The sequence below is a fragment of the Actinoplanes sp. NPDC048796 genome, from assembly GCF_040650035.1.
In the GTDB taxonomy this organism is placed as follows: Bacteria; Actinomycetota; Actinomycetes; order Mycobacteriales; family Micromonosporaceae; genus Actinoplanes.
In genome coordinates, this window is sequence record NZ_JBEZGO010000002.1 from 996,025 (window position 1) to 1,110,084 (window position 114,060).

Genomic DNA, 114,060 nt, shown 5'->3' on the forward strand with positions numbered 1-114,060 from the left:
CTCACGCTCACCGCCAAGCAGCGGGCCGTGATCGTGCTGCGCTTCTTCGAGGACCACACCGAGGTCGAGGCGGCCCAGCTGCTCGGTGTCTCGGTCAGCACGGTCAAGACACAGACCGCGCGGGCCCTCGACCGGCTGCGCGCGCTGATGCCGGACACCCGGATGCTCCCGGAGCCGGGCCGATGAGCGACCACGATCGGCTCCGCGCCTCGCTGCACGACCTGGCCGACATCGCCGAGCCCACCGACCTGTACGACCGTGCGGTGCGGCGGTCGCGCCGGATCGGCCGCCGGGAGGCCGCGGTCGGCACCACCGCCGCGGTCGTGGTGCTGGCCGCGCTGGGCAGTGGCCTCTGGGGTCTGCCGCACGGCTCGGACGACGAGGCGCCGTCGGCGGCCGCCGTCGCCTCGTCGCCGCCCCCGGCCACCGTCAGCCCCTCCCGGCCGGTGACCAGGGAAGCGCCCCGCCCGGCGCCGACGATGGCGACCTCGCCCGTGGCCGACGAGGTCCGCCCGCCGCATCGGGGCGGCCGGCCGAAGACCAGGGCGACCACGGCCACGCCGCTCTCGCGCACCATCACCGACCTGCCCGGCCACGCGTTCTACCGCGAGGGCGGCACGCTGGTGAAGCTGTCACCGGCCGACGGCGAGACCCAGACCGTGCTGCGGGACACCACCTCGGCGGTCGGCATCTCACCGGACGGCGCCCGGGTCGCGTACGAGGAGAACGGCGCCCTGATGGTCGGCCCGGCCTCGCCCGACGGCACGCCGAAACAGGTCGCCACCGGCGTGACCTCGCCCGACCAGGCGCCGGCGTGGTCGCCGACCGGCGACCGTCTGGTGGTGACAGTCGAGTCGCCGGCCGTGCTCGACCTCGCCTCCGGTGAGATCACCCCGCTGCCCGCGGCCCTCACCGAGGGGCAGCATTTCCGCTGGTCGGGAGATGGCAGCAAGCTGGTGTACGCCACCTCGCACTGCGGCCTGGGCATCGCCGGCGCCCACGATGAGTCGGGCACCTCGGTGCCGGTCCTCGGCGACACGCAGACCGCCGACAACCCGGACGGCCTGGCCGCCTGCAAGCCGACCAGTGTGGACGCCACCGGCGAGCGGGTGACCGTCCCGTTGCAGAGCACCGGCGAGGACGCGGCCGGCACGGACGCCGCCGACGCCGTGGTCGACACGGCCACCGGCGATCTGGTGCAGCTGCCGGTTCCGGGCACCATCGTCGGCGCGGTCTTCGACGCCGACGGCAACCTGCTGGTGCGCTCCCGCGACGACGACGTCACCAGACTGTCGCTGTTCGGCCCGGACAACACGCTGAAGGTCCAGGCCACCGAGCCGGCGTCGGTCCGCGACCTCGATCTGATCGCCTACACGCGCTGATCAGCCCTTCTTGAAGAGCCGCCAGCCCTTCTTCTTGACCGTGGTCTCCCGCTCGGCCTCGCCGTTGAGCACCGCGAGGCGATGCTGGACGACCGGGTTCTCCGGCTCCATCCGCAGCGAGATCAGCAACGCCTGGCGGGCCTGGTCGACGTGGCCCATGCGCTCCAGCGCGACGCCGTGCGTGTAGTAGTAGTGCGCCTCGTTCGGGTCGAGCCCGATCGCCGTGCGGGCGGCCTGCTCGGCGTCGGCGGTGTGCCGTTCGGCCGAGAGCAGCGCCCAGGCGACCCGGTCGTGCCAGAGCGCGTTGCGCGGGTCGGCGATGACCGCCCGGTAGGCCATGGTGACCGCTTCCTCGTGCCGTCCGAGCATGGTGAGCGCGCGGCTGGCCAGCGCCAGTGGCCGCGGCTCGCCGGGATTCAGGCTGATCCCGTGGTCGGCCGCGTCCAGGGCGGCGGCCGCGTCGTCCATGGCCAGCCGCAGGCGTGCCATCAGGATCCAGGCCTCGATCGCGGACGGGTCGTCGGTCAGCACGGGCGTGAGGACGCTCACCGCCTGCTCGAGGTCGAGCTGCTCGAAGAGCATGGCCGCACGCGCCACTCCGACGGTCGGTAGCGCACGCTGGAGGTCGGGGGTCACACGGTGATATTCGGCAGATTCAGCTCACCGATGAGACTTTTCGCTTCCGTCTGATGATTGTGGCCAGGGCGGCCGCCGTACACGCGTACAGTCCCATGCCGATCCCGAGCAGGGTCAGGTCGTCCGCGCCGAGCAGGCAGAGCGTGCCGATCACCGCGCAGCCGGTCATGATGATCCACAGCGCCGGCGTGCTGAGCCCGCGCGGCACCGCGATGCCGGCCGACCGCACGTGCGCGTTCGACGCCGAGACGGTCAGCAGCCGGGCCGCGAAACCGCCCGCCGCGGCCAGCCCCAGCAGCCACCCCATCCAGGAGCGTGGGGCGACAGTCGCGGTCAGCAGCAGAACCAGGCTCACGCCGGCCAGCACCGCCGCCACCCGCTGACGGCCATAGGTCAAGACCGTGATCAGGTACGCCCGGAGCCCGCGATCCAGGCGCAGGACGAAATACGCCGCGACGCCGACCGGAGCGAGCGCCGCCGCGGCCGCGAGCAACCGCGCCCCGAACACCGAGAAATCAAGGACCCGCCACCCGACGTACGCGAGCAGGGCCAGCACGATCGCCGTGTAGACCAGGAACCGCTGAAGGGCCACGTCGAGCATGAACTTGCTGGCCTGCTGACCGGGGTCGGCCCGCAGCGCGCCGGCCAGGCCGCTCGCGCCCCGGGCCAGCCGGCCCAGCGCGAACGGGTTGCGGTGCACCACGTCGAGGGTGGCCAGCTCGTGCTGGGCGACCGCGTTGTCCGGCTCCAGGGACAGCGCGTCGCGCAGCGCCCGCCGGGCCCGGTCGGTGTAGTTGAGCTGCTTCATCACCATGGCGTAGGTGATCCGGAAGTCGGCTTCCTCCGGGTCGAGCTCCACCGCCCGCCGGGCGGCGTGCTCGGCCTCGACCACCTGTGTGCCGCCGCCGAGCAGCGCCCACGCCACCCGGTTGTGCCGGTAGGCGTTCTCCGGCTCGATCCGGGCCGCCGCCCGCGCCACCGCGACCGCCTCGTCGTGCCGCTCCAGCGCGGTCAGCGACCGGCTCAGCGCGCTGAGCGCCTCGGCCGACTCCGGCGCGGTCTCCACCGCCCGGTGGGCCACCTCGTGGGCGAGCTGCGGATTCTTGAGCGCGAGCTGCGCGTGCGTCATCAGCACGAGCGCGCGCACGTTGTCCGGCTCGGCCGCGAGCACCGGCCCGAGCAGCGCCGCCGCCCCGGCCGCGTCGCCCCGCTGGAACTGCGCGGCGGCCCGGGCTATGTCGCTCATGACGGCTGCCAGCCCGCCGAACGGTTGTGGTCGTGCGCCTCGAAGAAAGGCACCTGCGCGTACGCCCGGACCGGGAACGTGCCGACCGCGGTGATCCGGGGCGGCGCCGCGGTGAACCGGGCGCCGTGCGGCGGAAGGTTCTCCAAGCCGGTCAGGTGCTCGACGATCGGGATGTTCGCGGCCAGCAGCACGGTGTGCGCCGGCCGTTCCCCGGCCGCCGCGTCGCCGATGTCGTCGATGTTCACCGCGTCGATGCCGACCAGCGCGGCCCCCCGCTCGACCAGCAGCGCGGCCGCCTCACCGGTCAGGTAGGGCGCGCCGGCCGCGTACTCCGGAGTGCCCCAGCCCTTGTCCCCACCGGTGTGCAGCAGCACCGCGTGCCCGGCCACCGTCAGCGGCTCCAAGTCGTCCACGGTGACCGCCCGCCGGCCGCTGCCGGCCGTGCGGACCACGACCGCGGGCAGGTCGGCCAGGCGTTCCAGGGGCAGACCGGCCAGGTCGGTCCCACCCTCGTAGCGGTGCCGGGGCGAGTCGAGGTAGGTGCCGGTCTGGCCGACCATCTCGATCCGCTCCATGCTGAACTCGGTGCCCTCGGCGTACCGCGAACGCGAGTCGGCCCAGGTCAGGTGGGCCGAGACGGCCGGGCCGGGCAGGCCCGGATAGGTCGTCATCCCGGCCTCGATGACGTGGCTCAGCTCGACGAACCGGGTCCGGCCCCGGCCCGGCTCGCCCGCCACCGAGGCCGGCTCGCCGAACACACGTACCCCGGTCAGCTCGACCCGCTCCACGTCACGCAGCCCGAGCGAGCGGACCAGCAGCGCCTCTATCTCGGCCGTGGTCACGTCGGCGTGCGGCACATCCACCCGCAGCCCCTCGGCCCGCAGGCCGCCGCCGGTGGTGAGGGTCACGGCGGCGGTCACTTCCGCCCGGTACTGGAGCACGGTGATCCCCTATCGCAGCTCGATGATCGCTTCCACGATCAACCAGATGCCGAAGATAGCGAACAGGACGGCCGCGCCCCACTTGATGGCCTTCTCGGGCAGATGACGACCGAGCATCCGGCCCACCAGGATGGCCAGCGCGTCGGCCGCGACCATACCGACCGTCGAGCCCAGCCAGGTGCCGAACCAGCCGTGCTGGGTGGCCAGCGTGATCGTGGCCAGCATGGTCTTGTCGCCCAGTTCGGCCAGGAAGAACGCGCCGCCGACGGCGATGATGGCCGACTTGGTGGTGCGCTCGGCCTTGGTCTTCTCCTCGTCGGTCAGCTTGTCCCCGCGCAGCGTCCAGGCGCCGAAGGCGAGGAAGGCGATGCCGGCGACCAGCGAGATCCAGCCGGTCGGCAGCGTGGCACCGAGCCCGTAGCCGATGCCGACCGACACGGCGTGCACCACGGCGGTGGCCACGGTGATGCCGATCAGCACCGGCACGGGCTTGAAGCGCGTCGCGAAGGTCAAGGCCATGAGCTGCGACTTGTCGCCCAACTCGGCCACGAAGATGACAGCGAAACTCAGCGCCGTCGCGGCGAGGAAACCATCCACTGAAAATGCTCCCGGTATCTGATGACCGGGGCGAAGCTGCTCAGGGCGACCTCGACCCGGCCGTCGTCAAAACAGCCATGGCCGAAGGTCTCGCTCGCCTCATGGAGGCCGCGCGGCCGGACCTTTTGAACAAAGATCAGTATGTCGACCGCGACATTGGGAGCTACTCCCCTTCGCGAACACGAGCATAGGCCACGGCCCCGGCGATTCCGCCGGGGCCGTGGCGCATCTCATCGTTCGCGGGTCAGCTCGAGCCTTTCGGCGTACGCGGGAGCGCGCTTCGCCGCGGGTCCGAGCGCGCTCGGCGCCGGCGGCTGGATCGGCTTGCAGCGCTTGTCCGACCGCTCACCCCGTACACGCTGGGGAAGCGCGCCCGTGGCCAGATAGTCGGCGATCGTCTCGTCGACGCACTTGTTGCCGAACAGCGAACCCGAGTGGGTGGTGCCGCCGACCCCCTCGATCAGCACCGAGCGCGGGAACCGCTTACGCACCTCGAGGCTGCCGCTGAACGGTGTGGCCGCGTCCATCGTCTCGCTGACCAGCAGAATCGGCGGAGCGCTCTCCCCCGAGACGGTGATCGGGACGCCCGGCTCGGCCGCCCACGACCGGCACGGCGCGTTGTACCAGGCGTTGCCCCACGTCTCGAACGGCGCCTTGCGGTGCACCTCCCAGTTGTCCGAGGTCCACTTGGCCCAGCTCTGCGGCCAGGCCACATCGGTGCACTGGGTGGCCAGGTAGATCGCGTACCCGTTGTCGCCGCCGGCGGTCTGCGGGTTGTTGTCGTCGTACAGCTTGCGCAGGCCGGTGGCGTCCCGCTTGTGCACCCAGGCGCTGAACGAGCGGGCGATCTCGGCCCAGCCGAACACGTAGTAGCCGGCCTGCAGGAAGACGTCGGTCAGCTCGGACGGGCCGATCACCCCGCCGGCCGGCTTCGCGGTGAGCTTGCGCTGCTCGACGTCGAAGCGCCGCTGCACCTCACGGGCGGTCGTGCCGAGCTTGTAGACCTTGTCGTTCTTGGCCACCCAGGCGAAGTAGACCTTGATGTTCTTGTCGAACGCGAGGTCCTGATCCAGGTTCGAGTCGTACCAGACCCGGGCCGGGTTCACATTGCCGTCGAGCACCATCCGCCGCACCCGCTCCGGGTAGCGGGTGGCATAGACCTGGCCCAGGTACGTGCCGTACGAGAAGCCGTAGTAGTTGATCTGCCGTTCGCCCAGCGCCTGCCGTAGGCTGTCCATGTCCCGCACGGTGTCGAGCGTCTTCAGGTGATCGAGGAGCCGGCCGCCGGCCTTGGCACAGTCCTTGGCGTAACGCTCGGCCCGCTGGAGCCACTGCCGCTCGATCTGGGCGGAAGTCGGCACGTACGGCGGCCGGTCGTACCCCGCGTAGTCACTGTCGCAGCTCAGCGCCGGCTTGCTCTCGCCGACCCCGCGCGGGTCGAAACCGATCCAGTCGTACGCGTCACCGGCCTTCTTCGGCACCAGCGACCCGAGAATCGACAGGCCACGCCCCTTGCCGCCCGGCCCGCCCGGGTTGACCAGCACGACACCCTGGTACTTGGAGGAGGGCACGGTGTGCTTGATCCGCGAGACGGCGAGCTGAACGGTCGCGCCATCCGGCTTCTGATAATCCATCGGCACGGTGAGGAAGCCGCACTCCGCCTTACGCGCGGCCAGCGTCGGATCGGAGCAGGCCGTCCACTTGATCGGCTGGGCACTGCGGGAGTACCCGGAACGCGCACTGCGCTCGTCGGCCCGAGCGCCGCTCGCCGCAAGCCCCGTCGCCACCAAGGCGATGGTGGTGGCCGCCGCCAGAAGATTTCTCATGCCTGCCTCTCGTGTCCGGTTCGCCCCCATATGCTGAGGTGTGGGCGCCCCACAGGGGCACTGCCCACGCCGGGGAACCACGAAAGAAGCGCCCGAGTAACGCGAAACGCTCGGCCGGGAAACCCAGCCGAGCGTTGACGCCGCGATGACCCCGAATCCGCCCGTCAGACGGTGACGGCGCGCCGATTGCGCAAGTGCTGGGCGGCCAGCGCGAGCGCCCCCAGGACCGCCACCACGATGCCGTAGACGACCGCCGTGGTCTGCAGGCCGGCCGACGTGGCCGCGAAGCCGGCGATCACGGCCGGGACGCTGAAGGCGATGTACGCGATGACCAGCGCCACCGACAGCAGTTTGCCCCGCTCGTGCGGGTCGGCCAGGACGGCCAGGGTGCCGAAGGACGCGAGGGCCGAGGCGCCGAACCCGACGCCCGAGATCACCGTGCCGATGGCCGCCACGATCACCTGGTCGGCTTCGACGCCGACCACTGCCACGACCGCGCCCACGGTCAGCAGGCTGGCCGCGATGGCCAGGACCCGCGGGGTGGGCAGGCGGCGCATGAAGTACGAGGTCACGGCGCCGGTGCCGCACAGCAGGGTGACGACCAGGCCGCCGATCAGGTGGCTGCCGAGGTGGAACACGCCGGCCGCCACGGACGGGCCGAGGGACAGGTAGAGGCCGCCGATGGCCCAGCTCGCCACGATGATCGGCACCAGGGCGAACACGTCGGCGCGGAGCCGGGCCGGGATGCCCAGCTTGGGGGCCATCGAGGCGGCGGCGCCGGGGCGGCGGGCCGAGGTCTCGGGGATGCGCAGCACGACCAGGCCGGCGATCACCATGGCGCCGAGCAGGAGGGCCCAGACGAAGTGGGTGGGCGCGGGCGCGTACTGCACCAGAGCGCCGGCCCCGAGTGCGCCCAGCGCGAGCCCCGCGCTGGGGACGATGCCGTTGACCAGGCCGGCCCGGCCGGGCGCGTGCGGCGGGTTGAGGTCGACCAGGGCGGCGCCGAGCGTCGTCATGGCGGCGCCGGTGGCGATGCCCTGCAGGAAGCGGGCCGCGGCCAGGACGCCGACGTCGCCGGCGGTGAGGAACAGGATGAGTGAGACGACCTCGAGCGCGATCGCGGCGGCCAGCACCGGGCGGCGGCCGAGGTGGTCGGAGAGGGCGCCGAGGGTCAGCAGGGCGCCGACGAGACCGACCACGTAGATCGCGAAGACGATCGTGAGCGTGGTCGCGGAGAAATTCCAGAGGTGCTGATAGACCACGTAGAGCGGGGACGGCGCGGCGGACGCCGAGGTGAAGGTCAGGAAGATCGCGGCGATCGCCGCGAAGGCCAGCGGCCGCGAGAAGTGGCGGCTGCGCGTGATGGCGGGCGGGGCTTCGGCTACGGCGGTCATGCGCGGGTCCTTACCAGATTATGAACAGACAGGTCTGTCTGATGGCACGAGAGTAGACAGACCTGTCTGGTATCGTCAACCTCATGTCCGCCGCATCACTCCCCACCGCGCGTAAGCCATCCGCGCGGGAACGACTCCTTACCGCCGCCGACGAGCTGTTCTACGCCGAGGGCATCCACACGGTCGGCATCGACCGGATCATCGAGCGGGCCGGCGTCGCCAAGGCCTCGCTCTACAGCACCTTCGGCAGCAAGGACGAGCTGGTCCGGGCCTACCTGGAGGGCCGGCACGAGATTCGCCGCACCCGGATGCTCAAGGGGCTTGAGAGGTACGAGGACCCGCGCGACCGGGTGCTCGGCGTCTTCGAGGTGCTCGACGAGCTGGCCGGCACCCCCGGCTTTCGCGGCTGCGCGTTCTACAACGCGAACGCCGAGGGCACACCGGGCGGCCCGGCCCTGGAGGTCGCCGACGCCACCCGGGCCTGGATGCGCGGCCTGTTCGTCGAGCTGGCCCGCGACGCCGGCGTCAAGGACCCGGCCGCGTTCGCCGCCCAGATGGTCGTCCTCTACGACGGCGCGTCGGTCGGCGCCAAGATGGACCGCCCCTCGATGTCCCCCAAGGTCGCCCGCGGCATGGCCGAAATCCTCCTGGCCGCCGCCACCGCCTGAGGAGAATCAGCGATCCCGGCGCGGCTCGGTGACGAGGGGCTCGGCGATGGCGGTCGCCGGGTTGAGGGGCTGAGCCTCGGCGTACTCGGCCTGGACCTCGGCCTCGTGGGCGATGAACGAGGCCGCAGCCGGGGCCGGGGCCGGTTTGCCGCGCAGCAGGGAGGCCAGGGCGCCGACCACCGACATGGCGATCGCCAGCCAGAAGACGATGACCAGGCCGTCGTGGAACGGGCCGGAGATGAGCTGCGGGAAGAAGTCCAGGCCGGTCAGGCGGGACGCGTTCGCCGGCGGCAACGAGTTCAGCGTCTGCTGCCCCAGCAGCTCGCCGATCGGGTTGTAGCCGAGGAACGCCGCGAACAGGGTGCCCACCGGCGGGGTCGCCGCGACCTGGGCCGCCGTGTCGGCCGGGACGCCCTGGGCCGTCAGGCCGCTGCTCAACGTGCCGGGCAGCGATGAGGCCAGGCCGGCGACCATCAGCGAGAAGAAGACGCCGATCGAGAGCACCTGGCCCGCGTTCTGGAAGGTCGCCCGCATGCCCGAGGCCGCGCCGCGCATGTCGGCCGGGACGCTCGACATGACCAGCGACGTGTTCGGCGCCGCGAACAGGCCGCCGCCCAGGCCGTTGACGAAGATGAGCAGCGCGAAGACCACGTAGTTGAAGTTGCTCGGCAACAGCAGCAGGCCGCCGAAGGACACCGCCATCACCAGCAGGCCGCCGGTGGCGAACGGCCGGGGGCCGAACCGGTCCGACAGCGTCCCGGCCAGCGGGCCGGCGGCCAGGAAGCCGATCGTCAGCGGCACCAGGTAGATGCCGGCCCACAGTGGGGTGGACTCGTAGTCGTACCCGTGCTGCGGCAGCCAGATGCCCTGCAACCAGATGATCAGCATGAACTGGAGGCCGCCGCGGGCGATGCTGGCCAGCAGGTTGGCCAGGTTGCCGCTGAGGAACGACAGGTTCCGGAACAGCCCGAGCGGGAACATCGGCTCGGCCACCCGGGTCTCGATCAGCCCGAACACCACGAGCACGATCGCGCCGCCGATCAGGCCGGTCAGCACCCACGGGCTGGTCCAGCCCATCGTGTGCCCGCCGTACGGCTGGATCCCGTACGTGATCGCGGCCAGAACGGCCGTGAGGCCGACCGCGAAGGTCGCGTTGCCCCACCAGTCGATCTTCGCTTTGCGGCGGACGCCGGTGTCGTGCAGCGAGCGGTACGCCCAGACCGTGCCGACCACGCCCAGCGGGATGTTGACCCAGAAGACCGAGCGCCAGTCCCACTCGGCCAGCACGCCGCCCGCCACCAGGCCGATGAAGGAGCCGGCCAGCGCCGAGACGATGTTGACGCCGAGGGCCATGCCGCGCTGCCGGGCCGGGAAGGCGTCGGTGATGATCGCGGCCGAGTTGGCCATCAGCATGGCGCCGCCGATCGCCTGGACGACCCGCCAGCCGATCAGCCAGAGCGCGCCACCGCCACCGTCGAACGGGTCGAGCGACAGCACGACCGAGGTGACGGTGAAGATCGCGAATCCGGCGTTGTAGATCCGCACCCGCCCGTACATGTCGCCGAGCCGGCCCAGCGTGACCACCAGGACCGCGGTGACCAGCATGTAGCCGATCAGCATCCACAGCAGGTAGCTGACGTTGCCGGGCTCGAGCGGGTTGATGTCGATGCCCTTGAAGATCGCCGGGAGCGAGATCAGCACGATCGACGAGTTGATCGTCGCCAGCAGCGTTCCGAGGGTGGTGTTCGAGAGCGCGACCCATTTGTAGCGCGGATGGTCCGAGGTCAGCATCACGAGAGAATTTATATCACGTGCTTATGGAGGCGGCGGCCGAAGAATTCGCCCGTACGTGCCCGGGCGTCCACCACGCCGCAATGCGCCCGGAATGTCACCATGCAGGTATGGGTGAGCAGACACTCTGCACGGCTCGAGACTCCTGGCTGCACCCCCACCTGGGCGCCACCACCAGCGGTGGCCCGGCCCCGCGCGAGTACGTGGTCGCCCTGCGCCACGTGGCGCTGACGCTCGGCGCGGACCCGCGCTGGCGCTCCTGGTGGAGGCAGTCCGGCCTGTCCGCGTGCGAGCTCGGCATCGTCGCCGAGGGCCCGCTCGACCATCCGCGCCCGAGCGCCGACATCCGCCGCCTCGACGACCGCCTCCAGGCCAACTTCACCTGCGCGCTGCCCGCCCGCGCCCCCGTGGAGGACTGCTCCGAACTGGCCACCCGCACCGCGACCGGCGAGATCCGGGCCATGTTCGAGGTGATCCGTCAGGCCCTGACCATGCCGGCCCTGCCGCCGACCCCGCCGGTGCCCGACCTGCCGTCCGACGTCCCCGACGTCCCGGTCACCACCAAGCACCTGCCCGACGTCGTCGGCGACGACCCCGAGCACATCACCCTCACTCAGATCGAGGAGTTCTTCACTTCGTGAAGGTGAAGTAGCGGTAGGCGCCGTACGTCGTGGCGTTCACCGTGTCACCGGAGGTGCCCCGCAGATAGGCGGCCCGCACGCGGTAGCGCACTCCGGTCGCGTGGGCGCCGGTGAGCGTGTAGGCCGCCTTGCCCGCGGCGCTGAGCTTCACGTCGACGTTGCGCCAGGCCGCCCACTTGCCGTTGCGCAGCACCTCGAACTGGAGCCGTTCCTTGCGGCCCGGGTACGGCGTCATCGTCGTGCTGAACAGCGGGTGGACGGTCTTGCGGTAGTACGCGGTCGGCAGACTGCCGAGCTTGGCCGTCTTGTACTGGCGCGAGTTGGTGAGCGACACCGCGACCCGCGTGTAGACCAGCCTCGCCGGGCTCGACACCGGGGTGTACCGGGCGTCCCCGGCGTACTTGGCGATCAGCGCGGTGGTACGGGTCAGCTTGACCGGGGTCGTCAGGACGCCGTAGGCATCGACCTTGGCGTTGCGCAACAGCCGCGGCGGCTCCGCCCCCGCCGGGTCGGCCCAGATGGCGACCGTCCGGTTGCGCAGGTTCTGATCGAGCAGCGCGGTGACGGTGACCGTCGAGCCGTAGGCGGCGCTCGACGGCGCCAAGACCTGGAGGGCGGGCGTCGAGCGGGCCACTGTGATCGACACCTGGGCCGAGGAACCGGCGGCCACCCCGGACCCGCGGTACGTCACCTTGTAGGTGACCGTGCCGCCGACCGGCGGGTAGTCGGAGAAGGAGAAGTACAGGTTGGAGTCGGTGACCACCTGCGGGAGGGAGCGGCCCGAGGGCGACTCGGCGTCGGTCCGGGTCACGTCGAGGCCCGCGACGGCCTCACCGATCGGGCCCGAGGCGTTGAGCCGGCCGGAGATCTCGACGGGGGTGTCGCGCTTGGCGGCGGCCGGTGTCGCCTTCAGGGAGATCGCCGTGGTGACCGGTTCGAAGAACACGTGCAGCTCGTAGGAGCCATACCAGTCGTGGGTGACGGCGAAGAGACGCGAGCCGCCCGGCTGCCAGACGAGCCGGTCGGCCTTGTCCTCGTACAGGTCGAAACTGCCGTGCATTTCGTCGAGCCCGGCCGCGAAGAGGATGACGCGGTTGTCGTCGTAGCTGATCGCGGCCCGGCCGCCGTCCGGGTGCACGCCGAGGGCCGTCGCGCCGCAGTAGCCGCCGTGCATCGACACGCGCCGCGCCGGGTCCGAGGCCGGCGCCACGAAGGTCGAGCAGGGTCCGCCCACGCCGAGGATCTGGGAGCCGTCCCGGGACAGCTCGACGTCGGCGACCGGTCCCGGCGCCGCGGTGGTGGACGCGATCTCGGCCGGCACGCCGTCGGCGACGTCGTAGACCCAGGTGTTCCCCTGGGTCGTCGCGTCGCTCGACACGTCGGTGGCGACGAGCCGGCCGGGCGCGCCGGCGGCGGTGAGCAGCCGCGGCGCCTCGTGCGGCGACCCGTCCGCGGTGAAGAAGTTGCGCCGGAAGGTCCCGCCGGGCAGGTCCAGAGCGCCGAGGGCGCCCCGGGAGTTCGCCGTTCCGAAGTCGTATCCGACGAACAGCGTCCCGCCGGCGACGGCCAGGGTCCGGGGGAACGCGGCCACGTTGATGAAGTGCCGCCCGGTCTCGGTCATGGTCGCGGCGTCGAAGGCGACGATGGAGTGCGCGTCGGCCACCGCCGCGTACACCGTCTTCCCGTCGGGCGAGAGCACGAGGTCGCCGATCCCGGCCAACCCGGACCGTACGGCCTTCGTGGCGGCCCGGTAGTCGGTGACGACGATGGTGCCGCTCTTGGCGTCACTGATCAGGACCTGTTGACGGGCCGGGTCGACCAGCACGTCGCTGACCCCGGTGATCCGCAGCGATCCCCCGGGCGAGGCGGCGGCCGGGCCGCTGGAGGCGCCGGCCGCGACAAGGGTGGTCGCGGCGACGAGGACAAAAGTGAGGGCAGCGCGAAGCATGATGGGACTCCCGTGAATCCCGCGCTCGGCAAGACAGCGGCGCGGCCGCGACAGCGTACGACAAAGATCCACAGCGGTCGAGGCCTAATAGGTCAGAGCTACCAGGTCGCGGAGCTGGGCCAGCGCGTCCCGTTTGGCCGGCGAGTCGGGCAGCTCCCGCTGGGCCGCGGCGACCAGGCCCGAGCGCAGCAGGGCGTAGATCTCCCGCTGACCCTCCTCGGGGAGGTCGGGTATCCAGAGGCTGCCGAGATTCTCCGTGACCACCATGCGGAGCCAGTCGGCCGTCTTCGGGTCGCCGATCCTCGGTATGAGGAACTCCAGCGTCCATTCGAAGAGGCCACCCGTCGACTGCCAGTCCATGCCCGGCCGGACCATGATGAGAGCCGCCATTGCCGCCGCCCCAGGATGAAGACGCGCGGAGCCAGTCCGCGCTCCGCGATGAACCGTTCAATGCGGGCCACCTGGTCCGGGGTGAAGCGTGAGACGTCCACCGGTACCAGGTCGGCCTTCCTCAGGTGCAGCACGATCTGCAAGGAGAATCGCGCCCATTGCTGGTCGAACCTGTGGGCCGCGAACGGTCCCACGGCGTCGTAGGAGAGACCGTGCTGGTCGAACCAGTCGGCGCGGCAGCCGGGCCGGGCCCGGGTCAGCCGTACGCCGAGCTCGCTCTCGATCCGCAGCGCGGTCTCCGATTCGTTGGCCCGATAGCGGCCGGTGGCCGGGTCCATGCCGAGCGCACGGATCCGTCGCAACTCGCGCAGCGGACCCGGCGCACTCATCAGCGGTTCACCCGCTCCGGCCGGTGCGCACCGGGTTCGGCATGGGGCCGCTGTTCGGGCAGTTTGGGCGGCGTCACCACGACCGGCACGCCGCCCTGCCCGATTCCCGCATATATGACGGGATGGAAACGCCGGAGCAGCAGGGCGTGCAGGACGCCGAGAAACACCACCGCGCCGATGGCGGCCGGAACGGTCCAGGCCGGCACCCCGAGCAGCCGTCGCACGTCACCGAGGGCCAGATAACCGATCACGCCGAGGGACACCGTCGCCAGCACCGGCGCCACGAACCGGCTCCACGCGCCCTCGCCGTTCGGCACCTGGTTGAGATGCAGCAGCGCCGCCAGCGAGGTCGCCATCAGCAGCACCAGCACACCGAGCCCACCAGCGACGATCAGGCGCCGGCCCAAGAGATCAACACCGGAGGTTCCGATGGCGTACGCCGCCAGGAGCGCGACACCCGCGATCAGCGACTGCGCGAGGGACGCGTTCCGCGGAGCCCGAGTACGCGGCGACGTCCGGCTCAGCCCGGACGGCAGCACGCGCTCGCGCCCGAGCGCGAACAGATAGCGCGCGATCGTGTGGTGCAGCGCCACCATGGCCGCGACCAGCCCGGTGAGCAGCACCAGCCGCCCGAGCGTGACCGCCCACGGCGCCAGCCGCGCCGCGGCCAGGTCGAACAGCAGCTCCGGCCCGCGGGCCCGGGACAGCTCGGCGATCCGGCCGGGGCCGGCCGCCGTCGCCAGCGACCACGACGCTCCCGCGAGCAGCACGGTCAACACGACCACGCTCAGATAGGCGCCGCGCCCGGGGTCGCGACGGGGGCGGAGCGCCTCCTCCGCGTACGCCCCCGAGGTTTCGAAGCCGGCGAAGGCGAGCACCGAAACCACGAGCAGGAGCCCGAGCACCGGCAGGTCCACTCCGGACGGGCGGATCGACGCGACGGTGAGTTCGCCCGCGGCCGGGTCGATCACGTCGGCCGCCGCGAAGCCCACCACGACCACCCCCTCGACCAGCACCAGCAGCGCGATCAGCCCGCTGCTCACCTCGATCCGGATCGGGCCGCAGAGCGTCACCACGAGCCAGCAGCCGGCCGCGACCATCCACCACTGGGCCTCGACGTCGAACCAGCTGCGCAGCAGGGGCGCCGCGGCGACGCCGGCCAGGCCGTAGAGGCCGAGCTGGATGACCTGGTACGAGGTGAGCGCGAGCCACGCGGCGGCGGTGCCGCCCGGCCGGCCGAGTCCCTTCGCGACGTACGTGTACATCGCGCCGGCGAAGGGCGCCCGGTGGCCCATCGCCGCGTATCCGGCGGTGAACAGGATCAGGACGAGGCCGGCGGCGAGGAAGCTCAGCGGGACGAGCGGCCCGCCCCCGGTGGCGTAGGCGGCGGGCACGACGTGGACGAGCACGGCGATCGGCGCGGTGGCGGCGAGCGCGAAGTAGGCGATGGCGGCCGCGCCGATGCGACCGGGAGCGAGGGTGTGCGGTAACTCCTCGGGCGTACCCACGGACCTATTTGATCTGAAGGTTCCTCGCTTGACAACTAGCCGTAGCGGTTCACTCACCACCCGTGGACAAGTTTGGCACGAACCTCGCTCTTACTTGACGGCTCCCATCGACAGGCCCCGGACCAACTTGTTCTGCGCCAGCCACCCGGCGACCAGCACCGGCAGCGAGACCAGCGTCGCGGCCGCGCAGAGCCGGGCCAGGAACAGGCCCTCGGAGGAGATGAACCCGACCAGGAAGATCGGCGCGGTGCCGGCGTTGGTGGCGGTCAGGTTCACCGCCAGGAAGAACTCGTTCCAGGCGAAGATGAAGCAGATCAGCGCCGTCGCGGCCAGCCCGGGCGAGACGATCGGAAGGATGATTTTGCGGATGGAGGTGAGCAGCCCGGCGCCGTCCACCTCGCCGGCCTCCAGCACCTCGCGCGGCACCTCCAGCAGGAAGGACCGCATCATCCAGACCGCGAGCGGCAGGTTCATCGAGGTGTAGAGGACGACCATGGTCCAGATGTTGTCCAGCATGCCGAGGTGCTTGACCAGCAGGTAGAGCGGCAGCAGGGCGGCCACGGCGGGCATCATCTTGGTGCTGATGAAGAAGAACAGCGTGTCCGTCCACTTTGCCACCGGGCGCAGCGAGAGGGCGTAGGCGGCCGGGGTCGCCAGCGCGACCACGAACAGCGTCGAGAAGACGCTCGCCATCAGCGAGTTCAGCAGGAACGGCGTGATGTTGCGGTCGAAGACCTGCGCGTACTGGTCCAGGGTCGGGGTGAAGACCCAGCTCGGCGGGTTGCTGGCCGCGTCCTGCTCCTGCTTGAAGCTGGTCAGCACCATCCAGATGACCGGGAAGACGAACACGATCCCGGCGATCCAGGCCACCACACCCCAGAGCCGCTTCACCGGTGCTCCTCCATCTTGAACAGCGACGAGATGACCCGCAGGGCGAACGTCGCCACGACGATCGTCAGGAGCACCACGATCACGCCGGCCGCCGACGCCTCGCCGTACTCGAACTTGCGGAAGGTCGTCAGATAGATCTCGTAAGGCAGGTTGGTCGTGGCCGTACCCGGGCCGCCCTGGGTGATGCTGAAGATCGCGTCGAACGTGTTCACCAGGTAGATCGAGCCGAGCAGGGCGCCCAGCTCCAGGTACTGGCGCAGGTGCGGCAGCGTCATCCGGCGGAAGATCTGCCACGCGTTGGCCCCGTCGACCCGGGCCGCCTCGATCACCTCGTGCGACTGCGACTGGAGGCCGGCCAGCAGGATCAGCATCATGAACGGCGTCCACTGCCACACCAGGGTGGCGATGACCGCGCCCTTCGGATACGACGAGATCCAGTCGGTCGAGCCACCGAAAATGCCGTTGATCAGGCCGTACGCCGGGTTGAAGATCGCGTGCTTCCACAGCAGCGCCGCCGCGATCGGCATCACCAGGAACGGCGTGATGAGCAACGTGCGTACGACCGAACGCCCCACGAACTTGCGATCGAGCAGCAGGGCCAGCAGCAGCCCCAGGATCATCGAGAAGATCACCGCGCCCGCCGTGAGCAGCACCGTGTTCACCAGCGCCGACCGCAACCGGGTGTCGGTCAGCACGGTGACGTAGTTGTCGAGCCCGACGAACGGCTTGTCACCCGGGCGCAACGCGTTCCAGCTCAGCGTGGAGAGGTAGATCGTGTAGAGGAACGGGATCTGAGTGATCACGATCGCGAAGATCAGCGCGGGCAGCAGCGGCGCCCGGCGTACCCAACGGTCTCTAGCTCCGCCCTTGGTGGGCCGGACGGGCGGTTGGGTCCGCTCGTCCGGCCGGGCGACCATGGTGGTCACTACTTGTACTTCTTCGCCACGTCTTCGGCCTGCTTCTGCCCGTCGGCGAGGGCTTTGTCGACCGTGCTGCTGCCGGCGATGGCGGCGCTCACCTCCTGCGACACCTTCGTGCCGAGGTCGGCGAACTCGGGGATGCCGACGAACTGCACACCGAGCGCGGGCCGGGGCTGCACGCCCGGGTTGGTCGGGTCGGCGTGCTCGATCGAACCGAGCGTGATGTCGGCGAACGCCTTGGCCGACTCCTTGTATTCCGGGATCGAGTACGTCGACGTCCTCTTGCCGGACGGGACGCGCGACCAGCCGAGCTTCTCGCCGACCAGCTTCTCGTAGTCCTTGCTGGTCGCCCACGAGATGAACTTCCAGGCGGCGTCGGCCTTCTTGGTGGTCTTCGGCATCGCCCAGGCCCACGTCCAGAGCCAGCCCGAGTACTCGGTCTTGTTCACCGGGGCGTACACGTAACCGACCTTGCCCGCCACCTTGCTCGCCTTCGCGTCCTCCAGCGTGCCCGCCGCGGAGGTCGCGTCGTACCACATCGCGGCCTTGCCCTGCCCGAACGTGTTGAGGCACTCGGTGAAACCGGACTGCGGCGCGCCCGACTGGCCGTGTTTCTTGAGCAGGTCGACGTAGAACTGGGTGGCCTGGGCGAACTCGGGCGAGTCGACCTTCGCGGTCCAGTCCTTCTCGAACCACGTGCCACCGTAGGTGTTGACGACGGTCGTGAGCGGAGCGAACAGCTCGCCCCAGCCGGGCAGGCCGCGCAGGCAGATGCCGGCCACGCCCTTGCCCTTGTCGTCCAGCTTGGCGGCGAAGTCGGCGACCTGGGTCCACGTCGGATGCTCCGGCATGGTCAGGCCCTTGGCCGCGAACAGCTCCTTGTTGTACATGAGGAACGACGACTCACCGTAGAACGGCGCCGCGTACATCTTGCCGTCCTCGCCGGTCAGCGACTCGACCATCGGCTTGAGCAGATCGGCCGAGTCGTACGCCGAGTCGGCCTGGGCCTGCGTCGACAGCTCGTGCAGCCAGCCGTTCTTGGCCCAGATCGGCACCTCGTACGCGCCGACAGTGGCCACGTCGTACTGCCCGCCCTGATTGGCGACGTCCTGGGTGACCTTGTCGCGCAGTTCGTTCTCCGGGAGGATCGTGAACTTCACGGTGATCCCGGTCTGCTTGGTGAAGTTCTCGGCGGTCAGTTGCTGGATGTCCTCCATCTGCGGGTTGCCGACCATCAGGGCGGTGATGGTGTCGCCGGCGGCGTCGCCGCCGTCGGTCGAGCCGGCGCCCGAGCAGCCGGCGGTGGCCAGCAGCAGGCATGCGGCGGCCAGGGCGAGTTTTCTGGGCATGGTGCATCCTCCGTTTTATCGAAAACGGTGTGCCGATTAGACGCGTATTACTTGCGGTCCCATTCGGGAATAGCGGTTCGCCTCGGACGCCGGAAGTCCGGTGTCCGTGACCAGTGATTCGAAATCGGATACCTCGGCGAAACGGCAGAACGTACGTACGCCGAATTTGGTGTGGATGCCGACGAAGACCCGGCGCCGGGCGGCGGCCACGGCCCGCGCCTTCACGTCGGCCACGGCCGGATCGGGGGTGGTCAGGCCGACCTCGCGGGAGATGCCGTTGGCGCCGACGAACGCCAGGTCGATGACGAAGCCGGAGAGCATGCCGGCCGCCCAGTGGTCGACGGTGGCCAGCGTGCGGCCACGCACCCGGCCGCCGAGCAGCAGAACCGTGGCCGGCGTGGACCCGGCCAGCCAGGCCGCGGTGTTGAGTGAGGCGGTCACGACGGTCAGCGGCCGGTCGGTCGGCAGCGCCTCCGCGATCAGCTGCGGGGTGAAGCCCTCGTCGATGAAGATGGTCTCGGCGTCGCCGATGAGGCCGGCCGCGGCGTTCGCGATACGCCTTTTCTCCGGCACCCCGCGAACGGTGCGCATGGCCAGATCGGTCTCGAATTTGGCGGTCTCCACCGGGTACGCGCCTCCATGCGTACGGCGGATGAGTCCGTGTTTCTCCAGCAGCCGCAGATCGCGGCGAATGGTCTCGGCGCTGACTGACAGTTCGGCGGCCAGTTTGGCCACCTCGACCTCGCCGTGCCGGCGGGCCAGGGCGACTATCTGGTGCTGCCGCTCATCAGCGTTCATGGCGATATTTGTAACACCGGGGAAACCTGTGGCTCGGCTCACAAAGTCATCGACTTCGTTGTTTGTTTGCCCGCTTGCCCGTCGTCGTCGCGGGTCCGAAAGCGGCACCATGTCGGACCTTCTCCGCGAAACGTCCGACCGTTTGGCCGGAAACCGTGACCGGATGGTGCCCGGTCATGTGAGCTCGGGCGTTCTCCTCATGTCCGGTCCCGGCCGGACGACATGAGTGCCGTGCTAGCGACGGAGCAACTGACAGAATTCCTGTCCGCGGTGGCGGACCGGCCCGCCGGTCCGGCCGCGCAATACGCTGCCGTCGAGTGCGCCGCCCGCGCCCTCGACGCCGACGTCGCGGTGCTGATGATCGACGACGGGGTGGTCGCCACCATCGGCCTCGCGGCCGACCAGGTGCCCGCGTACGCCCTGGCCGAGGTGGCCGCCGGCCGCCGGGCCACGCTCGAGCTCGACGGCGGCCGCTACGCGGTCACCCACGCCCCGATCGGCGGTCCCGCGCCCGGCGTCCTGGTGCTCGGCCGGATCGGCGCCTCCTTCACCGCGGAGGAGATCACCCTGCTGCGGGGTATGGCCCGCGTCCTCGAGCTCTGCCTCCAGTCGCTGTACGTCGTCGAGTCGGAACGCCGGTACGCCGAGGAGAACGGCCGCCTGCTCGGCTACCTCGACCAGGGCCGCCGCGTCTTCTCCGAGCTGTCCGGGGTGCAGCGGGCCATCGGCCGCCGCCGGCCCCTGACCAGCGTCTTCGACCTGGTCACGGCGTCGCTGCGGGACCTGCTGGGCGTCGAGATGGTGTCGATCAACCTGGTCGAGCGGGACGATCCCCACCTGGGCACCATGGTGGCCGCCGTCGGAGTCGGCCCCGAGGTGCGCGCCCAGGCCGCGCGGGTGCCGGTCGCCGCGGCCGGCGTCACCGGGCTGGCCATCCTCGGCGACGAGCTGGTCGCCGTGGAGGACTACGCCACCTCACCGATAGCGTTGCCGGCCCTGACCGCGGTCAACCTGCAGTCGGTGCTGTCCGTGCCCGTGCACGAGGGCGACCAGTCGGTCGGCGCGCTCACCGTGGGCACCTACAGCGCCCGCCGCGACTGGGACAAGGCGACCCGTGAGATCGTCACCGCGTTCGCCGAGCACATCAGCCTGGCCCTGACCGACGCCCGCACCCAGGAGCAGATGAGCCGGGCCTACCTCGACTCCCTGACCGGCCTGGCCACCCGCGCCCTGTTCCAGACGCGGATGGAGGAAGCCCTCGGCGCCCAGGGCCTGGGCGGCGCCGTGCTCTTCGTCGACCTCGACCGCTTCAAGGTGGTCAACGACTCGCTCGGTCACGCCGCCGGCGACACCCTGCTCACCGGGGTCGCCGAGCGCATACAGGCCTGCCTGCGCGACGGCGACACGGCGGCCCGGCTCGGCGGCGACGAGTTCGCCGTGCTGCTGCCCGGCCTGCACGGCACCGACGAGGCCGTTCCCGTGGCCGAGCGCATCCTCGACGCGCTGCGGCTGCCGTTCGACCTCGGGGCGGAGACGTTCGTCAGCTCCAGCATCGGCATCGCCTTCGGCCGGCCCGGCGAGCACGACGCGGCCGAGCTGATGGTCCACGCCGACCTGGCGATGTACCAGGCCAAGAAGCACGGCAAAGACCGCTACGAGGTCTTCCAGCCGGCCATGCGCGAGGCCTTCCAGGCCAACATCGCGCTCGAGGCCGACCTGCGCCGGGCCGTGCTGCGCCACGAGTTCGAGCTGCGCTACCAGCCGATCGTCCACCTGCACACCGGCGAGATCACCGGCGTCGAGGCCCTGATCCGCTGGCAGCACCCGGAACGCGGCGTCATCCCGCCGATGGACTTCATCCCGCTGGCCGAGGAGACCGGGATGATCGTCCCGATCGGCGAGTGGGTCCTGCGCGAGGCCACGACCCGGGTGGCCGAGTGGAACCGCCAGCGGCTCGGCCCGCCGCTGTCGGTCAGCGTGAACATCTCGGCCGTTCAGCTCGACCAGACGTCCCTGCCCCACGTCGTGCGGGACGCCCTGGCCACGGCCGGGATGCCGGCCGACCGCCTGATCCTCGAACTGACCGAGTCGCTGCTGGTGGAACACCGCCCGGCGACCCTGGACCGGCTCAACGAGATCAAGAGCATCGGCGTCCGCCTGGCCATCGACGACTTCGGTACGGGATATTCGTCGCTGGCCTACCTGCGCCGCTTCCCGGTCGACATCATCAAGATCGACAAGTCCTTCGTCGACGACGTCGTCGACGAGCCGACCGCGGCCGCCCTCACCCACGGCATCATCCAGCTGGGCCGCGCCCTGCAGCTGTCCACCATCGCCGAGGGCATCGAACACGCCAGCCAGCTGACCTCGCTGGCCGGCGGCAACTGCGAACTGGGCCAGGGCTACTACTTCGCCGAGCCGCTGACCCACGGCGCCCTCGACGACCTGCTCTTCCCGACTGACGTTCCCCCCACCGAGTGCGAATGACGAGCGACACTGCTCGGCATGCGGGAACGATCGGCCGGCCTGACTGGAAGCGGCAGACCGCCTCAACCTCAACTTCGTCATGGCCGCGATCCGCGCGTCAAGCGGCGCCCTGGTCCAGCACCTCGGAGACCGCTACGCACTGACGGTCCACCCCTTTGTCCCAGGCTCCGCGGGTTCGTTCGGCCCCCATCCCTCGTCCGACCGCGAGGCCGTCCTGGACATGCTGATCGCCCTGCACCGCAGCCGGCCGGTCACGGCGCCCCGCACCAATCTTCGTCTCCTCGGCCGGGCGGTCTCCGCCTGATCGACGGGAACAGCATCCAGCTAGCCCATCGGAACGCGACCTCTGGATGCTGACCAGCGCGATGATCGACGCCCCAGCTCGGACGACCGCCCATACGACACCGGCCACCTCGACGGTCGACCCGCCCCTCGGCCGCCTCGACGCCCCGGTGCTGGGCCGCGACCCGGCGGTCACGGCCCTGAAGACCCTGCTGACCAGGCGCCGCGCTGGGCCACGGGTGCATGTGCTGCATGGCCTCGGCGGCTGTGGCAAGACCACGCTCGCGTTGGTTCTGGCCGGCTGGGCGGTTCAGCGGCGTAGGGCGGTGTGGTGGGTATCAGCCGCCACGACGACCGACCTGCACATCGGCATGCGTCACGTCGCCACACCCGGTCCCGCCACTGTCCCCAGCCGACGGCGCCCGGCTCCTCCTCGATCGCGCGGGCGAGCAGGCGGGCCCGGCCGACGACGCCCGAGCGCTGGCCGAGCACATGGGCGGGCTGCCACTGGCGCTGCGCCTGGCCGGCATGTACATCGCGGAGACAGCGGCGGCGCCCTGGCCGGACCCGGCCGCCACGTTCAGCGGTTACCGAGCCGCTCTCGAGGACGGAAACCTGCCTGATGCCCTGATCGGCCGCACCTGGGAGCTGTCGCTCGACCTTCTCGATCGCCGCGGCCTCATCCAGGCCCGCCCCCTGCTGCGGCTGCTGTCACAGTTCGCCGAGGCCCCGATCCCGTACCGACAGCTGCTGCGCCCCGAGGCACTGGCCGCCTTCGAGCAGTTCGCCGGCCTCGACGCCCGGCGACTGTGGGAGCTGCTGCGAGCGCTCGCCCACGTGGGACTGATCGACCTGACCGAGCCCGCAACCCTACGTCTCCATCCCTTGGTGCGCCGCGTCGGCCGCCACCAGGGTTCGCTCGCCGATCAAGCGGCCGCCCTCCTGCACAGCACCGCCGAGGAGGAGGGCTACCAGTCCTCCGAGGATCCCCGGCACTGGTCGTTCTGGGAGGCTTTCGCCCCGCACTCCCTGCACATGGTCGAAGCCATTGCGGATCTGCCCGTCCTCACCGCACAGACCGTGGAACACGCCGCCTTCGCGGCCCAAATGACAGGCCTCTACCTGCGAGCCCGCAGGTTATACGCCCAAGCAACGGTGTGCCACCAGACCATCGTCGACAACTGCCAGGCGGTTCTGGGCGACCGACACATCGGCATCATGGCACCCCGGCATTCACTGGCCGCGCTGCTGCATACCCGCGGCCGTTTGGACGAGGCCGAGCTGCTCTATCGCGAGGTCCTCGCCGACCGCCGCGCCGCGCTGGGCGACGAGCACCGGCACACCCTGGCCACCCGCCACCAGCTGGCGTTCCTGCTCTTCGACCGCAGCCGCCTCGATGAGGCGGAAGCCGAGTGGCAGACCGTCTTCACCGTCAACGAGGAGGCGTGCGGGCCGGACCACATGTTGACCTTGAACAGCCGATACATGCTCGCCCGAGTCTGGCACGCGCGCGGTTGACTGGACGCCGCCGAGGCGGCTTACCGAGTGGTGATGGAGGCCCAGGGTCGCCTGTTCGGCGACGGCCATCCGCGGACGCTAGGTACCCGGTTCGATCTGATCCGGGTTCGGCACGACCGAGGCGATCTGGCCGCCGCCGAGCGGGAGTACCGGGCGGTTCTCACGGCTCAGCAGCGCGTCCTCGGCGACGACCACCCCACCACGCTGACCATTCACGAGCGGCTCGCCGGCCTCCTGCACGACCGGGGCGACCATGTGGCGGCCCTCACCCCTTACGAGGCCGTGCTCTCTGGGCGCAGGCGGACTCTGGGCGACGACCATCCCGACACCCAATCCACGCAAGCCCGCCTGGAGCTGCTGAAGCCAAACTGACTCTTGCCACAGTCACGTACGCAGGGTCAGCACCACAACCGTCAAGACCGAGCGCCTCCTGCAAGAGGAGTGAAGACAAGTGGCCGCCCCATGAGGGGCGGCCACTGTGCTGATAGGTGAGGCTCAGGGGGCGTACGTCAGGACTTGAAAGCGTCCTTGATGTTCTCGCCGGCCTGCTTGAGCTTGGAGCTCGACTGGTCGGCCTTGCCCTCGGCCTCGAGGCGCTCGTCGTCGGTCGCCTTGCCGACGCCCTCCTTGACCTTGCCGCCCAGCTCTTCGGCCTTGTTGTCGATCTTGTCGTCGGTACCCATAGTTACCTCCGGAGGGTCAGCTTCCTACGCCGTCCGCATTACCCCGGCTCCGCTCGGCCAATCCCTTTCCAGGAGACCGGCGAAGTCGGCGGCCGGCATCGGGCGGGCGAACAGGAAGCCCTGCGCCGCCCGATATCCGAGATCACGCAGCCGTTGTGCCTGGTCACACGTCTCCACCCCCTCGGCCACGGCGTCCAGCCCGAGCGCGCCCGCCACCTGCAGGACCGCGGCCGCCACCGGGACCCGGTCGTCGGGCGCGGCCTGGGTGAAGGCCCGGTCGAGCTTGACCTCGTCCACCGGCACGTCGTGCAGCATGGTCAGCGTCGACGCCCCCGTACCGAAGTCGTCCAGCGAGACCCGCACCCCGCGCGCCCGCAGCTCGGTCAGGTTGGCCGCCGACGCCGCGGCGTCGATCGGCATCGACTCGGTGACCTCGAGGGCGATCCGGGACCCTTCGATCTCGTACGCGTCCAGCAGCGCCCCGACGTAGAAGGCGAATCCGGGCTCGCGCAGATCGCGGGCCGAGATGTTGATGTTCAGGACGATCGCCGGGTTCCAGCCGGCCAGGTCGCGGACGGCCCGGCGGATCACCCAGCGGCCCAGCGGCACGATCAGGCCGGTGCGCTCGGCGACCGGGATGAAGGCGTCCGGCGCCAGCGTGCCGTGCACCGGGTGGGCCCAGCGGACCAGGGCCTCGGCGCCCAGCACCCGGTCGTCGGTGAGGGAGACGATCGGCTGGTAGAGCAGGAACAGCTGGTCGTCGCGGATCGCCTCGCGCAGTTCGGCACCCAGGTGCGACTGGTCGCTGGCCGCCATGCCCTGGTCGTAGTGCAGGAACGTCGTGCCGGGCCGGGCCTTCGCCGCGTACATGGCGATGTCGGCCCGGCGCAGCAGCAGACTCGGGTCGTCGCCGCTGCGGCCGTCGGCGATGCCGATGCTGGCCCGGATGGGCAGCTCGTGGCCGTCGGCGACCACCGGCTCGCGCAGAGCCTCGATCATGCGCCGGGCGGCCAGGTCGGCCGCGGCCGGGTCGGCGCCGTCGAGGACCAGCACGAACTCGTCGCCGCCGAGGCGGGCCACCGTGTCCTCGGCCCGGACGCAGGCGTCGAGGCGCTGGGCCACCGCGATCAGCAGGAGGTCGCCCACCTCGTGCCCGAGCGTGTCGTTCACTTCCTTGAAGTCGTCCAGGTCGATCAGCGCGACCGCCACCGGCCGGTCGCCGGGGCTGGTCAGGGCCTTGTCGAGCCGCTCGTGGAAGAGCACCCGGTTGGGCAGCCGGGTCAGCGCGTCGTGGGTGGCGCCGTGGTCGAGGCGGCGCAGCAGGCGCCCGTTGTCGCGGAACGCGGTGATCTGGCGCAGCACCACCAGCGCGGTGAGCAGCACGGCGCTGACCACCACGATCCGGCGGTCCTCGCCGTTCGCGGGCCAGGCCACCGTCAGCAGCAGGCCGTCGACGGCTCCCACGGCCACGTACGGCAGGGCGCTGAAGCTGCGCGGGCGGCTCGGCTTGGCCCCACGGCGCGGGCCGTACGAGGCCCGGCGCTGGCGGTTGGCGGCCAGCGCCCCGAAGAAGTAGACCGCCGGCATGCCGAGGACGTCCGGGTACAGGTGCGGGTCGAGCGTCATGAAGATCGGCCGCAGGATCGGCCCGACGGCGCCGATGAGCACCGCCACCGCCAGCATCCGCAGGGCGCCGCGGTCGAACAGGGACTGGCTGGCCAGCAGGAACTTCGCGACCGCGAAGACCGCGAGCAGGGCCACCACGCTCAGCGTGAGCGAGACGTAGACAAGGCTGCTGTCGGCCGCGTGCAGCGAGTACCGGGTGGCGAAGTGCCAGACGAAGACGGCGCAGGCCAGCATGACCGTGCCGGCGTCGAGCACCAGGCGGAACGTCTCGCCGCGGCTGCGCGAGCCGAACGGCAGCCGGATGAGGGCCCACATGATGATCAGAATGGCCAGGCCGTCGAAGACCATCTGCCCGGCGCCCATCGGCAGGTCGGGCGCGTTTCCGGCCCGGGTGACCTGGGCCGTCTGCGCTGTCGCGCCGAGGCCGACCAGCAGGCACACCACCCAGATCTGCCGCCAGAACAGGCGGATCGGCGCCGGCAGGTGCTCGGCCCGGGCGGTACGCGCGCAGCTCACCGCGAGCAGCCCGGCGCCGGCGATGCTGGGCAGCCACAGCAGGGCCCACGGGATGACCGGGCTGATCGAGTTGACGCCGACAGCGACGACGGTGACCAGGAGCAACAGGGCGTTCGCCCTGAGCAAGCGGTCCGGGAGAAGGCTCACGCCGCTCGGATCGGCCGCGAGCAGGGTCCGGGTGAGAAAAGGGTCGCTGTGACCTGGGTCCCCGGCGGCCGGCTTGGCGGGGCGGCCATACTTTGACACTGTGCTGCGACCCGCGACCTACGCCGAACGCGACCTGATCCTGCCCTGGCGGAACCATCCGTCGGTGCGGGCGGTCAGCCTGACCACCCACGAGATCAAGCCCGAGGAGCACGCCGCCTGGTGGGAAAAGCGCTGGCAGACGGTGCTGATTTACGAGGATGATCGCGGCGTGCCCGCCGGCGTCGTCATCTTCAACGAGAACACGTGGTCCTTCTATCTCGACACCGAGGGCCTGGGCGACCGGCAGCTGGCCGCCTGGATGCGGCTGGAGAAAGAAGCCATCGACTACGCGTTCGGCACACTGGGACTGGAAACGCTCGGCGGCGAGACCCTGGAAGAGAACAAGCAGGTGCTGGCGTTGCACCGACGGTTCGGGTTCAAGGAGACGCGGCGCTACGAACGACTCGTCGACGGGGTTCCGAAGACGGTCGTCTGGACTGAGAGAGGGAAGTAATGACTAAGTTCGGGCCCGACAAGCGGCCGTACATCGTCGCGGAGATGTCGGGTAACCACAACGGCTCTCTCGACCGGGCGCTGGCGCTGGTCGACGCGGCGGCGGACGCCGGCGCGGACGCGATCAAGATCCAGACGTACACGGCCGACACCATGACCGTGGACGTCAAGCACCCTCGCTTCCAGCTTTCCCAGGGCCACGAGCTCTGGGGCGGCGAATACCTCTACGACCTGTACGAGCGCGCCCACACGCCGTGGGACTGGCACCAGCCGATCTTCGAGCGGGCCCGCGAGCGGGGCATCACGCCGTTCTCCAGCCCGTTCGACCGTACGGCGGTCGAGCTGCTCGAGAAGCTCGACGCGTCCCTCTACAAGATCGCGTCGTCCGAGATCACCGACCTGCCCCTGATCCGCCTCGCGGCGAGCACCGGCAAGCCGATCATCATCTCCACCGGCATGGCCTCGGTGCGCGAGATCGCCGCGGCGGTCGAGGCCGCCCAGGGCGTCGGCGCCACCGACATCACCGTGCTCAGCTGCACCGCGTCGTACCCGGCCCCGCCGGAATACACCAACCTGCGCCGCATCCCGGTGCTGGCCCAGATGCTCGAGCTGCCGATCGGTCTCAGCGACCACACGCACGGCATCGGCGTGCCGATCGCCTCGGTCGCCTTCGGGGCGTGTCTCATCGAGAAGCACGTCACGCTGGACCGCGCCGACGGCGGCGTCGACTCGGCCTTCTCGCTGGAGCCGGCCGAGCTCAAAGCCATGCGCATCGAGTCGGAGCGGGCCTGGCAGGCGCTGGGCACCACGCACATCGGCCCGACCGAGGCCGAGAAGGAGGGCCTGCGGTTCCGCCGGTCGCTCTACGTGGTGACCGACGTGAAGGCCGGCGACCCGGTGACCGAGGAGAACGTCCGCTCCATCCGCCCGACCGGCGGCCTGGACCCGGACGCGATCCGTACGGTGATCGGCCGGACCTTCACCAAGGACGCGGCCAAGGGCACGCCGCTCACCTGGGACCTGATCTAAGGAAAAAAGGGGGGCCCGCCGGGCCCCCCTTTTCTCACTGTCCTCGGCGTCGCAGCTTGCCGAGCACCTTGCGGCTGTCACGGCCGACGACCTTGTAGCCGGCCTTGGCGACCATCAGGATGCGGCCGGCCCAGGTCTTCTTGTAGAACTGGACCTCCCAGTCCATCTTGCTGACGGCCAGGTCCCGCGACTTGATCATCTGCTCGGTCCACTCCATCATCGCGAGCAGGTGGCTGGCCTCGTACCGCTGGCGCCACAGCGCCTCGGTGAGCTCCCGGAAGCCCGGCACGTCGACCGAGGCCGTGCCCGGCGACACCGACAGCAGCTGCAGCCGCCGGTCGTGCTGCTGCTCCAGGTTCAGCTCGAACTCGGCCGACTCCAGGATCACCTGAAGGTCGACCGCGCGGCGGATCTCCTCGGCGTCGACGCCCTGGCCGATCATGCCGAGCAGGATCGCGGTCAGGTCGACCGCGTGCGAGGTGATCGGCCACGGGTGCGGCTGGCCGGACGTGATGAGCTGGACGGCGAACGCCCAGACCGCCCGGACCTGCGCCGTCTCCAGCGCGACCGGCTCGATCGAGGTCCAGCGGGTGGGCAGCAGCTCCAGGCCGTCCGGGCCGACGAACACATCGGCCAGGCCGGACAGGCCGGCCGGGCCGGTCAGGACGCCGTCCTGGGCCTGGGCGCGCAGCCACGCGTCGTACTGCGCGAGCTCGACCCGCATCTGCCGCAGGTTGTCGGTGGCGGCCAGGTGGAGCAGGCGCTCCTCGAGCACGTAGCCCCGGTCGGCCCCGGGGGCCGCCGGCTCGCTGACGCGGCGCAGGCCGTACCGCTCGATCGTGCCCTGAAGCGGCTGGAGAACGGTCGTCCGGACGGCGCCGCCGCCGGACGCGACCTCGTAGACGAAGGTGCCCCGCGGGTCGCCGATGAGCAGTTCGTGGCCGCCGGTGACGGGAGCCGCGCCGGACGCGCGGGCGACGACCAGCCAGGCCGCGGCCACGGTGCTCTCGGCACCGGCCCGCACGGCCCGGTGGATCAGGCGGCGGGGGTCGGTGAGGACCGGCCGGTTACGGAAGGCGGTCGCGTACGCCTGCGACAGCGCCGTGCCGAGCCGGGGCCGCAGCGGCGACGAGACCTCGCCCAGCAGACCCTCGCCGACCAGGACGGTCGGGGTGGCCGGCTCGGGGAACGCCGCGTACGAGGAGCTGACGGTCAGGCCGGCGTCGCCCAGCCGGGAGACCAGTTGCTCGCGCGAGGCCGGGCGGTGGGTGTCGTGCTCGTCCACCGGGTACCACGCCGAGTCCTGGCGCTCGCGGGCGCCGGGCTCGAGGCGCAGCGTGTGGTGCAGCGCGAAGTTGTTGTCGTGGAGCAGGATCAGGACGCCGTCGGGCCGCACGGCCGCGGCCAGCCGGTCGATCAGCTCACCGGCGGACAACTGCTCACCCTCGGTGGAGTTGAGCCGGCCCACGCCGTCGACGGCGACCACGACGTCGAAGGTGGCAGCCTGGTCGACCTTGATCACCGAGCCGCCGAGCACGGTGACCCGCGGGTGGGCGCGCGCGGCCTGCTCGGCGTCACCGAGGGAGCGCAGCAGCCAGGTGACCGCCGCGCCGCTGTCGGCCAGCGCGGCGACGACCTCGGGCGAGTGGGGGCCGGCGACCAGCACGGTGCGGCCGGGCGCGGCGTGCTGCGCCAGCAGGTGGAGCAGGACGGCGCCGCGCGGCAAGGCCGGGCCCTGCCGCTCGTCGAGATCGGTCCAGTTGAACATCTCGCCACCGATGCGCTGAAGATTGTTCACCGGCGGCGCGCTCAGCGCGGCCGTGAAGTTCGTGCCGTCGGTGGGAAGCAGAGCAGAGGCGCGCTCCGACATCACTCAGACCTCTCTGTTGCTGCGGGCCGGCCCAGTCGTCGGGGGTCGCGGAGGCGTCGCCGTCTCGGCCCGTCAAGTCGACGCCGAAAGGTACCATTCAAGGTTAGTAACTGCTCTGATAGTCGGGGCGGCATTGGCCCGTCGAGCAACTGCGCCGGCGGGTCAAACGGCGCCGGTGGGCCGAATTGCGCCTAAAGCCCCTGATCGCGCGAGTTGTCCCCTGCGGCCAGAGCTTATCACCTGTGTCGCGTGTCACCGTTTGCCCCAGGGGGCTCATCCGCCGCGCGACCTGCAAGATCATCACCTACAGTGGACGACCAGAGACCGGCCGGGGTGGGCGCCGCCACGTCTGCCCCGGCCACCTCGATCGGCCCGCTACCGTGATCACCGTGGTTCTGGCAGTGATCTCCCTGGGCGGCGTGCTCGGCGCGCTGACCCGCTACGGCCTGACGCTGGCCTGGCCACATGCAACCGACGGCTTCCCGTGGGCGGTCTGGACGATCAACGTGTCCGGCTGCTTCCTGATCGGCCTCCTCTACGTCTGGCTCGGCCGTTTCCGCCCGGAGCAGCGCCTCGTACGCCCGTTCCTGGGCACCGGCTTCCTGGGCGGCTACACGACGTTCTCGACCGCCATGACCGACGTGCTGACCGCGCCGACCGTCACCGGCGCCGTCTACCTGATCACCACGCTGGCCGGCGCGCTGCTCGCCGTGTGGGCCGCGTCCGTCCTGGCCGAACGGGTGCCCCGATGACCACTGTCCTCCTGGTGGCCGCCGGCGCGGCGGTAGGCGCGCCGTTGCGGTACCTCACCGATCGGGCGTTCCCGTCACCGTCCGGCTTCCCGCGCGGCACCCTGATCGTGAACGTGGCCGGCTCGCTGCTGCTCGGCTTCCTGCTCGGCCTGCCGGTCTCCCCCACGCTGACCGCGCTGCTGGGCACCGGCTTCTGCGGAGCGCTGACCACGTACTCCACCTTCAGCTGGGAAACGCTCACCCTGGCCCGCTCGGACCGGCCGCAGCGGGCCCTGGTGTACGCGCTGACCAGCGTCATCCTGGGCCTGAGCGCCGCATTACTCGGCCGCTACCTGGGCCGCCACACACAATAGGGTCATGGAACTCGCGAAGATCCTGGAAGCCGCGGCCGAGGGCTACTTCCCGCCCCCGAACGGCGGCGTCACCGTCGTCCCGCAGCCCAGCGAGCGCGACGCGGGCGTGCTCGCCTTCACCGCCCACACGGTGATCTTCCTGGACGAGGACCCCGACTGGATCACCGCCACCCTGGCCACCATCGACGTCGACCCGCTGGCCCGGACCATGCACCCGCTGTTCCTGACGGCCCTGCTGACCCGCACCGGCCGCTCGGCCGACACGATCGACCTGCTGACGGTCGCCCCCGCGCTGCCGGGCCCGCCCCCGCTCACCCTCACCCGTCACGATCAAGACCATTCCCGGGTACGCCGGGCCCAGGCCCACCGCGACGACGTCCAGGCGTGGTGGACCGACGGTGGCGTGCTCACCCTGGGCCGCGGCGTGGCCGGCCGCTGGGAGACCTCGGTCGAGGTCGACGAGCCCGCCCGCCATCGGGGCCTGGGCCGCCTGCTGGCCACCGCCGCCCGCCACCTGATCCCACCCGGCTCGTGGCTGTGGTCCCAGCAGTCGCCCGGCAACGCCCGGAGCGTCCGAACCTTCCAGGCCGCCGGTTACCGCCCCATCGCCTCCGAGTTGCTCCTGCACCCGTGAAGCGGCGCCGCCCAGGGCGGCGCCGCTTCGGTGACGATCAGGCCGAGATGAGCTCACGCGACGGGGCGGGAGCATCGGGAGTCGCCGGCGGCTCGTGGGCGATCTGCGGCAGCCAGCCCAGCCAGCGCGGCAGCCACCAGTTCTTCTCGCCCAGCAGAACCATCACCGCCGGCAGCAGGACCGCCCGGATGATCGTGGCGTCCAGCAGGACCGCCGCCGCCAGGCCGATGCCGAGCTGCTTCGTCGAGGCCAGTGGCAACGTCGCGAACAGCGCGAACACCGCCACCATGACCACCGCCGCACTCGTGATCACGCCGGCCGTACGGCCGATGCCCTCGCGGACCGCCTGCCGGGTCGGCAGGCCGCGGTCGTGGCCCTCGCGGATGCGGCTGAGCACGAACACGTGGTAGTCCATCGACAGTCCGAACAGGATGATGAACAGGAACAGCGGCATCCAGTTGATGATCCCGTCGGCCGCGTGGAAGTCGAGCAGGTCCTCGAAGTGGCCGTACTGGAAGACGAAGACCAGCATGCCGTACGCCGCCGCCACCGACATCAGGTTGAGCACGACCCCGGTGATCGCCACCACGATCGACCGGAACGACACGAGCAGCAGCAGGAAGGCCAGGCCGAGCACGAAGCCGAATACCCACGGCAGGCTCGAGTTCAGCCGCGCGTTGAAGTCCGCCTCACCGGCCGCCTCGCCCGTGACCAGCGCCGACGGTCCGAACACGGCCGGCACCACGTCCTCGCGCAGCAGCGGCAACGCCTCCTTGTCGGCCAGCCCCACCGAGACCACCGAAACCGTTCCGGCCGGGTTGACCTTCACCTCCACCGGCCCGGCGAGCCGGCCGCCGCTGGCCTCGACCGCCTTCTCCAGCTCGGCGATCTTGCCCTGGCTCACGCGCTCCTCGACGACGACCTCGGCCGGCGAGATCGAGCTCGGGAAGGCCTCCTCGACCGCCTTGTACGCCTGCACGATCGCGGCGTCCGGCGGAAGATCCTCAATACCTTCCCCCTTGGTCCGCAGGTCGAGCGCCGGCCAGGCCAGGGCGCCCAGCGCCGCCACCGCGAGCACCGCCGAGATCAGCGGCTTGGCCAGCACCACGCCGAGGAAGGCGTTCCACACCCGGCCGTCGCCGCGCTTGCGGTACAGCCCCGGAATCTTGATCGCGTCGACCTTGTCGCCCAGGGCGGACAGCAGCGCCGGCAGCACGGTCAGCGAACCGAGCACGGCCGTCGCCACGACCAGGATCGTGCCGACCGCGAAGCTGGTGAAGGTCGCGTCGAAGGTCAGGAACATGCCGGCCATCGCCACGATCACGGTCAGGCCGGAGACCCAGATCGACCGCCCCGACGTCTGCGCGGCGATCACCAGCGCCCGGTGCGGATCGGCCCCGTTGCGCCGCTCGTCGCGCTCGCGCCGGATGTAGAACAGGCAGTAGTCGACCCCGACGGCCAGCCCGACCAGCAGCATCACGTGCATCGTGGTGTCTACCGTCGGCGCGAGCCGGCTGGCGAAGGCCAGGAGGCCGATCGCCGCGACCACCGCCATGATCGCGAGCAGCACCGGCAGGAACGCGGCGACCACCGCGCCGAACGCGATGAGCAGAATCCCGAGCGTCACCGGAATCGACAGCAGCGACAGCGTGTGCAGGCCCTTGTCCAGGTCGTCGCCGATGAGCTTGTCGCCGCTCGCGTCACCGCCCTGGGCGACGTAGAGATCCGGGTGCTTGGCCTGCACCGAGGCGACCGTGTCGAGCGACGGCCCGACCCGCTCGGAGGCCGTGGCGGGATCGCCGCTGATGCCGAAGGTGACCAGCGACGAGCGCCCGTCGGCCGACTGGATCGCCGGCCGCACGTCCACCACGTTCGCGGTCTTCTTCAGCGCCGCGCTGACCTGAGCGACGGCCGCCGCCCGGTCGGACGAGGCCCGGTTCTGCACGATGACCATCTCGCCCGCCGGCTGCTCCGGGAAGCCGGCCCCGTCGATGATCTGTTCCGCGCGCTGGGAGTCGCCGTGCCCCTGATCGGCCCCCGTGGCCTCGACCGTCTGGAACTGCCCGGCCAGGACAGTCACACCGATGACAAAAGCGATCCATCCCAGGATCGCGAGCGTCCGGTGCCGGGCGCTCCACAACGCGGCGCGAGCCGCGATCCCCTTCACGTTCCCCCTGTGCTTCATGAGGGAAACGCTATGAAGAACGGGAACGCCACTCGATCCCCTTGACCCCCGAATCGAGGGTGGGGTTAGCCCTACCCCTGGAGGTAGGCCAGCACTGCCATCACGCGGCGGTGCTGTTCGTCGTCCTGGTGGAGGCGGAGCTTGGTGAAGATGTTGCGGACGTGCTTCTCGACCGCGCCGTCGGTGACGACCATCTTGCGGGCGATCGCCGTGTTCGACAGGCCCTCGGCCATCAGGCCCAGCACCTCGCGCTCGCGCGGGGTGAGGGTGCGCAGCGGGTCGTCGCGGCGCCGGCGGACCAGCAGCTGGCTGACCACCTCGGGGTCGAGGACCGTGCCGCCGGTGGCCACCCGGTGCAGGGCGTCGAGGAACTCGGCGACCAGGGACACCCGGTCCTTGAGCAGGTAGCCGACCGCGCCCATGCGGTCGGCCAGCAGGTCGTCGGCGTACGAGACCTCGACGTATTGCGACAGCACCAGGATGGGCGTGCCGGAGACCAGGCCACGCGCCTCGACGGCGGCCCGCAGGCCCTCGTCGGTGTGTGAGGGCGGCATCCGCACGTCCACGATGGACACGTCCGGCTTGTGCTCGGCGATGGCGGACACGAGGGAAGGCCCGTCGCCGACGGCCGCCACCACAGTGTGACCGTTCTCCTCGACGAGCCTCACAAGTCCCTCGCGCAACAGCACCGCGTCGTCGGCAATAACCACCCGCATGCCGCCATGCTGTCAGATGACGCTCAGCTCAAAGGGGCAGGGCCGCCGTGAGCTGCGTTCCACCGGTGGCCGGGCTGGTGACGTCGAGCAGTCCGCCCGCCGCCTGGACCCGGTCGGCCAGGCCGGCCAGGCCGTGTCCCTTGGCCAGGCTGGCGCCGCCGACACCGTCGTCGCTGACCGAGACCAGCAGGCCGGCCTGGTTGCGCTTGACGGTCACCTGGACCTCGCTGGCGTGGCTGTGCTTGGCCACGTTCGTCAGGGCCTCGGCCACCACGAAGTAGGCCGTCGACTCGACCAGCGGGTCGAGCCGCTCGGTGACCGGCGCGTCGAGGTCGACCGGGACGGTGCAGCGGCCGGCGAGCGCGGTGAGCGCCGCCTGCAGGCCGCGGTCGACCAGGATCGGCGGGGCGATCCCGCGGGACAGGGCGCGCAGCTCGTCGAGGGTTTCCCGGGTCTGTGCCAGTGCCTCGGCCACGGTGGCCCGGGCCGCGTCGGGGTCGGTGGCGAACTGCTGCTCGGCCCGGCCGAGGTCCATGGCGAGGCGGACCAGGCGCTGCTGGGGACCGTCGTGGATGTCGCGTTCGAGGCGGCGCAGGGCGGTCGCCTCGGCCGAGACGGCGGCGGCTTTCTGCTGCTGGGCCACGTCGCGGGCGGCGTTGGCCTGGTTGACCTGCTCGCGCAGCTCGTTGACGCCGCAGAGCAGGCCGCGGGCGAACCAGGCCTCCATCAGGGCGGCGCCGCGGACGACCGGGTAGAGCGTGCCGGCGAAGAAGACGCCGATGGCGAAGTAGAAGATCACGCGGGTGCTGGTGGCGTCGCCCATGCCGAGCAGTTCGGGCAGGTCGGTGTTGTCGTCGCCGCGCGGGATGGCCCAGTCCCAGAGCGGGACGGTGAGGCCGCTGATCGCGCCGCACCACCAGGTGAGCACGAAGCTGAAGCCGATGGTGCTGGGGATGAAGCGGAACATCCCGTGCAGCATGTCGAGCCACGACTGGCCGTCGGTGAGCGGCGTGAAGGTGCGGCGGAGCAGGTCGCCGCCGGGGTTCTTCTTGTACGCCGGGTGCGGGATCTTGTAGCCGAAGACGGGGCCGATGCGGGCCCGTTCGATGGTGGCGAAGCCGCGGGAGACCATCAGGCTGCCGACCAGCAGGGGCAGGCCGACCCAGATGACCACGAGGCCGAGTCCGGCGAAGAAGCCGGTCATGCAGACGACCAGCGTCACCAGGCCGAGCGGGAAGCCGAGCAGCACGTACTGCGTGTCGATGCCGATCCGGCGCAGGAGCCGGGCAGCCGGGGCCTGCGTGGGCGCGGGTGAGGCGTACGTCGTCATGTCCTTGACGTTAGGCATCGGCGCCCCCCGTTCCGATCCCGCTGACCGCCGTCTGTTTGGTAGGGCTGGCCCTACCGTCACGTTAGTTGATAGATGCTCACCGGCCCGGACCGGTAGCGGAGCGTCGCCGTGGCGGCCAGTCCGGCCGAGACTCCGCCGGGGGCGCGGTCGTCACCGAAGAGCCACTTCACCCCGTATCGGCGCTTGAGCTCGGCCACGTCGGCCGGCCGGCCGGCGGCGAAGACCCGCTGGTTGAGCTGGTAGGCGGCCTGGTCGGGGGCGGGCTGGTACATGTAGCGCTTGCCGTTGACCCCCTCGGCGGCGACCGCCGAGTCGGTGTAGCCCCAGCTTTCGACGAGGGTGCGGCGGCCGCCCAGCCCGGCGACCCAGAACGCCCGGGCGTCGCACTCGGGGGTGCCGGCGATCGGGCGGCAGTGCACATTGGTGGCGACCAGGTCGTACCGGCCGGCGTGCTGGTCGAGCCAGGCCGCGGCCCGCATCTCCTGCGGTTGGATGACCCGTTCCCGGTCGAGGGCGGGCCGGTCGGAGTGCGACCATCTGACCGCGCTCACGACCCCGCGCGCCTGCTGTTGGGCGCTGCCGACGAGCCCGGCCATGAGCACGGCCGCGATCAGCGCCGGGAAGATCGCTCGCCAGGCCAGGCGGCCGGTCCGCCGCCGCCACAGGTACAGCCCGATCACGGCGACGACCAGGGCGACGGCCGCGGTGAGCAGCAGCGGCTCGGCCAGCGCCCAGGCCCACCCGGCTTCGGTGGCCGGTTTCGGCGCCGGCACCTTGGGCGCGACCGCCGCCCACAGCCCGCCGGCGATGGCGCCGGCCACCACCGGGCGCAGGCTGCGGGCCTGGTCGGCCAGGAGCCAGGCGGTCAGGACCGTGCCGAACGGGATCGCGCACAGGTAGAAGTAGTTCTGGCTGGCCGACGGGTGCCACAGCAGGTACGCCGCGCCCGCGCCGGCGGTGATCATGCCGGCGAACAGCCAGGCCGCCGGTTCGCGGCGGGTGCGCCCGAGCGCGAGTCCGGCCACGCCGAGCATCCGGGGCGCCTGCATGATCACCCACCAGATCAGCAGCCCGGCCAGGAACACCCCGCCGGTCAGGCCGGCGTGCTCCACCCCGTACGGGACCTCGATCGTGTCTTCCCGCCCGAGGGTCTGCCGGTAGGGCGCCACCCAGTAGAGCACCGCCAGCGGCTCGAGCTTGAGCGTGCCCGCGCCGCCGCCCGCGAAGAGCCGGAAGCCGACCACCACCGCGGCCAGCACCAAGGCGAACAGGCCGAGCACGGGCAGCAGCCGGCGCCGCTCGCGCAGCAGCACGATCAGCAGGGCGGCGGCCAGCCCGGCCAGGAACGGCGGCAGGGCGCTGGATTTCGACCCGGCCACGGCCAGGGCGAGCGGGAAGATCGCCACCCATCCCCAGCGCAGCGGGCGGCCCCGCAGCACGTCGACGGCGAACACGATCAGAAGACCGAGCAGGCCCAGGACGTACGTCTGTGAAGGGCTGACGAAGCTGATCGGGATGACGCCGATCGGGGTGACCGGGCTACCGAGCAGCAGCGGGAAGGCCAGGATGGCGGCGACACCGCCACCGGCGCCGGCCCACCAGCGGCCGCTGAGCTCGCGGATCAGCGCGGCGCAGACGAAGATCGCCACCCCGGCCACCGGCACGAACCAGAGCCGCAGGAGCACGACCGCCGGGTCGATTCCGGTGATCATGCTGCCGACGGCGATGTCGGCGTCGGAGAGGTAGTGGTAGTGCAGCGTCTCGCCGGCCACCTGGGGCACCTGGAACGGCATGGCGCGGGTCATCTCGTGCACGAGCGCGAGGTGGTAGAGCAGATCCTGATAGAGCGACCCGCCGGCCGGCGGCAACGGGCTGCGGACCCAATTGGGGTACGCGACGACGACCACCAGGAGCAGCCCGCCCGCGACGATCCACGACCAGAGGGCCGGCAACGGCCGCGGCTCGGCGATCCGCCAGTGCCGTCGCAGGCCCGGCACGGCCAGGAACAGCGCCCCGATCAGCGCCGGCCACCAGGGCAGCAGCCAGAACCAGTCGAGGGCGGCGGCCAGCGCCCACCCGCCGAGCAGAAGCAGCATGCCGGTGGCGGCGCCGAGCCCGAGGTCTTCCGGCCAGTTGCCGCGGCTGCCCCGCACCGCCCGGTGCACCAGCGTGCCCGGAAGCACCACGCCCAGGGCGAAGTACACCGCGTACACCGCGATGTCCCGGCCCGAGACGTCGGTCTGGAGCAGCCCGGCGACCAGCGCCGCGGCCGGGAAGAGCCACGGCAGCACACGGGCGGCGGCGGGGATCAGACGCGAACGCGCCGAGACCGCCGGGGATCCGGCGGTCTCGAGTACAGCTGTCACAGGGTGGAGCGTAGCCAGCCCGGGCACGTACCGAGGCTGCTCGTAGCCCCCGTCACAGGGAAAGCGTCGTCAATCGGGTGAACTCGCGGGGCAGGTCGTAACCGTCCCAGATCGAGCCGAAGGTCAGCGCCTGGCCGAAGGGCACGATCCGGTCGACGCCGCGACCGCCCAGCGCCCGGCCGAACTCGCGCAGTTCGTCGGCGCCGAAGCCGAAGTGGCTGAACGTCTGGTCCTGCCGGTTCATGACCGGCACCAGGTCGAGCAGCGAGCCGACCTCGGCGAACGGGAAGGCGCCGGCGCCGATCCAGTGGCGCGGCGCGTCCGGCACCGTGGTGAGCGACATCGCGGTGACCGAGTTGGCCGGGAACTCCATCGAGGAGATCGCGCCGGTCGCGGCCAGGCCGTAGGCGTTCACCCTCTTCTCCACCGCCATCGCCGCGTCGATCTCCCAGCCGCGCTGGCCGGAGACCTCGATCAGCAGCTCGATGAACTGCTCGCGGACGTCGCCGGTGTCCTCGCCGACCAGGAAGACCGTGCGCGGTGACGAGCAGGCGGCCTGGTCGAACCAGTAGGCGTCGTTGGTGAAGCCGAGGACCGCCTCACGCCGCTTCTTGTCGTCGGCCGCCCGCCAGCCGTCGGCCGAGAGCGCGGCCCACGACGTGCGGTCGGGGAAGGTCAGGTCGCGCGCGGACGGGCGCAGCGGGTGCTTGCGGATCGCCTCGACGGTGTTGTCGCCGCCCCAGATGACCCGGACGTCGGCCCACTTGCTCAGGGCGCCGGTGATGGCGTCGTCCCGGCCGTAGGTGACCATCCGCTGGGTGCGGCCGATGATCGGGTCGGAGTCGGCCAGCACCTCGTTGAGCGCGCCCAGGATCGTGTCGGCCGCGGTGGCCGAGCGCTCCGAGATGCGGACCACGTTGTGGTTGCCGGCCAGCGCGGACAGCGCCCACGAGTAGACGAAGATCGTGTCGACGTTCGCCGGCGGCACGTGGAACACGTTGCCGCGCGGGAAGACCAGCGCGTCCTCGTGCTGCATGTGCTTGACCACGCGGTGCAGCTCGGCCGGGCGCAGGAAGAAGCCGAGCGAGCCGAGCTCGGGGTGGCGGCGGGCGACCGCCGGCACGAGCAGCTTGCGGGCCAGTTTGCCGAGGAAGTCGATGACCCGCGGGTCGCCGACGGTGAGCCGGTCGTCCGACGGCGCGGTGAGGTCGCCCTCGGCCCCGAACCGGTACCTGATCGTGGTCACGCCGCCTCCCGGTAGGTGTCGGAGCAGCCGCGGGCCTCGGCCCGCGGGAGCCGGCCGAGCACCGAGAAGCGCTTGCCGGGCCAGTCGCCGTCGTCGACGCCGTGCACCACGCCGAGGTCCTCGGTGAGGATGATGTGCCCCGGGTACGAGGTGGGCAGCGTGCTGATCACCTCGATCAGGCCGGGCTCGCCGACGGGCTGCTCCTCCCACGTCTGCGGGTTGCGGATCACGATGTCGGCGAAGTCGGGGGCGTAGAGCGAGCCGCCGGACGGGCCCTCGAGGAAGACCGTGCCGATCTGCTCGATCATGCCGTAGTAGTTGTGCACCCTGGTCAGGCCGACGCCGGCCAGCCGGGCGCGGAACTCCTCGGGCGAGACGGCCTGGTCGATCAGCTTCTTCCAGCCGCCCGAGTGGATCAGGATGCCGTTGCTGAGGTCGAGGCCGTTGTCGCGGGCCACCTCGTACAGGTGCAGCCAGACCAGGTAGGTGAAGCCGAAGATGAGGAACGGCTCGTTCCCGTACTTCTCCAGGAACTCCTTCAGCGCCGGCAGGTCGACGTGACCCTCGCCGTCGAGCGCCCAGACGTGGTTGCGGCCGAAGTTCGACATGCCGAGCACGCCGGCGCCGCGGGCGCTGAACGACTTGCGGTCCTTCAGCATGGCCTTGGTGTCGACCAGGATCATCGGCAGCCGCTTGGGGCCGAGCACGCTCTGCACGGTCGCGCCGAGGCGGCGGGTCTGCTCGGCGGCCGACTCCTTGTCGAGGTAGATCTTGCTGACCTCGCCGGTGGTACCGCTGGAGGTCAGCACCTTGTAGATCTCGTCGTCCGGGATGCTTTTGAGCTCGAGGTTCTTGAACAGCCGCACGGGCAGCCAGGGCAGGCCGGCGATCGAGTCGGCCGGGGTGTAGCCGGAAGCGGCGAGGATCCGCTCGTACGGCTCGCATTTTTCCCGGTGGTGCTCGACCAGCGCGGAGAGTTCCTTGAGAAGGACCTCCTCCTTCGCGGCCTGAGGGAGGGTGAAGACACTCACAGCGAAGACTCCAACGCGCGATAGTCGATCTTGCCGTTCGGCAGCAGCGGCAAGGCCTCAACACTACGCACGTTCACGCCGGTGAAGTGTGTCCCGAGCCACTCCGCGATCTTGGTGCGGAGGCTGCGAGCGTCGTCGTCGGAGACACCGACGGCGAAGACCTCGAGCTTGTCGTCGCCGGCCACGGCCGTCACCGGGAAGTTCTTCTCGACGTCGTCCAGGTTGATCCGGACGCCGAAGACCTTGGCCATCCGCTTGATCCGGCCGGTGATGAACAGGAAGCCCTCGTCGTCGAGCCGGCCCAGATCGCCGGTGCGCAGCACGCCGCCCTGCTCGTCGCCCTTGACCAGATCGGCCGCGGTGTCGGCGTAGCCCATCATCACGTTCGGGCCGTGGAAGACGACCTCGTCGTCCTCGATCGTGAAGTGCGAGCCGGGCAGGGCGAGCCCGACCGAGCCCAGCTTCTCGGCCAGCCGGTCCGGCGGCAGCGTCGTCATCCGCGGCGCCGCCTCGGTCTGGCCGTACATCACGTAGAGCCGGCCGCCGACCTTCGCCATCCGCTCGGCGAAGTCGGTGACCAGCTCGGCCCGCAGGCGGCCGCCGGCCTGGGTGAGGTTGCGCAGCGTGGGGTATTTCGCCGGGTCGAAGCGCAGCCGGCGCAGCATCTCGTACTGCGACGGGACGAAGGCCATCGAGGTGACGCCGTGGTCGACGGCGGCCGTCCAGAAGTCGCGCTGCATGATGCCGGTGCGCTCGAGGACGATCGTGGCCCCGCGCAGCAGGTGCGAGTTCAGGACCGACATGCCGTACGAGTAGAAGAGCGGCAGCGTCGTGATGGCCACCGAGTCGGCCGTGATGTCGAGAACCCGGGCGATCTGGTCGGCGTTGGTCTCGACCGCCGACGCCGAGAGCCGGACCAGCTTCGGGTTCCCGGTAGATCCGCTGGTGGTCAGCAGGATCGCCAGGTCGGGGTGCACCTCGGTGGTGCTGAACCGCTCGATCAGGTCGCTGTGGTCGGCGTCCGGGTCGAGCAGCACGACCGGACGGCCGAGCCGCAGCGCCGCCAGGTAACGGGCGATCGACGCGATGGTCGTCTCGATCGGCAGGAACACCACCCCGCCCGGCTCCTCGGCCAGGACGGCGGCCGCCGCCGCGATGGTTTCCTCGGTCAGCGTCTCGCCGGTGGCCGCGTCGACGACGCGGGCACCGGGGTGGAACAGGTTCACAGCTTGAGTCCTCCGTCGACCCCGATCACCTGTCCGGTGACGAAGCGGGCCTGGTCGGAAAGAAGGAAGGCGATCACGTCGGCCACGTCCTCGGCCTCGCCGAGCCGGCCGAGTGCGGTGTCGCCGACCGTCTGCTCGCGGCCCTTCTCGTCGAGGGTGTCGAGCATGTCGGTACGGATGAAGCCGGGCTCCACCGCGTTGACCCGGATGCCCTGCGGCCCGAGCTCCTTGGCGGCGGAACGGGCCAGCGCGGCCACCGCGCCCTTGGAGGCCGAGTAGGCGACCTGCCCGGCGATGCCCCGGCTGGCGGTGATCGACGAGAGCAGCACGACGGCCGGGTTCTTGCCCCGGGCCAGCAGCCGGGCGGCACCCCGGAGGGTGAAGACGGCGCCGGTCGCGTTCACCGCGAAAAGTCGCTCGATGGTGGCGTCGTCGGTCATGCCGAGCATGCCGGCCGCGTGCGTGCCGGCGTTGACGACCAGCGCGTCGAGGCGCTTGAAGTTCTGGAAGGCGAGCTGGACCAGCGCCTTGCTGGTGGCCGGGTCGGCGATGTCGCCGTGCGCGTGCAGCACGGTGACGCCGAACTTGTCGCCCAGCTCGGCGGCGACCGCGGCCACCGCGTCGGCGCCGTGACCGTGCAGGACCAGGTCGTAACCGCGCTCCGCCAGCTTGGTGGCGGTGGCCTTGCCGATGCCGCGGGAGGCGCCTGTGACCAGGGCCGCCCGGTCACTCATTGAAGTTGATCCCGTACTTGCCGAGGATGCTGATCGCTTCCTGGAAGCTCGACATGTTGATGACGTCGTCTGTGTCAATCATCACCGAGAACTCGTCCTCGATGGTCGCCACCAGGGACATGTGCGCGAGCGAATCCCACTTCTCGTTGTCCTGGTACCGCAGGTCGTCCACGGGGGCGTCCGCCGGAAGGTCGAGGGCGGTACGGAACGCCTCACGCAGTCTCTGCAGTTCGCTCACGGGGTAACTCCAAGGGGGTGTGGACAGAGGATTCTAAAACTGACGGTGGCTCATGAAGGCCGGGCCAATGCTAGCTGAACACCGGGTGAACTACGGTGATCGTTTGAGCTTGACCCGCGAATCGGCAGGTCCGATGGTTATGCTTCCGGCTCGTACTGCGTCCTGTCCCACCCCCCGGGAGAAAATCAAGTGTCTGTTCTGAGCGGATCGTCGATCCTGGTCACCGGCGCGACCGGTTCCTTCGGAAAGGCGTTCCTCAACTACGCCCTGACCCACCTTGACCCGCAGCGCATCGTGGTGTTCTCCCGGGACGAGCTGAAGCAGTACGAGCTGCGGCAGATGTTCAACGACGACCCGCGCCTGCGCTTCTTCCTGGGCGACATCCGGGACAAGTCCCGGCTGGAGCGCGCCATGCACGGCGTCGACTACGTCGTGCACGCGGCCGCGCTGAAGCAGGTCGACACCGCCGAGTACAACCCGTCGGAGTTCGTCGAGACGAACATCAACGGCTCGCAGAACGTCATCGACGCCGCGATCGACAAGGGCGTCAAGAAGGTCGTCGCACTCTCCACCGACAAGGCGTCGAGCCCGATCAACCTGTACGGCGCCACCAAGCTGGTCGCCGACAAGCTCTTCATCGCCGGCAACCACTACGCCGCGACCCACCCGACGCGCCTGGCCGTCGTCCGTTACGGAAACGTTATGGGCAGCCGCGGCTCGGTCGTCCCGCTGTTCCGCAAGCTCGCCGCCGACGGCAAGAGCCTGCCGATCACCGACAAGCGGATGACCCGCTTCTGGATCACGCTCCCCCAGGCCGTCAAGTTCGTCGTCGACTCGTTCGACGTGATGCAGGGTGGCGAGCTGTTCGTCCCGCGCATCCCGAGCATGCGGATCCTCGACCTGGTCGAGGCCGTCGCCCCGAACTCGCCGACCCACGAGATGGGTGTCCGGCCGGGCGAGAAGCTGCACGAGGAGATGATCGCCTCCGACGACAGCCGCCGCACGCTGCGCTTCCCCGACCGCTACGTGGTCCAGCCGGTGGTGGCCAGCTGGGGCTACGAGGCTCCCGAGGGCGGCGAAGAGGTGCCGGACGGCTTCAACTACCGCTCCGACAACAACGACCTCTGGCTGTCGGTCGAGGACATGCGCGCCCTGCTCGAGGAGAACTGATGCTGCCCTACGGGCGGCAATCCATCGACGAGTCCGACGCCGAGGCCGTCGTCGCGGCCCTGGGCAGCGACTGGCTGACCACCGGGCCGCGGGTGGCCCAGTTCGAGGCGGACATCGAGGCCGCGGCCGGCGCCCCGGCCGTCACTGTCACCAACGGGACGACCGCGCTGCACACGGCGTACGCGGCGGCCGGAGTCGGCGCGGGCGACGAGGTGGTCACCACCCCGATGACGTTCGTGGCCACGGCCTCGACCGCCATGATGCTCGGCGCCAAGGTCGTGTTCGCCGACATCGAGGACGACACGGCGAACATCGACCCGGCCGCTGTCGAGTCGCTGGTCACGGCGAAGACCAAGGCCGTCGCCGCCGTCGACTACGCCGGTCACCCGGCCGACTACGACGCCCTCCGCAAGATCTCGGAGAGCGTGGGCGCCGTGCTCATCGGCGACGCCGCCCACTCGATCGGCTCGTCGCTGAACGGCCGCCCGGTCGGCTCGCTGGCCGACCTGACCACGTTCTCGTTCTTCCCGACCAAGAACCTCACCACCGCCGAGGGCGGCGCGGTCGCCTCGATCCGGCCCGACCTGCTGGAGCGGGCCCGCACGTTCCACAACGTCGGCATGGTCAAAGATCCGGCCAAGCTGCGTCACCCGGACGAGGGTGGCTGGTTCTACGAGGTGCAGGAATTCGGGCTGAACTACCGGCTGCCCGACATCCTGTGCGCACTCGGCAGCTCGCAGCTCAAGCGCCTGGGCGCGTTCAAGGCCCGCCGGCAGGAGCTCACCGCGCGCTACGACGCGCTGCTGGCCGACGTGCCCGGCCTGCGCCTGCCGATCCAGCGTGAGGGCGTCGACCCGCTGCGTCACCTGTACCCCGTCCGGGTGCTCGACGGCCGTCGCCGCGAGGTGTACGACCGGCTGCGCGAGGCGGGCATCGGTGTGCAGGTCAACTACATCCCGGTCTACTGGCATCCGGCCTTCGAGGAGCTGGGCTACCGCCGGGGGATGTGCCCCGTCGCCGAGGCCTTCTACGCTGAGGAGCTATCGTTGCCGCTCTTCGTCGACCTCAGCGATGCCGACCAGGACCGAGTCGTCGAGGCGTTGCGGACCATCCTCGGGAGCTAGTCGGGTGCACCACGCCAACCACTTCTACGGCCACGCGCACATCCTCGCGGAGTACTGCGGCCTCGATCCGGAGGATCCACCCCGGATCGACGGCTTCGTGCAGCACGGCTGGAACGTGGTGGACGGGCTCGGCTACGGCACGCCCTACGTGCCGGGCCGGCCCATCCTCGTCTACTCGGAACGCACGAGGCGGCGGGCGTGGTCGATGGGGCGCCGCCATGTCACGGTCATCGGCGCCCCCTTCCTCTACCTGCTGACCATGCGGCCCGAGGACCCGGGCGCCCCGCCGCGCGAGGGCACCATCTTCTATCCGTTCCACGGCTGGGAGAACCAGCAGGTCCTCGGCGACCACCAGCGGCAGGTCGAGGAGATCCTGGCGACCGAGGACGGCCCGGTCACCTTCTGCCTCTACTGGAACGAGTTCCAGAACGACAAGGTCCGCCAGTCGTACGAGCAGTACGGCCGCGTGGTGTGCCACGGCTACCGCGGCAAGCAGTGGCTCGACACCGACCGCCACTTCCTCGACAAGCAGCTCGCCGAGCTGCGCCGGCACAAGCGTGTCGCCTCGAACAGACTGAGCAGCGCGATCTTCCACGGCGTCGCGGCCGGCTGCGAACCGGCCGTCTACGGCGACCCGATGCACCTCGACCGGGAAGACCTGCCGATGGCCGAGCGGATCCGGCGCGAGTGGCCCGAGCTGCACGGCAAACACCTCGACATGACCGTCGCCCGGCCGTCGGCGCTGAGCGAGCTCGGCGACGGCTACCTCGCCTCGCCGGCCGAGCTGCGCGTTCTCCTCGGCTGGACGGAGAAGGCTAGGGTGCCCGCGTGATGGAGATGATCGGGGGCGAGATGCCCTCCTTCACCGAGGACCGTCCGCCCGCCGGCGGCGCCCTGTTCGGCTACCTCGCCGATCAGCTGCCCGACGGCGCCGAGGTGCTGGTCGCCGGTCCGCACGACGCCGCGCTGGTCGACGCGCTGGCCGCCCGCGCCACGGTGACCTGCCTGCTGCGCTCCCAGCCCGACGCGATCGAGGTGGAGGCCCGCGGGGTGCGGGTCCTCTGCGGCAGCCTGGCCAAGGTCCTGGACACCGAGCGGTACGACGTCGTGGTCGCCCTCGACGGGCTCGACCGCCTCTGCTCGGTCGAGGGACCCCAGCTCGACTGGGTGGAAAGCCTCCAGGCACTCCAGCGCCTCCTGCGCCCCGGCGGCACGCTGCTGCTGGCCGTCGAGAACGAGCTCGGCGTGCACAAGCTGGTCGACCCGTCCTCGTCCACCGCGTCCCAGGCCGACAGCGCCTGGCGGCCGCTGGGCGAGTTCGACACCAAGCCCGGCAACCCGGGCCGCCTCGCCGGCCGGCTCGCCGCCGAGGGCCTGGCCGTCGACTGGCTGGGCGCGGCGTGGCCCGTGCCGCACGAGCCGACCCTGATCGCCACGCCGAACGCGCTGCACGACGGGCCGGCCGACGCGCTGGCCGCCGTCACCGCGAGCGCCGCCGCCCGGGCGTACGCCGAAAGGTCGGTCCTGAGTGACCCCCGCCGGCTGGCCGCGGCCGCCGTGCGCGGCGGCCTGGGGCCGGAACTCGCCTCGGCCTGGCTCGTCGCGGCCCACCGCGCGCCCCGCCCGGCGGCCGCGCTGAGCCTGCCGCCGGTGCTGATCGGAGACGGCCCGGTGGTCGAGCTGGCCCCCGGTCGTGACGGCGGGTGGACCCGGCGCGTACTCCGTGAAGTTCCTGGTCGGGACCTGTCCGCGCTGAACGGGCCGCTGCCGCGGGGCCGCCTGCTGGAGGAGTTGCTTCTGGCCGCCTGCCTGCGGCACGATCTTCCGATCGTGCGGCGGTTGCTCACCGGCTGGACCGCCGCGCACCCCGGCGCCGCCGCCGACAACGTGGTGGTCCACGAGGACAACTCCACAGAGCTGACTCACCCAGAGCTGACTTACACAGTGCTCGACCCCAGTGTCCCGCCGCAGACCGACGTGATCCGCCGGTTCGCGCAGACGCTGCTCGGCGGTGGCTACGCGCACCCCTGGCCGGCCGCCGTCGACCTGCCGACCCTCACCTCGATCCTGCACGCCGCCGCCGGCCGGCCCGCCGACGCGGAAACCGGCGACGCGGCCGCGGGCGAGGATCCCCCGCTGCCGGACGCGCGCCGGGAGCACGAGGAACAGATCCGGGCGCTGCGCCGGCAACTGGCCGACGCCACCACCCGGGCCCAGTGGTTCGAGCGCGAGCTCGGCCGCCGGGACGCCGAACTTCGCAAGGCCCGTATGCAGATCGCCGCCTTCAGCGGCTCCGTGAGTTTCCGCGTTGCAAAACTCGGATTCGGGGTAGCCCGCAAGGCTCGCAATCGCCTTCGAAAAGGACTTTCATGACAACCCTCGGCATCATCCAGGCCCGGATGGGCTCCTCCCGGTTGCCCGGCAAGGTGCTTCGCAAGCTGGGCCGCCGCAGTGTTCTCGAACGGGTCGTCCGGGCCGCCGCGCAGAGCGGTGTCCTGGACACCATCGTCGTGGCCACCACCACCGAGCCCGACGACGACGCGGTCGCGGCCGAGTGCGCCGCCCTCGGCGTGCCCTGCTACCGGGGGTCGGTCGACGACGTCCTCGAGCGCTTCCTGGGTGTGCTGGACGAGCACGAGAGCGACGTCGTGCTCCGCTTCACCGCGGACTCGCCGCTGCTCGACCCGGAACTGATCGCTCGCGCGTACCGGGTCTTCACGGCCGCCGAGGCCGACTACATGACCACATCGATCGTCAAGACGCTGCCCCGCGGCCTGGACGTCGAGGTGGTCCGCACGCCGGTCCTGCGCGAGATCGACGCGCTGGCCACCGAACACCACCGCACGCACGTGACGTCGTACATCTACACGCACTCCGAGGAGTTCGACGTGATCGGGCTGACCCTGCAGCCCGACCTGTCGCACCTGCGGCTCACGCTGGACACCGAGGACGACTGGAAGCTGATCGAGGCGATCGTCCAGCACTTCGGCGACGAGCCGATCTCGGTGCGCAAGCTGACCGACTGGCTGGCCGGCCGGCCCGACCTCACCGAGCTGAACGCGCACGTCCTCCAGAAGGCGCTGGTACAGGCGTAACCGTGACGATCGTCGGAATCCGCTGCGACGCCGGTGCCCGCACCGGCGTCGGGCATCTGGTCCGTTGCGTGGCCCTGGCCGAGGAGCTGGTGTCACGCGGAGTGTCCGTCCGGTTCCTCAGCGACCTGGGCGGTGTGGAATGGGCCGAGGCCCAGCTCACCCAGCGCGGGCTGCCGTGGCACCCGGCCCCGTTCGACGAGGTCGGCCTGGTCGCGGCGACCGAGCGGCTTCAGCTCGACGCGCTGGTGGTCGACTCGTACACGCTGCCGCCGCAGCACACGGTGGCGGTCCGCAAGACCGGGCTGCCGGTGCTCGCCATCGTCGACGGCGACTTCCGCGGGCAGTCGGCCGACATCTACGTCGACCAGAACCTGGACGCGGTCATCGACGTCGAGGACGCGATCGGCCTGGCCGGGCTCGACTACGCGCTGCTGCGCGGTTCGGTACGGCAGCTGCGGCCGCTCGAGCCCCCGGTGCACACCTCCGGACGTACACCCAAGGTCGTGGCCTTTTTCGGCGGCACCGACGCCTACCGCGCGGCGCCGGCGATCGCCCGGCTGCTGGCGGGCACGGAGGCGCCCCTCGACGCCACGATCATCGGCGCCAACGAGGAGCTGCGGCAGGAGTTGCAGGCGGTGAAACCGGCCCAGGGCCAGCGCTTCGAGATCATCCCGCCCACCGACGACCTGCCGAAACTGCTCGCCGGAGCCGACCTCGCGGTCAGCGCCAGCGGCACGTCGACCTGGGAACTGCTCTGCCTCGGTCTGCCGGCCGCGCTGGTTTGGGTGGTCGACAATCAGATTCTGGGGTACGACCGGACGCTCGCTCGCGGCTTCGCGGCCGGCATCGGGCAGCTCGGCCACTTCGGCCCCGACGCGGTGACCACGCTGCGCACGCTGCTGACCGACCCGGCCCTCCGCACCGAGCTGGCCCGGAAGGCCTGGGCGGCGGTCGACGGCCAGGGCGTCTCCCGGGTGGCCGACGCGCTGCTGGCTAAGGCTGAGTCACCTCGATGACGACCTTGCCGACGGCGTTGCGCTCGACCGCCTCGTGCGCCCCGCCGACCTGCTCGAACGGGTAGCGCAGAATCGGCAGGCCGGCCTGCTCGCCGACCCGGAACGCGCCGGAGTTGACCGCCTCGGCGACCGCGGCCACGGCGTTGTCCTTCTCCTCGACGGTGGTCGTGTAGGTGAGCACGAAGTCGAGGCTGACGTTCTTGAGCATCGCCTTGAAGCTGGGGATGGTCACCTTGCCACCGACGTAGATGGCGATGTTGCCGCCCGGCGCCACGACGTCGAGGTCGATCGGCAGGTTGTCGGTGCTGACCTCGACGATGATGTCGGCGCCGCCCGACGCGAGCTCGGCCACCCGCGCGACGACGGCCTCCTCCCGATAGTTGATCACCGCATCGGCTCCGGCGGCCACGGCGAGGTCGGCTTTCTCCTTGGACGAGACGGTGGTCAGCACCTTCGCCCCGGCCCACTTGGCGAGCTGAATGGCCGCGTTGCCGACGGCGCCGGCCCCACCCGCGACCAGCACGGTCCGCCCGTCCAGGGCTCCCGGCGCCAGCCGCTGCGGCCCGTCGCTGGCCAGTGTGAGGCACCGGTGCGCGGTGAGCGCCGGAATACCCAGCGCCGCACCCACCTCGAACGGCACGTCATCGTTCATCCGCACCACCTGCCGCCGCGGCAGAACCACGTACTCCTGGGCGGTCCCGTTCTCCCGCCCGAACCCGCTGTCCCACACCCACACCCGGTCCCCCGGCTCGAGCCCGGTCACCCCGTCCCCCACGGCGTCGACCACACCGGCCCCATCCTGGTTGGGCACCCGGGGCGGCGACACCCCGTCCGGCACCCCCTTACCGGCCCGCGTCCCGGTGTCGGTCGGATTGACCGCCGACAGCACGATCCGCACCCGCACCTCCCCCGGCCCCGCGGGCGGAAGCTCCCGCTCCTCGATCTTCAGAACGGACGCCGGACCGGACTCGTGGAACACAGCAGCACGCATCCATCCACCCTAGGACTACCCGGTGGCGAGCGCCCCGCGACAACGTGTGACGTGCTCCCTAACCTCCGCCCCCAGCCGTCCCGGCCCCGAGGCCGATACACGTCGTAGTACGGCAGGCGGCTGCCCACGTCGGCTAAACGGCTCAGCGATCCCACGTCGCGACCGAACATCTTTGTGATCGCTGTTCCTGGCTCCTGGAGGTTCGCGTGGCTACCGTGCTGATCGCCGACGATGACGCCGATCACCTCGAACTGATGGGCCTGGCGCTGGAGCGGGTGGGGCACACCGTGATCCGGGCCCTGGACGCCGAGTCGGCTCGGGTGGCCCTGCTGGGCGGGGGCGTCGACGCGGCCCTGCTCGACGTGCGGATGCCCGGTGAGAACGGCATCGAGCTGTGCCGGCGGCTGCGGTCGGAGCCGGCTACGGCCTTCCTGCCGATCATGGTGATCAGCGCCGACGTGAACGACCAGCGGATCATGCACGCGCTCGACGCCGGCGCCGACGACTACCTGTTCAAGCCCTTCCAGCGCGAGGTGCTCGGCGCCCGCCTCAACAGCCTTCTGCGGCACCGGCCCGGTGTCAGCCGGCCGCCGGCCGCGGTGGCCGCGGCGGCGCTGCAATCACCCCGGAAGATCTGGTCGGCGGCGCAACGACTGACAGTCAACTGACTGATCCCGGCGCGGTCCGGCCGGGGATAGTGTCGGGCGCATGGATCAGATGGTGCGTTTCAGCACGCCGGCCGGCCGTTGGGTGCTGCTGGCCACGGTGCTCGGCTCCAGCCTGGCCTTCATCGACTCGACGGTCGTCAACATCGCGCTGCCCGAGATCGGGCGCGATCTCGGCGCGGACGCCGCCGGTCTGCAATGGACGATCAACGGTTACGCGCTGAGCCTGGCCGCCCTGGTTCTGCTCGGCGGCTCGCTCGGTGACCGGTTCGGCCGCAAGCGGATCTTCATGCTGGGCGTCGCCTGGTTCGCCGCGGCCTCGCTGCTCTGCGGTCTCGCGCCGAACATCGGCTGGCTGATCGTGGCCCGCATCCTGCAGGGCATCGGCGGGGCGCTGCTGACGCCGGGCTCGCTGGCGATCCTGGAGGCGTCGTTCGACCGGGAGGACCGGTCCAAGGCGATCGGCGCCTGGTCGGGCCTGGGCGGCATCGGCGGGGCGCTGGGCCCGTTCCTCGGCGGCTGGCTGGTCGGCATCGGCGACTGGCGCTACATCTTCCTGATCAACGTGCCGCTGGCCGCGATCGTGCTGCTGATCGCCGCGCGGCACGTTCCCGAGTCCCGCAATCCGGACGCCACCGGCCATATCGACTACGTGGGCGTGCTGACCGGCGCGATCGGGCTGGCCGGTCTCACGTACGGCTTCACGGCCTGGCCGATGCGCGGCCCGGGCGATCCGGTGGTGCTCGGCACGCTCGCCCTGGGCGTGGCCGGCCTGGTCGCCTTCGTGCTGGCCGAACGCCGCGCGCGGCAGCCGATGATGCCGGTGTCGATCTTCAAGAGCAAGGCGTTCAGCGGGGCCAACCTGGTCACCTTCCTGGTCTACGGGGCCAACGGCGGCGTCTTCTTCCTGTTCGTCATCAACCTGCAGGTCGTCGCCGGCTTCTCGCCGCTGCTGGCCGGGACCGCGCTGCTGCCCTCGACCGTGCTCATGCTGCTGTTCTCGGCCCGCTCGGGCGCGCTCGGCCAGCGGATCGGCCCGCGCCTCCCGATGACCGTGGGCCCGCTGATCTGCGCCCTGGCGTTGCTGATGATGTCGCGGATCGGCGCCGGCGCGGAGTACTGGACCGGCGTGCTGCCCTCGGTGATCGTCTTCGGCGTGGGGCTGACCTTGCTCGTGGCGCCGCTGACGTCCACCGCGCTGGGTGCGCTCGACGACGCGTACGCGGGAATCGCCTCCGGGGTCAACAACGCCGTGGCCCGGGCCGCCGGTCTGCTGTCGGTGGCCGTGCTGCCCCTCGCGGCCGGCCTGGGCAGCGGCAACCTGACCGACGCGGCGCAGCTGTCGCCGGTCTACCGGAACACGATGATGATCTGCGCCGGCCTGATGATCGCGGGTGGCGTGCTGGCCTGGTTCCTGATTCCGAGCCGGCTGCCGTCGCACACGCCGGTCAAGGCGTTCTGCGACCCGAGCGCGCCACCGGTGCACCCGCGCCACACCGAACCGGTCAGAAGTGGGCGATGATCCGGCGCTCCGGCCCGTCGACGGTCAGCCGGCCCCCGTACGGCAGGATCCACTGTGGCCCGGTGTGGCCGAACTCCACGCCGAAGACGGCCATCGCCGAGGGGTTGTAGGCCGCCAGGGCTTTCAGTACGGCCGCACGCTGCTCATCGCGGTATTCGTCCCGTTTGCCGCGATCGGGCCGGGAGCCGAAGTGGCTGGCCTTGGCCGCGGCCATCAGCACGACCGGGAACTGTTCGAGAAGGCCGCGCTCGCCCGCGTTGCGCAACATACGGAAGACGCTTCCGGCGGAGGGCAGCTCCTCGGACGTCTCCAGCAGCAGGATGGAGCCCGTGTAAGCCTCGTTCGGCCGGATCCAGCGGTCGGCGGCCAGGTTCCAGTGGAAGATCTCCATGCTGCCGCCCCAGGTCGGCGCGGTGACCACCCGGTCGGCGTTGTGCCACACCCAGCCCGGGTTGGGCTCGGCCGGCGCCGCGTCGGTCAGCGCCCGCGGATCGGCCCAGCCGATCTCCTCGTCACGGAATCCGGACACCGGGGTGATCGGCAGATCGACGGTCTCGAACAGCGCCGCCCGCAGCGACGACAGGTGCTCGGGGTCGATCGCCGGCCCGCGTGAGAGGTGCACCATCGTCGAGCCGCCGTGATAACTCGCGATCGACTGGGTCCACAGCCAGTTGAGCATGTTGGTGTTGTCGGAGTAGCCGAAGTACGGCTTCGGGTCGTTCCGGAACGGAGCCGGATCGAGGTGCGGCAGTACGGTGATCTGGTCGCTGCCGCCGATGGTCGCGAACACGGCCCGGATCGACGGGTCGGCGTAGGCAGCCATCAGGTCGGCCGCCCGTTCGGCCGGCGTTCCCTGGGTGCGCGTGGTGGCGTACTCCACCGGCTCGAGCCCCAGGTCGTCGCGGATACGCCGCAGGGACTGCTCGTGCACGGCCGGGAAGACGCCCGGACCGGCCCACGAGGGTGAGACGACGGCGACCCGGTCGCCCGGCTGCAACTTCGGCGGGGAGTCCATGCCGCCGAATCTAGTTAGATCATTCCCGCGCGCAAGGCATATGCGACGGCGTGCGAGCGGTTACGCAGCTTCAGGCGATGGGTGACGCCGTAGATGACGTTCTTGACGGTGCGCTCCGAATAGCAGAGCTTTCCGGCGATCTCGTTGGTGTCGAAGCCGTCGGCCATCAGCCGCAGCACGTCGACCTCGCGCGGGCTCAGCCCGGACGCGTTCAGCCCGTTCGGGGCGAGCACGTCACGCTGCATCCGCTCGACGTGTTTGAGCAGCTCGCCGATCAGGTTGGGCGGCATCACCCCGCCGCCGGTGGCGGCCGCCCGCACGCTGTGCGCCAGCCGGTCGGGGTTCACCGCGCCGCGCGGCAGGATCGCCACGACCCGGCACTCGACAGCCGTGAGCAGGTCGCCCTCGTCGATGTCCTGCACCACGAGCACGACCGGCGCGCTGGTCTCGCCGGTGGCCCGGCGCAGGCTGGCCACCACCTCGGTGCTCAGCCGTTCGGCGGCCACCACGAGCACGTCGGCCTCGGCCCGCTGGGCGTTGCGTAGGACGGTCAGGTCGCTCCGGAACTGGAGCAACGCGGCGAGTCCGGCATGGCTGAGCGGGTCTGTCGCCTGCACGGCGACCCGGATCTGTTCCACGGCTGCTCCCCTGTCTGGCGGTGGAGCCAGTCTGTGAGAAGCGCCTTCAGAGAACCTTCACGGAACCTTCATCGGGCCGGGAAGGCCGATGAAACAGTCCACCAGAGGCTGGTGCGGGGTGGGAAGCGCTGACCCCGATCAGTGCCCGTCCGTGCCGTTTGTGTTATCCATTGACACCCAGCCCCGTCTCCCTCGAAGTTGACCCTTACCGACCCGGGAGGACACGTGGCGAACGACCTGCGCGTCAGTGTGCTCGGGCCGGTGCGCGCGTGGATCGGCGCGGACGAGATCGATCTGGGCCCGGCGCGCCAGCGGGCGGTCTTCGCGGTGCTGGCGGCGCACGCCGGGCGCACGGTCGGGCGCGACGAGCTGATCACCGCGACCTGGGGCGACTCGCCGCCGGCGACGGCGGTCGGCAGCGTTTACACGTACGTGTCGGGGCTGCGCCGCATGCTCGAGCCGCAGATGCTCGGCACCGGGGCCGGCGGCTATCTGCTGCGTCTCGACCCGGGGCAGCTGGACTCGGCGCGGTTCCAGACCTTGCGTGCGCAGGCAAGCGCCGCGCTCGCGGCGGGCGACGCCGCCACCGCGGTGACCCGGCTCGACGAGGCGCTGGCGCTGTGGCGCGGGGACGCGTACGCCACCCTGGCCGGCCCTTTCCTCGAGCTCGACCGGCAGCGGCTGGCCGAGTTGCGGCTGGCCGCGGCCGAGCAGCGGGCCCGCCTGCGGCTGGAGGCCGGCGGCGACGACGGCCTGATCGCCGAGCTGACCGCCCTGGTCCACGACCATCCCCTGCACGAGCCGCTGCACGAGTTGTTGATGCGCGCGCTGCACCAGGCCGGCCGGCACGGCGAGTCGCTGGAGGTCTTCCGCACGGCCCGGCGCACGCTGGTGGCCGAACTGGGTATCGAGCCCGGTCCGGGACTGCGGTCCGTGCAGCGTCAGGTGCTCGGCGGCACCGAGGAGCGCACGGTCGTGCCGACCCCGATCGCCAAGGCGCTGCGGGACGGGCTGGCCCGGCGCTCCTGGGTGGGCCGGGTGGCCGAAATCGATCACCTCCGGAGTCTGGTCCGCTCGGTCGCGGCCGGCATCGGCGGCGCCGTCTGGATCTCCGGCGAGCCCGGCATCGGCAAGACCGAGCTGCTCACGCACGCTTTCGCCGACGCCGCCCGGTCCGGGTGCCGGGTGGCCTGGGGCGCGGCCGACCAACTGGGTTCCCGGGTGCCGCTGCAGGTGCTGTTCCGCGCGCTGGGCCAGCCCCGGGACTCCGACGGGCCGGAACCGGCCGACGACGAGATCGTCGCCGCCGTCCGGTCGGCCTGCGGCGCGGCGCCGCTGATCCTCATCGTCGACGACATGCAGTGGGCCGACAGCGCGACCGTGCGGGTCTGGGAGCGGCTGCTCGCCCTGATCCCGCGCACACCGCTGCTGCTGGTGGCCGCGGCCCGGCCGGACGCGCATCAGGCCGCGCTGCGCAACCGGGTCCGGGCCCGGCAGCGGATGCCGCTCGACCTGGGACCGCTCGCCCCGGCCGAGCTCGACCGCCTGGTCGGCACGATGATCGGCGCCCCGCCCGGCCCGCACCTGCGCGCGCTGGCCGCCCGCTCCGGCGGCAACCCGCTGTTCGCCCGGGAGCTGGTCGAGGCGCTGCGGCAGCGCGACGCGGTCGAGATCGCCGGGGGACGGGCCGACATCGGCCCGGACGTGACCGTCGACCCGCCGCAGACCCTGCTCGACGCGGTGCACGCGGCCCTGGACGTGCTCTCCGGCGAGACCCGCGAGGTGTTGCGGCTGGCCGCCCTGCTCGGCTCGGAGTTCTCGGTCAGCGAGGTCGTGGCGGTGACCGGGCGCTCGGCCCTCGACCTGGTCGGCGCCCTGGAGGAGGCGCTGTCGGCCAGCGTGCTGGTGGACAGCGGCAGCGACCTGGCGTTCCGCCACCCGTTCCTGCGCCAGGCCCTGGTCGCCAGCGTCCCGCCGGCGCTGCGCGCGGGTCTGCACCGGCACGCGGCCGAGGTCCTGGCGGCCGGGGGCGCCCCGCTGACCCGGGTCGCCGAGCAGCTCAACGCGTCCGCGCCGGCGGTCGACACCTGGGTGCTGTCGTGGCTGGTCGAGCACCACGCCGAGGTGGTCCGGCGGGCGCCGCAGATCGCCGGCGACCTGATCCGGCGCACCCTCGCCACCGACCTGCCCTCGGCCGGTCAGCGCGGGGTGCTGCTGGTGGCCCTGGTCCGCCTCGAGTTCCGGCGTGAGCGCTTCCCGATGTCCGAGGCCGAGGAGGCGCTGAGCCTCGCCGCCGACCCGGATGACCGGGCCGAGATGCGCCAGCTGCTGGCCACCATGCGGCACCGCCGGGGCGAGGAGGCGGAGGCGGTGGCGATGCTGCGCGAGGCCGTCGACGACCCCCGGGTGCCGTCGATCTGGCGTTCGCGGCACCGGGTGCTGCTGGCCAACTTCCGCCGCGGCGACCTGGACGACCTCGACCGGGCCGAGGAGCGGGCGCGGCGGGTGCACGACGAGGCGGTGGCGGCCGGCCAGCCGTACGAGACGGCCTTCGCGCTCCAGACGATCTGGTTGACCAGCTCGATCCGGCGCGACCACGAGCGGGCGCTGGAGCACGCCGACCGGGCCCTGGCCGTGGTGCGGGGCGAGTCCTCCCTGTCGTACGACCTGCTCGACAACCGTCTGTTCTCCCTGCAGAACCTCGACCGCCTGGAGGAGGCGCAGGAGACGCTGCGCCGCGCCGAGCAGCCCCTGCCGGCCGGGCTGCGGGTCACGGCGGCCGTGCAGGACTACTGGCTCGGCCGCTGGGACGAGGCGCTGGCCGAGGTGGGCGAGGTCAGCGGCGACATCACGTTCCACGGCCGGCGCGAACCGGGCGCGATCACGATGCTCCTGCACGGCGTGGCCGCGCTGATCGCCCTGCACCGCGACCAGCAGGATCTGGCCGCCGCCCACCTGGGCGCGGCCGACGCCGTGCCGGCCAGCGAGGCGGAACGCGAGAACTGCGACTTCCTACTGGTGGCGCGGGCGCTCGCGGCCGAGCAGCGGGGCCGGGCCGACGAGGCCCTGGAACTGCTCCAGCCGCTGCTGCAACCCGCCTACGCGCCGATCATGCTGCGCCACCAGTGGCTGCCCGGCGTGGTGCGCCTGGCCCGCGCCCAGGGCCGCGACGACATCGCCGAGCGGGCGGCCGCGATCGGCGCGGCCGAGGCCGACCGCGAGGTGCGCCCGGCCCGCGCCTACGCGGCCCATCTGCGCTGCCAGTCCCTGCTCACGGGCGATCCGGCGCCGGCGCTGACCGCGGCCGAGCACTACCGCAAGGTGGGCCGGGTCTTCGAGTTGGCGCAGGCGCTCGAGGAGGGCGGACGGCCGGACGAGGCCCGTACCCTCTACGTCGCCATGTCGGCCCGCTGGGACGCGGCGCGCACTCTCAGTTGAGAGTCGCCTTGCCCAGCACGTGGCCGTTGTGGTCGGCCACCTCGATCGACCGGACGTTACGGATCTGGAAGGAGCTGGCGCCGATCACCTTGGCGTTGCCGCTCGGCGTCGGCCCCCACACCATGGCCTGCTCGACCTGGCCGGACGAACCGCGCACCTGACAGTGGAACGGCCCCTCACCGCGCAGCTTGGTCACGTCCAGGGCGACCGACACCCCCCACGTCTTGGGGGTCAGCACGGCCTGACCCGACATGCCGCTGCCCTGCGCCGGCTCGAACTGGGCCGTGACCAGCTCGGCGCTGGGCAGCGCGGCCGGCCGATTGTCCTGCCGGCTTCCGCGGATCACCCCGGCGCCGACCGCCACCGCGATCAGCACCACGGCCGCCGCGGCCAGCCAGCGGACCCCCGCGCGGCGGGTTTCCCGATGACGCTCGGCCCGCATCCGCCGCAGCAGCCCGTCGATGTTCTCCTGAGTGGGCCGGGCCGTCATGCTGACCGGCGGCCGGGACCTGTCCGCGGCCGGCAGACGCCGCAACAGCTCCGGAACCGGGGCGAGCCGGTCGAGCTCGTCCCGGCACTCGTCGCAGTCGCGCAGGTGGGCGTCGAGCCGGTCGGTGTCGCTCTCGTCGAGCCCGCCGAGCAGGTAACCGCCGAGCAGCCGCCGCAGGTCGTCGTGGGTCTCGCGGGGATCGGCGCTCATCGCAGCACCCCCATCTCCTCGAACGCCGTCCGCAGCGCCCGCACCGCGTAGTAGGCGCGCGACTTGACCGTGCCCTCCGGCACGGACAGCTTCCGCGCCGCGTCGGCCACGCTCTGCCCCTCGTAGTACATGGCCCGGACCACGGCCTGATGCTCGTCGGAGAGCCGTTCCAGCGCCTCCGCCACCAGCCACCCCTCGACCAGCTGGTCGACGTTGTCGGCCGACGGCATCGCGTTGACCGCGGCCTCGTCGGCGACCAGATGCGGCCGGCGCTGCTCGGCCCGCCACGCGTTGGTCACCACGTTGCGCGCGATCGTGAGCAGGTAGGAACGGGTACGCCCGGTGTCGGTCTCCAGCGTGTCGATGTGCTTCCAGGCCCGCAGCAACGTCTCCTGCACCAGGTCCTCGGCCCGGTGGCGGTCGTGCACATAGCGCATGACGAAGCTGAGCAGAACCGCGTAGTGCTCGTTGTAGAGCGCGGTCATCAGCTCCTCGTCGGGGCTCACCCGTCGCCGCATCGCGCCCGCCCTCCCGGTACCGGTCCGCCACAAGGTATTACACCTTCGCGGTGAACTCGGTTCGACGACGCGACAATAAGAAACGCCGCCCGGTCCCCCTCGCCGGGACCGGGCGGCGTGCTCAGGTGTTTTCCTTTACTGCTCGTCCTCGTCCTTTTCGCAGGGGCCGGGGCCGCCGAACTGGAACGTTCGTAAGGTGTTCGGGCTGATGTACGGCTTGTAGGCCTCGTTGGTCGTGCTGAGCTCCAGTTCCACCGTCGGGCCGTTGAGGTAGGTCACGCTGGCCATCTTGGCGGCGGCGCCGTCCTTCTTGGGCCGCTTGCCGTTGCCCATCTGGGTCCAGCAGGGCGTCGTGGTGGTCGAGGCCACCTCACCGAAGACCTGGATGAGGCCGGAGCGGTTGAACGAGATGCCCTTGTCCTTCCAGAGCGTCTCGGGGAAGTAGCCGACCCACTCGCTGTCGTACGCGATCCACCAGGCGTTCTTGACGTACTGGATGCCGAATTTCTTGCTGACGTCGTACGACAGGGTGTCGCCGGGCTTGATGGTCTTGCTGTACGGGACGAATCCGCAGCCGTTGTAGCAGGCGGGCTTCTTGTCGACCCAGTGGAAGACGAACAGGTGCGGGTCGTCGTCCCCGTTGACCAGGCGGTCGACCGTCCAGCCGACCTCGACGATCTGGCGGCCGTCGGCGGATTGCAGGGCCAGCTCGGCCAGCGAGTGGTAGTCGCTCTCCTCGAGGCGCGGCTTCGAGATCGTCACGTTGGCGTAGACGCCGTCGGTCTCGGCGTCCTGCGCACCCACGTTGTAGAGGTATTTGACCTCTTGGTCGCCGGTGGTGTCGGACGGCGGCTCGGGGGGCGCGATGTCGGTCTTCTCCGTACGGAGCGCGTCGGACGTGGTGTGGAAGCGGCCCTTGGGGCCCTCCTCGTCCTGGGGGATCACCGAGCCGCTGGTGTCGTTGGCCGCGGCCGAGAGGCCGGCGGCGCGCAGCGACTTGGCGCTGGCGCCGGCCTTACCACGCTTGATCTTCTTAGGACGCTCGCCCCAGGGGAGGAGGGTGGGCGGTGTCGGCGGCGCCTCCACCGCGGCGGACGCCTCGGCGGCCGTGGGTGGCACGATCTGGTCCGCGCCCGCGCTGAGGGTCGAAGCGACGCCGAAGGCGCCGACCACGGCAACGGCTAGACCGGCGGCAAGAAGACCGCGGCGTGACTTCAACACGTGTCCGTCCTCGTTCGTCGGGGGTTCTTCGTCGGAGATTGCGAGGAGGCGGGCGAGGTGACCTCCGGATCGACGTCACCATATAGCTTTCTCCATAGAGGAGAACCTGCTCAGAGCGATTTCCGCCTTAACGGCTGAGGCGGAGAACCGATCCGGTGATGGTTCTGTGTATTTCTTTTACGGAGAGTATCGGCCCGATCGCAGACGGCCGCGCCGCGCGTGACCCGAAAGAGGCAAACGGCCGCGAGCTTCTTTCACTCTTCCGACAATCCACTGTGCAGCGACGGTTTCCGGCATGTCCGTAATCGGGGAACTTCCCCCGATCGCCCGCGCGTTCCACTAGCCTTGATCACGTTGAGCTGGTAAACCTATAGAGCCGGTAGGTTATGTATGCAAAGGGAGGTCCCATGACCGTCGTCGACACTCGCCTCGACCATCTCGCCATCGCCACCCGCTTCGCCGCGGCGCCCGAGCAGTGGCCGGTGGCCCCGCGCTTCAATCCCGTGGACCGCTGGTACCACCGGTTGACGGTGACCGACGACTACGAGGTCTGGCTGCTGACCTGGCTTCCCGGGCAGGGCACCGACCTGCACGACCACGGCGGCTCGGCCGGCGCCTTCCACGTCTTCAGCGGCACCCTCACCGAGGACACGGTGTCGGCCGAGGCCGGCCGGGCCCCGCGCGTCACGTCGCGTGAGCTGGGCGAGGGCGCCGGCCGCCGCTTCGGCACCCACCACATCCACCGGATGACCAACCGCTCCAGCCGCCCCGCGATCAGCGTGCACGTCTACGGGCCGGCGCTGACCACGATGACCCGGTACCGGGTGGGCGCCGAGGCGCTCGAGGTGCTGACCGTCGAGCGCGCCGGGGTGCAGTGGTGACGACCGCGCTCCAGTCCCCGCCGCCGGGCTCACTCGGCATCGACGAGATCCTGGCCCAGGCCCGCACCCGGCTGAGCCGGGTCGGCCCGCACGAGACCCGCGCCGCGATGGCGCGCGGCGCCGTCCTAGTCGACATCCGCCCGGCCGCCCAGCGGGCCGAGCACGGCGAGATCCCGGGCGCCGTGATCATCGAGCGCAACGTCCTCGAGTGGCGTCTCGACCCGCGCAGCGACGCCCGGCTGCCGTGGGCGGGCGACTACGACCTCGAGGTCATCGTCACCTGCCAGGAGGGCTACACGAGCAGCCTGGCCGCCGCCGCGCTGAAGGACCTGGGCCTGCACCGGGCAACCGACCTGGACGGCGGGTACGCCGCCTGGCGGGCCGCGGGCCTGCCGGTGACCCGCTAATCCCGTACCTCCGGCCTGGCCTTGCGGGGTAGCAGGAACGACAGGCACAGAGCCAGCAGCAGGAGCGCGATCGTCACACCTGTGGTGCGGATGGTCGCCTCCTCGAAGCCGGCGCGGACCTGCTCCCGCCCGTAGTCCTGAACGGACGCCGGCGGCGGAGCACCCTGGCAGCTCGGCGGAACGACGTCCGGATCATCCTCGGCGGTACGGTCACGCAGGCAGTCACGCAGACCGGCCGCCACCGCCGGCTGGGTGTCGGACGGGACACCGGCCGCGGTCAGCACCGTGGTCAGCCGGGACGACGAGCTGTCCACGTGGGACGCCACCTGGCCGGGCAGGATCGCGAAGAAGATCGTGCCGAGCACGGCGATGCCGAACGCGCCGCCCAGCTGCTGGACCGAGGTCAGCGCGCCCGAGGCGGACCCGGTCTCCTCGTCGTCGACGCCGGCCAGCACGATGTTGAAGAACGGGGCCATGGCCAGGCCCATGCCCGCGCCGACCAGGACCAGACCCGGGATCAGTTTGTACGGCGTCACGTCCGCCCCCGCGAGACGGACCGACACCGCGAACGCGGCCGTGCCGACGATCATGACCACCGTGCCCAGCTGGAGCAGCCGGCGGCCGAAGCGCTCAGCCAGGCCCGCCCCCGCCGCCACGAACCCGGCGACCGTGCCCAGGGCCTGCGGCAATGTGGTCAGACCGGCCTTCAGCGGCGAATACCCCAGGCCGATCTGGAGATAGAAGGTGAAGACCAGCCCGGTGCCGATCAGGGTGGCGAAGAAGACCAGCCCGACCGCGAGCCCGCCGGAGAAGGCCCGCTTGCGGAACAGGCTCGGGGTGACCAGCGGGTCCCGGCCGGTGCGCTCGCGGCGCGCCTCGTAGACGGCGAACAGGCCGAAGACCACGACGCCGAGGGCCAGCAGCGCGAAGCACCACACCGGCCAGTCCAGCTCCCGGCCCTGCACCAGCGGGAAGAGCAGCAGGAAGGCGCCCACCGCGGCCAGGACCACGCCCAGCCCGTCGAGGCGCGGCGCCTTGGCGCTGCGGAACTCCGGCAGGTAGCGCACCGCGCCGAAGATCGCGAACAGGCCCAGCGGCAGGTTGATGAAGAAGATCATGCGCCAGCCGGCGCCGAAGTAGTCGGCGTCGACCAGCCAGCCGGCCAGGATCGGCCCGCCGACCGAGGACAGGCCCATCACCGGCCCGAAGGCGCCGAACGCCTTGGCCTGCTCGCCGGGCGTGAACATCTGCTTGATCATGCCGAGGCCCTGAGGCAGCATGACCGCGCCGAACAGGCCCTGCACGGCCCGGGCGGTGATCAGCTGGGCCGGGCTCTGCGCCAGGCCGCAGACGAGCGAGGCCAGTGTGAAGCCGGCGGCGCCGATCAGGAACATGCGGCGGCGGCCGAAGATGTCGCCGAGCCGGCCGCCGGTGAGCAGGCCGACGGCCATGGCCAGGGTGTACGCGGCGCCCAGCCATTGGATGAGGCTGTAGCTGCCGCCGATCTCGTCGCGGATCACCGGTCCGGCGATGTTGGTGACGAGCGCGTCGAGAAGGTCCATGACCTCGACGGCGAGGATCACGAAGAGCGCGACCCAGCGATATCGGTACGCGGTGTCGGGTTGAACAGTGTTCGTCAGCACGAACACCGTTCTACTGGCGAACGGCGTTCAGCGCAACGTAAATTAGGCGCCGATGACCTGGCCTGCGGAACGTCCCCCGAGAAAAACCATCACCCGTGCCGAGATCGTGCGGATCGGCCTGCGCGTCGTGCGCGAGGAGGGCATCGACGCGCTCAGCATGCGGCGCGTCGCGACCGAGATCGGCACCGGCCCGTCCAGCCTCTACGCCCACGTGGCGAACAAGGACGAGCTGCTGCGGCTCATGTTCGACGAGATGTGCGCGCTGCTGCCGATCCCCGAGCTCGACCCGCCCCGGTGGAAGGAGCAGATCAAGGAACTGGCCCGCGCCGGCCACCAGGTGATGATCGAGCACAACGACCTGGCCCGGGCCGCGATCGCGACCATCCCCACCGGGCCGAACGCCTTGCGCATCTCGAACGCGATGTTCGGCATGATGCTGGCCGGCGGCATCCCGCCCCGGATCGGCGCCTGGGCGATGGACCGGATCTTCCTCTACATCACCGCCGACGCGTACGAATACTCGATCTGGCGCGACCAGGTGAAGGGCGCCGGCTCCGACAAGGAGACGTTCCTGTCGGATCTGGGCCGCGAGACGCTCGCCTACTTCGAACAGCTCCCGGCCGACATTTACCCTCATATCGCGACGTACGCCACGGCCCTGGTGGGCGGCAGTGTGGACGAGCGCTTCGAACTCGGTCTCGAGTTGCTGGTGGACGGTCTCGACAAGTACTCCGGCGTTAGTTGATCTGAGAACTTTTGTTGATACTGGGGACATGCTTCCCGTGCCGGTCACCGCGTTCGGGCCGCTCCACCTGTTGGCGCTCCGGGTACACCGGCTGGCGACGACCGGGCGCGGTCGCGAGGCGATCGAGGCCGCCGACGCCTACCTCGCCCTCGCCCGGGCCGTCGGCGACGACCGCACGATCACCTTCCTGGTCCAGGGCAAGATGTACGCCAACCTGCACATGGGCCGCATAGCCGAGGCGGCCGAACTCGGCGGGCGGCTGCTGCGCCTGCACCGGGCGGCCGGCTCGATGCTCGGCGAGGCCAAGGTGCTGTGCGACCTCGCGCAGTTCGACGTGCTGCGCGGCCGGTTCGTCGACGGCATGCGCAACCTCGCCCGCGCGGCCGTGCTGCTCGACCGCGACCACCACGACCGTGACCGCTGGGTGTCGGCGCTGTGCTCGTTCGCCGAGGCGGCGTCCACGGCCGAGATGTACGAGACCGCGGCCGAGGCGTACGAGCGGCTCAGCGTCACCCACCCCGAGTTCGGCCTGGTCCACGCGGCCACGCTGCTGCACTGGGGCCTGCGGCTGAGCCACGTCGGCCGGCACGACGAGGGCGCGACCCGGCTGCGCCGCAGCGCCGCCATCACCCGGCGCCAGGTCGAGCAGCGGCCGGACGACCTGGCCGCCACCGCGATGCTGGCCCTGGCCCTGGCCAAGCTGGGCGACGACGTGCTCGCCGAGAAGACCGTCCGCGAGGCCGTGCTGCCGCTGCGGGCCACCGAGAATTACCGGTACGCCCGGATGGCCCACCTGGCGCTCGGCATCAGCCTGCGCGAGCAGGGCGCGCTGACCGAGGCCCGCACCGAGTTCGTCGCGGCCCGTGAGCTGTGCGCGTTCGGCCCGCGCCCCGACGAGCAGACGATCATCCGGTTCGAGATGGCGCTGACCGCGCTCGCCGCCGACGGCGGGCAGGCCGGGCGCGACCTGTTCGAGGCGGTCGAGGGGCAGACCGGCGAGCTGTGGCGGTTGCGCCTGCAGCGGCTCGGCATGCTGCGCCAGGCCCGCCAGCGCGAGGAGTCCGAGGCGGCCCGGGCCCGGGCCGAACGCGAGGTGCTGCGCGACCCGCTCACCGGGCTGGACAACCGGCGCCGCTTCGACCTGCTGCTCGAGCGGATCGACCGGGGCCGGCTGGCCGCGCCGCTGGTGCTCCTGCTGGTCGACGTCGACCACTTCAAGGCGATAAACGACGCGTACTCGCACAGCACCGGCGACCGCGCGCTGCGCGAGGTGGCCCGCATACTGCGCGCCCACTGCCGGGCCGAGGACGTGCCGGTCCGCTACGCCGGCGACGAGTTCACCGTCTTCCTGCGCGGCGATCTCGCGGTGGGCCGCGAGGTCGGCGAGCGCATCCGCACGGCGGTGGCCCGCTCCGACGTACTGCCGGGCGTGCGTTTGACCGTCAGTGTGGGCCTGGCCGTGTTGCGGGAGGGCATGACCGGCGAGGAGCTTTTCCGGGCGGCGGACGACCGGTTGTACGCGGCCAAGTGGAGCGGCCGGAACACTATTTCGGCCTGACTACTCCTGATTTACCGCTGTAAAGACTTCTGGATCCGTCGACCCCGCGCGGGGTGTTCGGGGCGTCGAGCCAGATGACGTACGGCTTGCCCGATTGAAGCCCGGTGATGGACGCGCTGGCGTTGCACTCGGCGCCGGTGGTGATGGTCTTCCATACCGGATCGGGCTGGGCTCCGGAGACGAGTTCCTGCGGCACCGCCGTGATCCGGTAGGTGTTGCCGAACCGGTTGGGCCACTGCACCGAGAACGAACCCGCGCCCGGCGTCACGATCATCGGAATCAGCACCTGGTCGGCGTCCGGCCAGCCGGCCGCGCAGGCCGTGCTGGTCGGCAGGAACGAGACCGGCGGCAGCCCGGGCCGCGGCGAGCCGGTGTAGGTCACGACCGGGCTCGGCGTCCGGCTGCCCGACGACACCCGCACCCATGGCTGCCCTCCCGGGGTCGTCGCCGGCGTGCTCGGCGTGTCCGACTTGCCGCACCCGCCCAGCAGGAGGATCGGCACCAGCGCCCACGCAGCCCGCATATCTCTACGGTCGGCGCGAAAAGGGACGAACTTAGTCGAGCTGCCCGGTGGTCCCCCGAATGATCAACCGGGGCGGGATCACCACCTCGCGGTTGGCCACGGCCGCGCCGTCGATCCGCTCGACCGCCCGGGCCACCGCCAGCGTCGTCATGGTCTCGATGTCCTGGGCCACGGTGGTCAGGTCGATGTGGGCCATGCTGCTGAAACTGCTGTCGTCGTACCCGACCACGCTGATGTCCCCCGGCACGGCCAGCCCTTCACGGCGCAGCACGTCGAGCAGCCCGGCCGCGCTGAGATCGTTGAAGACGGTCACCGCCGTCGGCGGGGCGGTCAGCAGCTCCCGCGCCGCCCGGGCGCCGTCCTCCTCGCCCGGCCCACCACCGACGACCCTGATGTACGCCTCGAGGCCGTGCCGCCGCATCGCCTCGCGGTAGCCCTTCTGCCGGTCGGCCGAGCTCGGCTGATGCTTGCCACCGTCGACGTGCGCGATCCGGCTGTGCCCGAGCGCCACCAGATGGTCGACGGCCAGGTGAAGCCCGCGGGCGTCGTCGGTGCGCACCACGTCGACCTGGCGCTGCCGCACCGAGCGCATCATGGCCACTACCGGCAGCCGCCCGGTCAGGGTGGCCAGCTCGGCCGACGGGATCAGCGGCCCGAGCAGCACCAGGGCCGCGCACCGGTCCTGCAGAAGCCCGGCGATGGCCGCCCGCTCGTCGCGCCGGGGCGTGATGGCGCTGAGCGTCAGCTCGTAGCCGACCCGCTCGGCCGCGTCGTAGAGCCCGGTCAGCAGATCGTCGTGGAACGGGTGGGCGACGCCGAAGACGACCCCGAGCAGCCGGCTCTGCCCGCTGCGCAGCAGGCGGGCCCGGTTGTCGGGCTGGTAGTCGAGCCGGCGGGCGACCTCGAGCACCCGGGCCCGGGTGGCCGCGCTGGCACCGGGCGCGTCCCGCATCACGATCGACACCAGCGCCACCGAGACTCCCGCCTCGGCGGCGACGTCGGCCAGCGTGGTCCGGCTCATGGCCGGAACTTTACCTGTGACGACTAGAACGTTCTAAAGCCACGGCTACTAGAACGTTCTAGAGTCGATCACGTGGAACACCTGACCTCCGGCCGCCGCTGGGCGGCCCTGCTCGCCCTCGCCCTGGGCGGCTTCGGCCTCGGCCTCACCGAGTTCGTCGCCATGGGCCTGCTGCCCAACCTCGCGCAGGACCTGCTGCCCACCGAGTACGCGCACTCCGCACCGGACGCGGTGGCCAAGGCAGGCTGGATGATCTCGATCTACGCGCTGGGCGTGGTCGCCGGCGCACCCACGATCGCCGCCCTCACCGCCCGATGGCCGCGCCGCCGCCTGGTCGTCGCCCTGCTCGGCCTCTTCGTCGTCGGCACGGTGGCCTCCGCGCTCGCGCCCACCTTCGAACTCGTCCTGGCCGGCCGGTTCGTGGCCGCACTGGCCCACGGCGCCTACTTCGGCGCGGCCGGCCTGCTCGCCGCGGCCATGCTCGGCCCCGGCAGCGAAGGCAAAGGCTTCGCCCTGGTCCTCGGCGGCCTCACCGCGGCCAACGTCTTCGGCGTCCCCCTGATCACCGGCCTGGGCCAGGCCGCCGGCTGGCGCGCCGCCTACCTGGCCGTGGCCGGCGTCTTCGCCCTCACCCTGCTCGCCGTCCTGGCCACCGTCCCGGAGATCCCGGCCAACCCGGGCGGCTCACCCCGCTCCGAACTGGCCGCCTTCCGCTCACCGCAGGTCTGGCTGGCCGCCGCCGTCGCGGCCATCGGCTTCGGCGGTTTCTTCGCGGTGAACAGCTACATCGCCCCGGTCACCACCCACGTCACGGGCCTCTCCGAGTCGGCTGTCCCGTGGGTGCTGGCCGTGATGGGCGTCGGCATGACCGTCGGCAACGCGGTCGGCGGCGTAGCGGCCGACAAAAACCTCAGGCGCAGCGTCCTGCTCGGCTTCACCGCGATGATCGCCACCATCGCCCTGTTCGGCCTCGTCTCCCGTCACCCGGCCGGGTTGTTCCTGGGCGCTTTCCTGGTCGGCGCGGCCAGCCTGTTCATCGGCCCGGCCCTGCAGGCCCGCCTCATCGCCGTCGCACCGGGCGCCCAGCTGATGGGCGCCGCGGTCAACCAGTCCGCCTCAAACGTCGCCAACAGCGCGGGCGCGGCCCTGGGCGGCGCGGTCATCGCGGCCGGCTGGGGTTACCTGTCCTCGGCCTGGATCGGAGTGCTGCTCGCCTTGACGGGGCTGGCGCTTGCCGCGGTGAGCTTCCGCATGGACCCGGGCATCCCCGCCGAGGAGCCGGAACGCCAGCCGGAGCCTGCCGCCGCTTAAGCCCCGGCCCAGCACTAACGCAGCCTGTGGACAACCAGCGGTCAGGCTGGACCGAGGCGATGCCCCGCCATCTCCAGCACTCCCTGGCCCACTGTCACCGGCGTCTTCAGGCCCGAATCATCCCGCAATGTGAGAGTTGAGCCGTCCAGCCGGTAGGTGCCGTGTGCCGGCTTCTTGCGCCCGGCCACCGTCCCCGCGTACGTGCCGTCGGTCCTGATGTCCAGGCGGACGCTTCCGTCGGCGCTGCGCCAGGAGCCGACCGGGTCGGTTGCCCGGGGTGGGGCCACACCGAGCGGGCCGTCGCCCGCCTTCAGCTCGCGCATCGCGATGGCGAGCAGGGCGGCCGTGTCCAGGACGGTCAGGTCGAGGCGGGGTTCGGCGTGGTGGCGCATCGCGGCTCCGGGGTGGGGGGACGGGGTCCCCTACCTTCGGCGACGGGCCGCCGGATCGGAGCTTTTTCAGGCCGCCGTCGACTTCAGAGCGGCCGTGACGGCCGTCGTGAGCTTGTCGAGGTAGTCGTCCGGCATCGGGGAGCGGGAGACCGCCAGGCGCCAGTACAGCGGGCCGAGGATCATGTCGACGGCGATTTCGGGGTCGGTGCCTTCGGGCAGTTCGCCGCGGGCGATGGCCTGGCCGACCAGTTTGTCGCCGACCGCCTGCTGGTGGGTGTGCAGCGCCGTCTGGAGGGTTTCGGCGATCTGCGGGTTACGGGCCGCCTCGGCCATCAGGTCGGGGATGATCTGCGACGCGATGCGGTGCTGGAGGGCCCGGTGAACGATCATCATGATCAGTTGTAGGTCGCCGGCGAAGCTTCCGGTGTCGGGCAGGGGGACACTGCGGCCCGCGACATCGGAAACAATCTCGAGGACCATCTCGAGTTTGTTGCCCCATCGGCGGTAGATTGCCGTTTTGCCCACCCCGGCGCGGCGCGCCACGGCTTCGATGGAGAGCCTGCCGTAACCGACCTCGGCCAGCTCGTTCATCACGGCGTTGCGAATCGCTACGGTGATGTCGCCTCTGAGTACAGCCGCTCCGGCTGGTGCGCGCTTTCCTGTTGCCACCCGGTCACTATACGCCAGGACGTAACGGTTGCGTTCCGCCGTTCGGTCGGCTAACCTTCCGCACGTCGATACGAAGGCGTTCCATCGACGGCGGCTTGACATGCTGCTTAAGTGTTCTCGCGCAAAGTTCCAGGGCCCGGCATCCCTCACGGGCCGACGAGATCGGAGCACCACCCCATGGCTCAGACGGCGGTCGCCGATTCCGAGACCGGGCAATCGCTCAAGGAGCTGGCCCGGCGGAACGGCTTGACGGCGGCCGGGCGACTCCCCGGCATAGCCGAGTACACGCGGCACCTCTGGTCCTACCGGCATTTCATCGCGGCGTTCGCCAACGCCAAGGTGAGCGCCTCGCTGGGCACGACCAAGCTGGGCTCGATCTGGCAGGTGCTGACGCCGCTGATCAACGCCGGCGTCTACTACGTGATCTTCGGTCTCCTGCTCAACACCAAGCAGGACACCAACAACTTCATCGCGTACCTGTGCGCCGGTGTCTTCATCTTCGGATTCACCCAATCGGTGGTCCAGGCCGGCGCGATGTCGATCACCTCGAACATCAACCTGATCCGGGCGCTGCACTTCCCCCGGGCCAGCCTGCCGATCGCGATCTCGCTGGTCGAGGTCCGGAACATGATCGCCTCGGTCGCTGTGCTGGTCGCGATCATCCTGATCACCGGCGAGCCGATCACCGTGGAGTGGCTGCTGGTCATCCCGGCCCTGGTGCTTCAGTCGATCTTCAACGCGGGACTGGCGCTGTTCGTGTCCCGGCTCTGCGCGAAGGTCACCGACATCCGGCAGCTGATTCCGTACATCATGCGGATCTGGATGTACGGCTCCGCCGTCCTCTACCCGGTCACGTTCTTCTCCGACCGTCTCAGCGGCTGGCAGCTCGCCCTGGTCGAAGCCAACCCGATGCTCGTCTTCATCGAGCTGATCCGGCACGCCCTGATGGAGAACGTGACGCTGGCCTCCTCGCCGCTGCGTCTCTGGGCGTACGCGGTGGTCTGGACGGTCTTCGTGGGCATCGGCGGGTACGTGTACTTCTGGCGCGGAGAGAAAGGCTACGGCCGTGGCTGACGAACGGGTTCCTACGGTCATCGCGGACGACGCGCACATCGTCTACCGCATCTACGGCTCGGTGGCGCCGGGCGCGAACAGCCCGCTGGCCAGCTTCAAGCGGATCGTGACGGGCAAGAAGAGCGGGGCCGTGCGCGAGGTGCACGCGGTCAAGGGCGTCAGCTTCGTCGCCTACCGGGGCGAGGCGATCGGCCTGATCGGCACCAACGGTTCCGGCAAGTCGACGCTGCTGCGGGCGATCGCCGGCCTGCTGCCGGTCGAGCGCGGCGGGGCGATCTACGCCGCCGGTCAGCCCTCGCTGCTGGGCGTGAACGCGGTGCTGATGAACGACCTTTCCGGGGTACGCAACGTGGAGCTCGGCTGCCTGGCCATGGGCATGACGCCGGCCCAGGTCAAGGAGCGTACGGCCGAGATCATCGAGTTCTCCGGCATCGACGAGCGGGGCGACTTCAGCTCCCTGCCGATGAAGACGTACTCGTCCGGCATGGCGGCCCGGCTGCGCTTCTCGATCGCCGCCGCCAAGAAGCACGACGTGCTGCTGATCGACGAGGCGCTGGCCACCGGTGACGCGAAATTCCGCAAGCGCAGCGAGCAGCGGGTGCGCGACCTGCGTCAGGAGGCCGGCACGGTCTTCCTGGTGAGCCACAGCGAGCAGTCGATCCGCGACACCTGCGAGCGGTCGATCTGGCTCGAGTCGGGCGTGATCCGTGCCGACGGCCCGACTGACGACGTCATGAAGGAGTACGAGACCTTCGTACGGAAGTAGCCCGAAAACACCGCGATCGCCGCCGATGAGATGGGGCTCGGTTTTTCGACGGCCGCGGGGTTTGCGGACGGCGGAAAATCGCGCCCCATCTCATCGGTTACAAGGCGATCGCCCGCGGAGCGAAGCGGAGCCATGTCATCGATGAGATGGGGCTCGGTTTTTCGACGGCCGCGGGGTTTGCGGACGGCGGAAAATCGCGCCCCATCTCATCGGTTACAAGGCGATCGCCCGCGGAGCGAAGCGGAGCCATGTCATCGCATCGAGAGATGCACGTGGTTCGTGTGGTCGCTGGAAGGGTCGCCGTTTCCTCTGGTGTACGCCTTCCAGCCACTACTGGGTAGCCAGATCCGCTCGAACCAGATGACGTACAGAACGCCCAGCCGGTCCGCGTTGTTGATGAAGTAGTTCGCGAGGTTGGTGCCGTACGTCTTGCTGGCGCCCGTGGCGACGCCGCCGAAGCCGTCCTTGTCGGCGGCGAAGTCGCAGGCCTTGCCCTTGGGATGCTCACCGCTGTTCTGCTCGCGGAAGCAGGCGACATAACGGGTGAAGCCGTCCGCTTGCGCTTGCTTGAGGGCATTGAGCGTCCGAGGACTCAGGCACCCGCTCGTGGTGGGATCAGGCTCGGAGCAGCTCTCGGAGGGCAGCGAGCCGTCGGAGTCGCGCGGCGCCGCGCCCGCCTTCTGCTTGCTGGAGGAGCTGACGGCCTTGTCGCCGGCCTGCGGCGCGTCCTGACCGGTCTTGTCGTTCCCGCCGGTGTTGGCGGCCTTCAGAGCGGCCTCGGCCTGCACCTTGCGCTTGGCCATGAGCGCGACCTGCTTCTGCTCGTTGCGCACCTCGGTGTCGATGGCGACCTTGGCGGCCTGCTGGGCGTCGCGGGTGTTCTTGAGCGCCGCCACCGCCGTGTTCTCCTTGACCGCGATCGTCTCGAGCGTCTCGGCCCGGTCGAGGAAGCCCTCGGACGAGCCACCCGACAGCAGCGCGCTCATCGGGCCGAGGCGCCCGGTGCGGTACGACTGCTGGATGAGCTCGTCCAGTGCCGCCTGCCGCGGGGCGAGCTGCTTGTCGAGCTCCTTGAGCTTGGCCGCCAGTTCGGTCTGGCGCTTGCGCGAGCGGTCCAGCGCCTCCTTGGCCTCGACGAACCCCTTGGAGGCGGCCTCGAGCTGCTGGATGAGGGTCTTGGGGGCGCCCTCGCCGTCGTCGCCCGTGTCGCCCGGCGCGGCCGACGCCGGGCCGGCCACCGCTAACGCGAGACCAAAGATCGCGACGAGCATCGCCATGGTGGCTGCCAGTCGTCGCCGGACAGTCTTCTGCCGCACACCTGTTCCTTCCGTCGGCCGCCGACCGAGTTAGCTGACGGGTTCGGGACGGAAGTTGATCCCTACCGCTGGCGCGGATTCACCCCGGAAAGATTGGTTCCCCGGCTCGTCCGGAAACGATTAGGCGGCGATCCCCGGGGGGTGGGGACCGGCACCGACCATACCGAAGACATCGAACGATCGACAGTTATCGCACGCGAAGCAATTGAATGGCGACGCACAGTAGCCACTATTACTGAATGTCACAGGTGGACTACGCGAATAACGTTTTGCCAGGCCTGAAGCCTCTCTTGTTCTCGGGTAAACTGACCGCCGGTCCGCCTAACCAGGCACCGCCCCCGAGGTGCCGGCGGCCACCGCCCAATCGCCGTGAGGCGAGCCGGGGAACCAGGTCAGTCATGGGGTGCATCCGCGTCAGCGGTAGGGATCGCTTCCGTCCCGAACCCGTCAGCTAACCCGGTCGGCGGTTAACCGGAAGGAACCTGCATGACCGTACGACCCCGCCGGTGGCTGATGCTTGCCCTGGCGCCGATCGTTTCTGTCGCTTTCCTGGCGTCACCCATATCTCCGGCCTACGCCGAGCCCGGCGACGGCACGTCAGCGGCGCCGGACGAGTCGGCCGGCAAACAGAACCTGACTCTCGACGAGCTGATCGAGTCCTCGAACCGCCGATTCGTCCAGGCCAAGGGCGCCGTGGCGAAGTCGACGGCCGCGCAGAAGACTCTCGCCGCCAAGATCAAGACGGCTGAGGCCCGCCGCAACGCGCTGATTCCCGAGGTCAACGCGATCGCCAACCAGCAGTACCGGTTCGGCCAGCTCAACGCGGCCAGCTTCCTGCTGAGCAGCAAGGGCTCGGACGACTTCCTGGCCCGGGCCATGTCGCTCGAGGAGATCAACACCGAGCACGACCGGAAGCTCGGCGAGCTGAACAAGGCGATCGACGAGGTCACGAAGTCCAAGGTGGCACTGGACGCCGAGGTCAAGAAGCAGCAGACCAACCTCGTCGCGATGAAGAAGCAGAAGGAGGCGGCCAGCCAGGCCCTCAACCTGGTCGGCGGCGAAGGCCTCACGCAGGGCCACGTCCTCGCCGAGTCGCCGAAGGCCAAACCCGCGCCGCGCAATTCCGAAGGCGGCTTCTCGCCCGAGTCGTGCACCGTGAAAGATCCGACGACCAGCGGATGCATCACCGCCCGTACATTGAATATGTACAAAGAGACGAAGAAGGCGGGCTTCAACAGGTTCGTGGGCTGTCACCGCGACGGCGGGCCGTTCGAGCACCCGAAGGGCCGGGCCTGTGACTGGTCGTTGCAGAACAGCGGCTTCTCGGTCGCGCACAACGCGGACATGAAGGAGTACGGGAACAACCTGATGGCGTTCCTGGTCCGCAACGCGGACCGGCTCGGCATCTATTACGTGATCTGGTACAAGCAGATCTGGTTCCCCTCGGAAGGCGAGTGGCGCGCCTATCACGGGCCCAGCGACCACACCGACCACGTACACGTGTCGATGCTCTGAGACAGGCGAAAGACGGCCCCCGGGAAACCCCGGGGGCCGTTTTCGGTTAAGCGGTGGCGCGCCGCACCGGGGCGCGCCCGGCGGGCTGGGTCGGCGCCGGGCCGGCCTGGATGGCCGGCGGGTTGGCCACGGTCACCGGCTTGACCTGGGTGACCTCGACCTCCTTGCCGTGGTGCAGCAGCACGAGCCGGGCCGAGCCGCCACCGTTGCGCAGCGAGTACGTGACCTCCTCGGGGGTCACGTTCACCCGCAGGCGCAGGCCCCGCCAGAGCAGAGAGAAGTCCAGCGCGTTGATCCGGCTGGGCAGCCGGGGCGCGAACGACAGCTGGCCGTTGAAGTCGCGCATGCCGCCGAGCCCGGCGACCAGCGAGATCCACGTGCCGGCCAGCGAGGCGATGTGCAGGCCGTCCCGCGAGTTCTGGTGCAGGTCGTGCAGGTCCATCAGGGCGGCCTCGCCCAGATAGTCGTGCGCCAGCTCGAGGTGGCCGGTCTCGGCCGCCATCACGGCCTGGATGCAGGCCGACAGCGACGAGTCGCGGACGGTCCGGGCGTCGTAGTAGGCGAAGTTGCGCGCCTTCTCCTCCGGAGTGAACGCGTCACCGCGGATGTACATCGCCATGACCAGGTCGGCCTGCTTGACCACCTGCTTGCGGTACAGGTCGAAGTACGGGTAGTTCAGCAGTAGCGGGTAGGCCTCGGGCGGGGTGTTCTCGAAGTCCCACTCCTGGAGCCGGGTGAAGCCCTCCGACTGCTGGTGCACGCCGAGTTCCCGGTCGTACGGGATGTGGACCGAGGCCGCCGCGTCCCGCCAGCTCGCCGTCTCCTCGTCGTCGACGCCGAGCTTGCGGGCCAGGTCGGGGTGCCGCTTGGCCGCGTCGGCCGCGGTCAGCAGGTTCTGCTGCGCCAGCAGGTTGGTGTAGATGTTGTCGTCGACCACCGCCGTGTACTCGTCGGGGCCGGTCACCCCGTCGATGTGGAACCGGCCGTGCCGGTCGTGGTGGCCGAGCGAACGCCAGAGCCGGGCCGTCTCGACCAGCAGCTCCAGGCCGTACTCACGCTCGAAGTCGTAGTCGCCGGTGGCCTGCACGTACCGCCGCACGGCGTCGGCGATGTCGGCGCCGATGTGGAAGCCGGCGGTGCCGGCCGGCCAGTACGCCGAGCACTCCTGGCCGCGGATGGTGCGCCACGGGAAGGCGGCGCCCTGCAGGCCGAGGGTCTGCGCGCGCTCCCGGGCCAGATCCAGCGTCGAGTGCCGCCAGCGCAGCACGTCGGCCGCCGCGCCGGGCTGTGTGTACGTCAGCGCGGGCAGGACGAAGGTCTCGGCATCCCAGAACGTGTGGCCGTCGTAGCCGGGGCCGGACAGGCCCTTGGAGCCGATCGGGCGCTGCTCGGCCCGGGCGCCCGCCTGCAGCGTGTGGAACAGGCCGAAGCGGACCGCCTGCTGCACCTCGGGGTCGCCCTCGACGCGGACGTCGGAGTGGTCCCAGAACGCGTCCAGGTATTCGCGCTGGTTGTCGACCAGGCCCTCCCAGCCGTCGAGCCGGGCGCTGGCCAGCGCGGCGCCGACCTGGTCGCGCACGGCCGGCAGCGACCGGTGCGAGGACCAGCCGTAGGCGGCGATCTTCACCACGCGCAGCTTCTGACCCGGCTCCAGCTTGCAGGCCACTGTCGTGCGCAGCCAGTCGGGGTGGCCCTCGGTGGTCACCGCGTGCTTGCCGGGCGTCTCGACCAGGTGCTCCATGGCCGCGGCCATGCGCAGGTCGGAGGCCTTGGTGCGGTGCACCAGCAGGCCGCCGGTGCGCTGCTCGAGGACCTCCTCGGACTGCAGCGGGTGATCGAGCACGGCCGCCACGCGCGGGTCCTTGCTCATCGCCGGCAGCTGCTCGTTGGCGACCAGCTCCGACTGCAGGATCAGCCGGGCCGTGCTGTCGAGCGGCTCCACCTCGTAGAGGAACGCCACGACGGCCCGCTGGGTGAACGACACCAGGCGCACGGTGCGGACCCGGATGGCCTGGCCGGACGGCGAGACCCACTCGACGTTGCGCTCCAGCGTGCCCGCCCGCAGGTCGAGCACGCGCTCGTGCGAGCGCAGCTCGCCGTAACGCACGTCGAACGGCTCGTCGTCGACCAGCAGCCGCATCAGCTTGGCGTTGGTGACGTTGACCATCGTCTGGCCGGACTCCGGGAAGCCGTAGCCGGCCTCGGCGTAGGGCAGCGGGCGGAGCTCGTAGAACGAGTTGAGGTAGGTGCCCGGCAGGCCGTGCGGCTCGCCCTCGTCCAGATTTCCGCGGATCCCGATGTGTCCGTTGCTCAGCGCGAAGACCGACTCGGACTGGGCCAGCAGATCCAGGTCGAGGCGAGTCTCCCGGATGTGCCAAGGGTCGACGGGATATGCCCGTTCACGGATCACGGTGGTGCCTCTCGTACCTATGAGGAAGGAGAAAAGTCTTAATGGAGTACGTGCACTAACGCGTCAGGAGTTCGGACAGATCCGAAACCACAACGTCGGCCCCGTTGTCCAGAAGTGCCTGAGACTGACCCACTCGGTCGACACCGATCACGATGCCGAACGCGCCCGCGCGACCGGCGGCGACGCCGGCCAGGGCGTCCTCGTAGACGGCACAGCTCTTCGGGTCGAGCCCGAGCTGCTTGGCCGCGTACAGGAACGTGTCCGGCGCGGGCTTGCCCGGCAGGCCCTGTTCGCGGGCGGTTACCCCGTCCACGCGTACTTCAATCAGGTCGGCGATGCCGGCCGCCTCGAGGACGTCTTTGCAGTTGGCGCTGGCCGAGACCACAGCGCGGCGCAGACCGGCCTGCTGTGCGGCCTTGAGGTACTCCACGGAGCCCTCGTAGACCTGGACGGCGCCTTCTTGGATCTTCTGGAGAACGAGGATGTTCTTACGGTTGCCGAGGCCGTTCACGGTCAGCAGGTCGGGACCGTCGTCCGGGGTGCCCTCGGGCAGGGTGATGCCGCGGGACGCCAGGAACGTGCGGACGCCGTCGGCTCGTGGCCGGCCGTCGACGTACTGGTGGTAGTCGGCGCCGGAGTCGAACGGCACGAATTCCTGATCGTGCTGCGCCGACCACGCCTTCAGAAACGTGTCGAACGTCTGCTTCCACGCAGCATTGTGCACAAGAGCGGTCTGCGTGAGCACGCCGTCAAGATCGAAAAGGCATGCGGTTACGTGAGGAGGTAGTCCGAGCACCGGCCTAATGTAGTCGCACCGCGCCGTCGATGAGCCCGGAAGGGCACCTTCACATTCGTCCGGTGGTTTACACGCTGTTCAAAGTTCGATCCGCAAGCCGATCGTGGTACCGATCGGCCCGGTGGCCACAGTGACTTCGTCGCAGAGCTGATAGGCCAGCCAGATGCCGCGTCCGCCCACCTCATAGGTCTCGGGAACCTCGGGAGCGGACAGGTATCGCGCCGGAATGCCCGAGCCCGAGTCGGTGACCGAGCACCAGGCCGAGTCGCCGGCCGTCCACAGCAGCAGGCGACCGTAGCCACCGGCGTGCAACACGACGTTCGTGACGATCTCGTTGACGGCCAGGATGTAACCCTGAAGCCGGTCGCCGGTCAGCCCCACCCCACGCAACCGCGCTGTCACCTCGTGGCGCACGAGGGCGATCTCGTCCCGGGCGAAACGGCGGTCGAGCAGGTGGCCGGCGGCGCCCGATGGAGGGACGGCTGAGCCCGACGACTCCACGCTCGGAGCCGAACGCACTCTCTGGCCCAATCTCTCCTCCACCGTGGTGCAGCTTACGCGGTGTGCCGCCCCAGTGGCACCACGCGCCTGCGAAACAAAACCCGGAAGGGGACTAGCGCCAACCCACGTCTATGCGTGCGCCTCGGCCGTCGAAGAAGTGCAGGGCGTCCATCCGGACGGCGATGTTGAGCGGGTGGCCGGGAGAGATCGCCGGGTAGGGCGCGAGCCGGACCGCCAGCTCGGCCGTGCGGCGGGAGTGCCGGCCCGGGTCGAGCACATTGTGCGGCTCGGACTCGCGGGTCTGCACCGCGGTGGCGCCCCCGCGCCCGCTGAGCCGGCGCTGGAGGGCCCCGCTGAGCCGCCGGAGGGTGCCCGGCTCCGCCACGTCCTTCGGCGCGGCCGGGCCCAGCTCGTCGATCACGATCGCGGTGGCGCCGATGTCGAGGTAGGCCAGCGACTCGTGCCCGTGGTGCTCGAGGTAGCGGATGCGGCCGCGGAGCACGTCGCCCGGCGTGTCCGGCGCGACCGGGGTGAGCGCCTCGGCCCGCAGGCCGACCACGATCCGCTCGCCGTGGTAGTGCGCCACCGCCCGGCTGCGGATGTCGTTCCAGGGCAGATACAGCGCCTGCTCGCCGAAGTTGAGCTCGATGTAGCGCTCGAGGTGCACGAAGACCGAGGCCTCGAGCAGGTTCATCCGGGGCGAGCCGAGGAACGCGGCGACGTAGAGGGTGGCCGGTCGGCCGTACACCTCGGTGGGCGTGCCGACGTCCTGGAGCACCCCCTTGCGCATGATCGCGACCCGGTCGGCCATGGTGAGCGCCTCGGCCTGGTCGTGCGTCACGTACATGGTGGTGACGCCCAGCTCACGGGTGAGACCGGTGATCTCGGCGCGCAGCTCGGCCCGGAGGCCGCTGTCGAGGTTGGACAGCGGCTCGTCCATGAGGAACAGGCCGGGGCGGCGCACGATCGCGCGGCCCATGGCCACCCGCTGACGCTGGCCACCGGAGAGCTGGCTCGGCTTGCGCCGCAGGACGTCCCCTATACCGAGGGCCGACGCCACGTCACCCACCCGCTCGCCGCGAGGACTCGGCTCCACACCGGACAATTTGAGGGGAAACCCAATATTGTCGCCAACAGTCATGTGCGGATATAGCGCGAAATCCTGGAAAACCATGGCAATGCTGCGATCGCGCGGCGCCAATTCGAGGACCGGGTCGCCGTTGAGCAGGATGTCCCCTTCGGAGGGATCCTCCAGGCCGGCGATCATCCGAAGGACCGTGGACTTGCCGCAGCCCGACGGGCCGAGCATGACCAGGAATTCACCGTCGTCGACGTCGAGACTCAGGTGGTCCACGGCCACCGTGCCGTCGGGCCAGACCTTGGTGACGTCTTTGAGCGAGACGGTCGACACCGCCTACCTCCCCTACCGGGCGCATAAGTGTGATCCCGGTCCCACTACGGTCCGCGACCCGCCCTATTCGACGAGGAGTATCGATGTAACGCCATCGGGTGAACGTGCCATTTGCTGAGGGTAACTACGCGATTACCGGTTTTCATCCAGAAATACCCGGCGAACGACGCGTTCCGCCGCATGTCCGTCGTCCAGATAGGAGAAGCGCGCGCGGAAGGCCGCCCGTGCGGCCGTGGCTGAATCGTCCGCGTACGACCGGGAAGTAAGGATTTCCACCAGAGCGTGATAGTCGGTGGCCACCGCGCCCGGCGGCTGGGCCAGCAGGTCGAAATAGGTGCCCCGCAGCTCGCGGTACACCTGCCAGTCGGGCGCGTAGATGACCACCGGCCGGTCCAGGACGGCGTAGTCGAACATCGCCGACGAGTAGTCGGTGAGCAGCACGTCCGCCGCCAGATAGAGATCCTCGACCACGGGATGACCGGAGACGTCCATGATCCGGCCACCGTCCGACGGCGCCTGCCCGCTCACCTCGGCCGGCACGTGGAAGTAGTGCTCCCGCACCAGCAGCACGGTGTCGGAGCCGAGCTCGGCGGCGAGCCGCTCGACCTCGAGCACGTGGCTGCCCGCGGGCAGCCACTCCCGGTGCGTCGGCATGTAGAGCACGACCCGGCTGCCGGGAGCGATGCCGAGCCGGTCGCGCATCGCCGCCACCTCGGCCGGGGTGGCCCGGGCCAGCCGGTCGTTGCGCGGGTAGCCCACCTCGAGCGTCTCGAAATCGCACGGGTACGCCGAGTCCCACGCGACAGTGGTGTGCGCGTTCGCGGTCACGCTGAAGTCCCAGCGGTCGGCGCGGCGCATCTGACCGGCGAAGTCGTGGTCGGTCACCGCGGCCGGATGGTCGAGCTGGTCCATCCCCATCATCTTGAGCGGCGTGCCGTGGTGGGTCATCACGTGCGTGGTCCCCCGCCGCTTCACCATGCGGTGCGGCCAGTTCACGTTGTTCACCAGGTAGCGGGCCCGGGCCAGCGCCTTGTAGTACGGCAGGGTGCCGGCCACCACGTGCGGCGTGCCGGGCGGCAGCGCGGCCTCACGGGCGTGACCGACCACCCAGACCTGCCGCAGGTGCGGCGCCAGCTCGGCCGCCTTCTCGGCGATCGCGGCCGGGTTGCAGCTGACCCCGCGGAACCAGTAAGCCGCGTACAGCGCCAGCGACTGATCCACCGGCAACCGCAACTGGAGCTGGTAGTAGAGGCGCCCGAACGCCTGCCGCGACCGCCGGCCGACATAGCCGGTCGCGCCGCGGGCCACCCGCTGACCACGGCGCGCCGTCTTGACCGAGGATTCGAAGAGCTTGAAGGCGCCGTACGAGCCACGGGCGACCAGTTTGTAGCGCACCCCCTCGCCGCCGGAGGGCATCGGGTAGCCGGCGGGCGGCAGGTACTTGCGGTACATCTCGTTCATCCGCGCGAAGAACCGTGCCCGCGAGCCTCGCGGCACCCGGGCATCGTGCCGCAGCACGGCCAGGAAGTGCCAGATCATCCGGCGGAAGAGCAGGCCGCGCACCTCGTCGCTGGGCGACGCGTACTCGCCGCACAGGGCCAGCGCGTGCTCCCAGTGGCCGAAGACCTCGAAATGCCGGTCGTCCTTGGTCCGGGTGATCGCCCCGGTACGCCGCTGCCGGTAGTGCACGCAGGTCCGGGGCAGCGCGCTGATCCGTGGGGCGGCGAGCATCACCGGGAAGCTGAACGACACATCCTCGTACCACCCGGCCTCGAAGACGAACCCGAGCCGCAGCAGGAAGTCCCGGCGCACGACCTTGTTCCAGGCCACGTGCAGGATCTCGAGGACCTGGGGCCACTCCTCGACCGAGAAGACCTTGGGCGCGGCCGACAGCTTCTTGGTGGCCGAGCCGGTCTGCACGCGGCCGTCCCAGTAGACCCGGTCCCAGCCGACGAGCAGCACGTCGGCGTCGGTCGAGCGCAGCCGAGCGGCGACCGCGGCCAGCGAGCCCATCGACAGCCAGTCGTCGGAGTCGACGAACCAGACGTACTCACCGGTGGCGTGCTCGAGGCCGAGGTTGCGGGCCCGGCCCAGGCCGAGGTTCTCCGGCGCGGTCACCACCCGGACGCGGGGGTCCCGCGCCGCGTACTCGGCCAGGATGGCGCCGCTGTTGTCCGGCGAGCGGTCGTCGACCGCGACGATCTCGAAGTCGGTGAACGACTGGCTCAGCATGGAGTCCAGGCATTGCCGAAGGTAACCCTGCACCTTGTAGACCGGTACGACGATGCTCAGCAGTGTCACGGGCGGGTGCCACCTGTCCGCCAGTCGGCGATCGCGTTGATCAGGAACGAGCCGCCGACCAGCGCGGCCAGCACAGCGGCGCCGGCGGTGCCGAGGCCGGCCAGCGCGGCGGCGGTCAGAAGCACGACACGACCGTCCCAGCCGAGCAGGGCGCCGCGGGCCTTACCGGCGGGCGCGCCCTTCTCCATCCGGGCCACCAGGTCGTAGTGCCTCAGGGTGAGCGTGAAGATCAGCAGGTAGGTGACCGGCGTGGGTACGTCGCCGGCGATGCCGGCCGCGACCACCATCAGGTACTCGGCGGCACGCAGCCCGGCCGGGATCAGCCAGTCGAGCGGACCGCCGTGCCGCGCCCGGGCCGGAAGCCCGGCCGCCAGGACCAGCAGCGCGGCCACCGCCAGCAGGACCTTGGACGGATCACCGGCCAGGAAGACGATCACGGCGGCCAGCGCCACGACCGCGGCCAGCGCCGCGAAGATCAGCGGCGCGGGCAGCCCGGCCCGGCTGATCACTTCACGGACGAGGAGACCGTCGTCGCGGAATCGGCCCGTGTCCACTTTGTCGAGGACGCCGACGCGCATGGAGAAGGCCCGCAAAGACCTCAGAGCCAGGGTGTACGCCAGGGCGAGCACCCCCCAGGCGAGCATGCCGGCCAGCGCGATCCGCCCGTTGGTGAAGATCGCCAGAACGGCGAGCAGCGCCCACCGCTCGCCGATCGGGAAGACCACGATCCGCTTCAGCCAGTACGCCAGGGACCCCGTGTCGCCCTGCACCTTGGTCGAGGCGGCGGTCAGCCGGGCCCCGACCCCGCTCGCGGCCCGCGGCTTCGGATGGGCGGCGGCCTCGTCGTGCAGGGCGCCGTACCAGGCGTCGGTCATGTGCCGGACGGTCTGCAGCACGATCGCGGCGATTGCGAGCGGCCACGCGTACGGCAGGCCGATCCGCTCGGCGCCGGCGGCGAGACCGGCGTAGGCGACGTATTCCTTGGCCCGGTCGGCCATCGTGTCGAGCCAGCCGCCGAAGGCGCCGAACTGACGCGTGTAGCGGGCGAGCTGCCCGTCGACGCAGTCGAGCACGAAGCTCAGATAGATCAGAACGCCGCCGGCGATCATCGCGGGCCGGGAGGCCTGCCAGAAGCCGAGCGCGGCGGCGACGGCGAGCAGCACGGAGAGCCCGGTGACGGCACTCGGCGTGAGTCTGAGTCGCGCGGCGGCCTTGGTGACGATCGGCGACCAGGTGCTCACGGCGTACGTGGTGAAGAAGTCGTCCTTCTCCTTGACGGCCAGCCGCAGGCGAGCCTTGTCCTCGTCGACCGCGTCGACGGCGGCCCGGGCCGCGGCCAGCTCGGCCTGGTCGTGCACCAGCGCGCCCCGCAGCAGCCGCACCGGGGTGGCCACCGGAACAAGCCCCGCCTCGAGCAGCGCCGGAAGCAGATCGCCGGAGTCGGCGGCCTCGGCCAGCACCGGCAGATCGGCCGGCGCCACACAGATCGCACCGAGATAGCGCACGGTTCCCGGCCCGTCACCAGCCGGCAGCAGTTTGCCCCGGTCCTCCCGCAGGTCTCCGGCGGGATCCGCGATCACCAGCGCGGTGGTCCGCTTGGCCGGCTCGGTGGCCAGCATCCAGAGCAGGCTCGGATGCGCGACGAGATTGTCCTCGCAGACCAGCACCGCCTCACCGGCCGCCTGAGCCCGCCCCACGATCTCGCGAAGCCGCACCCCGGCGCTCATGCTGGAGGCGCCATCGGCGCCCACGTACGCGGTTGCGCCGATCCGCTCGACCTCGGTGGCGCCGGCGGCGCGCAGGGCCGCGGTCAGCTCGTCCGCGAGCCGGGCCGCGCCGGCCGGGTCGAGGCCATTGCCGGGGCCGGTGTGCAGGACAGCCAGCGTCACCGGAGCGTCACCGCTTGCCTCCTCGTCACGGCGTCACGACCACGGCGTGAGCCGGGCGTAACACATCGTCGAACCGCCGCGGCATCACACCGAGGGCCGGAAATCGGCACCCAGGTTAACAGCGGAAGGCGCGGGGGTACGGGTCACCCTTACGGGAGCCGGGCCGCCCATCTCCACCTGCGGACCGAGGGCGCACGGTCACGGCGCCCCTACCGTCGAAGTACGGCCACAGCACAACGCCGAGGCCGTCAGTCAAGGAGGAAGTCATCGTGACTCGCCGACTCGCCCGCCCCCGGAACGACCGCTGGATCGCCGGCGTCTGCTCCGGCCTGGCCCGCCGCTTCGGCCTCTCCGCCGGCGTGGTCCGCCTGATCTTCGTCATCTCCTGCCTGCTGCCCGGCCCGCAGTTCATCGTCTACCTGATCCTGTGGGCCCTGCTCCCCAACGAGTGACCCGGCCGACGCAACGAAACGGCCGCGTGCCGCGTCTGAGGAGATGACCCCCGGCTCGCGGAGGACCCAGCCCCTCCGCGTGCCGATGACCGCCGGACGCCGTCGACCCCGCCCCCGGGCCGGCGGCGTCCGGTGTTTTCCTACGGACTGTCGAAGGCCACCGTGACGGTCGAGTAACCCAGCCTCGTGAAGAGGCTGCGCAGCATCTGCTCGGTGTTCTGCTTGGCCCGGTCGGACAGCCCGCTCGACTGGGCCGCCTCGGTGATCCGCTGCTGGGCCAGCGCATACACCTTCTGCTGCTTGCCCGGGTCGCTCTTGAAGGCGTCACCGATCCGGTCGAGCAGCCCGCGCTGCTCGGCCACCACGTAGCTCTTCTGCATGTCGAGCGCGGCCGATCCCTGATCCGGCGCCGGCAGCGTGATCGTGACCGTCTTCTTCTCGTTGTCGACGACCAGCGCCTCGTCGGCGAGCTTGCTGAAGTCGACATACTGCTCGACGGTGCCGGACCCGACGAAGAGCGTGCGCCGGTTGATCAGGAAGTCGGGGATGTTCTCCCGGTCCTCCTGGAGGTCGACGATGACCTGGAAGGTGCCGTCGGCCGCCACGTACCGGCTCAGGTCGCGCATCGACTGCAGCAGAACCGGCTGACTGCGGTCGGTGGTGCGGTCGCTGAACGGGTTGTCGAAGCTGGGCAGCACGTTGATCGCGCGCAGCCCCAGGCAGGCCGCCACGAGCAGCGCGAAGACGAACCCGGTGAAGATGAGCAGGCGTGCGAACCCGCTAGGCCGAGAAGGCTGCTCCGGCGGCGCCGGCGGAGTCGACTCCTCGGGGACGGGGGGATATTCCCGCGTGGGCTCGGTGACACCCGGCGAGACGTCCGATGAGTTGGCCATACCCTCACGGTACGAGCCGGGTACGACACTTGCAGTCAACGCTCAGGCGAAAGCGTTCAATCCGGTCAATTTCTGGCCGATCACCAGCTGGTGGATCTCGGAAGTTCCCTCGTAGGTGAGGACACTCTCCAGATTGTTCGCATGGCGCATCACCGGATATTCGCCGCTGATGCCGTTGCCCCCGAGGATGGTCCGGCAGGTGCGGGCGATCGTGATCGCCTCCCGCACGTTGTTGAGCTTGCCGACGCTGACCTGCTCGGGCCGCAGCGCGCCCGACGAGTCGCGCAGCCGGCCCAGATGCAGCGCGAGCAGGAAGCCCTTCTGCAGCTCGAGGGTCATGTCGGCCAGCTTGGCCTGGGTCAGCTGGAAGCCGCCGATCGGGCGGCCGAACTGCTCGCGGGTGGTCGCGTAGTCGAGCGCCACCGACAGGCAGTCGCGGGCCGCGCCCATCGCGCCCCAGATGATGCCGAAACGGGCTTCGGTCAGGCACGAGAGCGGCGCCTTGAGACCGCGCGCCTCGGGGAGGCGGGCGCTGTCCGGCACCCGTACCCCGTCAAGCGTTATCTCGCCCGTGCTGGACGCGCGCAGCGACATCTTGTGCTTGATCTCGCGGGCCGCGAATCCGGGCGTATCGGTCGGCACGGCGAAGCCGACCACGCCCTCCTCGGCCCGGGCCCAGATCACCGCCACGTCGGCCACGGGCGCGTTGGTGATCCACATCTTGCCGCCGTCGAGGATCCAGTCGCCGCCGTCGCGGCGGGCCCGGGTCGCCATGTTGGCCGGGTCGGAGCCGTGGTCGGGCTCGGTGAGGCCGAAGCAGCCGATCAGCTCACCGGCCGCCATGCCCGGCAGCCACCGCTGCTTCTGCTGTTCACTGCCGTGCTTCCAGATGGCGTACATGGCAAGCGAACCCTGCACGCTGACCAGGGAGCGCACCCCCGAATCGGCCGCCTCCAGCTCCATGCAGGCCAGGCCGTACGCCACGGCGGAGGAGCCCGCGCAGCCGTACCCCGTCAGATGCATGCCGAGCAGGCCGAGCTTGCCGAATTCCTGGGCCAGCTCGCGGACCGGCACAGTGCCGCTCTCGTACCAGTCGGCGACGTGCGGGCGTACCCGATCATCAGCCACCCGGCGGCAGAGGGCGCGGATGTCGCGCTCCTCGTCGGAGAGCAACGTATCGACGTCCAGGAGATCCAGCGGAGTCACCATGACCGTCAACCTAGCGGAAAGTCAGCCCTCGACGACCAGCACGCGAGCGTGGATCTGGTTGCGCTGCTGCAGAGCCGCCCGCAGCGCGCGGTGCAGGCCGTCCTCCAGGTAGAGGGCGCCCTTGTACTCCACGACGTGCGGGAAGAGGTCGCCGTAGAACGTCGAATCCTCGGCCAGCAGCTTGTCGAGGGCCAGCTCACGCTTGGTGGTGATGAGATCGGCCAGCCGGATCGGCCGTGGCGGGATCTCGGCCCACGCCTTGAGGGTCGTGTGGTGATCGGGATAGGGGGCACCGTCCCGGACCGCCTTGAAGATCACCCCGGAGCCCCCTTTCTCACCAACAACCTCAGCCTATCCCCACTGCATCAAGCCCATCGGCCATGATGCACCACATCTTCCACCGGACGGTGCCCGCGCTTGAGTGACGGAGACCTCTTGTCGGTTGCCCGATAGCCGACCGTGAGCGTACCGATCGGGGTGTACTCGTCCGGAACCCCGAACGCGTCCTTGACCGCCGGCACCTTCGGCACCGGCACGCCGAAGAAGCACGAGCCGAGCTCCTCGTTGACCGCGCTGAGGTGCATGAGCAGGGCGGCGAAGCCGGTGTCGATGTCCCAGTAGGGCACCGGCCAGTGCTGTTCGCTGCGGTCCGTCCAGCCCTTGTCGGCCTGCGCGTAGCGATCGAGGTAGACCGACTTGTTCGAGAAGCAGACGATGATCACCGGCGCGGTCCGCATCCGGGTCAGCCAGTCGCCCTTCCACGCCTCGTCGGCCGCGGCGTCGCCGAGGTCGCCATCGGTCGTCGACGACCAGTACAGGTCGCGGTCCTTCTGCTCGGTGAGGACCAGGAAGCCCCAGCCCTGCGAGAAACCGGCGCTGGGCGCGCGCAGACCGTGCTTGACGATCTTGTCCACGATCTCCGGCGCGACCGGGCGGTCGGGGTCGTAGCTGCGCACCATCCGCCGCTTGCGCAGGACGTCTTCGAAGTCCATCAGGCCCGGATCCCCCACGAGGCGGTCCACCGCTCGCCGGGCGCCAGCACGATCAGGTCACGGCCGGTCCGGAACGCGTCGGGCGGGCAGGTCATCGGCTCGATCGCCACCGAGCGGCGGAACCGCTCGCCGTGCAGAGTGTCACCCGAGAAGACCTGCCAGTACTTGAACTTGTCGTCGGCCCAGACCACGACCTTGGCGTCCGAGTCCGGGTCGGCGATGGTCACCTCGGTGATGCCGTCCGCGCCGTGCTCGATGTCGCCGAAGGTGGTGTCGAGGATCAGGTCGCCGATGCGCCGGGGCTCGTTGAAGTCGTACTCCGTGCCGGCGACCGGGTTGGCGCCGATCGGCAGCAGCCGGCCGTCGGCCACGATCCGGGTCTTGCCCGGCACGTGCAGCAGGATGTCGTCGACGGCGACGCCGGGCAGCTCCAGGTACGGGTGCACGGAGTAGCCCCAGGGCGCGTTGGAGTCGCTGTTGTTGACGACCTCCTGGTCGCAGCGCAGCCCGTCGGCCGACACGGTCCAGGTCGAGCGCAGCGTCAGCCACCACGGGTAGCCGATCTGGGCCGGCAGCTCGAACTGCAGGGTCACCGACGACGCCGTACGGGAAACCTCGGTCCAGCGGGCCCAGTTGACCAGGCCGTGGATGGCGTTGTGCCGGGCCGGCTCGGTCAGCGGGAGCTGGTAGGACTGCTCCTCGAAGGTGTACTTGCCGTCCCGGATCCGGTTGGGCCACGGGGCCAGGATCTGACCGGCCGAGGCCGGGGAGAGCTCGCCGGTCTCGAAGCCGTCCAGCACCTTCACGCCGTTGGCGGAGAAGCCGCGCAGCGTGCCGCCGACCTCCACCACGACGGCGCTGTGCCCGTCGGCCTCGATGGACCACTGAGTGCCGGATTTCGCGGCTACGACGCTTGTCATGGCTTGGACATTATCTGTTCGCGCTTTCCTCGGTGCCGGCCGGCGGCTTGTAACGAATCAGAGCGGGGAAGACCAGGGCCAATACGACCGACAGACCGGCCGCCACGAAGCCGCCGCCGGCCCACGACGCGGTGGTCGACGTGAGGTCGGCGGTGGCCCCCGCGCGCAGGTCGCCCAGGCGCGGGCCGCCGGCCACCACGACGGTGAACACGCCCTGCAGCCGGCCGCGGAGCCGGTCGGGGGCGTAGACCTGCAGGATCGACTGCCGGTAGACCGCGCTGACCAGGTCGGCCGCGCCGCCCACGGCGAGCAGCAGCAGGATCAGCCACAGGCTGTGCGCGAGCCCGGCGAAGCCGATCGCGAGGCCCCAGGCGACCACGGCGGCGACCAGGGCGACACCCTGCCGTTTGACCCGCCCGATCCATCCGGAGAACAGCCCGGCCACGACCGAGCCGATCGCGATCGCGCTGAACAGCCAGCCCACCGCCTGGTCACCGCCGAACCGGTCGGCCGCCACCTCGGGGAACAACGCCCGCGGCATGGCGAAGACCATGGCGATGATGTCGACCGCGAACGACAGCAGCAGCACCGGCTGGGTGATGAGGAACCGCAGGCCGACCAGGACGCCGCGCAGGCCGGCGCTGGGCCGCTCCTCGGTCAGGTCGTGCTCGACCGGCGGGATCGACGGCAGCCGCCAGGTCGCCCAGAACGACACCGTGAACAGCACCGCGTCGACCAGGTAGGCCGCGATGATGCCGCTGTCGGTGGAGGCCGCCGCGAAGATCACGCCGGCCGCGAGCGGGCCGAGGACGCCGCCGGCGGTGGTGGTCGTGTAGGCCAGCGTGTTGGCCGCCGGCACCAGCCCGCCCGGCACGATCCGCGGGATGATCGCCTGCCGGGCCGGCGAGCTGATCGCGAAGCCGGCCGACTGCAACGCGACCAGCGCCAGCAGCAGATAACCGCTGTTCACGTGCAGCAGCGCCTGCGCCAGCAGGCCCAGCGTGGAGATCCAGGCAAGCGTCGAGCTGGCCAGCAGCAGCTTGCGCCGGTCGACCACGTCGGCCGCGGCGCCACCCCACAACCCGAAGATCAGCAACGGCACCAGGCCGGCCAGGCCGAGCAGGCCCACCCAGGCCGACGAATGCGTGACGGCGTACATCTCGATCGGCACCGCGACCGAGGTGAACTGGAAACCGAAGAACGAGACCCCGTTTCCGATCCACATCCGCCGATACGCGACGACGCGGAGCGGCCTGAGATCGATGAACCAGGACTTCCGTTCGCGCTCCTCGACGGCCTCCGCGGCCGCTTCGACAGCGTCCTGGCTCAAGGTGCCAACCTTTCCAAAACCCACAGACCTTCTTCGGTACGGCGGTAGCGCAGCCGGTCATGCATGCGGCTGCTCCGCCCCTGCCAGAACTCGACCGTCTCCGGCGACACCCGGAACCCGCCCCAATGCGGGGGCGCCGGCACCTCGCCGTCCTCGAAGCGCTCGGTGACCGCGGCGAGACTGGCGTCGACCGACTCCCGATCGGGCACGACCGTGGACTGCGCGCTCGCCCAGGCACCCAGCTGCGATCCGCGGGGCCGCGACGAAAAGTACTCCTCCGTCTCGGCCCGGCTCACCCGCTCCACCGCACCGACCACGATCACCTGCCGCTGCATGGGAAACCACGGGAAGACCAGGCTCGCGTACGGGTTGGCGGCCAGCTCGGCGCCCTTGCGCGACTCGTAGTTGGTGAAGAACACGAAACCGCGCGTGTCGTACTCCTTGAGGAGGACCGTACGCGCCGACGGGTGACCCGCCGGGGTGGCCGAGGCCACGATCATGGCGTTGGGCTCGGGCAGGCCGAAGCTGGACGCCTCGATGAACCAGGCGCCGAACTGTGTGGTCCAATCGGCGGCCATGCCGGACTCGAGCAACGCCTCGCGAGCGGTGTAGTCCCGCCGCATGCTCGCGGGCGTAGGTTCGACGGTCACGCAACGACCGTAAGTCCCCTCGCCCGCCACGTCAGGTCGGTGAGGATGGGTGTCGCACAGAGCACATACCGAGCGCATCATGCGGTGTCGACCTGCCGTTACCCAGCGAGCAAGATGAAACACCTACAGCATTCGCCCCCAGGGAGAGTCGTGGCCTTCGAGACCGAGATCGCCGAGCCGGATCGGGACGGTAGCGCGCTGCGGTACCGCGGCGTCGACATCGAGGACCTGATCGGCCAGGTCTCCTTCGGTGACGTCTGGGGGCTGCTGGTCGACGGCCGGTTCGGGCCCGGCCTGCCGCCCGCCGAGCCGTTCCCGGTGCCGGTGCACTCGGGCGACATCCGCGTCGACGTGCAGTCCGCGGTGGCCATGCTGGCGCCGTACTGGGGCCTGAGCCAGCTGCTCGACATCGACGACGATCAGGCCCGCCGCGACCTGGCCCGGGTGTCGGTGACCGCGCTGTCGTTCGTCGCGCAGGCCGCGCGCGGGCTCGGCCTGCCCGCCGTACCGCAGAAAGACATCGACAAGGCCGGCACGATCGTCGAGCGCTTCATGCGGCGCTGGCGCGGCGAACCCGACCCCAAGCACGTCAAGGCGGTCGACGCGTACTTCATCTCCGCCGCCGAACACGGCCTGAGCTCCTCCACCTTCACCACCCGGGTGGTCGCCTCGACCGGCGCCGACGTGGCCGCCTGCATCTCGTCCGGCATCGGCGCGCTCTCCGGCCCCCTCGACGGCGGCGCACCGGCCCGCGTGCTGCACATGCTCGAGGAGGTCGAACGGACCGGCGACGCCGAGGCGTACGTGAAAGGTGTCCTCGATCGTGGCGAGCGCCTGATGGGCTTCGGCCACCGGGTCTACCGCGCCGAGGACCCCCGGGCCCGCGTCCTCAAACGCACGGCCCGCGAGCTGGGCGCGCCACGCTACGAGGTGGCCATCGCGCTCGAACAGGCCGCCCTGGCCGAGTTGCAGGCCCGCAAGCCGGACCGGCCCCTGCCGACGAACGTCGAATTCTGGTCGGCCGTGATCCTCGACTTCGCCGAGGTACCCGGCCACATGTTCAGCTCCATGTTCACCTGCGCCCGGGTCGCCGGCTGGAGCGCGCACATCCTCGAACAGAAACGCCTCGGCCGCGTCGTGAGCCCGCACGCTCACTATGTGGGACCGCAGGTCCGCAAGCCGCAGCAGGTCGAAGGCTGGGACAAGCTCCGCGCATAATGCTCTGCGTGACTGACATCCGGATTCCTGACGAGATCAAGCCGGTCGACGGGCGCTTCGGCTCCGGGCCGAGCAAGGTGCGCCCCGAGGGCGTCGAGTCGCTGTCCGCGGTGTCCCGCACGTTCCTCGGCACGTCCCACCGGCAGAAGACCGTCAAGGACCAGGTGGCCCGCCTGCGGCGCGGCCTCGCCGAGTTCTTCTCGATCCCCGACGGGTACGAGGTGATCATCGCCAACGGCGGCACCAGCGCGTTCTGGGAGGTCGCGACGTTCGGCCTGATCCGCGACCGGGCCCAGTTCGCCGAATTCGGCGAGTTCGGCGCGAAGTTCGCGAAGGCCGTCAGCGACGCCCCCTTCCTGAGCACCCCGACGATCCACAAGGCCCCCGGCGGCCAGGCGGCCTACCTGACAGCCGAATCGGGCGTCGACACGTACGCCTCAGTCCAGAACGAGACCTCGACCGGCGTGGCCGTACCCGTCCGCCGCGTCCCCGGCGCCGACGAGGGCGCCCTGCACCTCACCGACGCCACCTCGGGCGGCGGCAGCCTCGACGTCGACCTGCGCGAAACCGACGTCTACTACCTGGCCCCCCAGAAAGCCCTCGGCTCCGACGGCGGCCTGTGGATGGCCCTGATGTCACCGGCCGCCCTCGAACGAGCCTTCGAGATCAAGGCGACGGGCCGCTACATCCCGCAGTTCCTCGACCTGGTGACCGCCATCGAACAGTCCCGCCTCGAGCAGACGTACAACACGCCGGCCCTGGCCACGGTCTACCTGGCCGCCGAACAGCTCGACTGGATGAACGCACAGGGCGGCCTGGCCTGGGCGGTCAAGCGCAGCGCGGAGAGCGCGGCCGCCATCTACGGCTGGGCCGACAAGTCCACGTACGCCACACCGTTCGTGACCGACCCGGCGCTGCGCTCAGCGGCCGTAGCCACGATCGACTTCACCGAGGACATCGACGCCGCCCACCTGGCCAAGATCCTGCGCGCCAACGGCATCGTCGACACCGAGCCCTACCGCAAGCTGGGCCGCAACCAGCTGCGGGTGGCCCTCTACCCCACCGTCGAGCCTTCCGACGTAACCGCCCTGACCACCTCAATCGACTACGTCGTCGAGCGCCTCTGACCCGCCCCCACCCCACACAGCCCGCCCTCCCAAGGGGGACCCCCACCACGAGAGCCACTTTCGCGGATCCCACCAAGATCGTGTCCCCACCCTGTGGACAAAGCACGAGTGTGGATAACCGCACGCATCCCTCGAAGACGCGCTAACGAACCGACAGCCGAACCGCGAACATCGGCCCCGCAAGCGCAAGCCCCGCAAGCGCAAGCCCCGCAAGCGCAAGCGCAAGCCCCGCAAGCGCAAGCCCCGCAAGCGCAAGCCCCGCGAGCGGAGACGCTAAAGGCAAGCGCTGCGAACCAGTGACGTCGCAAAGCGAGGGATGGCGCGAGCGGACGTGCCGCGAACCGGGCGGTGCTGGAAGTGAGCCGGAGCCAGAGCCAGAGCCGGCACGAAACGACGGGCGCCGCCAGCGGAAGTGCCGCAGCCGGGCGATGCCGAAGGCAGGCGCCGCGAACCAGGGCCGGCCCGAAACGAGAGACCCGCGAACGGAAGTGCCGCAAGGCCGGCGGTGCTGGAAGCAAGCGCTGCGGACGAGACGACACGAGCGGGTTCGGCGCCGGAAGCAAGCGCTGCGAACGAGAGGCGCCGAGAGCCAGAGGCGCCGAGAGCCAGAGGCGCCGAGAGCCAGAGGCGCCGAGAGCCAGAGGCGCCGAGAGCGAGAGACGCGCGAGGGGCAGTACCGCAGCCGAGAGCGCTACCAGCAAGGGACGCCGCACGAGGAAGTACCGCAAGCCGGGACAGTGCTGGAAGTAAGTGCCGCCGGCGAGGGACGCCGCGAGCTGCCGGGCCGTGGCCCGGGTTGGCCATGCAACAACGCGAGAGCCGCGCCGCGGCCTTGAGTTGCAGCGCGCCGCGCTGTGGGGCACGGTGGAGTGCCAGTGCTTTTGGTCACTCGGCGACGCGTACCTCTGCGGGTTTTTCATGATCATTGCAGCTCAGCGAAGTTGCCCGGCGTGGCTTACCCCCATCGGGTGACCGGGGAGCGTACCGTGTTCCGAAACGCGCCCGGGTGGCTGAGTCTCGGGAGCACGGGCCAACGCGACGGGACGGAGGCAACGCATGCGGCCGGTACGCTTCGTCGCCCTCTCCGAGGACGGTCAGGCCATGGTGCTCGCCGACGAGGTCGGCCGGCTCCTGGCTCTTCCCATCGACGACCGGGTCCACGGTGCGCTCACCCACGAGGGCCACGCCGCCCCCGCGGGCACGGCCGTGGCCGTCATGACGCCCGAGGCGCAGCAGGCCTCGCTCTCGCCTCGTGACATTCAGGCCCGCATCCGGCAGGGCGAGTCCGCCGAGGATGTCGCGCGTATCGCCGGCGTTCCGGTCGACCGTGTTCTGCGGTATGCCGGTCCGGTGCTCCAGGAGCGCGCCATGCTGGCGCAGCACGCGCGCCGTACCCGGTTGAAGACGTCGGATTCCGGTGCCCCGCTGGCCGAGGTGGTCGATAGCCGCCTGGCCCAGCACGGCATCGACACCGAGAAGATCTCCTGGGACGCGTTCCGGCGTGAGGACGGCACGTGGCGCATCGTCGCCACCTGGCCGTCCGGCAAGGCCACGGCGCAGGCCATCTGGGACCTCGACAAGGGCCGCCAGGTTGTCTCGCCCCACGACGACATGGCGCAGTACCTGTGCGCCGAGCGCCCCACCCAGATTCTCGGCCAGGAGCCCGCGCCCGAGCGGGCTTTCACCGAGCGCGGCGGTCACGGCCTGCCCGGTCCGTCGCGGTCGGCCGAGCCCACCCGCGGCGGTCACGGCCTGCCCGCGGCCGAGACGCCCAGCCAGCGCCCCGCCCGTGACCCGATCCGGGCCGGCCGTGACGCCCTGCTCGCCTCGCTCGACCGTCCGCTGGGCCAGACGCCCGGCCGCAGCCTCGACAGTGGGCCGTCCGAGCAGCGCCGGCCGGTCGCCGGTGGTGCCGCCGCCCTGCTCGGTGGGGGTTCCGGCTCGGCCTTCGACGAGGACTCCGACCTGCCCAAGGAGGTGCCGGCCGTTCCGTCGCTGGCGGTTCTGCGCCCGCGGCGCACGGTCGGCCAGCAGAGCGGTGGTCAGCAGACCTCCTCCGAGACCGACGAGGCCAAGCCGCGTAAGCGCCTCCCCAGCTGGGACGATGTGCTCTTCGGCGGCGGCCCCGCGGCCCGTGAGTCGTCCTGAACCGTCTTTTCGTAGCGGTTTTCCCTCCGCCCGGCGAGCTGCACGCCCTTCAGCGCGCGCTGCCGGCCGGCGGGCGGGTCTCCCCGACCGCGAAATGGCATGTCACCCTGGCCTTCCTGGGTGACGTCCCCTCCCCGGAGCCGGTCGCCGCGGTTCTGGCCGCCGTGCGTTCTCCCGGCCCGTTCACGCTGCGCCTAGCCGGCAGCGGCCGGTTCGGCGCCGCCGAGTGGCTGGGTGTCGACGGCGACCGGGACAAGCTGACCACGTTGCACACACGGATCCGGGAAGATTTGGCCACGGCCGGGTACGCCCTCCAGGACCGGGCGTTCCATCCGCATCTGACCGTCTCGTACCATGCCGACAGCGCCCTGCGGAAAGCCCTGGGCAACTACGTGGGCGAGCCGTGGCCGGTGACCGACTTCTCGCTGGTCCTGAGCCACAACGGCCAGTACGTCAAGATCGGCTCCTGGCCGCTCTAACGGAGCTCCAAGCCGGCCGCCTCGAGCTCGCACTCGACGCGGACCCGCTCCAGCTCACGGTCCATGCCGGCCAGGGGGCGCAGGTTTTCCGGCACGCCCAGGCATTCGCAGGCCATGCAGAGCCTTTCGTCGTACGCCGACAGCACCGCCGCCGTCCATTTCCGGGAGCCCAGGGATAGGCCTCCCCGCTGTTCGCGATGGAGCCGGCGCAGGTCGAAGGCGAGCTGTTCGATCGGCGCCGGGCCACGCCGGGCCAGCGCCGCGACGGGGTCGTTGCGCTGAAGATGCCGGTCGAGACGGTGCAGCTCACGGCTCTCCGGGGAGTGCCGGGCCGCGTCTCGCCGCCGGCGGGCCTCGTCGTGCCGGATCGCTGTCGCCACCGCGTACGGGACGGAGATCAGAACGACGAGGGCCGCCGTGAGCACAGCAATGTGCACGAGGGCCACCAGAAGACGCTAAATCGGCGGCCCCCCGAACTGGAATACCCGTTCGGCGGACTTGGCCTGCCAAATACCCGTCAGGCGGCCCGGGCGAGCGCCGGCTCCGCGCCGTCGGCGGTGGACGGCGGCACCAGGGTGAGGCGCGGCCGGGGCCGCAGCGTCATCTCGAGCCGTTCCCCGCTGCTGCGCAGCTGCCACACCAGGGCGAACGCCGAGGCCACGAAGCAGACGATGCCGGCCACCCAGATGCTCGACGCCACCCCGTACTTCTCGCCCCACCAGCCGGCCAGGGAGGCGCCGATCGGCGTCGTACCCAGGAAGACCAGCACGTAGAGCGCCATGACCCGGCCCCGGAACTTGGGGTCGACGCCCATCTGGACCCGGTGGTTGGCCGCCTGGGCCAGGAAGATCGAGAAGAAGCCGGTCGGGAAGAGCACGATCATGGCGACCACGAAGTTGGGTGTGAAGCCGACCGCGAACTCGAGCACGCTGAAGATCAGCGCCGCGCCGATGACCAGGTAGACGCTGGGCCGCTTGCGGCGGGCGCTGCCGGCCAGGGCGCCGCAGAGCGCGCCGGCCGCGAGGGCCGTGGTGAGCAGCCCGAAGGAGGACGCTCCGGCGTGGAAATTGATTTTCGCGAGGGCCGCGAGGGTCACCGGGAAGTTGAAGCCGATCATGCCGATGACGGCCATCAGGCAGATCGGGACCATGAGATCGGGCCTGCGGTACGCGTACTTCAAGCCGTCCAGGATGCGGGTGTCCTTCTTGCCGGACGGGGCGGATCGCAGCAGCTCCTGCGGGCGCATCGCGGTGTAGCTGAACACCGGCGCGATGGACAGCGCGGTCGCGATGAGGAAGACCGGCCCGGTGTCGAAGACCGCCAGGGCCACGCCGGCCAGCGCCGGGCCGCCGACCCGGGCCGTGTTGAAGGTGGCCGCCGAGAGCGCCAGCGCGTTCGGCAGCAGCGGCATCTCGACCAGCTCGGAGACGAACGACTGCCGTACCGGCGTCTCGATGGAGTTCGCGATGCCGAAGAGCCCGGCGAACAGGAACACGTGCCAGAGCACGACGTGCCCGGAGGCGACCAGGATCGCGAAGACGATGGCGGTGGCCGCGAAGACGGCGTTGGCCGCGACCAGCAGCTTGCGCTTGTCGTAGCGGTCGGCGAGTTTGCCGCCCCACAGTGTCAGCAGCAGGACGGGCAGGAATTGCAGGGCGGTCACGGCCCCGAGCGCGCCCGGCGAATTGTTCGACAGGTCCAGCACGAGCCAGTCCTGGGCGGTGAACATCATCCACACGCCGACGAGCTTGACCAGCTGGCCGGCCGTGAACAGCCGGTAGTTGCGAACCTTCAGCGAGCTGAAGGTGGTGTTGAGCACTGACCGCACTGGGTGGTGCCTCCTGTTCGGTCGTACGCGTCATCGTCACGTGACGAAGCGCCGCGCCGAAGGAGGACCGTCAGGCCCGCGAGACCTTCTGCAGGACCTCGGTGGCCTGGGCCAGGATCTCCCGTTCGCCGGGGGTCAGCTCGGCCAGCTGGTTGGCCAGCCATTCGTTGCGAGCCTTCTCGAACTGGGCGTACACCGCCCGGCCCTCCTCCGTGGCCGCCAGGATGACCTGGCGGCCGTCGGTCGGATGCGGCGAGCGCACGACGAGCCCGCGCTCCTCCAGCTTGCCGACGATCTTGGTCATCGTCGGCGGCTGGACCCGCTCGACATCGGCGAGCTCACGAGGAGTCAGCGCGCCGGCCAACTGAAGGCTGGTCAGCGCGGACAGCTGACTGAACGTCAGATCGCCGATCGGGCGGGCTTGCCGGACGCGCCGGTTCAGCCGCTGAATCGCCTCACGCAGCGTCCTGGCCAGCTCCTCAGCTGTGCCCTGCTCGGCTTCTTGACCGCGCTCAGCCGCCACCGGCCACTCCATCACGATTCTTAGCTTAGCTAATGAGCTTGGCTAACGACATTGATTTCGCGTGTAACCGCCGTTACAGGATCCAGCTCTCCAGCGGGCCCCTCAAGAAGTACAGGACGAACAGGGCCGCGACGCCGTACAGGATCGGGTGGATCTCGCGGGCCCGGCCCGTGGCGATCTTGAGGACGGCGTACGAGATGACGCCCGCCCCGATGCCGTTGGAGATCGAGTAGGTGAACGGCATGAACGTGATCGTCAGGAAGGCCGGGATCGCGATCGTGTAGTCGGTCCAGTCGATCTGCCGGATCGACAGGATCATCAGGAAGCCGACCACCACCAGCGCGGTCGACGCCGCCTCGAACGGCACCACCGAGACCAGCGGCGACAGGAACATCGCCAGCAGGAACAGCACGCCGGTGACCAGGTTGGCGGCGCCGGTGCGGGCGCCCTCGCCGACGCCGGCCGCGCTTTCGATGTACGAGGTGTTGCTGGACACGCTGGCCGCGCCACCGGCGGCCGCCGCGACCGAGTCGACGAGCAGGATCTCTCGCGTCCGGGGCGGGTTGCCGTCCTCGTCGAGCAGGTCACCCTCCTGGCCGACCGCGACCATGGTGCCCATCGTGTCGAAGAAGTCGGTGATCAGCAGGCTGAAGATGAACATGATGACGACCAGCCAGCCGGCCCGCGACCAGGAGTCGAGAACGTTGAAGTGGCCGATCAGCGAGAAGTCGGGCGAGCTGACGATCTTCTCCGGCAGCTTCGGCACGTTCAGCGACCACGTCTTCGGGTGGGCGATCGCCTCGACGACGATCGCCAGCACGGTGCTGCCGAGGATGCCGATCAGGATCGCCCCGCGCACCTTGCGCACGAAGAGGATCAGCGTGAAGAGCAGACCGATGACGAAGACGAAGGTGGGCCAGCCGGCCGGCTTGCCGCCGATGCCGAGCTCCACCGGCACCGTCGAGTTCGCCGCGTCCGGCACCCGGCGCACGAAGCCCGCGTCGACCAGGCCGACGATCATCAGGAACAGGCCGATGCCGACGCCGATCGCGGTTTTGAGCTGCGTCGGCACGGCCCGGAAGACCAGCGTGCGCAGGCCGGTGAGCACCAGGATGGCGATCAGCACGCCCTCGATGACGACCAGGCCCATGGCGTCGGCCCAGGTCATCTCCGGGGCGATCTCGTACGCCACGAGCGCGTTGACGCCGAGGCCGGCGGCCAGCGCCAGCGGGAACCGGGCGACCACACCCATCAGGATCGTCATGACGCCGGCGACCAGGGCCGTTCCGGCGGCCAGGGCCGCGATCGGCAGCGTCTTGTTGTCGCCGTCGACACCGCCGCCGAGAATCAGCGGGTTCAGGACCACGATGTAGGCCATCGTGAAGAAGGTGGCCAGGCCACCGCGGATCTCGCGCCCCAGCGTCGAACCCCGGGCCGAGATCTCGAAGAAGCGGTCGAACGCGGTCAGCATGCGCAACCTTCCCGATCATCGAAGACGTCGGGGGTCATGCTCTCAGCAACAATGACCTGCGCAAAAACGAAACGATGTCGGCCCGGTCACAAGACCCCACCGGTGATCTCCGCGCACCTATCCTGGCGAGGTGACTGAACGCAAGCCCCCGGTCGAGCCACTGGACCCACCCATGGTCCCCTTCGCGCTCGCCGGCCTGGCCGGTTTCGCCATCGCCGCCCTGATCGTGTGGCTGGCCGACGGCCCGGACAGGTGGCTGGAGATCTGCGTCGCGGGGTTCCTGGTCGGCATCCCGGGCCTGATCACGATGATCGTGCACGACCGGCACCGCAAGCGGCGCCGGTCGATCACCAACGCCGAGTTCCGCGTCATTTCCTAGCTGTGGCCGAGCTCCTCGGCGGGCTCGGTGTCCTCGACCGAGCCGTGACCGCGGCTCACCGCCACCGACTCGACCTCGCTGTCGTCGTACACCGTGGGCAGTTCCTCGACCGGCTGCTCCGCCGTGCCCAGCAGGGCCTCGGAGTGGGCGCCGCAGCCGTGGTCGGAGCTCACCGCGCGGCCGTCGTCGGGCGCGTAGAGGTTGCCGCAGACGCCGAACATGGACCGCAGCGACCCGGCCAGCGGCAGGTAGAAGCCGCAGGTGCCGCAGCGGGCGTTGCGCGGCGCGGCGACCGAGATCGGCGCCTCCGGGCCGGACTCACCGTCATACCACCGCTGGGCCGTCTCGATCCGCCCCTCGCGGGACATCACCCGGGACCGGCCGAGGCCGAGCTCCCAGCTGACCTCCTCGACCGCGGGGTCGTCGCTGAGCACGTAACCCTGGGCGAGCCGCTCGTCGTCGGGCGCGGTCGGCATGAGATCGCCGACACCGAGGTCACCCGGCTGCACCCGCTCGTTCCAGGGCACCCAGCCCGGGGCGAGCAGCGCGTCGGGGCCGGGCAGCAGCACGGTCTCGCAGACCGTGACATGCCGGCTGCGCGGCACGCGGGTCACCGTGACGGCCCAGCGCCAGCCGCGGTAGCCCGCCAGGTGGCTCTCGAAGAAATGGGTCACCACGCGGTCGCCCTCGGCGATCGCTTCCAGGTGGTCCCCGACATCCTCGGGATCCACCTCGGTGATTGCCCCGCGCGCGACACCGACCGCATCGGCGCAAACTTGGTCGAGTCGGGCGGCGCGTGTGGTGGTCCGAGTCGTCACCTATCCATTGTCCCCTACCGGGGCGGCTGATCCGCAACGACTCCCCCGGATTCCGCGCACCCGGAACGGGACAGCACTGGCCTCGATCAGTCAGGATGGAACCCATGCCTGTGCTTCCCTCCCTCGGGCGCACCGTCGGCTCCGGCATCAAGGCCGCCCGCCTGCTGGTGCGCGGCTCCGTGCGCGGCGGGGCGTGGGCGACCCGCCGGGTCGGCACGGCGCGGGCCAAGGGCGCGGCCAACGAGGTCGGCATGATCCGCCTCTTCGACCTGCACGCGATCTCCTGCGCCGGCGACACCCTGATCGCGATCGGCCTGGCCGGCACGATCTTCTTCAACGTCCCGCTCGGCGAGGCGCGCAGCAAGGTCGCCCTTTACCTGCTGATCACGATGGTTCCGTTCGCCCTACTGGCGCCCGTGGTCGGCCCGCTGCTCGACCACTTCCGGCACGGTCGCCGCTACGCGCTCGCGGTCACCATGCTGGGCCGCGCCTTCCTGGCCTACGTGATCTCCGATCACCTCTTCGGCTGGGGCCTCTATCCGGCGGCCTTCGGGGTGCTCGCGCTTTCCCGGGCGTACGGCGTGGCCCGCTCGGCCGCCGTACCCAGGCTCCTGCCCGAGGGCGTCGGACTGTCACAGGTGGGCGCCCGGGCCAGCGTCTACGGCACGTTCGCCGGGGCCGTGGTGGCCCCGCTCGGCCTGCTCGCCTTCAAGATCGGCCCACAGTGGCCGCTGCGCGTGGCCGCCATCCTGTTCATCGTCGGCATGGTCATCTCCCTGCGCCTGCCACCCCGCGCCGACTCCGAGCCACCCGAGGCCGTCCCGCGTCCCTGGCGGGCGATGCTGCGACTGGGCCGCGGCGAAGACCGCCCGCTCGCCGGCCGACTGGTGATCTCCACCCTGATCGGCAGCGCCAGCCTGCGCCTGCTGTACGGCTTCACCCTGCTCTTCCTGGCCTTCGTGATCATGGCCAACGACCTGGACACGACCGTCCTGGGCAACGACATCGGCAACAAGGGCGCGGTCGGCGTGATCGGCGGCGCTCTGGCCGTCGGCACGTTCCTGTCCACGGCCGTCGGCACCCGCCTGCGCATCCGCCGGCCGCTGGCCCTCCAGTCGGCCGGCCTGATGGTCACCGCCGGCGCCGGCGTCCTGGCCACGGTCTTCTACAGCCTGGCCACGGTCACCCTGCTGGCCCTGACCGTGGCCATCTTCAGCGGCATAGCCAAGCTGGCCGTCGACGCGACCATCCAGGAGCGCGTCCCGGAACGCCTGCGCGCGAGCGCCTTCTCCCACTCCGAGACGGTCCTGATGATCGCCTGGGTCCTGGGCGGCGGCATCGGCCTGATCCCCCTGCCCGGCCGCGTCGGCGTCGCCCTCGCCGCCCTCCTGGCGGTCGCCGCGGCCGCCCGGGCCGGCTTCGTGGCGGCCCGCCTCCACAACGAACGCCTGAGCGGCCGAGCCGGCGACCCCGACCTGGATCCCGTCGCCGCGTCCGCGGGCCCCGGCGCAGCCACCACCGGCCCGGGTGCACCGCGGTCGGCCACCGCCGGCCCCGCGGCCCGGAGCTCAGCCGGTGCCGGCTCCGGGCGCTCCTCCGAGCCCACCGACCCGTGGCCGGACGCTCCCACCATCCCCGAGCACACCCGGCCGAACTCTCCGGCGGCCCCGCGAGGCCACCAGGCCGACCCGCCCACCCGCGTCGACCCCCTCACCAAGATCGATCCTCTTACCAAGATCGATCCGGACGCCGGCAGGAAGCGCTGGTTCGGCCGCGGCAAGGACAAGCCCGCAACGCCTCCGTCCCCGCCGCCCGCACCCAGCTCCCAGCCGCCGGCGCCGCAGCCCGCGGCCGCCCCGCCGGGCTTCCACGTCTACCGCCCGTCCTCGGCCGACCACCCCACCAACGGCTCGGCCGCACCCGACGACTTCGACGACCGCTGAGTCAGGGCTCGGCGATGTCGAGGGTGACCTTCGACAGCGGGAAGCCGACACACGTCAGCACATAGCCGTCGGCCTTCTGCGCCGCCGTGAGGCAGTTCGGCTCGTTCTGCGCGATCTCGCCGCCGCGCACCCGCACCATGCAGTCCCCACAGTTGCCGACCGTGCACGAGTAGGGCATCGGCAGGCCGCCCGCGAGTCCCGCGTCGAGCAGACTGCGGCCGGGCTCGACGATCACCGCGCCGACCGGCCGGCCGTCCCGCTCGACGGTCATCTCCTGCGGCTCGGTCGTCGCGATGGTGGTCTCCGCCCCGCTCGTGTAGCGCTCGTGGCGCACCTGGGCCGGCGGCACGCCCAGCCCGGCCAGGACGTCGCGGACGCTGTCCATCAGCGGTTCCGGTCCACAGACGTAATAGTGGGCGTCCGCGCCCGGGGACAGGCCGGCGACCCAGCGGCGCACGCCGCCCGCTTCCAGCCGTCCTTCCCGCTCGGTCAGCACATGGGTGACCGACAGCCGCTCCGGGCATTCCCGCGTCAGCCGGCTCAGTTCGGCCGCGAAAATGATCTCCTCCGCGCGCCGGCTGCTGTAGAGCAGCGCGATCCGGCCCCGGTCCTCCGGATCGGCCAACCGCGTGCGGATCATGCTCATCATCGGCGTCACGCCGCCGCCCGCCGCGATGAGCACCATCTCCGCCGGCGGCGGTGACTCGCAGTGGAAGGATCCCGACGGCCCGAGCACCCCGAGGTGGTCCCCGGCCCGGAGCCCTGTGTGCACATGGGTGGAGAACCGGCCGCCCTCCACATGCTTGACCGTGATCTCGAGCCGGGACGATCCCGGGGCCGACGAGGCCGAGTAGGCCCGCCGTAGCTGGCCGCCGTCGAGGTCGGCCACGAGCGTGAAGAACTGTCCGGGCCGGAAGTCGAACCGCCCCGGTCGCCCACCGGCGTCCTCCAGCACCACGGTGACGGCGCTGGGCGACTCCTGGCGCACCTCGGCCACGCGTACCGGCCGCAGCGGGCTCTCCGCCCCACCGCCACCGGCCGGGGGCAACGCGGACCGCACCTCCTCGTAGCCCTCCTTGTGCAGCGCGGAGCGGTAGGCCCGGTTCATGACCAGTTGCATCAGCCGGGTCATCCCCGGGATCGCCCGGACCGCCCTCAACAAGAACGTGGGTGCCCCGGCCGAGTTGGCGGCCAAGTGTGCGGCGCCCACCGCCATCAGGTCGGGGGCGGTGGCACGGTCGAGGTGTGTGCCGGGGCTCCACATCCGGGAGCGAGCCACGGCGTCGTTGGCCACCACCTCGGCGTGCTCGACATCGATCACCAGCGCCAGCTGCGGAGGCATGCCCCGCAGGGCCATCGTCGCCAGCAGGGCGGGGTCGTCGGTGATCGCGCCGCGGCCGCGGACGTGCAGCACGCCGCCGCGACCGGGTACGAGCGCGGCGAGCGAGAGCTGGTCGTCGGCGAGCAGGTTGTGCAGCGTGTCGGCGCGTTTGTTGCCCTTGCGGTCCGGGATGACCAGGGTGTGGCCGTCCAGCACGCGGGCCGCCGCCTCCCGGTCTCCTCGAGGGCTCGTGTCGCTGCCAGCGGCGGAGTCCCAGGTCGACAGGGCCAAGAACGGCGCCGCGGCCAGGAACTCGGTGACCCCGGGCCGGTACAGGGGCCCGTCCCCGCCGACGGCCGGGGCCGGCTCGGCCGGAACGGCCGGCTGCCACAGGCGGGAGCGCAGAACGGCCTGGGCGCAATGCACGTACGCCTCGTCGACCGCGATCGTGGTTCGCGCGTTGCGCGTGGCCGTCGCCGTGCCGTTGACGCGCAGGATCTCGCCTACGCCGGGTAAGAGGAAGAAGAGCGAAACCGGGCCGCGCGGTTCGCCACGCTCGGGCCGGGCGAATGAGATCCGCGTCGGGGAATGGACGCGGGTGAATCCCGGCGTGCCGCCGACGAAGGTCGTCCGGCTCGTGCCGGCCGCGTCCCGATAGCCGAAGGCCGCAATCGGGCAGCGGGCGAGAATTTCCCGGCACCCGTCGTCCAGGGCCCTCACCTGTTTGAGCGCGATGATCGGCGCCGGGCGGCCCACGGCCGCTTCGACCTCGTCGACAGCAGTCAACACATGCCTCTTGTTTTCCCAGCTCACAGTACTATTGTGAGCAATAGCTCAGCTCTCTGGCTACTCGCTTTCCGCGCACCGAGGAGGACCATCCATGCCGTCGGCCGACCGGCGACTTCAGCCACGTCGCACGCCCCGGCAGGTTCGCGCCGAGCTCACCCGCGAGCGCATCCTGGCCGCCGCTGCTCACGTTTTCGCCGAGCACGGCTACGCCGCCGGCACCACCAATCGCATCGCCGAGCGCGCCCGCGTCTCCATCGGCTCGCTGTACCAGTACTTCCCGAACAAGGACGCGATCCTGGCCGCGCTGCTGATCCGGCACATCGACCGCGGCGTGTGGACGCGGGCCGACGAGCTCGACCTGTCCCCCGGCACCCTGGAGGCCGCGGTGCGGGCGCTGGTCCGCGACGCGATCGACAACCACGGCGACGACCCGCAGCTGCTGCGGATCATGATTGAGGAGGCTTCGTTCTCCCAGGAGCTGCTCGACACGATCGACCAGCACGGGAAGCTCCGCGTCGGCCAGGTGCGCGACCTCCTCGCGCGGCATCCCGACGTCCACGTACGCGATCTCGGCACCGCGGCCGAGTTGATCACATTCACGGTCGAGACGAACATCCACAAGCTCATGGCCGCCCCTCGGGCCATCCCGGTCGAGACGGTCGAGAACGAACTGGTCGACATGATCACCCGATATCTGCGAGGCCCCCGTTGACGAAGAAGAGCCGCCTGCTGGTGGTCACCGCCGTGGCCGCCGAGGCCGAAGCCGTACGCGCCGGAGCCGACCCCGATCACGTGGTCGTCGAGCCGGTCGGTGTGGGCCCGGCCGCGGCCGCGGCCGGCACCGCCCGCCTGCTCGCCACCGGCACCTACCGCGCGGTGATCTCGGCCGGGATCGCCGGTGGCTTCCCTGGCCGGGCGCCCGTCGGCGCGACCGTCCTGGGAGTGCGGAGCATCTGCGCCGACCTGGGCGCCGAGTCCCCTGACGGTTTCCTGTCGATCGAAGAGCTCGGCTTCGGCACGAGCCACGTCGCCGCCGACTCCGAGCTGATCAAGGAGTTGTCCACAGCTCTCCCGGACGCGATCACCGGCGACGTCCTCACCCTCAGCACCGTCACCGGCACCTCCGCCACCGCCGACCGCCTCGCCGCCGCTTTCCCCGACGCCGTGGCCGAGGCCATGGAGGGCTTCGGCGTGGCCACCGCGGCTCAGGATCTCACCATCCCCTTCGCCGAGCTGCGCACCATCTCGAACCCGATCGGCCCCCGGGACCGCGCCGCCTGGCGCCTCAAGGAGGCCTTCGCCGCGTTATCCACAGCTTCTGCCGCCTTGTGGACAACCTGTGGATAACGCTGTGGGCAACGATCTGTGACGCTTGCCGCTCGCCCCGCGAACCGCGAGCGTGAGGGACATGTGGCGCTCAGTGTGGGATTGGGAACAGGCGTCGTGCACCGCTGTCCACCGGTCCCCCGTTTAGCGTGGACGTCGTGGCGCTTTCACTCGCGGTTTCGCCGTGTCCCAACGACACGTTCGTCTTCCACGCCCTCGTGCACGGGCTCATCCCGGGCGCACCGGAGGTCAATCTGACCTTCGCCGATGTCGACGTGACCAACACGGCGGCCGAGCGGGGCGAGTTCGACCTGGTCAAGGTCAGTTACGCGGCCCTGCCGTGGCTGCTCGACGACTACGACCTGCTCCTGACCGGCGGCGCGCTCGGCCGCGGCTGCGGTCCGCTGGTTCTCACCAAGAACGGCGACGAGGACCTCACCGGCAAGACCGTGGCCGTCCCCGGCGACCGCACCACCGCGTACCTGCTCTTCCGCCTCTGGGCGGCCGACAAGCAGCCGGCGAAGATCGAGGTGGTTCCGTTCCACCAGATCATGCCGGGGGTGGCCGACGGCACGTACGACGCCGGTCTGGTCATCCACGAGGCCCGCTTCACCTATCAGCGGTACGGCCTGACCTCGATCGTCGACCTCGGCGAGTGGTGGGAGGCCGACACCGGCCTGCCGATTCCGCTGGGCGCGATCCTGGCCAAGAAGGGCACCGTCGACCCGGCCGAGGCGACCGAGTGGATCCGCAACTCGGTGAGCATGGCCTGGGCCGACCCGGACGCGAGCCGCGACTTCATCCTGGCGAACGCGCAGGAGATGGAGCCCGACGTCGTACAGCAGCACATCAATCTCTACGTGAACGAGTTCACGCTGGAGCTGGGCCAAGACGGACTCGCCGCCGCCGACGCCCTGTTGCAGCGTGCGGCGGCGGCGGGTTTGACGCCGGCCGTGAAGCTGAGCTAGCTGGCTTCGCTTCGCTCCGCGGGCAAGCGCCCTAGATCTCGAACTCTTTCGCCACCGCGTGGACCAGTTGCGCGATCTTCTGCGCGGTGCGCTTGTCCGGGTACCGCCCGCGGCTCAGCCCGGGCTGTACCTGCGACTCCAACACCTTGATCATGTCTTCGACCATGCTGTGCAGCTCCTCCGCCGGGCGGCGGCGGAGCTCGGACAGCGACGGCGGCGCGTCGATCAGCTTGACGCCCATCGCCTGCGGACCGCGACGGCTGTCCACCAGGCCGAAGTCGACCCGCTGTCCCGTTTTCAACTCGGCCACATCGGCCGGCAGCGCGCCCTTGGGCAGGAACACGTCGCCGCCCTCATCGCTGGTGACGAAGCCGAATCCCTTCGCCGCGTCGTACCACTTCACTCGACCCGTGGGCACCGCTGACCTCAACTTCACTCAATGGAAACAACCGCTCGACGCAAGGCTACTTAAGCGGTGGGCCCGGACCCAACTGCAATCTCACGCAGGAGGGCCGGAAAGCCATTGAGGTCCGGCAGAACGTACGCGGCGCCGGCCGCGGTCAACTCGCCGGGTGAGCACGGACCGGTGGCCACGCCGATGCCGGGCACGCCGGCCGTCCGCGCCGCGACCATGTCACCGATGTGGTCGCCGGCGTACCAGCGCACGCCGTGCTCGGTCAGCGCGGCCGCCTTGCCCTCGGCGAACAGGTCACCGGCGAGCTCGTCGGCCACCAGGCCGAGGTGGTCGAGGTGCAGTTGGGCCAGCCGGCCCAGCTTCGAGGTCACCACGACGACCCGCAACCCCATGTCCCGTACGGCGGCCAGCGTCTCGACGGCGCCCGGCATGGGCACAGTCGGCGTGATCGCGTACTGGGCGTAGAGCTCGCGGTAGGTGGTGACCGTCTCCTCGATCCGGTCCTCCGGGAACCAGTGACGCAGCTCGGTCCGCAACGGCGGGCCGAGCCGGGTGACCACCAGATCGGCGTCGACGAACACGCCGGTGCGCTCGGTCAGCGCCCGGTAGGCGGCCCGGATGCCCGGCCGGGAGTCGATCAGGGTCATGTCCAGATCGAAACCGACCGCCGGCCTCACGCGGGGGTCGACGGGATGTACTTGAGGCGGTTCACCGGCAGCGGGAAGGTCTGGTCGTCACCGAACGGCGAGGGCGCGGCGGCCCGGTCGGACAGGATCTCGGAGACGTCCATGTGGCCCTGGGGGGCGGCCGACTTGGTCTGGCGCGGTCCGGCGCCACCCTCGACGGCGGTACCCGGCAACTTGTTCTGAGCGGCCACTGGTCTTCCCCTTACACGTAACAACGAGAGGTAGTGAGCCAGCCCGCCGGGCTGGTCCCTTCAATATCGTCCCACGACGGCTAGCGTTGAACACGATGGCCACCACATTCGCCGATCAACTCCGGTCGCTCACCGACGAGGCGCTGAGCGCGCTGATTCAGCTGCGCCCCGACCTCGTCGTGCCCGTTCCCGCCGACGTCTCCGCCCTGGCCGTCCGCGCGCAGTCCCGCGGCTCGGTCGCCCGCTGCCTGGACGGCCTGGACGAGTTCACCCTCCAGATCCTCGACGCCGCCCGGCTGACCCGTTCGCCCGAGACGGCCCTCACCTCGGCCGGCGCCATCGTCGAGCTGGCCGCCGGGGTGGCCGCCGACGACGTCCACGTCGCCATCGACCGTCTCCGGGTCCGGTTCCTGCTGCACGGCCCCGAGGACGCTCTCGAAGTCACCGGCGCCGTGGACGAGGTCACCTCGCCCTACCCGGCCGGTCTGGGCCGCCCGGCCGACTTCCTCGACCCGAGGACCGCCGCGCTCTGCGCGGACAAGGCCAAATTGCGGCGTACGGTCCTCGCGGCCCCGCCCGCGGCGCGGGCCGTGCTCGACCGGCTGGCCGAGGGCCCCCCGATCGGCGCGCTGGGCCGCAACTCGGTCGCCGACGTCGCCGAGCCGGTCCGCTGGCTGGTCGAGCAGCACATTCTGGTGCCGATCAGCGAGGCCGGCCGGTCCCCGCGCCCCGACGGCGAGCTGGTGGAGCTGCCCCGCGAGGTCGGCATGCTGCTGCGCCGCGACACCGGGCCGCTCGGGCCGATGCGGCCGTTCCCGCCGCTGCCCGAGGGCACGGCCCGTGATCCGAAGTCGGTCGACTCGGCCGGCGCGGGCCAGGCGATGGAGGCCGTCCGCAGCACCGAGGCGCTGCTGGAGGCGCTCGCGGCCGAGCCCGCTCCGGTGCTGCGGGCCGGCGGTCTCGGCGTACGGGATCTCAAGCGCCTGGCCCGCGGGGCCGGCCTGGACGAGCCGGGTACGGCGCTGCTGCTCGAGATCGCGTACGCGGCGGGGCTGCTCGGCGAGAGCGACGTGGCCGGTTCGGGCCGCTCGGTGACGGTGAGCCGCGCCACCGGCCCGGTCGACGAGATCTTCCTGCCGACCGGGGCCTACGACCTGTGGCGGGCGCTCAGCATCGCCCAGCGCTGGACGGCGCTGGCCCGCGCCTGGCTGATGATGACCCGGCAGCCGGGCCTGGTCGGGCAGCGCGACGAGCGGGACCGGCCGATCAACGCGCTGGCCCCGGACGCCGAGCGGGCGGGCGCCCCGCAGGCCCGGCGGGAGGCCCTGCTGGTGCTGACCGACCTCAAACCGGGCACGGTGCCGGCCGTCGACGAGGTGCTCGGCCTGCTCGCCTGGCAGAGCCCGCGCCGCGCCCGCGGCCGCGAGGCGACCCACCGCGACGCCCTGACCGGCGCCGCCCTGCTGGGGGTGACCGCGCTCGGGGCCATCACGTCGTACGGCCGCCTGTTGCTCGAGGATCCGGACATCGACGACAGCGATCCGCTGGGCGTGCGGCCGGCCAGCGCGGCCGAGGCGCCGGGTGACGGGGTCCGCGTGCTGGACGAGCTGCTTCCGGCCCCGGTCGACCACGTGCTGGTGCAGGCCGACCTGTCGGTGGTCGTGCCGGGCCCGCCCGAGCCCGAGCTCGCCGCCGAGCTGGACGTCGTGGCCGAGCCGGAATCGGCCGGTGGCGCAAGCGTGTTCCGGGTGACCACGGCCAGCGTGCGCCGGGCCCTCGACGTCGGCTACACCGCCGCCGACCTGCACACCCTGTTCCGGCGGCGGTCGCGGACGCCGGTGCCGCAGACGCTGACGTACATGATCGACGACGCCGCCCGTAAGCACGGCGGTCTGCGGGCCGGTTCGGCCGGCTCCTACCTGCGCAGCGACGACGAGGCGCTGATCGCCGAGGTGCTGGCCGACAAGCGCCTGTTGCCGCTGGGCCTGCGCCAGATCGCGCCGACCGTGCTGGTCAGCCCGTTGCAGGTGGCGCGGCTGCTGGGCGGGCTGCGCGACGCCGGGTTCGCCCCGGTGGCCGAGGACGCGGGCGGGTCGGCCGTGCTCACCCGGCCGAAGGTCCGGCGCGCTCCGACCCGTACGTCGGTGGCGGCGCGGGCGGCCGACCACGCCGGGCCGCCCATTCTGGGCGGGCCGCGGCTGGCCGGGGTGGTGGAGCAGATCCGCCGGGGCGACATCGCGACCCGGGCCGCGCGGCGGGCGCCGGTCGGCGTGCGCGCGGCGAACGGCCAGGGCACGCCGGGACTGACTCCCGTGCAGCAGCACGGGCAGGCCATGGCGGTGCTGCAACAGGCCGTACGGGAAAAAGCCCGGGTCTGGGTCGGTTATGTCGACTCGCACGGGGCGACGCTGTCGCGCCTGGTCAAGCCCGTGTCGCTGAGTGCCGGATATCTGCGGGCCGAGGACGAGCGGACCGAGACGCTGCACACGTTCGCGCTGCACCGGATCACGGCGGCGGTGCCCGAGCAGGAGTAGTAACGCGGGCCGCAGTCCCCCGATGCTGTTGCGGCCCGCGTGTATCCCAAACGCGCTCCCCGCCGAAAAGGTTGCACGCGTGTCAGACTGGAGGGTCGTTGTTTGCTCTTCGGAGGGTGTGCACGTGAGCGGCGGACCGCTGATCGTTCAATCCGACAAGACACTTCTCCTCGAGGTCGACCACCCGGACGCGCAGGCCTGCCGGATGGCTATCGCCCCGTTCGCCGAGCTGGAACGCTCGCCCGAGCACGTACACACGTACCGCCTGACGCCCCTGGGTCTGTGGAACGCCCGCGCCGCCGGGCACGACGCCGAGAGCGTGGTCGACTCGCTGATCAAGTTCTCGCGCTACCCGGTGCCGAACGCGCTGCTGGTCGACGTGGCCGAGACGATGGACCGCTACGGGCGCCTCCAGCTGGTGAACGATCCCAACAACGGGCTCGTCCTGCGCGGCCTCGACAAGATCGTGCTGATCGAGGTGGCCAAGTCGAAGAAGCTGGCCGGCATGCTCGGCGCGAAGATCGACGACGAGACCATCGTGGTCCACCCGTCCGAGCGCGGCCGCCTCAAGCAGGCGCTGCTCAAGCTCGGCTGGCCGGCGGAAGACCTGGCCGGCTACGTCGACGGTGAGGCCCACGAGATCAGCCTGGCCGAGGACGGCTGGACGCTGCGGTCGTACCAGCAGGAGGCGGTCGACGGCTTCTGGGCCGGCGGCTCCGGCGTCGTGGTGCTGCCCTGCGGCGCCGGCAAGACGCTGGTCGGCGCGGCCGCGATGGCCACGGCCAAGGCGACCACGCTCATCCTGGTCACCAACACGGTGGCCGGCCGGCAATGGAAACGGGAGCTGATCGCCCGGACGTCGCTGACCGAGGAGGAGATCGGCGAGTACAGCGGCGAGCGCAAGGAGATCCGCCCGGTCACCATCGCCACGTACCAGGTGCTGACCTCGCGCCGCGGCGGCGCCTTCACCCACCTCGACCTGTTCGGCGCCCGCGACTGGGGCCTGGTCGTCTACGACGAGGTCCACCTGCTCCCGGCGCCGATCTTCCGGTTCACCGCCGACCTCCAGGCCCGCCGCCGGCTCGGCCTCACGGCCACCCTGGTCCGCGAGGACGGGCGCGAGGGCGACGTGTTCTCGCTGATCGGCCCGAAGCGTTACGACGCGCCCTGGAAGGACATCGAGGCGCAGGGCTGGATCGCCCCCGCCGAGTGTGTCGAGGTCCGGGTCACCCTGACCGAGGCCGAGCGGATGTCGTACGCCGTCACGGAGGCCGAGGAGCGCTACCGCGTGGCCGCCACGGCGCGTACCAAACTGCCGGTCGTGCGCGCCCTGGTCGATAAGCATCCGGGCGAGCAGGTGCTGGTCATCGGCGGGTACATCGACCAGCTGCACGAGCTGGGCGAGTACCTCGACGCCCCGATCGTGCAGGGGTCGACCACGAACAAGGAGCGCGAGCGCCTGTTCGACGCGTTCCGCTCGGGCGAGCTGCGCACCCTGGTCATCTCCAAGGTGGGCAACTTCTCGATCGACCTGCCCGAGGCGGCGGTGGCCATCCAGGTCTCCGGCACGTTCGGCTCCCGCCAGGAGGAGGCCCAGCGCCTGGGCCGGGTGCTGCGCCCCAAGGCCGACGGCCGCCAGGCCCACTTCTACACGGTCGTCTCCCGCGACACGATCGACACCGAGTACGCGGCCCACCGGCAGCGCTTCCTGGCCGAACAGGGCTACGCCTACACGATCGTCGACGCCGACGACGTCCTCGGCCCGCCGCTGCCCCAGATCGACTGACGGTGTTCCTCCGGGCGTGCGGCTCAGCCGGTGACGGTGGGCGCCGGCACGTCCCTCGACTCGGCGGTGGCCGACGGCGTCGGCGGTGGCGGGGCGTTCATCTCGGCCGGCTCGGGCGCGCTGTCGCGGCCACCGGCGAGTGCGAGGAAGCCGCACAGCACGAACAGCACGACGATCGCGCCGCCGGCCAGCAGCGCGATCAGCGTCCAGTTGGCCGACCGGGCCCGGGCCGGCGGCACCGGCGGCGCCGACGGCGGATAGAAGCCGGCCGGCTGCTGCGGCGGGTAGAAGGTCTCGGGCCGGCGCGGGCGGGTGCCGGCCTCCTCGTGCGCGGCCGCGGCGATCGCCTCCGGGGTGCCGAGCCGTTCGAGCACCTCGATGACCTCGCCCTCCGACGCCAGGTTGCGCTCGTCGCGCTCGGTGGCGATGTGCGCGGCCAGGTCGGCCAGCAGTTCGCGGCGCTGGAGCACGGGCAGCCCGGCCAGTCGCTGGTCGACCTCGCGCAGATATTCGGCGACGACGTCGGTGTTGTTGGTCTTCATGCGGCCTCACCGGTTCCCACGAGTCGGTCCACGGTCTGTCGGAAGGAAACCCATTCCGTGCGGAAGTGTTCGAGCGCGGACCGGCCGGCCATGGTCAGCCCGTAGTAGCGCCGGGGCGGCCCGGACGGCGACTCGACCCACTTGCTCTCCAGCCAACCCGATCGGCGCAAGCGTGAGAGCAGCGGATAGATCGTCCCCTCGCCGGCGGCCAGGTTGGGCTCGTCACCGAGACGGCGAACGATCTCGTTGCCGTACCGGTCCTCATACTCGACCATCGCCAGGACGCAGAACTCGAGCGTCCCCCGCCGCAGCCCGGTCGCCAACTGCGAGACATCTCCCATGCGCCACACGGTACCTTGCGACACCAAGTAGGTCTATGCCGGCAGGACAGGCCCCTTATTCAGAAGGCCTTCGAGCAGGTCGCCGTGCTGTTCGACGCGGGCCAGCACCTCGTCCGAGCGGAACTGCCGGGGCTCCTCGTCGCCGGTGGCGATGGCCTCGACCTCCTCCCACAGCAGCGGGGTGGAGGCGGTCGGCTGCTCCTGGGCGCGCAGCGAATAGGGGGTCACCGTCGTCTTCGCGGCCGCGTTCTGGCTCCAGTCGATGAAGATCTTGCCGGGACGGATGGCTTTCGCCATCTTGGCGGTGATCGAGCCGGGGACCATCGCCGCCAGCTCTTCCGCGACCTTCTTGGCGTACGCCGACACGACCTCCGAACTCTGTGTCCCGGAGATGGGGCAGCAGAGCTGCATCCCCTTCTTGCCGGACGTCTTGGGCCACGCCTGGACGCCGTCCTCGGCCAGCCGATCGCGCATCAGCACCGCGACCGCGCAGCACTCGCGCAGCCCGGCCGGCGCACCCGGATCGAGGTCGACCACGAGCAGGTCGGGATCTTCGCCGACCCGCCACTGCGGGGTGTGCATCTCCAGCGCGGCCAGGTTGGCCAGCCAGACCAGGGTGGCCAGCTCGTCCACCACGACGAAGTCGATGGTCTCGCGGCTCTTCGTCGACCCGGGAACGGGCAGCCTTTCCAGGCGCACCCAATCGGGCGTACCGCCGGGCTTGTTCTTCTCGAAGAAGTGGACGCCGTCGACGCCGTTCGGGAAGCGGATGCGGGTGACCGCGCGCCCGGCCAGGTGCGGCAGCATCACCGGCGCGATCCGCGAGTAGTAGTCGATGACCTCGCCCTTGGTGAACCCGGCGGCCGGGTACATCACCTTGTCGAGGTTGGAGAGCTCCAGGTCACGGCCGTCGATCGAGACCGGGAGCCGGTCACCGGCCATCCTCGTCCTCCTCCGCGCACTCCGGCGGCGTCTTGTCGTCCCGCAACCGCAGGAACCGGGGGAAGCGCAAGCGCCCGTCCGGCGTCCGGTTGCCGTAGCGGATCTCGACCACCAGCTCCGGTCGTACCCAGTGCGCCCCGCGCGAATCCTCACGCGGCACCGCGCCCGCCACGAACGGTGAGCTCTTGGCGGCGCGTGGTTCCAACCGCGACAGCAGCTCCTTCTCGGCCGCGGCGCCGATGCCACCGCCGACCCGCCCCCGGAAGACCAGCCCATCCGGCGTGGGTACGCCCACCAGCAGCCCGCCCAGCCTCCGGGCGCCGGCCCGCCACCCACCGATCACGTAGTCGCCCGTACGGTCAAATTTGACCTTGACCCAGTCTCCAGAGCGGGTTCCGGGCAGATAAACCGAGTCGGTGCGCTTGGCGACCACGCCCTCCAGGCTGTTCTCCCGCGCCGCGGCCTCGGTCGCCGGGCCGTCGCCGAACGACGGCGGCACCATCCAGCGTGGCCCGGCCAGGCCCAGCTCCTCCAGCTTCTCCCGGCGGGCCAGATAGGGCAGGCCGGTGTAGTCCAGCCCGTCGTGGTAAAGCAGATCGAAGATCATGTACGTGACGGGGGCCGTCACCGCCAGCCGGGCCGCCTTGGAGCTGTCGCGGACGTGCATGCGCTCGGCCAGCGCGGTGAACGACGGCCGGCCCTTCGCGTCGAGCACCACCATCTCGCCGTCGAGCAGCGTG

The 114,060-nt window shown here is 70.8% G+C and carries 106 protein-coding genes and 2 riboswitches (2 of these 108 cut by a window edge); of the genes, 42 read left to right on the forward strand and 64 right to left on the reverse strand.

What is annotated here, in order from left to right; all coding sequences use genetic code 11:
• Positions 1–186: the 3' portion of a SigE family RNA polymerase sigma factor gene (locus AB0C26_RS13100; RefSeq protein ID WP_360246272.1), read on the forward strand. The gene continues 333 nt to the left of window position 1, outside the view; the window shows 186 of its 519 coding nt (coding positions 334–519); its start codon lies off the left edge, out of view; it ends in the stop codon at positions 184–186.
• Positions 183–1,382 carry a hypothetical protein gene (locus AB0C26_RS13105; RefSeq protein WP_360246274.1) on the forward strand — a complete coding sequence of 400 codons (1,200 nt, stop codon included), beginning with the start codon at positions 183–185 and terminating at the stop codon, positions 1,380–1,382. The genes AB0C26_RS13100 and AB0C26_RS13105 overlap by 4 nt, the downstream gene beginning before the upstream one ends.
• Here AB0C26_RS13105 and AB0C26_RS13110 read toward each other — a convergent pair whose 3' ends face one another.
• The 6 genes from AB0C26_RS13110 to AB0C26_RS13135 form a co-directional block, all read right to left on the reverse strand.
• The gene (locus tag AB0C26_RS13110) at positions 1,383–2,018 is read right to left on the reverse strand and encodes a tetratricopeptide repeat protein (RefSeq protein WP_360246276.1); all 636 of its coding nucleotides are present in this window, start codon (positions 2,016–2,018) and stop codon (positions 1,383–1,385) included.
• A 19-nt stretch (positions 2,019–2,037) separates the two neighbouring features.
• On the reverse strand, positions 2,038–3,264 hold the full coding sequence (locus AB0C26_RS13115; protein ID WP_360246278.1) for a tetratricopeptide repeat protein: 1,227 nt from the start codon (positions 3,262–3,264) through the stop codon (positions 2,038–2,040).
• Complete coding sequence (locus AB0C26_RS13120; protein ID WP_360246280.1) at positions 3,261–4,205, reverse strand: cyclase family protein; 945 nt, start codon at positions 4,203–4,205, stop codon at positions 3,261–3,263. Before AB0C26_RS13120 ends, AB0C26_RS13115 begins: the two co-directional genes overlap by 4 nt.
• Positions 4,206–4,214: 9 nt before the next feature.
• Positions 4,215–4,802: a TMEM165/GDT1 family protein gene (locus AB0C26_RS13125; protein WP_097329137.1), complete on the reverse strand. Its 588-nt coding sequence runs from the start codon at positions 4,800–4,802 to the stop codon at positions 4,215–4,217.
• A 230-nt stretch (positions 4,803–5,032) separates the two neighbouring features.
• Positions 5,033–6,628 carry an alpha/beta hydrolase gene (locus AB0C26_RS13130; RefSeq protein ID WP_360246282.1) on the reverse strand — a complete coding sequence of 532 codons (1,596 nt, stop codon included), beginning with the start codon at positions 6,626–6,628 and terminating at the stop codon, positions 5,033–5,035.
• 164 nt (positions 6,629–6,792) lie between these two features.
• A complete protein-coding gene (locus AB0C26_RS13135; RefSeq protein ID WP_360246285.1) occupies positions 6,793–8,022 on the reverse strand; it encodes an MFS transporter in 1,230 nt (409 codons plus the stop codon).
• A gap of 83 nt (positions 8,023–8,105) precedes the next feature.
• Here AB0C26_RS13135 and AB0C26_RS13140 point away from each other — a divergent pair, with 83 nt between their 5' ends.
• Entirely contained in the window at positions 8,106–8,690 is a 585-nt protein-coding gene (locus AB0C26_RS13140) for a TetR/AcrR family transcriptional regulator (RefSeq protein ID WP_360246287.1), read from the forward strand.
• 6 nt (positions 8,691–8,696) lie between these two features.
• On the opposite strand, the gene AB0C26_RS13145 is transcribed toward AB0C26_RS13140, so the two are convergent.
• Positions 8,697–10,481, reverse strand: coding sequence for an MFS transporter (locus AB0C26_RS13145; RefSeq protein WP_360246289.1), 1,785 nt, complete (start codon positions 10,479–10,481; stop codon positions 8,697–8,699).
• 110 nt (positions 10,482–10,591) lie between these two features.
• Here AB0C26_RS13145 and AB0C26_RS13150 point away from each other — a divergent pair, with 110 nt between their 5' ends.
• The gene (locus tag AB0C26_RS13150) at positions 10,592–11,122 is read left to right on the forward strand and encodes a hypothetical protein (protein ID WP_360246291.1); all 531 of its coding nucleotides are present in this window, start codon (positions 10,592–10,594) and stop codon (positions 11,120–11,122) included.
• Here the strand turns inward: AB0C26_RS13150 and AB0C26_RS13155 are convergent.
• The 7 genes from AB0C26_RS13155 to AB0C26_RS13185 form a co-directional block, all read right to left on the reverse strand.
• Entirely contained in the window at positions 11,112–13,070 is a 1,959-nt protein-coding gene (locus AB0C26_RS13155; protein WP_360246293.1) for a hypothetical protein, read from the reverse strand. The two genes, AB0C26_RS13150 and AB0C26_RS13155, sit on opposite strands and share 11 nt — an antisense overlap.
• A gap of 84 nt (positions 13,071–13,154) precedes the next feature.
• Positions 13,155–13,460 carry a hypothetical protein gene (locus tag AB0C26_RS13160; protein ID WP_360246295.1) on the reverse strand — a complete coding sequence of 102 codons (306 nt, stop codon included), beginning with the start codon at positions 13,458–13,460 and terminating at the stop codon, positions 13,155–13,157.
• Positions 13,461–13,848: 388 nt separating this feature from the next.
• Complete coding sequence (locus tag AB0C26_RS13165; RefSeq protein WP_360246297.1) at positions 13,849–15,357, reverse strand: APC family permease; 1,509 nt, start codon at positions 15,355–15,357, stop codon at positions 13,849–13,851.
• A 90-nt stretch (positions 15,358–15,447) separates the two neighbouring features.
• Positions 15,448–16,248, reverse strand: a complete 801-nt coding sequence (locus tag AB0C26_RS13170) for a carbohydrate ABC transporter permease (protein ID WP_360246299.1) — start codon at positions 16,246–16,248, stop codon at positions 15,448–15,450.
• Entirely contained in the window at positions 16,245–17,165 is a 921-nt protein-coding gene (locus tag AB0C26_RS13175; RefSeq protein WP_360246546.1) for a sugar ABC transporter permease, read from the reverse strand. The genes AB0C26_RS13170 and AB0C26_RS13175 overlap by 4 nt, the downstream gene beginning before the upstream one ends.
• An 8-nt stretch (positions 17,166–17,173) precedes the next feature.
• The gene (locus tag AB0C26_RS13180) at positions 17,174–18,517 is read right to left on the reverse strand and encodes a sugar ABC transporter substrate-binding protein (RefSeq protein WP_360246301.1); all 1,344 of its coding nucleotides are present in this window, start codon (positions 18,515–18,517) and stop codon (positions 17,174–17,176) included.
• A 36-nt stretch (positions 18,518–18,553) separates the two neighbouring features.
• On the reverse strand, positions 18,554–19,315 hold the full coding sequence (locus AB0C26_RS13185; protein ID WP_360246303.1) for a DeoR/GlpR family DNA-binding transcription regulator: 762 nt from the start codon (positions 19,313–19,315) through the stop codon (positions 18,554–18,556).
• A gap of 222 nt (positions 19,316–19,537) precedes the next feature.
• Here AB0C26_RS13185 and AB0C26_RS13190 point away from each other — a divergent pair, with 222 nt between their 5' ends.
• The 4 genes from AB0C26_RS13190 to AB0C26_RS13205 all read left to right on the forward strand — a co-directional run bounded on the left by AB0C26_RS13190 (position 19,538) and on the right by AB0C26_RS13205 (position 23,974).
• Positions 19,538–21,802: an EAL domain-containing protein gene (locus AB0C26_RS13190; RefSeq protein WP_360246304.1), complete on the forward strand. Its 2,265-nt coding sequence runs from the start codon at positions 19,538–19,540 to the stop codon at positions 21,800–21,802.
• Positions 21,803–21,881: 79 nt separating this feature from the next.
• The gene (locus AB0C26_RS13195) at positions 21,882–22,106 is read left to right on the forward strand and encodes a hypothetical protein (protein ID WP_360246306.1); all 225 of its coding nucleotides are present in this window, start codon (positions 21,882–21,884) and stop codon (positions 22,104–22,106) included.
• Positions 22,107–22,576: 470 nt separating this feature from the next.
• Positions 22,577–23,602 (forward strand): tetratricopeptide repeat protein, encoded by a 1,026-nt coding sequence (locus tag AB0C26_RS13200; RefSeq protein ID WP_360246308.1) that lies wholly within the window; start codon positions 22,577–22,579, stop codon positions 23,600–23,602.
• 33 nt (positions 23,603–23,635) lie between these two features.
• On the forward strand, positions 23,636–23,974 hold the full coding sequence (locus tag AB0C26_RS13205) for a tetratricopeptide repeat protein (protein ID WP_360246310.1): 339 nt from the start codon (positions 23,636–23,638) through the stop codon (positions 23,972–23,974).
• A 137-nt stretch (positions 23,975–24,111) separates the two neighbouring features.
• Here the strand turns inward: AB0C26_RS13205 and AB0C26_RS13210 are convergent, their stop codons facing one another.
• Both AB0C26_RS13210 and AB0C26_RS13215 read right to left on the reverse strand, forming a co-directional pair.
• On the reverse strand, positions 24,112–24,285 hold the full coding sequence (locus tag AB0C26_RS13210) for a CsbD family protein (protein WP_097329123.1): 174 nt from the start codon (positions 24,283–24,285) through the stop codon (positions 24,112–24,114).
• A gap of 24 nt (positions 24,286–24,309) precedes the next feature.
• Positions 24,310–26,574, reverse strand: a complete 2,265-nt coding sequence (locus AB0C26_RS13215) for an EAL domain-containing protein (RefSeq protein WP_360246312.1) — start codon at positions 26,572–26,574, stop codon at positions 24,310–24,312.
• Between the two features lie 100 nt (positions 26,575–26,674).
• Between AB0C26_RS13215 and AB0C26_RS13220 the strand changes: the two genes are divergently transcribed.
• Both AB0C26_RS13220 and pseI read left to right on the forward strand, forming a co-directional pair.
• A complete protein-coding gene (locus tag AB0C26_RS13220) occupies positions 26,675–27,127 on the forward strand; it encodes a GNAT family N-acetyltransferase (protein WP_097328833.1) in 453 nt (150 codons plus the stop codon).
• The gene (gene pseI / locus AB0C26_RS13225; RefSeq protein ID WP_360246314.1) at positions 27,127–28,155 is read left to right on the forward strand and encodes a pseudaminic acid synthase; all 1,029 of its coding nucleotides are present in this window, start codon (positions 27,127–27,129) and stop codon (positions 28,153–28,155) included. Before AB0C26_RS13220 ends, pseI begins: the two co-directional genes overlap by 1 nt.
• Positions 28,156–28,189: 34 nt before the next feature.
• Here the strand turns inward: pseI and AB0C26_RS13230 are convergent, their stop codons facing one another.
• Positions 28,190–30,025 carry a hypothetical protein gene (locus AB0C26_RS13230; RefSeq protein ID WP_360246315.1) on the reverse strand — a complete coding sequence of 612 codons (1,836 nt, stop codon included), beginning with the start codon at positions 30,023–30,025 and terminating at the stop codon, positions 28,190–28,192.
• Between the two features lie 389 nt (positions 30,026–30,414).
• Between AB0C26_RS13230 and AB0C26_RS13235 the strand changes: the two genes are divergently transcribed.
• Genes AB0C26_RS13235 through AB0C26_RS13245 form a run of 3 tightly spaced genes read left to right on the forward strand, consistent with a single transcriptional unit; the run spans position 30,415 to position 31,764 of the window.
• Positions 30,415–30,777, forward strand: coding sequence for a CrcB family protein (locus AB0C26_RS13235; protein ID WP_360246317.1), 363 nt, complete (start codon positions 30,415–30,417; stop codon positions 30,775–30,777).
• On the forward strand, positions 30,774–31,130 hold the full coding sequence (gene crcB, locus AB0C26_RS13240; protein ID WP_360246319.1) for a fluoride efflux transporter CrcB: 357 nt from the start codon (positions 30,774–30,776) through the stop codon (positions 31,128–31,130). The genes AB0C26_RS13235 and crcB overlap by 4 nt, the downstream gene beginning before the upstream one ends.
• A 4-nt stretch (positions 31,131–31,134) precedes the next feature.
• A complete protein-coding gene (locus AB0C26_RS13245) occupies positions 31,135–31,764 on the forward strand; it encodes a GNAT family N-acetyltransferase (protein ID WP_360246321.1) in 630 nt (209 codons plus the stop codon).
• A 37-nt stretch (positions 31,765–31,801) separates the two neighbouring features.
• Here the strand turns inward: AB0C26_RS13245 and AB0C26_RS13250 are convergent, their stop codons facing one another.
• The 9 genes from AB0C26_RS13250 to AB0C26_RS13290 form a co-directional block, all read right to left on the reverse strand.
• Positions 31,802–33,949, reverse strand: coding sequence for an MMPL family transporter (locus AB0C26_RS13250; protein WP_360246323.1), 2,148 nt, complete (start codon positions 33,947–33,949; stop codon positions 31,802–31,804).
• A 71-nt stretch (positions 33,950–34,020) separates the two neighbouring features.
• Positions 34,021–34,665 carry a response regulator transcription factor gene (locus AB0C26_RS13255; RefSeq protein ID WP_360246325.1) on the reverse strand — a complete coding sequence of 215 codons (645 nt, stop codon included), beginning with the start codon at positions 34,663–34,665 and terminating at the stop codon, positions 34,021–34,023.
• Between the two features lie 28 nt (positions 34,666–34,693).
• Positions 34,694–35,995: a sensor histidine kinase gene (locus AB0C26_RS13260; protein WP_360246327.1), complete on the reverse strand. Its 1,302-nt coding sequence runs from the start codon at positions 35,993–35,995 to the stop codon at positions 34,694–34,696.
• Between the two features lie 77 nt (positions 35,996–36,072).
• Positions 36,073–38,382, reverse strand: a complete 2,310-nt coding sequence (locus AB0C26_RS13265) for a hypothetical protein (protein WP_360246329.1) — start codon at positions 38,380–38,382, stop codon at positions 36,073–36,075.
• A 52-nt stretch (positions 38,383–38,434) separates the two neighbouring features.
• A complete protein-coding gene (locus AB0C26_RS13270; RefSeq protein ID WP_360246331.1) occupies positions 38,435–39,628 on the reverse strand; it encodes an acyl-CoA reductase in 1,194 nt (397 codons plus the stop codon).
• Positions 39,625–40,659 carry an acyl-protein synthetase gene (locus tag AB0C26_RS13275; protein WP_360246333.1) on the reverse strand — a complete coding sequence of 345 codons (1,035 nt, stop codon included), beginning with the start codon at positions 40,657–40,659 and terminating at the stop codon, positions 39,625–39,627. Before AB0C26_RS13275 ends, AB0C26_RS13270 begins: the two co-directional genes overlap by 4 nt.
• Positions 40,656–41,885, reverse strand: coding sequence for an AMP-binding protein (locus AB0C26_RS13280; protein ID WP_360246335.1), 1,230 nt, complete (start codon positions 41,883–41,885; stop codon positions 40,656–40,658). The genes AB0C26_RS13275 and AB0C26_RS13280 overlap by 4 nt, the downstream gene beginning before the upstream one ends.
• Complete coding sequence (locus AB0C26_RS13285) at positions 41,882–42,619, reverse strand: SDR family oxidoreductase (protein WP_360246337.1); 738 nt, start codon at positions 42,617–42,619, stop codon at positions 41,882–41,884. The genes AB0C26_RS13280 and AB0C26_RS13285 overlap by 4 nt, the downstream gene beginning before the upstream one ends.
• A complete protein-coding gene (locus AB0C26_RS13290) occupies positions 42,612–42,857 on the reverse strand; it encodes an acyl carrier protein (RefSeq protein ID WP_097328818.1) in 246 nt (81 codons plus the stop codon). Before AB0C26_RS13290 ends, AB0C26_RS13285 begins: the two co-directional genes overlap by 8 nt.
• A 189-nt stretch (positions 42,858–43,046) precedes the next feature.
• On the opposite strand from AB0C26_RS13290, the gene pseB reads away from it, so the two are divergent.
• The 6 genes from pseB to AB0C26_RS13320 are packed head-to-tail and all read left to right on the forward strand — an operon-like array spanning position 43,047 to position 49,262.
• A complete protein-coding gene (gene pseB / locus AB0C26_RS13295; RefSeq protein WP_360246339.1) occupies positions 43,047–44,027 on the forward strand; it encodes a UDP-N-acetylglucosamine 4,6-dehydratase (inverting) in 981 nt (326 codons plus the stop codon).
• Positions 44,027–45,151 carry a DegT/DnrJ/EryC1/StrS family aminotransferase gene (locus tag AB0C26_RS13300; RefSeq protein ID WP_360246341.1) on the forward strand — a complete coding sequence of 375 codons (1,125 nt, stop codon included), beginning with the start codon at positions 44,027–44,029 and terminating at the stop codon, positions 45,149–45,151. The genes pseB and AB0C26_RS13300 overlap by 1 nt, the downstream gene beginning before the upstream one ends.
• A gap of 4 nt (positions 45,152–45,155) precedes the next feature.
• A complete protein-coding gene (locus AB0C26_RS13305; protein ID WP_360246343.1) occupies positions 45,156–45,983 on the forward strand; it encodes a hypothetical protein in 828 nt (275 codons plus the stop codon).
• The gene (locus tag AB0C26_RS13310; RefSeq protein ID WP_360246345.1) at positions 45,983–47,524 is read left to right on the forward strand and encodes a hypothetical protein; all 1,542 of its coding nucleotides are present in this window, start codon (positions 45,983–45,985) and stop codon (positions 47,522–47,524) included. The genes AB0C26_RS13305 and AB0C26_RS13310 overlap by 1 nt, the downstream gene beginning before the upstream one ends.
• Positions 47,521–48,246 (forward strand): glycosyltransferase family protein, encoded by a 726-nt coding sequence (locus tag AB0C26_RS13315; protein ID WP_360246347.1) that lies wholly within the window; start codon positions 47,521–47,523, stop codon positions 48,244–48,246. The genes AB0C26_RS13310 and AB0C26_RS13315 overlap by 4 nt, the downstream gene beginning before the upstream one ends.
• A 2-nt stretch (positions 48,247–48,248) precedes the next feature.
• Positions 48,249–49,262: a spore coat protein gene (locus AB0C26_RS13320; RefSeq protein WP_360246349.1), complete on the forward strand. Its 1,014-nt coding sequence runs from the start codon at positions 48,249–48,251 to the stop codon at positions 49,260–49,262.
• Here AB0C26_RS13320 and AB0C26_RS13325 read toward each other — a convergent pair.
• The gene (locus AB0C26_RS13325; RefSeq protein ID WP_360246351.1) at positions 49,240–50,253 is read right to left on the reverse strand and encodes an NADPH:quinone reductase; all 1,014 of its coding nucleotides are present in this window, start codon (positions 50,251–50,253) and stop codon (positions 49,240–49,242) included. The genes AB0C26_RS13320 and AB0C26_RS13325 overlap by 23 nt on opposite strands.
• 206 nt (positions 50,254–50,459) lie before the next feature.
• Here AB0C26_RS13325 and AB0C26_RS13330 point away from each other — a divergent pair, with 206 nt between their 5' ends.
• Together AB0C26_RS13330 and AB0C26_RS13335 are read left to right on the forward strand one after the other, a co-directional pair.
• On the forward strand, positions 50,460–50,921 hold the full coding sequence (locus AB0C26_RS13330) for a response regulator transcription factor (RefSeq protein WP_360246353.1): 462 nt from the start codon (positions 50,460–50,462) through the stop codon (positions 50,919–50,921).
• A 40-nt stretch (positions 50,922–50,961) separates the two neighbouring features.
• Positions 50,962–52,440, forward strand: coding sequence for an MFS transporter (locus tag AB0C26_RS13335; protein ID WP_360246355.1), 1,479 nt, complete (start codon positions 50,962–50,964; stop codon positions 52,438–52,440).
• Here the strand turns inward: AB0C26_RS13335 and AB0C26_RS13340 are convergent.
• Positions 52,424–53,455, reverse strand: a complete 1,032-nt coding sequence (locus tag AB0C26_RS13340) for a S66 peptidase family protein (protein WP_360246357.1) — start codon at positions 53,453–53,455, stop codon at positions 52,424–52,426. The genes AB0C26_RS13335 and AB0C26_RS13340 overlap by 17 nt on opposite strands.
• 14 nt (positions 53,456–53,469) lie before the next feature.
• Entirely contained in the window at positions 53,470–54,093 is a 624-nt protein-coding gene (locus AB0C26_RS13345) for a response regulator transcription factor (RefSeq protein ID WP_360246359.1), read from the reverse strand.
• A gap of 225 nt (positions 54,094–54,318) precedes the next feature.
• On the opposite strand from AB0C26_RS13345, the gene AB0C26_RS13350 reads away from it, so the two are divergent.
• On the forward strand, positions 54,319–57,531 hold the full coding sequence (locus AB0C26_RS13350) for a BTAD domain-containing putative transcriptional regulator (RefSeq protein ID WP_360246361.1): 3,213 nt from the start codon (positions 54,319–54,321) through the stop codon (positions 57,529–57,531).
• On the opposite strand, the gene AB0C26_RS13355 is transcribed toward AB0C26_RS13350, so the two are convergent.
• The 3 genes from AB0C26_RS13355 to AB0C26_RS13365 all read right to left on the reverse strand — a co-directional run bounded on the left by AB0C26_RS13355 (position 57,524) and on the right by AB0C26_RS13365 (position 59,970).
• The gene (locus AB0C26_RS13355) at positions 57,524–58,231 is read right to left on the reverse strand and encodes a zf-HC2 domain-containing protein (RefSeq protein ID WP_360246363.1); all 708 of its coding nucleotides are present in this window, start codon (positions 58,229–58,231) and stop codon (positions 57,524–57,526) included. The genes AB0C26_RS13350 and AB0C26_RS13355 overlap by 8 nt on opposite strands.
• On the reverse strand, positions 58,228–58,749 hold the full coding sequence (locus AB0C26_RS13360) for a sigma-70 family RNA polymerase sigma factor (protein ID WP_097328795.1): 522 nt from the start codon (positions 58,747–58,749) through the stop codon (positions 58,228–58,230). The genes AB0C26_RS13355 and AB0C26_RS13360 overlap by 4 nt, the downstream gene beginning before the upstream one ends.
• A 135-nt stretch (positions 58,750–58,884) precedes the next feature.
• Entirely contained in the window at positions 58,885–59,970 is a 1,086-nt protein-coding gene (locus AB0C26_RS13365) for a neprosin family prolyl endopeptidase (RefSeq protein WP_360246365.1), read from the reverse strand.
• A gap of 407 nt (positions 59,971–60,377) precedes the next feature.
• Between AB0C26_RS13365 and AB0C26_RS13370 the strand changes: the two genes are divergently transcribed.
• Positions 60,378–60,851, forward strand: coding sequence for a cysteine dioxygenase family protein (locus tag AB0C26_RS13370; RefSeq protein ID WP_360246367.1), 474 nt, complete (start codon positions 60,378–60,380; stop codon positions 60,849–60,851).
• Complete coding sequence (locus tag AB0C26_RS13375) at positions 60,848–61,258, forward strand: rhodanese-like domain-containing protein (protein WP_360246369.1); 411 nt, start codon at positions 60,848–60,850, stop codon at positions 61,256–61,258. The genes AB0C26_RS13370 and AB0C26_RS13375 overlap by 4 nt, the downstream gene beginning before the upstream one ends.
• Here AB0C26_RS13375 and AB0C26_RS13380 read toward each other — a convergent pair.
• A complete protein-coding gene (locus AB0C26_RS13380) occupies positions 61,255–62,901 on the reverse strand; it encodes an MFS transporter (protein WP_360246371.1) in 1,647 nt (548 codons plus the stop codon). The two genes, AB0C26_RS13375 and AB0C26_RS13380, sit on opposite strands and share 4 nt — an antisense overlap.
• Before the next feature lie 52 nt (positions 62,902–62,953).
• Here AB0C26_RS13380 and AB0C26_RS13385 point away from each other — a divergent pair, with 52 nt between their 5' ends.
• Together AB0C26_RS13385 and AB0C26_RS13390 are read left to right on the forward strand one after the other, a co-directional pair.
• On the forward strand, positions 62,954–63,646 hold the full coding sequence (locus AB0C26_RS13385; protein WP_360246373.1) for a TetR/AcrR family transcriptional regulator: 693 nt from the start codon (positions 62,954–62,956) through the stop codon (positions 63,644–63,646).
• A 28-nt stretch (positions 63,647–63,674) separates the two neighbouring features.
• The gene (locus tag AB0C26_RS13390; RefSeq protein WP_360246375.1) at positions 63,675–65,204 is read left to right on the forward strand and encodes a GGDEF domain-containing protein; all 1,530 of its coding nucleotides are present in this window, start codon (positions 63,675–63,677) and stop codon (positions 65,202–65,204) included.
• Here the strand turns inward: AB0C26_RS13390 and AB0C26_RS13395 are convergent.
• A complete protein-coding gene (locus tag AB0C26_RS13395; RefSeq protein ID WP_360246377.1) occupies positions 65,191–65,727 on the reverse strand; it encodes a hypothetical protein in 537 nt (178 codons plus the stop codon). The genes AB0C26_RS13390 and AB0C26_RS13395 overlap by 14 nt on opposite strands.
• A 31-nt stretch (positions 65,728–65,758) precedes the next feature.
• Entirely contained in the window at positions 65,759–66,748 is a 990-nt protein-coding gene (locus AB0C26_RS13400) for a LacI family DNA-binding transcriptional regulator (protein ID WP_360246379.1), read from the reverse strand.
• A 72-nt stretch (positions 66,749–66,820) separates the two neighbouring features.
• Between AB0C26_RS13400 and AB0C26_RS13405 the strand changes: the two genes are divergently transcribed.
• Positions 66,821–68,059: an MFS transporter gene (locus AB0C26_RS13405; protein ID WP_360246381.1), complete on the forward strand. Its 1,239-nt coding sequence runs from the start codon at positions 66,821–66,823 to the stop codon at positions 68,057–68,059.
• A 41-nt stretch (positions 68,060–68,100) separates the two neighbouring features.
• Here AB0C26_RS13405 and AB0C26_RS13410 read toward each other — a convergent pair whose 3' ends face one another.
• Together AB0C26_RS13410 and AB0C26_RS13415 are read right to left on the reverse strand one after the other, a co-directional pair.
• Complete coding sequence (locus AB0C26_RS13410; protein WP_360246383.1) at positions 68,101–68,451, reverse strand: Atu4866 domain-containing protein; 351 nt, start codon at positions 68,449–68,451, stop codon at positions 68,101–68,103.
• A 66-nt stretch (positions 68,452–68,517) separates the two neighbouring features.
• Entirely contained in the window at positions 68,518–69,120 is a 603-nt protein-coding gene (locus AB0C26_RS13415; protein WP_360246548.1) for a TetR/AcrR family transcriptional regulator, read from the reverse strand.
• A gap of 177 nt (positions 69,121–69,297) precedes the next feature.
• Here AB0C26_RS13415 and AB0C26_RS13420 point away from each other — a divergent pair, with 177 nt between their 5' ends.
• Positions 69,298–70,194: an ABC transporter permease gene (locus tag AB0C26_RS13420; protein WP_360246385.1), complete on the forward strand. Its 897-nt coding sequence runs from the start codon at positions 69,298–69,300 to the stop codon at positions 70,192–70,194.
• The gene (locus tag AB0C26_RS13425) at positions 70,187–70,960 is read left to right on the forward strand and encodes an ABC transporter ATP-binding protein (protein WP_360246387.1); all 774 of its coding nucleotides are present in this window, start codon (positions 70,187–70,189) and stop codon (positions 70,958–70,960) included. The genes AB0C26_RS13420 and AB0C26_RS13425 overlap by 8 nt, the downstream gene beginning before the upstream one ends.
• A gap of 251 nt (positions 70,961–71,211) precedes the next feature.
• Here the strand turns inward: AB0C26_RS13425 and AB0C26_RS13430 are convergent, their stop codons facing one another.
• Entirely contained in the window at positions 71,212–72,276 is a 1,065-nt protein-coding gene (locus AB0C26_RS13430; protein WP_360246389.1) for a hypothetical protein, read from the reverse strand.
• A gap of 3 nt (positions 72,277–72,279) precedes the next feature.
• A riboswitch (cyclic di-AMP (ydaO/yuaA leader) is annotated at positions 72,280–72,413 on the reverse strand.
• 210 nt (positions 72,414–72,623) lie between these two features.
• A riboswitch (cyclic di-AMP (ydaO/yuaA leader) is annotated at positions 72,624–72,759 on the forward strand.
• A gap of 3 nt (positions 72,760–72,762) precedes the next feature.
• On the opposite strand from AB0C26_RS13430, the gene AB0C26_RS13435 reads away from it, so the two are divergent.
• Complete coding sequence (locus AB0C26_RS13435) at positions 72,763–73,791, forward strand: hypothetical protein (RefSeq protein ID WP_360246391.1); 1,029 nt, start codon at positions 72,763–72,765, stop codon at positions 73,789–73,791.
• A gap of 46 nt (positions 73,792–73,837) precedes the next feature.
• Here the strand turns inward: AB0C26_RS13435 and AB0C26_RS13440 are convergent, their stop codons facing one another.
• From AB0C26_RS13440 to AB0C26_RS13465, 6 genes are all read right to left on the reverse strand, one after another.
• Positions 73,838–76,201 (reverse strand): glycoside hydrolase family 65 protein, encoded by a 2,364-nt coding sequence (locus AB0C26_RS13440; RefSeq protein WP_360246393.1) that lies wholly within the window; start codon positions 76,199–76,201, stop codon positions 73,838–73,840.
• 55 nt (positions 76,202–76,256) lie between these two features.
• On the reverse strand, positions 76,257–76,997 hold the full coding sequence (locus tag AB0C26_RS13445) for a beta-phosphoglucomutase family hydrolase (protein ID WP_360246395.1): 741 nt from the start codon (positions 76,995–76,997) through the stop codon (positions 76,257–76,259).
• A gap of 78 nt (positions 76,998–77,075) precedes the next feature.
• Entirely contained in the window at positions 77,076–77,516 is a 441-nt protein-coding gene (locus tag AB0C26_RS13450; protein WP_360246397.1) for an ATP-binding protein, read from the reverse strand.
• 94 nt (positions 77,517–77,610) lie between these two features.
• Positions 77,611–78,909, reverse strand: coding sequence for an ATP-binding cassette domain-containing protein (locus AB0C26_RS13455; RefSeq protein ID WP_360246399.1), 1,299 nt, complete (start codon positions 78,907–78,909; stop codon positions 77,611–77,613).
• A gap of 132 nt (positions 78,910–79,041) precedes the next feature.
• A complete protein-coding gene (locus tag AB0C26_RS13460) occupies positions 79,042–81,210 on the reverse strand; it encodes a bifunctional glycosyltransferase family 2 protein/CDP-glycerol:glycerophosphate glycerophosphotransferase (protein ID WP_360246401.1) in 2,169 nt (722 codons plus the stop codon).
• Positions 81,207–83,099 (reverse strand): DUF5941 domain-containing protein, encoded by a 1,893-nt coding sequence (locus AB0C26_RS13465; RefSeq protein WP_360246403.1) that lies wholly within the window; start codon positions 83,097–83,099, stop codon positions 81,207–81,209. Before AB0C26_RS13465 ends, AB0C26_RS13460 begins: the two co-directional genes overlap by 4 nt.
• A 269-nt stretch (positions 83,100–83,368) precedes the next feature.
• Here AB0C26_RS13465 and AB0C26_RS13470 point away from each other — a divergent pair, with 269 nt between their 5' ends.
• Entirely contained in the window at positions 83,369–83,551 is a 183-nt protein-coding gene (locus tag AB0C26_RS13470) for a PspC domain-containing protein (protein WP_360246405.1), read from the forward strand.
• 140 nt (positions 83,552–83,691) lie between these two features.
• Here the strand turns inward: AB0C26_RS13470 and AB0C26_RS13475 are convergent, their stop codons facing one another.
• From AB0C26_RS13475 to pdxH, 7 genes are read right to left on the reverse strand one after another with little or no spacing between them, the layout of a single operon-like run.
• A complete protein-coding gene (locus tag AB0C26_RS13475; RefSeq protein ID WP_360246407.1) occupies positions 83,692–84,444 on the reverse strand; it encodes a DUF4230 domain-containing protein in 753 nt (250 codons plus the stop codon).
• A gap of 42 nt (positions 84,445–84,486) precedes the next feature.
• Positions 84,487–85,650, reverse strand: a complete 1,164-nt coding sequence (locus AB0C26_RS13480; protein ID WP_360246550.1) for an acyl-CoA dehydrogenase family protein — start codon at positions 85,648–85,650, stop codon at positions 84,487–84,489.
• Positions 85,651–85,674: 24 nt separating this feature from the next.
• Entirely contained in the window at positions 85,675–85,971 is a 297-nt protein-coding gene (locus AB0C26_RS13485) for a type II toxin-antitoxin system VapB family antitoxin (RefSeq protein WP_089296050.1), read from the reverse strand.
• A 47-nt stretch (positions 85,972–86,018) separates the two neighbouring features.
• On the reverse strand, positions 86,019–86,645 hold the full coding sequence (locus AB0C26_RS13490; protein ID WP_360246409.1) for a nitroreductase family protein: 627 nt from the start codon (positions 86,643–86,645) through the stop codon (positions 86,019–86,021).
• The gene (locus AB0C26_RS13495) at positions 86,645–87,565 is read right to left on the reverse strand and encodes an aldose 1-epimerase family protein (RefSeq protein WP_360246411.1); all 921 of its coding nucleotides are present in this window, start codon (positions 87,563–87,565) and stop codon (positions 86,645–86,647) included. Before AB0C26_RS13495 ends, AB0C26_RS13490 begins: the two co-directional genes overlap by 1 nt.
• A gap of 10 nt (positions 87,566–87,575) precedes the next feature.
• Positions 87,576–88,895 carry an MFS transporter gene (locus AB0C26_RS13500; RefSeq protein WP_360246413.1) on the reverse strand — a complete coding sequence of 440 codons (1,320 nt, stop codon included), beginning with the start codon at positions 88,893–88,895 and terminating at the stop codon, positions 87,576–87,578.
• Positions 88,892–89,518, reverse strand: a complete 627-nt coding sequence (gene pdxH / locus AB0C26_RS13505; RefSeq protein WP_360246552.1) for a pyridoxamine 5'-phosphate oxidase — start codon at positions 89,516–89,518, stop codon at positions 88,892–88,894. The genes AB0C26_RS13500 and pdxH overlap by 4 nt, the downstream gene beginning before the upstream one ends.
• 141 nt (positions 89,519–89,659) lie before the next feature.
• Here pdxH and AB0C26_RS13510 point away from each other — a divergent pair, with 141 nt between their 5' ends.
• From AB0C26_RS13510 to thpR, 4 genes are all read left to right on the forward strand, one after another.
• On the forward strand, positions 89,660–90,763 hold the full coding sequence (locus tag AB0C26_RS13510) for a citrate synthase 2 (RefSeq protein WP_360246415.1): 1,104 nt from the start codon (positions 89,660–89,662) through the stop codon (positions 90,761–90,763).
• On the forward strand, positions 90,763–91,890 hold the full coding sequence (gene serC / locus AB0C26_RS13515; RefSeq protein WP_360246417.1) for a phosphoserine transaminase: 1,128 nt from the start codon (positions 90,763–90,765) through the stop codon (positions 91,888–91,890). The genes AB0C26_RS13510 and serC overlap by 1 nt, the downstream gene beginning before the upstream one ends.
• 1,056 nt (positions 91,891–92,946) lie before the next feature.
• On the forward strand, positions 92,947–94,038 hold the full coding sequence (gene sepH, locus AB0C26_RS13520; RefSeq protein WP_360246419.1) for a septation protein SepH: 1,092 nt from the start codon (positions 92,947–92,949) through the stop codon (positions 94,036–94,038).
• A complete protein-coding gene (gene thpR / locus AB0C26_RS13525; RefSeq protein WP_360246554.1) occupies positions 94,035–94,517 on the forward strand; it encodes an RNA 2',3'-cyclic phosphodiesterase in 483 nt (160 codons plus the stop codon). The genes sepH and thpR overlap by 4 nt, the downstream gene beginning before the upstream one ends.
• On the opposite strand, the gene AB0C26_RS13530 is transcribed toward thpR, so the two are convergent.
• From AB0C26_RS13530 to AB0C26_RS13545, 4 genes are all read right to left on the reverse strand, one after another.
• Positions 94,514–94,963 carry a hypothetical protein gene (locus AB0C26_RS13530; protein ID WP_360246420.1) on the reverse strand — a complete coding sequence of 150 codons (450 nt, stop codon included), beginning with the start codon at positions 94,961–94,963 and terminating at the stop codon, positions 94,514–94,516. The genes thpR and AB0C26_RS13530 overlap by 4 nt on opposite strands.
• Positions 94,964–95,034: 71 nt before the next feature.
• The gene (locus AB0C26_RS13535; RefSeq protein ID WP_360246422.1) at positions 95,035–96,345 is read right to left on the reverse strand and encodes an MFS transporter; all 1,311 of its coding nucleotides are present in this window, start codon (positions 96,343–96,345) and stop codon (positions 95,035–95,037) included.
• A gap of 70 nt (positions 96,346–96,415) precedes the next feature.
• Positions 96,416–96,880 carry a MarR family transcriptional regulator gene (locus tag AB0C26_RS13540; RefSeq protein WP_360246556.1) on the reverse strand — a complete coding sequence of 155 codons (465 nt, stop codon included), beginning with the start codon at positions 96,878–96,880 and terminating at the stop codon, positions 96,416–96,418.
• Between the two features lie 61 nt (positions 96,881–96,941).
• A complete protein-coding gene (locus AB0C26_RS13545) occupies positions 96,942–98,339 on the reverse strand; it encodes an NCS2 family permease (RefSeq protein WP_360246423.1) in 1,398 nt (465 codons plus the stop codon).
• A gap of 130 nt (positions 98,340–98,469) precedes the next feature.
• Between AB0C26_RS13545 and AB0C26_RS13550 the strand changes: the two genes are divergently transcribed.
• On the forward strand, positions 98,470–98,718 hold the full coding sequence (locus tag AB0C26_RS13550; protein ID WP_360246425.1) for a DUF2530 domain-containing protein: 249 nt from the start codon (positions 98,470–98,472) through the stop codon (positions 98,716–98,718).
• On the opposite strand, the gene AB0C26_RS13555 is transcribed toward AB0C26_RS13550, so the two are convergent.
• On the reverse strand, positions 98,715–99,536 hold the full coding sequence (locus AB0C26_RS13555; RefSeq protein WP_360246427.1) for a DUF3027 domain-containing protein: 822 nt from the start codon (positions 99,534–99,536) through the stop codon (positions 98,715–98,717). The genes AB0C26_RS13550 and AB0C26_RS13555 overlap by 4 nt on opposite strands.
• Positions 99,537–99,640: 104 nt before the next feature.
• Between AB0C26_RS13555 and AB0C26_RS13560 the strand changes: the two genes are divergently transcribed.
• Entirely contained in the window at positions 99,641–101,479 is a 1,839-nt protein-coding gene (locus AB0C26_RS13560; protein ID WP_360246429.1) for an MFS transporter, read from the forward strand.
• A 1-nt stretch (position 101,480) separates the two neighbouring features.
• On the opposite strand, the gene AB0C26_RS13565 is transcribed toward AB0C26_RS13560, so the two are convergent.
• On the reverse strand, positions 101,481–103,589 hold the full coding sequence (locus tag AB0C26_RS13565) for a 2Fe-2S iron-sulfur cluster-binding protein (RefSeq protein ID WP_360246431.1): 2,109 nt from the start codon (positions 103,587–103,589) through the stop codon (positions 101,481–101,483).
• 91 nt (positions 103,590–103,680) lie between these two features.
• Here AB0C26_RS13565 and AB0C26_RS13570 point away from each other — a divergent pair, with 91 nt between their 5' ends.
• The 3 genes from AB0C26_RS13570 (at position 103,681) to AB0C26_RS13580 (ending at position 105,883) form a co-directional block, all read left to right on the forward strand.
• Positions 103,681–104,301 carry a TetR/AcrR family transcriptional regulator gene (locus AB0C26_RS13570; RefSeq protein WP_360246433.1) on the forward strand — a complete coding sequence of 207 codons (621 nt, stop codon included), beginning with the start codon at positions 103,681–103,683 and terminating at the stop codon, positions 104,299–104,301.
• Complete coding sequence (locus AB0C26_RS13575) at positions 104,298–104,936, forward strand: futalosine hydrolase (RefSeq protein WP_360246435.1); 639 nt, start codon at positions 104,298–104,300, stop codon at positions 104,934–104,936. Before AB0C26_RS13570 ends, AB0C26_RS13575 begins: the two co-directional genes overlap by 4 nt.
• 137 nt (positions 104,937–105,073) lie before the next feature.
• Complete coding sequence (locus AB0C26_RS13580; RefSeq protein WP_360246437.1) at positions 105,074–105,883, forward strand: 1,4-dihydroxy-6-naphthoate synthase; 810 nt, start codon at positions 105,074–105,076, stop codon at positions 105,881–105,883.
• Positions 105,884–105,914: 31 nt separating this feature from the next.
• On the opposite strand, the gene AB0C26_RS13585 is transcribed toward AB0C26_RS13580, so the two are convergent.
• The 3 genes from AB0C26_RS13585 to AB0C26_RS13595 are packed head-to-tail and all read right to left on the reverse strand — an operon-like array spanning position 105,915 to position 107,175.
• Positions 105,915–106,301, reverse strand: a complete 387-nt coding sequence (locus AB0C26_RS13585; protein ID WP_360246439.1) for a cold shock domain-containing protein — start codon at positions 106,299–106,301, stop codon at positions 105,915–105,917.
• A gap of 50 nt (positions 106,302–106,351) precedes the next feature.
• Complete coding sequence (locus AB0C26_RS13590; RefSeq protein WP_360246441.1) at positions 106,352–106,975, reverse strand: HAD family hydrolase; 624 nt, start codon at positions 106,973–106,975, stop codon at positions 106,352–106,354.
• A complete protein-coding gene (locus AB0C26_RS13595; RefSeq protein WP_360246443.1) occupies positions 106,972–107,175 on the reverse strand; it encodes a hypothetical protein in 204 nt (67 codons plus the stop codon). Before AB0C26_RS13595 ends, AB0C26_RS13590 begins: the two co-directional genes overlap by 4 nt.
• A 95-nt stretch (positions 107,176–107,270) precedes the next feature.
• On the opposite strand from AB0C26_RS13595, the gene AB0C26_RS13600 reads away from it, so the two are divergent.
• A complete protein-coding gene (locus tag AB0C26_RS13600; RefSeq protein WP_360246445.1) occupies positions 107,271–109,709 on the forward strand; it encodes a helicase-associated domain-containing protein in 2,439 nt (812 codons plus the stop codon).
• 124 nt (positions 109,710–109,833) lie between these two features.
• Positions 109,834–111,495 (forward strand): DNA repair helicase XPB, encoded by a 1,662-nt coding sequence (locus AB0C26_RS13605; protein ID WP_360246447.1) that lies wholly within the window; start codon positions 109,834–109,836, stop codon positions 111,493–111,495.
• Between the two features lie 23 nt (positions 111,496–111,518).
• Here AB0C26_RS13605 and AB0C26_RS13610 read toward each other — a convergent pair whose 3' ends face one another.
• The 4 genes in view from AB0C26_RS13610 to ligD (AB0C26_RS13625) are tightly spaced (at most 33 nt apart) and all read right to left on the reverse strand, a layout consistent with a single transcriptional unit that may run on beyond the window.
• Entirely contained in the window at positions 111,519–112,037 is a 519-nt protein-coding gene (locus AB0C26_RS13610) for an HAAS signaling domain-containing protein (protein WP_360246449.1), read from the reverse strand.
• Complete coding sequence (locus AB0C26_RS13615; RefSeq protein WP_360246451.1) at positions 112,034–112,378, reverse strand: PadR family transcriptional regulator; 345 nt, start codon at positions 112,376–112,378, stop codon at positions 112,034–112,036. The genes AB0C26_RS13610 and AB0C26_RS13615 overlap by 4 nt, the downstream gene beginning before the upstream one ends.
• Positions 112,379–112,411: 33 nt before the next feature.
• On the reverse strand, positions 112,412–113,320 hold the full coding sequence (gene ligD / locus AB0C26_RS13620; protein WP_360246453.1) for a non-homologous end-joining DNA ligase: 909 nt from the start codon (positions 113,318–113,320) through the stop codon (positions 112,412–112,414).
• Positions 113,310–114,060, reverse strand: the 3' portion of a protein-coding gene (gene ligD / locus AB0C26_RS13625) for a non-homologous end-joining DNA ligase (RefSeq protein WP_360246455.1). It continues 200 nt past the right edge of the window; 751 of the gene's 951 nt are visible here — the last part of the coding sequence; the start codon falls outside the window, past its right edge — the gene reads right to left on this strand; it ends in the stop codon at positions 113,310–113,312. Before ligD (AB0C26_RS13625) ends, ligD (AB0C26_RS13620) begins: the two co-directional genes overlap by 11 nt.

Excerpts from the sequence above, each read along its gene's own strand:
- AB0C26_RS13105 (WP_360246274.1), top strand. The coding sequence starts at position 183 with ATGAGCGACCACGATCGGCTCCGCGCCTCGCTGCACGACCTGGCCGAC.
- AB0C26_RS13115 (WP_360246278.1), bottom strand. The coding sequence starts at position 3,264 with ATGAGCGACATAGCCCGGGCCGCCGCGCAGTTCCAGCGGGGCGACGCG.
- AB0C26_RS13130 (WP_360246282.1), bottom strand. The coding sequence starts at position 6,628 with ATGAGAAATCTTCTGGCGGCGGCCACCACCATCGCCTTGGTGGCGACG.
- AB0C26_RS13135 (WP_360246285.1), bottom strand. The coding sequence starts at position 8,022 with ATGACCGCCGTAGCCGAAGCCCCGCCCGCCATCACGCGCAGCCGCCAC.
- AB0C26_RS13140 (WP_360246287.1), top strand. The coding sequence starts at position 8,106 with ATGTCCGCCGCATCACTCCCCACCGCGCGTAAGCCATCCGCGCGGGAA.
- AB0C26_RS13145 (WP_360246289.1), bottom strand. The coding sequence starts at position 10,481 with ATGCTGACCTCGGACCATCCGCGCTACAAATGGGTCGCGCTCTCGAAC.
- AB0C26_RS13150 (WP_360246291.1), top strand. The coding sequence starts at position 10,592 with ATGGGTGAGCAGACACTCTGCACGGCTCGAGACTCCTGGCTGCACCCC.
- AB0C26_RS13155 (WP_360246293.1), bottom strand. The coding sequence starts at position 13,070 with ATGCTTCGCGCTGCCCTCACTTTTGTCCTCGTCGCCGCGACCACCCTT.
- AB0C26_RS13160 (WP_360246295.1), bottom strand. The coding sequence starts at position 13,460 with ATGGCGGCTCTCATCATGGTCCGGCCGGGCATGGACTGGCAGTCGACG.
- AB0C26_RS13175 (WP_360246546.1), bottom strand. The coding sequence starts at position 17,165 with ATGGTCGCCCGGCCGGACGAGCGGACCCAACCGCCCGTCCGGCCCACC.
- AB0C26_RS13180 (WP_360246301.1), bottom strand. The coding sequence starts at position 18,517 with ATGCCCAGAAAACTCGCCCTGGCCGCCGCATGCCTGCTGCTGGCCACC.
- AB0C26_RS13185 (WP_360246303.1), bottom strand. The coding sequence starts at position 19,315 with ATGAACGCTGATGAGCGGCAGCACCAGATAGTCGCCCTGGCCCGCCGG.
- AB0C26_RS13190 (WP_360246304.1), top strand. The coding sequence starts at position 19,538 with ATGAGTGCCGTGCTAGCGACGGAGCAACTGACAGAATTCCTGTCCGCG.
- AB0C26_RS13195 (WP_360246306.1), top strand. The coding sequence starts at position 21,882 with ATGGCCGCGATCCGCGCGTCAAGCGGCGCCCTGGTCCAGCACCTCGGA.
- AB0C26_RS13200 (WP_360246308.1), top strand. The coding sequence starts at position 22,577 with ATGGGCGGGCTGCCACTGGCGCTGCGCCTGGCCGGCATGTACATCGCG.
- AB0C26_RS13205 (WP_360246310.1), top strand. The coding sequence starts at position 23,636 with ATGGAGGCCCAGGGTCGCCTGTTCGGCGACGGCCATCCGCGGACGCTA.
- AB0C26_RS13210 (WP_097329123.1), bottom strand. The coding sequence starts at position 24,285 with ATGGGTACCGACGACAAGATCGACAACAAGGCCGAAGAGCTGGGCGGC.
- pseI (WP_360246314.1), top strand. The coding sequence starts at position 27,127 with ATGACTAAGTTCGGGCCCGACAAGCGGCCGTACATCGTCGCGGAGATG.
- AB0C26_RS13230 (WP_360246315.1), bottom strand. The coding sequence starts at position 30,025 with ATGTCGGAGCGCGCCTCTGCTCTGCTTCCCACCGACGGCACGAACTTC.
- crcB (WP_360246319.1), top strand. The coding sequence starts at position 30,774 with ATGACCACTGTCCTCCTGGTGGCCGCCGGCGCGGCGGTAGGCGCGCCG.
- AB0C26_RS13245 (WP_360246321.1), top strand. The coding sequence starts at position 31,135 with ATGGAACTCGCGAAGATCCTGGAAGCCGCGGCCGAGGGCTACTTCCCG.
- AB0C26_RS13250 (WP_360246323.1), bottom strand. The coding sequence starts at position 33,949 with ATGAAGCACAGGGGGAACGTGAAGGGGATCGCGGCTCGCGCCGCGTTG.
- AB0C26_RS13255 (WP_360246325.1), bottom strand. The coding sequence starts at position 34,665 with ATGCGGGTGGTTATTGCCGACGACGCGGTGCTGTTGCGCGAGGGACTT.
- AB0C26_RS13260 (WP_360246327.1), bottom strand. The coding sequence starts at position 35,995 with ATGACGACGTACGCCTCACCCGCGCCCACGCAGGCCCCGGCTGCCCGG.
- AB0C26_RS13285 (WP_360246337.1), bottom strand. The coding sequence starts at position 42,619 with ATGAGTGACCGGGCGGCCCTGGTCACAGGCGCCTCCCGCGGCATCGGC.
- AB0C26_RS13300 (WP_360246341.1), top strand. The coding sequence starts at position 44,027 with ATGCTGCCCTACGGGCGGCAATCCATCGACGAGTCCGACGCCGAGGCC.
- AB0C26_RS13310 (WP_360246345.1), top strand. The coding sequence starts at position 45,983 with ATGGAGATGATCGGGGGCGAGATGCCCTCCTTCACCGAGGACCGTCCG.
- AB0C26_RS13315 (WP_360246347.1), top strand. The coding sequence starts at position 47,521 with ATGACAACCCTCGGCATCATCCAGGCCCGGATGGGCTCCTCCCGGTTG.
- AB0C26_RS13325 (WP_360246351.1), bottom strand. The coding sequence starts at position 50,253 with ATGCGTGCTGCTGTGTTCCACGAGTCCGGTCCGGCGTCCGTTCTGAAG.
- AB0C26_RS13335 (WP_360246355.1), top strand. The coding sequence starts at position 50,962 with ATGGATCAGATGGTGCGTTTCAGCACGCCGGCCGGCCGTTGGGTGCTG.
- AB0C26_RS13340 (WP_360246357.1), bottom strand. The coding sequence starts at position 53,455 with ATGGACTCCCCGCCGAAGTTGCAGCCGGGCGACCGGGTCGCCGTCGTC.
- AB0C26_RS13355 (WP_360246363.1), bottom strand. The coding sequence starts at position 58,231 with ATGAGCGCCGATCCCCGCGAGACCCACGACGACCTGCGGCGGCTGCTC.
- AB0C26_RS13360 (WP_097328795.1), bottom strand. The coding sequence starts at position 58,749 with ATGCGGCGACGGGTGAGCCCCGACGAGGAGCTGATGACCGCGCTCTAC.
- AB0C26_RS13370 (WP_360246367.1), top strand. The coding sequence starts at position 60,378 with ATGACCGTCGTCGACACTCGCCTCGACCATCTCGCCATCGCCACCCGC.
- AB0C26_RS13385 (WP_360246373.1), top strand. The coding sequence starts at position 62,954 with ATGACCTGGCCTGCGGAACGTCCCCCGAGAAAAACCATCACCCGTGCC.
- AB0C26_RS13390 (WP_360246375.1), top strand. The coding sequence starts at position 63,675 with ATGCTTCCCGTGCCGGTCACCGCGTTCGGGCCGCTCCACCTGTTGGCG.
- AB0C26_RS13395 (WP_360246377.1), bottom strand. The coding sequence starts at position 65,727 with ATGCGGGCTGCGTGGGCGCTGGTGCCGATCCTCCTGCTGGGCGGGTGC.
- AB0C26_RS13400 (WP_360246379.1), bottom strand. The coding sequence starts at position 66,748 with ATGAGCCGGACCACGCTGGCCGACGTCGCCGCCGAGGCGGGAGTCTCG.
- AB0C26_RS13410 (WP_360246383.1), bottom strand. The coding sequence starts at position 68,451 with ATGCGCCACCACGCCGAACCCCGCCTCGACCTGACCGTCCTGGACACG.
- AB0C26_RS13420 (WP_360246385.1), top strand. The coding sequence starts at position 69,298 with ATGGCTCAGACGGCGGTCGCCGATTCCGAGACCGGGCAATCGCTCAAG.
- AB0C26_RS13435 (WP_360246391.1), top strand. The coding sequence starts at position 72,763 with ATGACCGTACGACCCCGCCGGTGGCTGATGCTTGCCCTGGCGCCGATC.
- AB0C26_RS13475 (WP_360246407.1), bottom strand. The coding sequence starts at position 84,444 with ATGGCCAACTCATCGGACGTCTCGCCGGGTGTCACCGAGCCCACGCGG.
- AB0C26_RS13490 (WP_360246409.1), bottom strand. The coding sequence starts at position 86,645 with ATGGACTTCGAAGACGTCCTGCGCAAGCGGCGGATGGTGCGCAGCTAC.
- AB0C26_RS13495 (WP_360246411.1), bottom strand. The coding sequence starts at position 87,565 with ATGACAAGCGTCGTAGCCGCGAAATCCGGCACTCAGTGGTCCATCGAG.
- pdxH (WP_360246552.1), bottom strand. The coding sequence starts at position 89,518 with ATGCGGCGGGACTACACCGCTCGCGAGGCGTTGCTCGAGTCCGGCATG.
- AB0C26_RS13510 (WP_360246415.1), top strand. The coding sequence starts at position 89,660 with ATGAAACACCTACAGCATTCGCCCCCAGGGAGAGTCGTGGCCTTCGAG.
- serC (WP_360246417.1), top strand. The coding sequence starts at position 90,763 with ATGCTCTGCGTGACTGACATCCGGATTCCTGACGAGATCAAGCCGGTC.
- sepH (WP_360246419.1), top strand. The coding sequence starts at position 92,947 with ATGCGGCCGGTACGCTTCGTCGCCCTCTCCGAGGACGGTCAGGCCATG.
- AB0C26_RS13540 (WP_360246556.1), bottom strand. The coding sequence starts at position 96,880 with ATGGAGTGGCCGGTGGCGGCTGAGCGCGGTCAAGAAGCCGAGCAGGGC.
- AB0C26_RS13545 (WP_360246423.1), bottom strand. The coding sequence starts at position 98,339 with ATGCTGACCGCGTTCGACCGCTTCTTCGAGATCTCGGCCCGGGGTTCG.
- AB0C26_RS13560 (WP_360246429.1), top strand. The coding sequence starts at position 99,641 with ATGCCTGTGCTTCCCTCCCTCGGGCGCACCGTCGGCTCCGGCATCAAG.
- AB0C26_RS13570 (WP_360246433.1), top strand. The coding sequence starts at position 103,681 with ATGCCGTCGGCCGACCGGCGACTTCAGCCACGTCGCACGCCCCGGCAG.
- AB0C26_RS13600 (WP_360246445.1), top strand. The coding sequence starts at position 107,271 with ATGGCCACCACATTCGCCGATCAACTCCGGTCGCTCACCGACGAGGCG.
- AB0C26_RS13610 (WP_360246449.1), bottom strand. The coding sequence starts at position 112,037 with ATGAAGACCAACAACACCGACGTCGTCGCCGAATATCTGCGCGAGGTC.
- AB0C26_RS13615 (WP_360246451.1), bottom strand. The coding sequence starts at position 112,378 with ATGGGAGATGTCTCGCAGTTGGCGACCGGGCTGCGGCGGGGGACGCTC.
- ligD (WP_360246453.1), bottom strand. The coding sequence starts at position 113,320 with ATGGCCGGTGACCGGCTCCCGGTCTCGATCGACGGCCGTGACCTGGAG.